This window comes from Solibacillus sp. FSL K6-4121 (assembly GCF_038002585.1).
Lineage (GTDB): Bacteria > Bacillota > Bacilli > Bacillales_A > Planococcaceae > Solibacillus > Solibacillus faecavium.
The window spans coordinates 576,523-691,865 of sequence record NZ_JBBOCS010000002.1; the positions used below are offsets into that span (position 1 = coordinate 576,523).

The following is a 115,343-nucleotide window of genomic DNA, read 5'->3' on the forward strand; positions in this document are numbered from 1 at the left end:
GGATTCGTCTGGCACTAGATCCAACACAAATTAATATCGGTGAGGTAGTCCGTAAAACGGAAGAGGATTTTCACATAGTTGAGTGTTTTAATCCTGAAAGCAATCTTTGTAAAATATCACCCGAGTGCAGGCTAAAATTTGCATTGGCTGAAGCATTAAAAGCTTATTTAGCTGTACTTGATTCCTATACATTGGCAGATGTTCTCGTATCGACAGACATTTTAAGTGAATTATTTGGTATAAACGAAACTAGTAAATAACTGTTTACTAGTTTTTTAATATAAAAAAACAATGGTAAAAAGGGGAAATTATGAGAAAAACAATCTTTATTACGGGTGCTACAAGCGGCATCGGACGGATTACAACGGAAATGCTTGTAAAGGCGGGGCATACAGTTTATGCAACAGGACGAAATGAAAGTGCATTAAACTATTTAAAAAGTATTGGTGCTATTGCCATTAAAGCGGATTTACGGGTAACTTCTGATATAGAGGATGTCGTATCTCAATTACCGCCAATTGATGTCGCGATATTAAATGCGGGACTCGGCTATTTTGAGAGCGCGGTAAATTTATCCGATCAGGAAATCGACACAATGTTGGATGTAAATGTTCGTGCGCCGATTTATTTAACGAAAAGGCTGGCTCCTGCCATGATTGCAAAAAATGGTGGTCATTTTATTTTCGTTGGCTCACAAGCAGGGAAGGTCGCAACAAAAAAAGCGAGTGTATATGCAGCGAGTAAACATGCCATAACAGGTTTTGTAAACGGTCTTCGAATGGAACTCAGCGATTACAATATCTTTGTAACAGGAATTTATCCTGGTCCCATCGATACACCCTTTATTAAAAAAGCGGATGCATCAAACGCTTACCGTGAAGCTATCGGAAAGTTTTTAATCCAACCGGAAAAAGTTGCGACCGAAGTAGTACGTGCTATTGAAAAGAAGCCACGTGAAGTGAATTTACCTCGTATTATGAGTGTGACAAGTAAACTATATGCAGTCGCACCTGTACTCGTCGAATTTTTAGGAAAAGGATTCTTTAATAAGAAATAGGGAAGTTATTGAGGAACATATTATATATAGATTTCATGGTATAACGGATTAACCTATATTATAAAACAGATAGTATATGAATTGATTGGAGTGTAGGGGCGACTCCAACGGGAATAACGTGAGCCTGAGACTACAGGCTCAGGCCACGCCTGTGGAAAGCGTCCCCGTAACGGAAATCTATTCTGGTAGAGCAGAAAAACCAATTTTTTCACAGAGAAAATTGGTTTTTCATTTTCTAGCCAATTTTTAAATCCATGCAAATATTAGCATTTTTATGCAAAAACGAGTAAGTACTGAAACCATCAAAATAAATGTTTTTAGATAGTACAAAAAACTCTAAAATTTTATATAAATGCAGTTGCGTTTATTTTTATAACATGGTACTATTCGTGTATAAACTTTTATTACATTGTATAAACATACATCATTTGGGGGCAATTAACATGGCAAATAAGAAAGTCGTATTAGCATATTCAGGTGGTCTTGATACATCAGTAGCAATTCCATGGTTAAAAGAACAAGGTTGGGACGTAATTGCAGTATGTCTAGATGTGGGTGAAGGAAAAGACCTTGAATTTATTAAAAACAAGGCACTTCAAGTAGGTGCCATTGAATCATATATGATCGATGCAAAAGACGAATTTGCGGAAGAATATGCACTTATCTCATTACAAGGGCATACATGGTACGAGCAAAAGTATCCATTAGTATCTGCATTATCTCGTCCATTAATTTCAAAAAAATTAGTTGAAATTGCAAATGAAACAAACGCAGATGCTGTTGCACACGGTTGTACAGGTAAAGGGAATGACCAAGTACGTTTTGAAGTATCGATTAAAGCGTTAAATCCTGATTTAGAAGTGTTAGCACCTGTACGTGAGTGGGGCTGGAGCCGTGATGAGGAAATCGAATACGCTGCAAAACACGGTGTGCCAATCCCGGCAACAATCGATTCACCATTCTCAATCGACCAAAACTTATGGGGCCGTGCGAACGAAGCTGGCGTAATGGAAGATCCTTGGGTAGCGCCACCTGAAGAAGCATATGGCTTAACAGTATCGGTAGAGAATGCACCGGATACTGCTGAATATGTGGAAATCGAGTTCGTTGAAGGTAAACCCGTTTCTATTAATGGTAATGAAATGAAACTTGCAGATTTAATTGAAGAATTGAATAAAGTAGCAGGTAAACATGGTGTTGGCCGTATCGACCACGTTGAAAACCGTTTAGTTGGTATTAAATCTCGTGAAGTATATGAAATTCCAGGTGCGAAAGTGTTACTTACTGCGCATAAAGAATTGGAAGATATCACATTAGTGAAAGAGCTTGCACACTTCAAGCCAATCATTGAGCATAAATTATCTGAGATCATCTATAACGGTCTTTGGTTCAACCCGATCCGTACTGCATTAGAAGCATTCTTAAAAGAAACGCAAAAGTATGTAAACGGTACAGTACGTGTGAAATTATACAAGGGCCATGCGATTGTAGAAGGCCGTAAATCAGCAAATTCTTTATACTCTGAAGAATTAGCTACGTATTCTAAGCATGACAAGTTCAACCATGCATCAGCTGTTGGTTTCATCGAACTATGGGGTATGCCAACTGTTGTTGCTTCTGAAATTGCAAAAAATACGAAACAAACAGTAAAATAATTAAAATATAGTGAAGTGAGCGATTCGGTTCCCGAGTCGCTTCTTCTTTTAACTTCAATTATTAGGTACGGTTATGGTCATTAATCGAAGTTAAAGCCTCTGTCAGACACAAAGCTGCCGAGGCAAAACGGATAAGGAGAGAAATCATTATGGCAAAATTATGGGGCGGTCGTTTCCAAAAATCAGCGGAAAGCTGGGTCGACGAATTCGGAGCATCAATTGGCTTTGATCAACAATTAGTATTGGAAGATATTGAAGGATCTGTTGCACACGTAACAATGCTAGGTGCACAAAGTATATTACCAGCTGAAGATGTAGCGAAAATTCTAGACGGCTTAGCGCAATTAAAGGTTAAGGCGGAAGCTGGGGAGTTGGAATTCTTAGTTGCAAATGAAGATATTCATTTGAATTTGGAAAAAATGCTAATCGATTTAATCGGACCAGTAGGCGGAAAACTACATACTGGACGTTCTCGAAATGATCAAGTAGCAACAGATATGCATTTATTCTTAAAGAAACGTGTGCCTGAAGTAGTTGGGTTAATTGAGAATTTCCAAAAAACAATTATTGCGCAAGCAGAGGACAATATCGAGACGATAGCACCGGGCTATACGCATTTACAGCGTGCTCAGCCGATAAGCTTTGCACATCATTTAATGGTATACTTCTGGCAATTAGAGCGTGATAAAGAACGCTTTATCGAATCGATGAAGCGCATTGATATTTTACCATTAGGTGCCGGTGCGATGGCAGGTACAACTTTCCCGATCGATCGTCTTAAATCAGCGGAATTACTAGGCTTTTCTCAAGTTTATGCCAACTCAATGGATGCGGTAAGTGACCGTGATTTCATCGTGGAGTTTTTATCGAATTCGGCATTATTAATGACACACTTATCCCGTTTTGCTGAGGAAATTATAATTTGGTCGACAGATGAATTTAAATTCATTGAACTGGATGATGCATTTTCAACAGGTTCATCGATTATGCCTCAAAAGAAAAACCCCGATATGGCAGAATTAATCCGTGGTAAAGCGGGCCGTGCATTCGGTAATTTAGTAGGTCTTTTAACGGTTTTAAAAGGCACGCCATTAACGTATAACAAAGACATGCAGGAAGATAAAGAAGGCATGTTTGATACGATGGAAACAGTACTTGGTTCTCTTAAAATCTTTGAAGGAATGGTACGCACAATGGTCGTGAATAAACCACGTCTTCATAGTGCAGTTCATTCAGACTTCTCCAATGCGACAGAGCTTGCTGATTACTTAGCGACAAAAGGAATGCCATTCCGTGAAGCGCATGAAGTAACAGGGAAACTAGTATTTACATGCATCCAACAAGGTATTTATCTATTAGATTTACCTTTAACTGACATGCAAAAGGAATCCGCTTTAATAGAAGAAGATATTTATGAAGTGCTAGCTCCAGAAGCAGCAGTACGTCGTCGTAATTCACTTGGTGGCACAGGCTTTGAGCAAGTTGCAAATCAAATAGAAATTGCGAAAACACACTTAAAATAATGCATAAAAGATGCTCTGTAATCATAAAAATTATGGAGCATCTTTTTGCTGTTTTTTAACTCTCAATTTAAATCTTTTGCCTACATTAAATTTTTTTAGAAAGTAGGTTTTTTTTGAGTTATAATATTAGTCATCTTAACAAGAAAGGTGAATGAAAGTGACCAATTCAAAATCTTCTCAAACCTGGGCAATCACACTGTTTGCCATAGGTGTTTTTATGGCCGCACTTGATAATGGAATAATTAGTGCGGCTTTAACGACAATTAATCAGTCTTTCAATGTGGAAGCAAACTGGGGAGCATGGGGGGTAACGCTATATACACTCGGATTGGCAATTAGTGTACCAATTGTAGGTAAGCTTTCAGATCGTTACGGTCGGAAGAAGTTATTTATCGTGGAGATTGCACTATTTGGTCTCGGTTCGTTACTTGTAGCACTTAGTCCTAACTTTACTTTTTATTTAATTGCCCGGTTCATTCAGGCTATGGGCGGCGGTGGTATTTTCATTATCGGTACCTCTTATGTTGTTAGTACATTGCCTGCAGAAAAACAGGGGAAGGCACTCGGTATGCTTGGCGGGATGAATGGTATTGCTGCCGTTTTAGGTCCGAATATCGGAAGTGTTATTTTGGGTTTAACAGGTAGTTGGCACTGGTTATTTTTAATTAATGTTCCAATAGCCGTTTTCCTTATATTTATGGGAATGACCAAGTTGGAGGAAATAAAAGATCCTACTCCCGGGAAGCTCGATATGACGGGAACTGTAATGTTATCGATTGCTATTTTAGGAATTATGTACGGATTAACAAATATTACAGGGCTTAATTTCTTTAAATCGTTATTGGCGACAGACGTATATCCATTTTTATTAGCTGGAATTATTTTATTAATTATTCTTTATTTCTATGAAACCCGTTTGGAACGAAAAGGTGGCGACCCGATATTACCGGTGTCATTAATGCGTCAGCCAACGTATTTATTAACATTATTACTTGGGCTTTTATCTGGAGCAATGCTTGCTGCGATGATCTTCATCCCCGCGTTTTCAGAGCAGGTTATGGGCATTAAATCCGAGCATGCCGGTTATTGGATGACACCACTCGCAATAGCAGCAGGGATTGGAGCGGCAGTTGGTGGTATATTAGTCGATAAACGCGGTCCGATATTAGCTGTATTATTTTCAGGAATTGTTGCAGCAATAGGGTTCTTCCTGTTCCCGGCATGGATGGATGCAAAGTGGCAGTTTGTCATTGCATCGATCATTGGTGGTGTAGGTATGGGGGTTCTATTAGGGGCACCTTTAAATATTTTGGCGACTGAGAAATTGCAAACAAATAAAGGGACTGCACTGGCATCGTTATCATTAATCCGAACAATTGGGATGACGATTGCTCCAACGATTTATGCAGGCTTCATTGCCCGTGGATTTAGTGAAATCCCAGCAATATTTAATTCAGATTTCCAGTCGATTTTACAAAATAATGTTCAAGAAGCCAATTTAACCGAGGAAGCGACAGCCGAGCTTGCGCAAATTGGCAGCCAGTTTGCAGGTGGTGCAGAGTTTTCTGAACAGCAGATGATGGGCATTGTTCAAAATATTCAGGATCCTGCATTAAAAAATGCGGTTTTAAACTCGGTGAATGAAGTGACTACAATGGCTGCGCAGAGCGGTTATAGTGGGCTATTTTATTCGGCCGTTGTCATTGCAATATGTATTTTTGTAACTGGACTAATTTTAAAGCCAATACGAAATAAATCTTTACAACATTAAAATAATGGGTTTACATTAATGACTTTGGGGTAATTTAATTATAGACTCATGCAAAGCCTGTATGGGTGTGAAGTCTCTCCCCCAATAGTAGACTTGAAAAAATGTCCTTTTTGTATAAAAGGGCATTTTTTTCGTCATTTTAAGTGGGGGTGCTAAAATCGCTGCTATATTATAGATATTAAAAGTTCGTTTCAGTTATAATTACCAATAAGAGGATGAAACTTTTCACTTGTTTTGACGTAAATACTAATAGTACATAGAACGGGGGAATTAATGATGAACGAAAATCCATTATTTGAAGATTTAAATAAGCGTACAGAGCAGGATACAACGCAAACGACGGATTTAGTTGAACAACCGCAAAAACAGCTTGTATCCGAACAGGAGCTTTCACAGATTCGCCAGCGTCAGGAGCAATTAAAACAACAGCCGCAAGTTCAGCAGCTGGCTCAGAAAATTGATGTAAAAAATCAAATTGCGGTGTTGGAATTTGGGAAAGAAACAGCACAGGGCATTTCTAAGTTTTCGGACCGTATGCTTGCAACGATTAAACAAAGCAATTTAGAAAAATCAACGACATTACTGAATAATTTAAATAAAATTATGGATCGCTTTGACCCGCAGGACTTCCAGGAAGAGCAGAAAAAAGGTTTCCTGAAAAAACTGTTTTCAAAAAGTAAAGAGCAGCTAGAACGCATTCTATCGAAATACGATACGATGAATAAAGAAGTGGATGTTGTCTACAACGAAATTCAAAAATACGAAGTTGAAATGAAACGCAATACGATTCAGCTTGAGCAAATGTATGATGAAAATCTGAATTATTTCCATTCTTTAAGTGAGCATATTGCTGCTATTGATATTAAAGTCAATGATTTACGCCAGCAAGTGCCCGCTTTATCGGCTAAAGCGGATGCAGGGGATCATGAAGCCATTATGGAGCTAGAAACAGTTACGCGCGGTATAGAGCTATTAGAGCAGCGCGGCTATGATTTGGAAATGGCACAGCAAGTATCCTTCCAATCAGCTCCGCAAATTCGTCTTATGCAACAAGGGAACAATCACCTTATCGGTAAGGTCAACTCGGCGTTCGTCACAACGATACCAATTTTTAAGCAAGGGCTTATCCATGCTGTGACAATGCAGCGCCAAAAGCTTGTATCCGATTCGATGGCTGAATTAGACCGCCGTACTAACGAAATGCTTGTTCGAAATGCGGAAAATGTTCGACAAAATTCAGTGAACATTGCCCGACAAGCCGGAAGCCCGAGCATTAAAGTGGAAACAATCGAAACAACATGGCGTACGATTATTGCAGGGATTGAAGAAACGAAGCAAATTCAGGCAGAAACTGTTCGTAATCGTGAAGAAGGCCGCAAACGCATCGAGCAGCTGCAGCTTGAATATGAAAAGTTAAAAAATATTTAGTAGTGCATTTACAAATCGGTTATTTTGCTTTCATGCAAAGTAACCGATTTTTTTATCGCCACCATTTGCAAAATATTAGAAATTAGATTATTCTTATAACATAGTAAACTTATAGGAATAAAAGTATTTAAGGAGATGGGAAAAATGAATGCTTTATACGAACATACGAAACAATATTTGAATCATCTGAAGGAATTACCGTCTTTAGCATCGATGACGTATAAAGAGGCGAGGGAAATGCGTGCGAATTTGCCGAAAAGAGAAGTGCAACTTGCCGATGTAGCCAAAATTGAAGATCGTTCCATAACAATGCGTGATGGTGAAAAAATTGGCATACGTATTTATACACCACACGGAAAAGGAACGTTTAATATAATCTTGTATTATCATGGCGGCGGATGGGTTTTAAATGACTTGGATACGTGTCATGAAAGTTGTTCCCGTTTAGCTTTTTCGACCGGGCACATTGTCGTTTCAGTCGAATATCGATTAGCACCTGAGCATCCATTCCCGATACCAGTTAATGATGCATTTGATAGTTATTTATGGGCAGTGCAGCATGCTGAATCTTTAAATGGCATTCCGCAGAAAATCTCGGTGGCAGGGGATAGTGCCGGGGGAAATTTAGCGATTGCGGTTTGTCAATTAGCTGTCCAATATAGCGAGCTTCCTCCGATCCAATCACAAATTTTATTATATCCCGTTACTGACTTGAGCTTTCATTCGAACTCCTATAAACTGTTTGAGAAAGGATTTGGTCTTGATAAAGATGTGATGAAATGGTTTAGCCGTCATTACATATCATCTATTCATGATGCCCAAAATCCACTGGCTGCACCATTACGATTAAAGGAGTTTTCAAATTTTCCACCGACTTTAATTATGGCTGCTGAATATGATGTTCTTCGTGACGAAGCGCTACTATTTGGTGAAAAGTTATCGGAAATGGGAACACCTACGAAAAGCATTGTCATGGAAGGAATTGTTCATAGCTATTTCACACAAAATCATGTTTTTCATGAAGAAATTGAGAGTACAATTCAGCATATAGAAGCCTTTTTGAATGATTTATAGGGGGAATACTGTGCAAGCTTTAAGCCGCAAATTTACTGTTGCACTCATCACAACATTTTTATTCAGCTTTGCATTGACGATTGTCAATTTTATGACAGCTACTGAAAGTAAGTTATCATTTAGTACGCTACTACTAACTTTTATTGTTTTAAGTGCACCGATGTTTTTACTCGTTGGTGTAATGACATCATTCGTTTTTGAAAAGTTTATCCGTTCACTAAAAATAAAATGGTTCAGTTATATCGTTGTCGGCGCTACTTTTTCCATGCCGTACGCGCTTTATCTTTTCGAAGGAGCCGATCTGTTCCTTTACTCCATCATCGGTGCAATCGGAGCTGCTTTATTTTGTGGGATTCATATTATTTTTGATAAATATATTTTTAAAAGTTAATAGATACGATATGAAGTAACTATTCAATTGTCGTAGGGTATGTGTAAGGTTTTTGAAACTTTGACATACCCCTTTTTTAATTTTCTGAACTTGATTAATAAGGGGTTAATTTGGTGAAATTGGGTAAATAACATAATAAAATACTCAATACTGTAAGAAGTGGAAATGCTAAATTTTAAAGAACTGTAAGTATTGGTTTGACGGAAAGGAAGACGAAAATGGAATTAAACTTAATGAAAATTGACGAGTTTCTAAAAATGCCAAAAAGTGTTATACGTAGAGCGAATGAGAGGGACGTATTAAGTATAAAAAATGAACTGCTGATTTTATTAAACGAAAAAACCGAGTTAGCGGATAAGATGCATATTCGGAAATTGATAAATGAAATACAATTTTTAAATGTATTTGTCGTAAAAGACGATTATGAAAAAACTGTATTTTCCTATGAACCCCCAAAATACTATTCACCCCGAGTAACAATCAAGGAAAGCGGCTGGATTGAGCTAATTAAATAATAATTCTTATATTCATATAACTTTTATAATGATAAAATTTCCTTATGCAAGGTTTAAGGAAAGAAGGTTTTATTTTGGAACGATTGAAAGGCATAGCTATGATTATTTTCGGATCAATGTTTTGGGGAGCAACAGGTCCGATGATGGAATGGATGCTGGATGAAACGGCCATGACTGCTGATTTTATGCTGGCCATTCGGTTAATAATAGCCGGCATTTTTATCTTAAGTATCATAGCTTTGCAAAAAAAATCAATTTTTTCGATATGGAAAAGTAAATACTGGTCAACACAGCTAATCATTTTCAGTATAGTAGGCATGGCGGGGCTACAATATACTTTCGTCAAATCCATTGAAGTGAGCAATGCGATTATTGCTACGTTGCTACAATTTTTAGCCCCAATTTTCATTATTGTGTATACCTCAATTATATTTAAAGCATTTCCTGCACGTAGCCAGGTAATCGGCATAGCGGGTACATTATTTGGCTTATTCTTACTGCTTACTAACGGATCTGTGTCGAGTTTGCTCGTTAGTGGGGAAGCGCTCATATGGGGCTTGTTTTTAGGCTTTACGTATGCATTTTATACACTATATCCAGCGAGGTTAATGGCTGAAGTTGGCGTTATTGTCATTATTGGATGGGGAATGATTGTGAGCGGTCTAATTTTTACCGTAAAGGCAAAGCTTTGGAAAAGTGATGAATGGGTTTTATTATTGGATCCTAATCTCGTTTTACTAATTGTTGCCATGAGTATTTTTGGATCGTTAGCCTACATTTTATTTTTAACAAGTCTAAAATACATAACGCCTGTAGAAACGAGTATTTTATCCAGTTTCGAACCTTTAACAACGATGGCCATTTCCGTTGTCTGGCTTGGCTCTATTTTATATAAGTGGCAGTATTTTGGAATTTTATTAATGCTCCTATTTATTACCTATTTATCCATTGCAGGGACAAAAAAATCAAATTCCATGAATGTCTAAGTGTATAGCACTTAGGCATTTTTGGGTATAGGGAAGGAAATGTGAGGTGTATTTATGGAAGCGAAGGACTATTTTAGCCTGCACGAACAGGATATTAAGGATGATATTAAACGCTTAGTATTGGCTGATTCACCCTCTCAAAACAAAGAGTTTTTAGATATTTGCAAGGAAGTGATTCAGTCGTTATTTTTTGATTATTTTCATCGGAAAGCCACTGAATTTGCAATGGAGCATAATGGGAATCATTTGCGCTTTGAGATGGGAGAAGGGACAGAGCAAATTTTAATGATTGGTCATTATGATACGGTTTGGGATGCTGGAGCCTTACCATATCGTGAAGAAGAAAATAAAATTTTCGGACCTGGGATTTTGGATATGAAATCAGGCTTAGTAAGTGCGATTTGGTTTTTTAAATATGTTCAACAGATGAATCTTCCGTTAAAGCGTCGTGTCGTATTTTTCCTGAATAGTGATGAAGAAATTGGGAGCCCTACTTCAAGAGCTTTAATTGAAGAGGAAGCAAAAAAGTCGGTCGCAGCATTTATTCTAGAGCCTGCAGTTACAGTGTCCGGTGAGTTAAAAATCGCACGTAAAGGAACATCAAGATATTTACTAAATATTAAAGGACTAGCATCACATGCCGGGAACAATCCTCGTGATGGGGTAAGTGCCATTACTGAAGCTGCACGCCAAATTTTAAATATTGAGGCTTTAAATGATTTTGAAAAAGGAACGACATTAAATGTCGGCATGGTGCAAGGCGGAGGGAAATTAAATGTCATCCCAGATGAGGCACATCTTGGAGTGGATGTTCGATCTGGTACAAAAACCGAACAAGAGCGAATAGATGATTATTTTGAAAAATTAAAGCCATTTAATAGCCGGACAAAGATCGATATCGACGGGGGCATTAACCGTCCGCCAATGGAACGTGATGAGGAAAGTGAAGAGCTTTTTGAAATTGCGCAAGGCGAGGCAGAGGAGCTTGGGTTTGAAGTGGAGGACGCAGAAGTTGGCGGTGCCAGTGATGGGAATTTCACTTCTATTTATACGCCAACGCTGGATGGTCTCGGACTGGTTGGAGACGGTATTCACGCAGAGCATGAGCATATTATTAAGGATCAGATAGTGGAACGGTTTGCATTGTTAACGAACACTTTACTGGAAGTAGTAAACGAATAATTGGAAATCTGTAGTATGTAATAAGTGGATTTGATAAGCTATGAATAGATGCAAAAGTTTATAAACGATAAGCTTTTGCTTTTTTTATACGAGTAAAGGAGGGTATTCATGCATTATATAAAAAAAGAACAGGCAATTTATGCAATGGATAAAAACAATACGGCAGCTGCTAGTGTTAACAGTGGGGACCGAATTGTGTTTGAAACGTATGACTGCTTTACAAATCAAATCCAAAGTGAAACACAGGCGGTCAGTAAACTCGATTGGAATCAAATTAATCCCGCAACAGGCCCCGTCTATGTAGAAGGCGCAAAGCCTGGTGATGTGCTGGAGGTGTTCATCGAAAAAATCGATATCGGTGATACCGTTACATTAATGACGGGTCCGGAACTCGGTGTTTTAGGTGATGAGCTAACGGAAATATCGATTAAACGGGCAAAAATTCAGAATAATCTAATTCAATTTTCGGAAAACATAGCGATTCCTTTAAACAAAATGATTGGTGTGATCGGTACAGCACCTATTGGCCAAGCAATCAGTTGCGGTGTTCCTGATTTACATGGTGGGAATATGGATACGACCGCTATTACGGAAGGTACGACACTGTATTTACCTGTCAATGTAGAGGGGGCATTGTTAGCTCTTGGAGACTGCCATGCGGCGATGGGAGATGGAGAAGTGTCGGTTTGTGGTGGAGAAGTACCGGCAGAAGTAACGGTCCGTGTACGTGTGTTAAAAAACTGTCCAGTTCCGACACCATTTTTAATTCGGGACGGGCATTTATCGACAATCGCATCGAAGCCTACATTGGATGAAGCAACAGTCGATGCAACAAAAAATATGGTAAAGACTGTCTTAACCTATACTTCGTTGAAAAAAGATGAAGCGATCCATTTACTATCATTAGCAGGCAATTTAAAAATCAGTCAAATTGTGGATCCAAATAAAACGGCTCGTATGGAGTTACCTATCCGTTATTTAACAGCGCTTAACAGCGAGGAATGGCTATGACGGTTGAATTATTAGCGCAGTGGATGAAGCAATCGAAAACAACGGTTGTGCTCACTGGAGCAGGCATGTCTACGGAGTCGGGTATTCCGGATTTCCGTTCGCAATCGGGCTGGTGGCAAAATATTGATCCTCGTACAGTTACTACAACAGACAGTCTGCTAAAAAATTACGCAATGTTCCGGGAATTTTATCAAATGAGGATTCAGGCGTTGAAAAAATGTGCCCCGCATAAAGGACACCATATTTTAGCCGATTTAGAAAAGCGCGGTCTTATTTCACTCATCGCTACACAAAATGTGGACCAGCTCCATCAGCAAGCGGGGAGTAAAAAAGTAGCGGAACTACACGGAAATATTTTGACGGCTCGTTGCCAAAAGTGCAACAAGCCACATGCTAAAGAGCAGTTTTTAAATAATGCAATTTGCACCTATTGCTTAGGTAAATTGCGCCCGAATGTTGTGTTGTTTGGGGAAACATTGCCGATGGAGGCATGGAATCGCTCATTAAATGAAATTCAAAATGCCGACCTAGTCATTGTAATCGGCACAAGCTTAGAAGTATACCCTGTTAATCAGTTGCCGCAGATGGCTAAAGGAAGGCTTGTGTATATTAACTTGGATCAATCCTCAGACAGTGGACAGTTTGATTTAGTGCTTGAAGGTACAGCGGGAGAAATTTTGGCGGAATTGGATGAAGCATTGGAAGGTTATTCGAAGGGGTAAAATAGAGAGTTGATATAATTATTTTATAGATTTAATTGATAATGAAGGGAAAATTAGTTGTTTGTAGTGAAGGCGGCGACTCCTAGGGGATAAGTACGTGGGAGAGACTACAGGCTCGACCCGTACCCCCAGGAAAGCGTCCGCCGTAACGGAGAACAACGTATTCAAAGTAGACACAAAAATAGAGCCGTTCATATTTTACGATAAGAAAAATATGAACAGCTTTTAATATTGAGGTGGTTTTAGTCCCAGTCTCTATATTTTTTTGTTATAAATTAGATTAAGCATCTGCACATAATACAAAGCTATTTAATGATAATACAGCTTCTTGTTGCTCATTCATTAAGTAGGCAAAGCTTTCTACTAATGTTTGAATTTTTGCAGGAACTTGCGGGAATTCATTGAGTAGGTAATTGCTATAATCCACTTCCCATTGACCATCTTGCAAGTAGCTTGCCTCAACCGTTTGTTCATTCGTAATCGTAAACCCTGTATTTTCTAGTATTTTTTTGATAAGTGATTTATGAAATAGATTCTGGATATTGCCATCATCTTCAATAAAAGCTGTATATAATGCCAAAATATTAGCAGCGCAGAAATGTGCGCGCTGACTTGGCAGCGTATAATCAATGTCCCACTCTGCAAAACATACTCGCTTCGCTACAGCCCGTATTTTCTGCATATAAGATTCCAATAGTTCAGCATTTTGAAAATACCAAGAACAATGGGATAACACGACGACATCAAAGGATTCTTCAATAGGAAACTGTAAAAAATCCGTTTCGTAATGAAAATCAATAATTTGCCCTAATGGAGAATTTGCAATTGTTTCCGATGCTTCCCCTAATGTAATAGGAGCACCGTATTCTTTAGTTGCAATATCAATGGCTGTAACTTGCCCGGCAGGTCCAACAGCATCAGCAAGTACAACGGTTGTATCCCCTTGACCACATCCGATTTCTAATACCCTCATACCTTTTTCCAATTGAAAAGTTCGTACAAGTTCAAGACGATGTGTTAATTGCGTCCGTTGAATTGTATCGTCTCCAATAATTTTCATGCAGTTTAGTATATGTTCCATTTTTTTCAGCTCCAATTATCTTTAATGATATTGAGCTATTAGTTGAAAGCTCAATATTGAAGTACGTTAACTTTCATAAACTGGACTACCATCAATTCATCGACTCCTTTTCCTCTGTTCATTAAATCATTTTCCTGTCTATTGGAGCAATGTTTATTTGAAGAAAGTAAAAAAATCATGAAAAAAATATATAAAACCGAACAATTCTGATAAACATTAAAAAATAATTCGTTTTTGGTTGACATCGCTTTCATTTTTTTGTAAAGTAACAAATGACGAATGATTATGTAAAAACAAATAAAAATGTTCGTGTTTAGGAGTGTTGAAAATGGTAGATACAGTTTTCGATTATGAGGATATTCAATTAATACCAGCAAAGTGTATAGTAAAAAGTCGCACAGAGTGTGATACTGCTATTACATTAGGAAACCATACATTTAAAATTCCAGTTGTACCTGCAAATATGCAGACGATTATTGATGAATCATTAGCTGAGAAGCTTGCTGCTGAAGGCTATTTTTACATAATGCACCGCTTTCAGCCGGAAAAGCGTGCAGAATTTGTTCGCCGCATGCAAAAGCAAGGCTATATTGCTTCGATTTCGGTTGGTGTAAAAGATGAAGAATATACATTTATTGAAGAATTAAAAGATGCCCAGCTTGTACCGGAATACATTACGATTGATATTGCCCACGGTCATTCAAATCAAGTAATCGATATGATTGGCCATATTAAAAAGCATTTACCGAATAGCTTTGTTATTGCAGGAAATGTTGGAACGCCTGAAGCTGTTCGTGAGCTTGAAAATGCAGGCGCGGATGCAACTAAGGTAGGTATTGGACCAGGTAAAGTTTGTATTACAAAAATTAAAACAGGATTTGGTACAGGTGGTTGGCAATTAGCTGCACTTCGTTGGTGTTCAAAAGCTGCTACGAAACCGATTATTGCTGACGGCGGAATTCGTACACATGGTGATATCGCAAAATCGATACGTTTCGGTGCATCAATGGTTATGATTGGTTCACTGTTTGCAGGTCACGAGGAATCACCAGGTCAAACGGTTGAAATTGATGGCAAGCAAATGAAAGAATATTTCGGTTCTGCATCGGAGTTCCAAAAAGGCGAGCGCAAAAATGTAGAAGGCAAGAAAATGTATGTTGATTCTAAAGGGTCTATTTTCGATACATTAACAGAAATGGAGCAGGATCTGCAGTCTTCCATCTCTTATTCAGGTGGGAAAACATTGGCCGCAATTCGTACAGTTGATTATGCAGTTGTTAAAAACTCTATTTTTAATGGCGACCGCATTTAATATTAATTAAATTTTCAGATAACTATTGACTTCTTTGGAAATTGTCGATAAACTACATTTCAAGACAATAGTTAAGCAATGAATGGAAATAGTAAATAGCCTGTATACTTTTAGAGAGCCAGTGTGTGGTGGAAACTGGCAGATACAACTATTGAACTCGTCCATGAGCTACGACCTGAAAATAAGTAGGGAAGTCGGCAGTCACCGTTAAAAGACTAGACATCAATTGTCGTTAAGTGGAACGTTTCAGCAATGAGCGTTCAATTTAGAGTGGTACCGCGAGTTCAACCTCGTCTCTATCGTAGTGGATAGAGGCGGGGTTTTTTATTTTGAGCTCCTGTTTGTTGCATTGAAATGAATATAAGATGAAAAGGGGAAATGAAAATGAGTAGAAAAATTTGGGTTTTTGATACGACATTACGTGATGGCGAGCAAGTGCCTGGGGCGAAACTGAATTTATACGAAAAAGTTGAGATTGCCCAGCAATTAAAAAAGCTTGGTGTTGATATTATTGAAGCCGGTTTCCCAGCATCTTCACAAGGCGATTTTGATGCAGTACAGGCAGTTGCAAAAAAAGTAGGAAACAGTTCAGACATCATGATTACTGCATTAGCACGGGCTGTAAAAGATGATATTGACTCGGTATATAATGCGGTAAAATATGCACACAACCCGATGATTCATATGGTGCTTGGCACATCGGATATTCACGTAGAAAAAAAATTCAGTAAATCAAAAGATCAAATTCTGCAAATTGGTATCGATGCAGTAAAATATGCAAAGACGCTTTTACCACAAGTTCAATATTCCACAGAAGATGCATCCCGTTCGGATTTTGAGTATCTTTGGAAGACGATTGAAGCCGTCATGAAAGCTGGAGCGACGATGATTAATGTACCCGATACAGTCGGTTATGCAGAACCGGAACAGTGGGGAGAAATGATTGCGAAATTAAATTACCGCATGAAAAATTTAGATGATTCGGTACTGCTTTCTGTTCACTGTCATAATGACCTTGGAATGGCTACTGCCAATACATTAGCAGCGATTAAAAATGGCGCGGATAAAGTGGAAGTAACGATGAATGGTATTGGAGAACGCGCAGGTAATGCGGCGCTGGAAGAAGTAGTGATGGCCATTAAAACACGCGGTGATGTTTATGATGTATTTACCGATATTAATACGAAAGAAATTATGAATACTTCCCGTCTAGTATCAAGCTTTATGGGTCTTGATGTGCAAGTAAATAAAGCAATTACGGGAGACAATGCATTTGCACATTCTTCAGGTATTCACCAGGATGGGCTGTTAAAATCCCGTGATGCGTATGAAATCGTGCATCCGGAAGATGTTGGGCTGGAAGATATGGAGTTAATACTCACGGCTAGATCAGGTCGTCATGCAGTTAAAAATTCACTTTCCAAATTAGGGTTTACCGATTTTACTGACGAAGAGTTCGAAGGGGTTTTTGCGGATTTCCTAAAGCTGGCTGACTCGAAAAAGGAAGTGTATGATCATGATTTATATGTCATTGTTGAAAATTACTATGAGAAATCGGAAAAGAATAATCCAAGTAAAGAAACATTCTCAGATCAATTTTATGATATTGAAGATTTGCAGATTATTTCTAATTCGACATTCCCATCTGCCAGCGTAAAAATCCGCCGTGGAGAAGACGTATTTAAATCAAGCGCAGTAGGTTCCGGACCGGTTGATGCACTGTACTCTGCAATCGCAGATGTCACAGGGATTCAAGTAAAGCTTATTGAATACAATATCAGCTCCGTTTCCCGTGGACAGGAGGCTTTAGGAAAAGTAAAAATCATTGTCGAACACAATGATGAAAAATACATTGCTAAAGCGGCAGATACCGATATACTAAAAGCCTCTGCATTAGCCTATATTAATGCGATTAATAGTATCATCGTAGCAAAAATAGCACCGCAGCCTGTAATGACAATCGCGACGGTATAAAAAAATGCTAACAACGTTCAAATTCACGACGTTGTTAGCACTTTTTTTATTTATTAAGCTCTTCCGCCAATAGACGATAGCTGTTTAATCGTTGGTCAATTGTATAGAGATTACAGTTAATCATTGCTTCATCAAAGCCGAAGTACTCCTGCTCCTCTTTCATCTGGTTGACAACTTCCTTCGCTGACCCGATTAACATAAGCGGACGGTTTTGCTGTAAAATCATTTTGTCCATTTCCGTTAATGGGTAGTCATTCGCTTCTTCAGGAGACAGTACATTCAGAAGCTTACCACGCATTAAATTCAATCGCGTAATTTGCATAGGCATCGATAAGTATTCTGCTTCTTCTGTTGTTTCGGCAACACTTACTGCATATGTCGTAATAATTTTCGGCTGCTCCATAAAATATGAAGGTTGGAAACTATTTCGATAGGCATCAAAAATAGACTTAGACATTTGTCCGTTGAAAAACTGGGCAAAAGAATAGCCAACTCCTGCTTCACCGGCCTGTCTTGCACTTTGTCCGCTGGAGCCGAGCAGCCAACCTTGAGGAAGCTCTACTTTAAAAGGAACGGCGACAACATTATCGTAAATGGCTTCACCAGTCCGTTGTTCATTCATTAAGCGTAAAATAATCTCAAGCTTATCATATTGCTCCGTCACATCTGGTCTACGTCCGCTAGCAAGAGCAGTCATAGCAGGCATATCCCCACCAGGTGCGCGTCCTGCACCAAAATCAATTCGGCCAGGAGCTAAAGCAGCCAATGTTTTAAACACCTCTGCCACCTTAAAAGGTGAATAATGCATCATCATAATGCCGCCTGTTCCAACTCGAATACGATCTGTTTTCGCAGCCACATATGCAGCCGTTACTTCAGGTGCCGAGCTTGCAAGCGATGTTGTATTATGATGTTCAGCAAACCAAATTCGCTCATAGCCTAGCTCATCGCCAAGCTGAGCAAGTTTTACGGCATTTGCTAGGGCTTCTGTGGAAGACATCCCTTTTGATATAGGTACTTGATCTAATATACTAAGTTTCATTTAGTTCACCTCTACTATTCGTTACTATTTACGATAACGAAATAGAGACGGAATGTAAAATTATTGACCTTTTACATATGCTTTTATTAATGCTAAACGCTCCCGTATACGAGATTTAGTGTTGACTGATTTAGGCGTAGGCGCTGCCAAAACATCTGCTTGCAGGCCGACTTTATCTGCAAGTATGACAGCTCGTTTTAAGTGGAAATCATTGGAGATGATCGTAATGTTTGTTACTTCTTCGGGTAATAGTTCTTTAGCATATAATAAGTTTTCATAAGTGGAGGTAGACTGATCTTCCAGCATAATTCTATTTTGATCAATACCGTGTTCTATTAAATAATCGGCCATGACAGATGCTTCTGTTCGATCCTCATCTGCACCTTGACCCCCAGTAACAATTGCTTTAACAGAAGGATGTTTTCGTAAATAGTCCAATGCCACATCCAACCGGTTTTTTAAAGAGAGGGAAGGGATACCACCGGGTTTAACTTTTGCGCCTAATATTACGACATACTCATTGGTACCGTCTGCCTCGTTTTTTAGTACTGCATCCATTTCCTTGCCAAGCCAGAAATAAATGAGTATTAATATTAAAATAATGATTAAAAGTGCAAAAATGACTCTTTTCAAAAAAAATCCCCCCTTTTATGTATAATACGACGTCTAAAGGGGGAATGTTTCAATATTTTAATATTATTAAGAAATTGCCTCTTTTTTATCAGTAACAATTGCCCGCTTTTGGCGTAGCTGTACTGTTAAATAATTGATATAGCGTACGAAAACATAAAGCACCATAACCGAAGAGAATATTAATTGGAAATAAAAATAGATCGTTAACCAATGACTCAACGTTTCACTCTGTTCAAAGAAATGAATCACTGCATTGGTCGCTGTTGCGGAAATAACCAATGGGAAAGTAAATGCTGCATAGCTTGGATAAAATGGGAGCTTAAGAGCACTCGGTAATTTCGTTAATACTAAAAGATACAATAGCTGTGCAACGATAAAGAAAGTGACGACAATAACTAATTGCGCTTCAAACTGCTTAAAGTAGGCTGCCAAACTAAGCGATACTGGAGCAGTTAAAATCGTCAGCATCGGAATAGTAGGTTCAGGCAGATCTTTGCGAATAAAGCCACGTAAAATAATAATTGGCACTAAAATAATAAATGCACTTACAGCAAAAATTAAAATACTCTTCGTGAACATTCCTGATAAATTACCGGCTGTTAAAGGCATTACAGCCGTCCCTACAAACAAAATGAGCCAGCTTGGAAAGATATTCGAAATTGTGACTTTATTTTTCCAAACAAAGGTTTTGATGAAGTATATAATAATAGCAATTTGTAAAACGGCAGCGGCACTCCATAAAAGATGTATTACAGCTTCCGGAATACCGTAATAGTGCAACCCATTACTGATTGATAAAGTCCCCATTGTAAAAGTAGGGGAGACAGATGCAATAATTGGGTTTTGCATTTCCTTCACTACAGAAGAGAAAGCAAAAAGAATTTTCCCCACGATTAAAATAAACAGTAGTATGCCAATAAAAAAGAAAAAATGTCCCGTTACTGACTGATTCATACTTAATAATAAATTCCCCAATGAAATGAAAGCGAGCATAAGGCCGCTAATCGGAATAGGGATAACCTGCAATAAATTTCTCACGATGTTCCTCCAATATATGTGTGTGTACGCTTTATGAAATATGTCGAAAATCATACACATTTGTTCAGTATAATCTATTTTACTTCGTAATTTTTAATCCTACAACCGCAAAAGCAATAGACGAAATTAATATAATACTTTAAGCTTACCGTTTATTTGACATAGTTTCCGAAAATCCCTTACAGTTGAAAATAAAACAAGGATGCGGTGATAACATGGAGCGTTGTAGTTGGGTGAAGTTAAATGAGCCGATTTATGTGAAATATCACGATGAGGAATGGGGAGTACCGGTTTATGATGACCGGAAATTGTTTGAAATGCTCTGTCTTGAAGGGGCACAGGCAGGATTGAGCTGGCTGACGATTTTAAAGCGCAGAGAAGGATACATAGAAGCATTTGATCAATTTAATGCCAATAAAATCGTTCAGTATGATGAAGACAAATTAACGGCATTAAAAAACGATGAGCGCATTATACGGAATCAACTGAAAATCAATAGTGTTGTTTCAAACGCGAAAAGTTTCCTTGCGATTCAAAAGAAATATGGCTCTTTTTCAAATTATATATGGTCCTTTGTTGATGGCAAGCCAATTATCAACGCGTGGGAAAACCCGCAAGACGTTCCAATTACAACCGAGATTAGTGATCAGATGAGTAAACAATTAAAAAAAGACGGATTTAAATTTGTCGGAAGTATCATTTGCTATTCCTATATGCAGGCGGTCGGTATGGTAAATGATCATACAGTTAATTGCCATTGTTATAAAAATTTACGATGAGGTGAGTGCAATAAAGAAAAAAGTTGGATTGGCAATTGCTATAATATTCATTTTAATAGGGATTATTTTAGTTTCTTCTAATTTTAATTATGAAATAACCGAAGATTTATACGGTTTCCCTATTCCAATAAAAGCGGAATTAGTTCAAGAGAGTGAACGAGTGAAAAGTTATAATTGGTCAAGGGCTTCCGAGGAAAATGGGATACCACTTGATTATGAAATTGTTCTGAAATTAAATGGTTGGAAAAAAGGAGAACGAGAAGGGGCTAACGTATTATATACAAAAGGAAATCATACCATCAATTTGGCTTCCTACCATAAAGTAATAGATATTATGGAGAGATAGCAGTTGCAAGCATTCTTTTACAGAATGTCCTTTTTCATGCTTGAAATTATGCAGAGATTTTTTTGATATAGAAGAAAAATTAGTTGTTCGTAGTGAAGGCGGCGACTCCTTGGGGACAAGCAAAATTTATTTTGCGACGAGTAATCGCAGGAGCACGTGGGAGAGACTACAGGCTCGAGCCGTGCCCCCAGGAAAGCGTCCGCCGTAACGGAGAACAACGGCTACAGGGCAGACACAAAAATAAAGCTGTTCAAATTTTACGATGAGTAAGTTTGAACGGCTTTATTTTTGAGGAGGATTTTGTCCCAGCCTCTTATGCTTTATTTGACAATCATAGCAGGACATTGAACACGTTTCATCACCTTATGCGATACACTTCCTAAAACCATTTCCTGCAAACTGTTTAAGCCACGGCTGCCGATTACGACTAAATCTATATTTTGTGTATTGGCATATTTAATAATCTCTGGGGCGGGTGATCCGTGAATCATTTCTACCTTGCATTTGATTTGCTCATCTTTGAATAATTGTTCAATCGGTACAATCTTTTGGCGACGCTCCATATAAAGACCTTCATTGGAACTCGCATGCAATACTTCAGTTTTCACTTTTACCATATCAATGACAAAAATTATAGTTACCATTGTTTCATGGGTTAATTTTGCTATTTTTACAGCTTCCTTAGCTGCTCGAAACGAGTTTTCGGAACCATCTGCGGCTAGTAAAATATGTTGATACATAATACCACTCCTAATCGGTTAATGTAGTACCTGTTAATTTTTTCATGAGCTGTTTGCTCGATTCATCAATATTTAAGAAGGCTACCTCTATATTTTTCGCTTTAAGTTGATCTTTTACCTTCATTAAAGCCCCAATTGCTGAATCATCCCAAACTTTACATTGTGCAAAGTCAATTTGAATAGAAGGTTGCTCAACTGAATTTGATTTGAAATAGTCGATAAAGCTTTCTGTTGACGCAAAGAATAACTGACCTTTTACGAAATAAGTAGTGCCTTGCTGAGAAATCGTAACACGGGAAATTTCATTGACAAAGAATAGGGCACTTACAACAATACCTGCCACAACACCTAGTGCTAAATTGTGCGTATACAATACGACACCAATTGTAAGCAGCATAACAAAAACGTCTTTCTTTGGTGCTGTCACCGCATATTTAAACGAATGCCAGTCAAATTGTGTAATACACACAACAACCATAACACCAGCGAGTACAGGCATTGGAATCTGCACGACATAGTCTCCTAAAACCAATATTAAAAACATTAAAAATACACCAGCCACAAAAGTAGACAAACGACCTCTTGCACCGGACTTTACATTAATGACTGATTGCCCGATCATAGCACAGCCGGCCATACCTCCGAAAAAGCCATTGATGACATTGGCAATTCCCTGTCCACGGGCTTCTTTATTTTTGTCACTTTCTGATACGGTCATATCATCCAGAATTGAAGCCGTTAATAAAGATTCCACCAAGCCGACAACAGCTAAAGCTAAAGAATAAGGTAAAATAATCATCAATGTTTCAAAAGTAAACGGAATATCAGGAATGAAAAAAGAAGGTAGGGATTGCGTAATTGTTCCCATATCTCCAACTGTGTTTAAATTAAACCCAGAATAAATGGCGACTACTGTTAAGATGACGACCGCTATAAGAGGCGCCGGGATTCCTTTAATAAAAAGTGGAATTAAGTATATCAGCACAATCGTCCCGAGTAAAAACACCCATGTCATGAGGTTTCCACCGATAAAGTGAGGTGTTTGAGCGATAAAGACTAAAATGGCTAATGAGTTTACAAAACCAATCATGACAGCGTTTGGGATAAACTTCATTAGTCTTGCAATTTTTAATACACCAAAAATAATTTGAATAATTCCTGTTAGGATTGTGGCGGCTAATAGATACTGTAATCCGTGGTCCTTTACAAGTGAGACGATAACAAGGGCCATCGCACCCGTTGCTGCAGAGATCATTGCTGGGCGTCCGCCAACAAAGCTGATTGTGACAGCGATAACAAAGGAGGCATACAATCCGACCATCGGATCTACTCCTGCTAAAATAGAAAAAGCAATTGCTTCCGGAATCAGTGCCAATGCAACAACTAAACCTGCAAGTACATCCGCACGTATATTTCCAAACCATTGCTCACGTAAATTGTCCATATAGGGTATAGCTCCTTTAAATAATCTTCTACTATAATATCATGTGACCAAGATGTTGCGATAGCTTTTATAAGTTCAACTGAGTTAATCAGCATTTGGACACAACGAAAAGGAACTTAGACACAACCTAAAAAATGCCATTATTCTCCTTGAGAGAAATGACATTTTTTGCTAGCATAAAAAATTGATTTCCATTCCGGGACGCTTTCCGCGGGCACGGCCTGAGCCTGTAGTCTCAGGCGTCGTGCTGTTCCCGCAGGAGTCGCCCTCCATTCCAATCAATTTTAAAGTAGACGTTTTAAAATAAGGGTCTTTTCCTTATTTAATGAAAATTTCTACTTCTATCCCAGCCCACTTTTTGCTTATCTTAAAATTAATTTCATTTACAGGGAAACTTTCAGAGAGAGCAAAGCGAGCTATTTGTCACAGGCATCGTGCGTTTCCCCCAGAAGTCTTCCCTCCAATCAATTCAAATAATATTAGTTTGTTCTTCAATTACGACTCTGTTATTTTACTGAACCACTAATAAATTGTTCGTCCTGATAATACATGTTTTTAACGAGTACATTAGGGCCGAGGCATTTTACAGCAGGGCAGTGGCAGTTAAGGCTTTTCGCCAAATCCGTTTCAAGCCATTTATCAAAAATTACCGGTAACGAATCGGACGTAATATTGCCTAAAGCCGGTGTATCTCCAAAGTCTGTTACGATAACGTCACCTGTGAAAATATTAATATTTAAACGAGAACGTCCGTCCGGGTCATTACGCATTGTTACATTTGGAGCGTTGCGTAAGCGGTCCAGTAATTTTTGGTCTTCCTCGGTTTTACTGCAAGGGTAAAAGGGAAGAGTTCCAAACAGCATCCAAGTTTTTTCATCGCGAATATCCAGTAAATGATGAATCGCTTCACGCGTTTCCACAAGTGATAATGAAGTTAAGGCACTGGCGAAATCTGATGGATACATTGGGTGGATTTCATGACGCGCACATTTCATTTCCTCTACAATTTGCTTGTGGATATGGTCTAAGTAAGGCAATGTTTTTTTGTTCAACATCGTTTCTGCAGATACCATGACCCCATTTTCAGCAAGCATTTTTGAGTTATCAATCATACGCTGAAATAAAGCGGCACGCTGATCAAATGTTGGTTTCCGTTCCATCATCGCAAAGCCAGTTTCAACGAATTCCTCAATAGTACCCCAGTTATGGGAAATATGCAGTACGTCTAGATATGGCGCGATTTCGAGGTAACGCTCACCATCAATTGTTAAATTGGAGTTCATTTGTGTACGGACACCGCGGCTATGCGCATATTTTAAAAGCGGTAAAACATACTCACGTACAGATTTACGTGACATCATTGGTTCTCCGCCTGTGATTGAGATTGTTTGAAGATGAGGAATCTCATCCAAACGCTTTAAAATTAAATCGATTGGTAAAGCATCGGGATCTTTAGTCTGCAATGTATAGCCAACTGCGCAGTGTGCACAGCGCATGTTGCATAATGTAGTAGTAGTGAATTCAATATTCGATAAAGTCAACTTACCATGTTTTTCGATATCCATATAGGCTTCCCATGGGTCGTAGCTTGTCGTAATGCTTTGTTTTTCTAATGTAGTCATTTTAGTTCGATACTTCCTTTCCAACAATTTATTTTCTCATAAATTATTTGAGATGCAACCTAAAACCTTATTTAACTTGGATTTATTCTGAAAGGTCGAGCACCTAAAAAGCATCAACAAAAAAACTACCTGACGTTTATTAACATACAGGTAGCATACTATTTAGCTTATCTCATCCATGTTGTAAGTAATTTGACTGTTGTTCTCACTGTAAAATTTCGAACCAAACGAATTGTCTACCATTGTTTCAGCGAGATAAATTTTAGAAAAATTAACTGCCTGAATATTAAAGTTGAACTTTGCGTTTTGTATGATGCAGTTTGAAGCATGCAATACGGAGTTGTTTTGCACATAAATATCCGATTCACGACCTTCAGTTAGCTGTGTTGCTTTCAGTTCAACGGTAGATTCCGAGTCAATCCATATTTGCGGATAGCCGTGATTGGAAATGAATGAATCTTGAATCAATGCCTCGGCATGATTTTTAATAATAAAACCATTCCGTTCGCCTTCGAGCAATTCACTGTTTTTGAAAATAATCGAACTATCATTGACAATTACCTGTGGCATTTTATGCGAGGAAATTTGACTTTCAATAATATTCACCGATGTATCTTTCATCGCTATTATTCCGTTCGTTTGCCCGTCAATGATTTTGGAATTTTGGATAGTGGCATTGATATGATCAATCATTTCTATTTGGGCACCGGTTCCATCCTTAATGATAGAATCGATAATGTCCAATTGGCAATGGTCAATAACAAAAATACTTTTTCCACCCGTTAATTCACTGTGACTAATATGAATCGTGCTGTCGTTTTTCCCGGCAATATGCGCCAGATCGTTATGATTAAATTGGCAGTTATCCAACGTCGCCTTTGCATTATTAACGGCAAATAGCCCATTCCCATTATTATGATGAATTGTTGTATTCAACAGAAACATTTCTGCTTCGATTACCGTAAGTGCCGCATTTTTATGGCCTGTAATCGTACTGGATACTATGGAACAAGAAGACCCTTTCTCCGCAAAGACTCCAATCTGCTTTCCATCCTCAATCGTTACACTTTTTAATGTACAGATCGAATTTTCCGTGATGAAAAGTTGCGGTAGGACATTATGTGCAAACACCGTATCAGTAAAGTTGGCAATTGATTTTTCCTTTAATTGAATGCCAACTCCCTGACTATTAAGTACTTCACTATTTGTCATATTCAACAAAGATTCAAATGTCAGTTGCACATTGGCTATTTTATGAAATGAAAGCACAGTATCGGAAATCGTTGCTTCCGCATATTCCCGCAGCATAATACCCGATTCACTTCCATGCTGTATTTGACACTCGCTAATGTTCAAGGAGCTTTTTTGAATCCATAATTGGGGAAGGGTATGATGATGAACTGTAGTTTGAGCGAGATGAATTATCGAATGTTCGGATGCATATATCCCGTTACCTTCGCCTTGCTTGATTTCACTTTCTTTTATATCCAATAGCGAATGGTCCTGTATGACTATTTGTGTACCTGAATGGTGATGGACTTTTACATTATTTAAATAGGCCTTTGAATTCGATTTAGCCCATATCGCCTGATTACCTTTTGAAAGCTCGCAATTTTCCAAGTGGGCAGTGGAGTTTTCCAAGAGTAAATGCACTTTTTTGTTTTGTTCAAAATGGCAGTATTCGAAATGTGCTTTACTGTCGGAAATGAGGGTTACGCCAATATCCGGTGCATCTCTGAAATGGGTTTTCTCACAATGTGCAGTGCCGCCCTTCATTGCGATTAGGACGTTTGTTAGACCACCTTGAATAACACAGTTCTTTAAAATTAACTGACCTTCTACAAAAATTTGCGACGTAGGTTGAATGGTCATGTTTTCAAAAGTAACGACAGCTGCTTTAGCGATGAGTATCGCTCCTTCTACGACAACGGTTCCTGCATTTTTAGCAGTAATTGTTCTACTGTCCAGAAAAGTTAACGTCTCTTTATATTTGCCGGCATTTACGACGATTATGTCGTCATTTGTTGCCTTTTGAACAGCTCGGCTGATTGTTTTCACCGTTGAAAAAAATGAAGTAGACACTTTTACTATCACCATACGATTCCTCCTGCAAAACATGCTATATGTAATATGTTCACGTAAAATAACGAAAATAATCATTTAATTTAAAAATTACATAAAAAAAGTTTTAGTTACTACTATTTAAAATAGTATAAAACGACCTGAATTATTCCTCCAATTAAATGAAAGACCTGTCAAATTCAAGAAATAGGTTTAAAAATCACGTAGGAAGTGAAACTTTAAATAGGAAGAGAAATACATCATACATAAAATCCATACATTGCAGATTTCTTAGTAGAAGAAAAGGGAGTGTAATATGGAAAAGCAACTACAAATTATCCAACAACAATTAAATGAATGTTTTTATGATAGGGAAGAAGAAGTCGAGGCATTATTAATTGCACTTTTATCTAAACAACATGTGTTATTTATAGGTCCAGCGGGTACAGGTAAGAGTGTGTTATCGTCAATGCTTGGCTCCATTGTCGATGAAAGCCGTTACTTTCAGCATTTGCTGACACCTTTCAGTACACCGGAAGAGTTATTTGGCGTGCTGTCATTGAAGGATTTGGAACAGGGAATTTATAGACGGAATGTAACCAATATGCTACCTGAAGCGCATTTTGCATTTATCGACGAAATTTTTAAAGCAAATTCAGCTATATTAAATTCGTTGCTTACACTCATTAATGAGCGAATTTATTATAACAATGGAGTTCCAATACCTTCTCCGCTTTTAACAATTGTAGGTTCTTCCAATGAATATATAGAAGAAGGCGAAGGTCTGGAAGCGTTATTTGACCGTTTTTTGCTTCGCTATGAAGTTGATTATATTCGTAATGAGGATTCCTTCATCTCTATGTTGAAAGATCAAAATGAAAAAAATGTTTCAAAAATATCGCTGGAAGAGCTTTATGAGCACCAGGAACTAGTAGCGAATATTGACGTTTCGGACGGCATTCTTAAAATGATTGCTAAAATTCGTCAAGCACTAAAAGACGAGGGAATAAGACCTTCTGATCGCCGGTTTAAACAGTCCCTGTCCATCTTAAGGGCGAAAGCTTACTTAGCTGGAAGAACAGAAGTTGTTAGAGAAGATTTAGCGATAATGGCGAATGTTTTATGGGAAACAAGCGATCAAAAAAGTTCGGCGAAAGAAATTATTCATGAGATTGCCTTTGATACAGTAGATGCGTTTATTCACCGTACGACAGCTGAATTCGAAACGATTATGCTGACTGCACAAACTACATTACTTCATAGGACACCGATAGCACGAACAGAACTTAGTCAATTATTAATGCAGGGGAAATCATTGTTTATGGAAGTGCAAAACATGAATCGCCAAATACCTAATCGGCCGGAATTACAAAGTTTAAAAACTGAAATGCATAAACAGTTGCTACGAATTACGTCGGATGTTATCGGATTTTAAATTATGCTTTAAGGTGGTGAACAATGCTTGAGAGGTAACGTATTTGTATTTTATAGTCGATCTGTTTTCGACATCAGCGCGACTTATAAAGAACGTTTCAACGAGCTTTTAAAAATGGCGGCAAGGTTAAATGACAGCTGTGTAGCAGGTGAAAGAAAAGTTGCCGGTTTTACGAATTTAATTGGGGATTGCTGGTATGCCTTTTATCATAAGGAGCCAATCTTAAAAGGAAATATCGATCGTGTCGATGATACACAATTCGAATTTATCCGTCATCTACTGAAAAATGAGGAATACGTTCAATGGCACTCCTTAACACAGGGAGATGATTTATTAAGTGTCCTAACATCAATCAGTATTGCGGAACAGCTGCTTCAAAATTTAGAGCTGTTAAATAATGATACGTATGCTGTAAATTCTCAACAGAACGGTCAGGAACTTGGTGCCAGTACAGCACAAATGAAAGCACATATTCGACAGCTTGGAGAAACGTCAATTAGTATGATGCTCCAAGAAAATAAAAAGAAAATCCGCAATACGAAAAAAGCTGTTCGAACAGTTGGTACAATGGATGGCAAAAAAATTGAAAATATTCCGTTGTCAGATCAATTTAAACTCGCTTCAGTCATCGGTCAGAGAAAGGAACTGCAACGCATTGCAGACTTAGTTGGTCGTTTTAAAAAAATCGCCATGAAAAAACAAAAGATGAAAAATCAGCGTAATATGGAATTTCGAAATATTTCAACCGGGCATGAAGTGTCGCGAATACTACCGCTCGAATTAGCCAATTATATGATGAGGCCAAGTAAGCTGGATTTTTTAAAACGACTAAGTGAACAGCAGACCTTCGTATTTGGTACGAAAGGGAAAGCACGTAAAGGGAAGGGACCCATTATTGTCTGTATTGATGAAAGCAGTTCCATGACAGCGATAAAAGAGCAGAGCAAAGCATTTTGTATTGCGCTGTTAACAATCGCTAAAAAGCAAAAGAGAGATTTTGCCATTGTTCCATTTGCTACAAATATAGGAGAAGTTGTCTTTTTTAGAAAAGGTCAAGCGACTACCGACGATTTAATCCAATTCAGCAATAGCTTCTTAGGTGGCGGTACGAATTACGAGTTACCTCTTCGTGAATCGTTAAATATTTTATTGAAAAGTGAGTTCAATAAAGCGGATCTATTGTTTGTTACGGATGGTTCGAGTTTTTTGCCAACGAGATTTGTCGAAGAATTTAATCACTTAAAAAAGAAAAAACAATTCGAATGTACAGCTGTTGTTTTAACAAATTTATTTAATGCAATTGATTTAAATGTCGTCCAGAAATTTTCAGATCGTGTCATTGAAGTAAATGAACTTTTTGAAGCTGGTGATGCGTTCGTTCTATAGGTGCAAATTGGTATTGATAATCATCCCTTTCCAATTTTGCGTACGTTCTCCTAGTCAAAAAGCTTACCGTCTCTTACAATGGTATAGATAATAATGGGTATATGATTTAGGGGGCGTTTTTTTGTTAGTGGAAGATTATGATGAATTATTTGAAATGTCGGTAGATGAACGAAAACATTATATTCAGTTGAATCCTACCATTGTGGAAAATTTACTGGATGGAGTTGGCAAGGAAGATGCTGCCATTCGAGACCAGTTAAATTATCGTTTGTTTATCCAACTTTTAACGGAAAATGCGCTAAGCGAAAAGGTGATTAATCAATTTGTCGATCATCTTTTTGCGGATAAAGGTCTACTTGCCAATATTGGTGAAAGTGGGACAGGCGCGGTTTTTCAACGGTCATATTCTGCCCTGTATTTGGCGGCAATTGTAAATGCTGATCGACAACTTTCCTATTTAAATAAGGAACAATTGGAACAGATTACACAAAATGCGATTGATTTATTAACAAAGGAACAGGATTTACGCAGCTATGTTAATATAAAGTCCGGTTGGGCGCATAGTGTTGCAAATGCGTGTGAGCTCTTATGTGCAATTATCGAACACCCCGAGTATTCAATTCGCTTTACTTTCCAAATATTGCAGGCGATCCGTGCAAATTTATGGAAAGACTATGTATTCATTGATGATGAAGACGAACGTTTTTGCAATGTCATTAACGCCTTGATAGTAAAGGGTATTGAGGAAGATTTATTCATTGAATGGTTTGAACAGCTTTTTGACCAGCTAGAAGCATCTGCTTACGCGCAGGGGTATAGTGCACTTTGGTATAAAGCAAGAACTAATCAATTAAATTTAAGCAAAACACTTTACTTCTATTTGAAATTTGCAAATCGACATGAAAAGTTACGGAGTACCGTATCGATATTCATACAGCGGTGGATAAAGTTAGGTTAACTTTTATTTTACTGCTATAATGAATTTTGTGGAAAAATGTTATGAAGCAATGAAAACCCTCCATCTAAATAGGATTTAATTTGAATAAGGAAATTGTTGGTAAGTATAGTGTGAGGCTAACTTTTTAACGACGTAGGAATTCTAAATAATATTGTAGAATAAATATGTATTTCCGATAGGTCATAATTAAAACTTATTGTAAAAGATAATAATAATGCAATTTACTTATGTATAATAATGCGTTATTATTGAATGTGGAGAAAAGAGCTTTATAACCTTTTCGATTATGAAAAAACTAGGGGGAACACAAAAATGGCAAACTTACACAACAGTCGTTCTTCATTTGAAGTGAACGGTAAGACTTACAACTACTACCGTTTAGCTGCTCTTGAAGAAGCTGGTATCGCAAAAATTTCACGCCTACCTTATTCAATTAAAGTATTATTAGAATCAGTATTACGTCAATATGACAACTATGTAATTAAAGAAGAGCACGTAAACGATTTAGCAAATTTCGGTTCTCACAACCAAGAAGCTGAAGTACCATTCAAGCCTTCACGCGTTGTATTACAAGATTTCACTGGTGTACCAGTAGTAGTTGACTTAGCTTCATTACGTTCTGCAATGAAAGAAATGGGTGGAGACCCAGCTAAAATCAACCCAGCTATCCCAGTTGACCTTGTAATTGACCACTCAGTACAAGTAGACAAATACGGTAATGCTGCAGCTTTACAAGCGAACATGGATTTAGAGTTCGAACGTAACGCTGAACGTTATAACTTCTTAAAATGGGCTCAAACTGCTTATGATAACTTCCGTGCTGTACCACCTGCAACAGGTATCGTACACCAAGTTAACTTAGAGTATTTAGCTCCAATCGTACACGTTAACGAAACAGAAGACGGTTTAATCGCATTCCCTGACTCAGTAGTAGGTACTGACTCTCACACAACTATGATCAACGGTATCGGTGTTCTAGGTTGGGGTGTTGGTGGTATCGAAGCTGAAGCTGGTATGTTAGGTCAACCATCTTACTTCCCAATTCCTGATGTTATCGGTGTTAAATTAGTTGGCGAATTACCAAACGGTACAACTGCAACTGACTTAGCATTAAAAGTAACACAAGTATTACGTGCTCGTGGTGTAGTAAACAAATTCGTTGAGTTCTTCGGACCTGGCGTACCTGCTTTACCACTTGCTGACCGTGCAACAATCTCTAACATGGCTCCAGAATATGGTGCTACTTGTGGTTTCTTCGCAGTTGACGAAGAATCATTAAACTACATGCGTTTAACTGGCCGTGACGAAGAGCACATTGCTGTTGTTGAAGCTTACTTAAAAGCTAACGACATGTTCTTTGATGCTGACTTAGAGCCAGTATACACAGACGTATTAGAAATTAACCTTGGGGATATCGAAGCTAACCTTTCTGGTCCTAAACGTCCACAAGATTTAATTCCTTTAACTGAAATGAAACGTGTTTACCGTGAATCAGTAGTAGCTCCACAAGGTACTCAAGGTTTCGGTTTAACAGAAGAAGAATTCTCTAAAACATCTACTGCTAAATTTGCAGAAGGTGACGTAGAAATTCCAGCAGGTGCTGTAGCAATCGCTGCAATCACTTCTTGTACAAACACTTCTAACCCATACGTATTATTAGCTGCTGGTTTAGTTGCTAAAAAAGCGGTTGAGTTAGGAATCAAACCTGCTAAGTGGGTTAAAACTTCTTTAGCACCAGGTTCTAAAGTTGTAACTGGTTACCTAGAAGAGTCTGGTTTACAAGACTACTTCGACCAAATCGGTTTCAACACTGTAGGTTACGGTTGTACAACATGTATCGGTAACTCAGGTCCGTTATTACCAGAATTAGAAGAAGCAATCAAATCAAACGATTTATTCGTAACTTCTGTATTATCAGGTAACCGTAACTTCGAAGGCCGTGTACACCCATTAGTAAAAGCTAACTTCTTAGCTTCACCACCATTAGTTGTTGCTTACGCTTTAGCTGGTACTGTAGATATCGACTTACAAAAAGACGCTATCGCACAAACTCCAGACGGTAAAGATGTATTCTTCGCTGACATCTGGCCATCAACTGAAGAAGTTAATGAAGTATTAAATAAAGTTGTTACTCGTGAATTATTCCAAAAAGAATACGAAACAGTATTCACTGCTAACGAAGCTTGGAATGCAATCGAAACTTCAACTGAAAACTTATATACTTTCGATGAAAAATCAACTTACATCCAAAACCCACCATTCTTCACTGGTCTTTCTAAAGAGCCAGATGCTATCCAAACATTAGCTGGAATGCGTGTAATGGCTAAGTTCGGTGACTCTATCACTACTGACCATATCTCTCCTGCAGGTGCGATCGGTAAAGATACACCAGCTGGTAAGTATTTAATCGAAAACGGTGTTGCAATCCGTGACTTCAACTCTTACGGATCTCGTCGTGGTAACCACGAAGTTATGATGCGCGGTACATTCGCGAACATCCGTATCCGTAACCAAATCGCTCCAGGTACAGAAGGTGGTTTCACTACTTACTGGCCAACAGGCGAAGTTGAGTACATTTACGATGCTTGCATGAAGTACCAAGAGCAAGGTACTGGCTTAGTAGTATTAGCTGGTAACGACTACGGTATGGGTTCATCTCGTGACTGGGCTGCTAAAGGTACATTCTTATTAGGCGTTAAAACTGTAATCGCACAATCTTATGAGCGTATTCACCGTTCTAACCTAGTAATGATGGGCGTATTACCACTACAATTTATGGATGGCGATTCTGCTGATTCATTAGGATTAAAAGGTGACGAAATCATCGACGTTAACTTAACAGATGATGTTAAACCACGTGATATCCTAACTGTTACTGCAACTTCTCCAGAAGGTAAAGTAACTGAGTTCAAAGCATTAGCTCGTTTCGACTCAGAAGTAGAAGTAGACTACTACCGTCACGGTGGTATCCTACAAATGGTATTACGTGCTAAAGCTGCACAACAATAATACTGTTTAACATAAGTAGCACAAACCATGTATTTGGTTTGTGCTACTTTTTTTATGTTTGAAATTGCCTGGAAATGAGGTGTCGAATAATAAAAATAGTGTCGAATAAATTCTCTCGCGATTAATAAATAGAATTTAAAGTCTAATATCAAAATACTATCGTTAAATAAAATTTTTTGGAATTAGTAGAAACGTATAAATGAAAAGAATAATCCAGAATTGTTCGTATAAACACAAACCTCAAAATACATAAAGAACGCAATATTTTGTTAATTTTACATTAATTTTTCAGAAAATGTGGAAATTTCTATAATATTCAGCTACTATCAAAAAGGTAGGTAAAAATATTATTGGGGGTTTTTTTATGAAGAAAAAGAAAATGTATTCAGTAACAGCTTTAGCAGCATTTACTGCAGTAGCTGTTGGCGCAACAGGTGTTTTAGCAGAAGAAGCAATTTTTACAGATGTAAGTGCTAACCATCCATATGCGGATGGAATTAATGCATTAACAGCTGCAGGCGTTGTAAAAGGATTTGGCGATGGTACATTTAAGCCGGATACAACTGTTACACGTGGACAAGCAGCTAAGATGATTGCAGGTGCTTTAAAACTTGATACAACAAATGTAAAGAATCCTAATTTCAAAGATATCGAAACTTCAAATCAATATTACAACCAAATTGCTGCATTAGTAGCAACAGGCTTTGTAAATGGTTATGAAGATGGTACATTCCGTACAGCAGATAAAATTACACATAATCAATTTGCAAAAATTTTAACAAATGTTTCTGCCGTTTATCCGGTTGATGCAACAGCATTATTAACAGAAGCAAAAGTAGTGTTCAATCCAACAAAACAACTTACACGTGGAGAACTTTCTAGTGTATTAGCTACGATGTTAGCAGGTGCAACACCAGCTCCAGAGCCAGAACCAACTCCAGAATCAGAAAATGATAACTACAAATTATCGATTATGCATGTAAACGACACACATGCACGTGTAGAAATGCTTCCAAAATTAATGACAGCGGTCAAAGATTATCGTACAACAACGCCGGATTCCTTACTTCTGCATGCTGGTGATATTTTCAGCGGTACACTTTACTTTAATGAGTTTGAGGGACAAGCAGATTTACCGTTTTTAAATGCACTGAAATTTGATGCAATTACATTAGGAAACCATGAATTTGATTTAGGTTCTTCACCAGAGGGACATAAAGCATTGGTCGACTTCATTAAAGCAGCGCAATTCCCGGTAGTGACGGCAAATGTTGATTTTTCTAAGGATGCATTATTTACTGGGTTATTCTCGGATTTAGTGTCAAGTGAGCCGGAGAACGGCAAAATCTATGCGGGTATGATTAAAGAAGTGAACGGTGAAAAAGTAGGTATTTTCGGTTTAACGACTGCTGAAACGGAAGATATCGCTTCACCAGGAAGTATTGCGTTTGAAAATTATATTGAAGAAGCGAAAAAAGCAGTAAAAGCATTTGAAGATAAAGGTGTAGACAAAATTATTGCCTTAACACATATCGGATTTGATGATAATCCTGCATATGATAATGATCAAATTCTAGCAAAATCAGTACCTGGAATTGATATTATCGTAGGTGGTCACTCACATACAGAGCTTAAAGAGCCATTCGTTGTGGATACGAATACAGTAGGCGAGAAAAAAGATGTAACATTAATTGTGCAAGCGAAAGAGTATGCTAGTTTCCTAGGTACATTGAATGTTGAATTCGATGAAAATGGTGTCATTGTTAAGCATGAAGGACAATTAGTTGAAATCGGTAAACTTGCTGATGATGCAGAAGGTTTAAAAATGTTAGCACCATTTAAAGAAAAAGTGGATGCTATTTCTTCAGCTGAAATTGGGGTTACATTAACGGAAGAGTTAGTAAGTCCACGTACTTCTGAAACTATTAAAGTTGGTGTACGTAATAGCGAAACAGTTTTAGGAAACATTATTACAGACGGTATGCTTACAAAAGCGAAACAATATACGGATAAAAAAGTTGTAATGGCAATGCAAAACGGTGGTGGTATTCGTGCTGCAATTCCAGCAGGTAATATTACAACTGGCCAAGTTATTACAGTGTTACCATTTGGTAATACGCTAGCATTGATGGATGTTACAGGTGCTGAGATAAAAGCTGCATTTGAACATGCTGTTAAAGATGCTCCAAAAGAAAGTGGCGGGTTCCTACACATTTCAGGTGCTAAGCTAGAGTACGATTCTTCTAAAGAAGCTGGCTCTCGCGTAGTTTCAGTCAAATATTATGACGAAGCGACAAAAACGTATGTTGATGTAGCGGATACCGAAACTTACACAGTTGCAACAAATGCCTTTACTGCTAAAGGCGGCGACGGATTTGATATGTTCAAGAAGGCATATGAAGATGGCCGTGTAACTGATTTAGGACTATCGGATTGGGAAAACTTAAAAGAACAACTTTTATCAATGAAAGAAATCAAATATACAACAGAAGGTCGTATTGTAGACGTTGCGACAGTAGAAGCAAAATAATATTGAAATTGAAAAAATCACTAATTTGGGCGACCAATTTAGTGATTTTTTTTATTTTATTTTCAGCAATATTATTATGATAAATGAGCTATTAATTTTATAGTTAAATAACTTATAAAATAGAAAATTCTGAAAAATAGACGAATGAACTATGGTAGATTATTATATAGCAATTACTTTGTCCTATTTTTTGAATATTAATATGAACAAAATTCACGTACTATAGAGAAAATATTTACATTTTATAGTAGAAATATGTAAAAACTTAGAATATATTAATGTATATACGTAATGAGTAATGATTCATTCGTATATAAGTAATAGTTCAAAAAGGGGGGATTTTATGGGGTCATTTCAGTTATTCGGAAAAGAGCTAAGTTCGCTCAAAAATCGTAAAGGATTACTTTTTACATTGATTGGCATTATGTTAATTCCAATTGTCTACGTAGCTGTATTACTTTCTGCTACATGGGGACCGTATGACAATTTGGATAATCTGCCGGTCGCCTTCGTCAATAAAGATGCGGGCGGTGTATCAAGTGGTCAACCGATCAATGTCGGCAATGACTTAATGGAAACATTGAAGGAAAGTAAGTCATTGGGGTGGCATTTTGTTTCTGAAAAAGAGGCAATGGATGGGCTCAAAAAGCAGGAATTTTACTTAGTAGTGGAAGTACCTGAGGACTTTTCACAAAAGGTAACAACAGTCCTTGATGCAAATCCGCAAGTACCTGAGCTGCGATACATCCAAAATGAAGGGTTAAACTTCATGGGTGCCCAAGTAACGAATAGTGCGGTGGAAAGGCTTCGCGAACAATTAGGGGACAAAATTACTGCAACATATGCCAGAACAGTATTTGCTAGATTTACAGATATAGAGACAGGATTTGCAACTGGTGCAGATGGGTCGAAGCAAATTTTAACTGGTACAGAACAGCTAGCTGAGGGCACAAACACATTGCTATCATCATTAACTGATAAATCAGCCGATATTAATCAACTAGCTGCTGGTGCAAAAACAGCGGATGATGGAGCAGGTCAACTTTTATCAGCGATTACTGGCGGGACAAGTAATATTAACCGTTTAGCTAGTGGCGCGAAAGAAGTAGCAAGCGGGGCTGGCCAATTAAAGAACGGTTCCGAACAAGTTTTAGCTGGATTAAATTCAATCCAAGGAGCAACGAATCAGGTATATAATGGTTTGCAACAATTGCAGCCAGGTTCTGAAGAGTTATTAAATGGATTACAGCAGCTTTCAACGGGTGCAAATCAGTTGTATGCAGGAATTGCATTAGGTGATGGAACTGCAGCTAATCCAGGGTTAGCTAATGGCTTAGCTCAATTAGCTACAGTATTACAGTCAAAACAAGCGGATATTGAGCAATTAGGTCAAGGCGCACAACTTCTACAAGGATTGGCACAAGCACCGGGTATGGAAACATATCGTGCGAATTTGTTGGCTTTAAGCGAAGGCTTAACAGAATTAGCAACAATTTACCCAGTTGCTGTTCAAAGTGCAAGCGCTTTAAATAATGGTGCTCAACAAATTGCACAATCGATGCCAAGCTTAACAACAGGATTGGAAAATGCAATTGTTGGTCAAAAAACAATTGTAGGAGGCATTGATGCGCTTGTAAAAGGTCAAGGTCAAACTGTTGCAGGAGTAGGTCAGTTAGTAAACGGACAAAAGGCGGTAGTATCAGGTGCCACTCAATTAGCTAGTGGTGCTTCACAAGTAGCCAATGGTAACCAAACGTTAACTAGCTCTTGGAATCAGTTGGGCACAGGTGTATCCAACCTGAAAAACGGCTTAACTCAAATCAGTACTGGTAATGAAACAGTAGCATTAGGTTGGCAAACAATGACTGAAGGTGTTACTTCATTAAATGATGGTGTTAACCGCCTTCAAGCAGGATCTAATGATTTAGCTACTGGTTTAGAAGGTGGACGTGATCAAGTAGCATCTTTACGAATTACTGATGAAAATATCGCGATGTTCTCTTCACCAGTTGCACTAGCTGGCGAAAAGGTGAATCCATATGAATATTACCGTGATTCAACAGCACCGTATATTTTATCGTTAGCATTATTTGTAGGTATGCTTGTACTATCACTGTTCGTTGATTTCAAAAAGCCAGCAGTACTACCAAAATCAGCGGTAAGCTGGTACGTTAGTAAATGGATGCAATTAGCGATGTTCGCTACAATCCAGGCGGTGCTTGTAACACTATTTACGCTAGTGGTATTACAATTATCAGTAGCTAATGTCATGCTATTTATTTTATTCGCTATTTTTGTAAGTATTGTATTTATGTCAATTATCTTCTTCCTAGTATCGGTTGCAGGTCATATCGGACGCTTTATCGCACTTGTGTTAGTCGTAGCACAATTATCGATTACAGGTTCGAATTTACCAATTCCGATGCTGCCGGAAAACTTACAGGCAGTAAGTTCATTCTTACCATTTACGTATTCGATTTCAGGCTTTAAATCGGTTATTTCATTAGGAGATGTTTCATTATTATCTTCTAATGCCGCAATACTTGCCATCTATTTAGTAGGGGCATCGGTGTTGGCATTCATCGCATTTATCGTAAGCTACAAAACTCTTACGACAAAGTATACACCAGAAGTAGAAGTGCAACCGACTGTTTAAATAGCCATTATGTAAATATGAAAGCCCCGAAATTTGTCGCGCACAAGTTTCGGGGCTTTCTGTATATTCGATAAAAATCCAATAAAAAAGTGCTGAAACGTTATGTTTCAACACTAATAATTTATCTAATTAAAATTCAACATGTGCAATCATACCTTCTTCATCATCAATGTCGAGTGAAATACGTGCAGACATTGAGTCACGGCCTAGTTGCTCGTCGATGTAAAGACGTAGTGCCATAATGAAATTTACTGAGTTGTATACATCCAACTGACCATTATAGAATGCTTCTGCTGAATAGCCTGCTACATCATCGTACATAAGCTCCACTTCAACTTCATCAGGTGTTACATTTTTGAATTTTGCATGGAATAAACATACGGCATTAATTAAATCTTGTTCAAGTAATGTTAGCTTTTCCAAGTATCTGTTACCTCGTTATCTTTTTTACGTTTAATAATTTGATAAATTTTAACTAGGAAGAATACGATTGCTGCAATTGCTGCAACGTTTATAAGTAAGCCTAAAATGTTACCTAACATACCCATACCGGCAAATAAACTACCGAATAATAAACCAGCTAAACCACCAAGCATTAAGCCTTTCATTAAGCCGCCTTTGTTTGAAGCTGTGTTTGTATTATCTTTTTTAGTTGTTGTACCGTTGTTTTGTTTTGCAGCAGGGTTTGTAGCATCATTATTATTCTTTTGAATATTTGAGTTGTTATTGTTGTTATTGCTAAAGCCTTTTTTCCCTGATTTATAGGATTTTGCTTCAACAGTTTGTGCATCGTTAGCGAATAAAATTGTAGAACCTACACTTGAAAATACTAATGCAAACGCTAACAGTATAGCTGATAATTTTTTCATGTCTTTCCCCCATATTTTCTTTTTATTTACTTTAGTAGTATATCAAAAAATGAATGAAATAGAAAATGAAAACTCTTTTATGTAAATAGAGCATGCTTTACTCGAAAGATAACATTTGCTTGTAAAATAATCGAAAGATATTGTATTCGTAAAAATGAAATTGTATGATGAATAGAATATTCTGAATTTACATAACTATGTAAGTTAAAAAAAGCGCCAAATAGTTTAGGAGGAAGAAATGATGAGTAATATTCGTATTGGTATTGTAGGTTACGGAAATTTAGGACGTGGGGTAGAAGCGGCGATCAGTCAGAATGCTGACATGGAATTGGTAGCTGTATTCACGCGCCGAGACCCTAGAACCGTTTCAATAAAATCAGCTAATGTACCAGTATATTTAGTGGAAGATGCACCGAAATATAAAGAGCAAATTGATGTCATGATTTTATGTGGAGGTTCTGCGACAGATTTACCAGAGCAAGTCCCTCACTTTGCCCAATGGTTTAATACAATTGACAGCTATGATACACATGCCAATATACCGGCATTTTTTGATGCAGCGGATGCAGTCGCACAACAGAATAACACTGTTTCGATTATTTCCGTTGGATGGGATCCAGGTTTATTTTCATTAAATCGTTTGCTAGGTGAAGCAGTGCTACCGGCAGGTCATACATATACATTTTGGGGTGATGGGCTAAGTCAAGGTCACTCTGATGCTGTACGCCGTATTAATGGCGTGAAAAAAGCAGTCCAATATACTTTACCTATTAAAGACGCGGTGAATCGTGTCCGTAATGGTGAAAATCCGGAACTGACAACGAGAGAAAAGCATGCTCGTGAATGCTATGTTGTATTGGAAGATGGCGCAGATGCAAACGTCATTGAAACAGAAATTAAAGAAATGCCGAATTATTTTGCAGATTATGATACATCTGTAAATTTCATTACGGAAACTGAATTTGATGAAAATCATCAAGGTATGCCACATGGAGGTTTCGTAATCCGTTCTGGTCAATCAGGCGAGGGTGATAAACAAATTTTAGAGTTCTCATTAAATTTGGAATCGAATCCTATGTTTACATCGAGTGTTTTAGTTGCATATGCACGTGCAGCCTACAAACTTCATGCTAAAGGAGATAAAGGAGCTAAAACGGTATTCGATATTCCTTTTGGCTTACTATCACCTAAATCTCCAACAGAATTACGAAAAGAATTACTTTAATTGGAAGAAAAAACGACGTCTATATTATAGTTAGACGCCGTTTTTTTGATTAAATTAATAATATTGTTTGCGAATTTCGTGGAATTTGGGCTTTTCTATTTAGAAAGTCTTTTCTTCTAACGCTTTGCCACGTATGATAGAGAGGATTATTCAACTTCTTTTAGCAAAAAGAATGATGTAGGCATCTTAAAAAGTTGCCAACGTAAATTGATATTTGAAGAAAGGATGTTTACTGTGCAGGATAAGCGTTTTAAAATCGCACATAAAGAAGCATTAATCGGAGTTATACTTGTCATTATTAACTTTGCGATTTGGTATGGTTTTGCTTATGGACTCGGTTCAGGCGATCCGCTTCAATATAAATATATTTTAGGGTTCCCGGCCTGGTTTTTCTATAGCTGTATTGCTGGAACAGTTTTTATGATTATTTGTATTTGGCTTGCGATGAAGCTTTTCTTCAAAGATATTTCACTTGAAGAGGAGGACAAGCATCAATGATTCATTGGCAAGTGATTGTACCACTTTTCATATTTCTAATCGTTATATTCGGAATTGGAATTTGGGCAAATAAACAAGTTCGAACGTCGACCTCTTTTATGCAGGAATATTTTTTAGGCGGTCGTGAAATGGGTGGATTCCTTCTAGCAATGACTATGATGGCTACATACGGAAGTGCATCAAGCTTTATCGGGGGCCCAGGTGTTGCTTATAATACGGGTCTCGGCTGGGTATTACTTGCAATGGCACAGCTTCCTGCCGGCTATTTTGTACTGATGGTTCTTGGTAAGAAATTTGCGATCGTATCGCGTCGTATTGAGGCGATTACATTAATCGACTTTTTAAAGAAACGCTATGACAGCCATACGATTGTTATTTTATCGGCCGTTAGCATTATTATTTTCCTATTTGCTTCAATGACAGCGCAATGGGTCGGTGGGGCACGATTAATTGAATCGTTGACTGGACTATCCTATACGAACGCACTACTGATTTTTGCGGTGGCTGTATTGGCATATGTAGTTATCGGAGGTTTCCGTGCCGTAGCATTAACCGATGCTTTGCAGGGGTCGATTATGATTATCGGGACAGTTATTTTATTAATTGCTACGGTAATTGCCGGTGGCGGAGTAGAAAATATTATGCAAGGGCTAGTTGCGGAAAATCCGAATTTAGTTTCACCATTTGGTGCAACTGGTAATTTAACACCTTTATATGTTTCAACGTTTTGGATATTAATCGGGTTAGGTGTAATCGGTTTACCTCAAATTGCTGTTCGTGCAATGAGCTATAAAGATTCAAAAAGCTTACACCGTGCTATTTTAATCGGTACGATCGGAATTGGTACAATCATGTTCGGCATGCATTTAATTGGTGTATTTGCGCGTCCTGTAATGCCAGGTATTGATGTTGGCGATAAGGTGATGCCTTTATTAACGCTTGAAGTACTGCCGCCTGTCTTAGCAGGTATTGTACTCGCTGCTCCGATGGCGGCGATTATGTCGACGGTTAATGCATTGTTAATATTAGTAAGCTCTACCGTTGTAAAAGATATTTATTTAAATTATATCAACCCAAAAGCTAGTGATACACAAATTAAAAACCGCAGTTTCTGGGTAACGACAATTATTGGAATTACTGTCGTTATTTTTGCCGTAAAACCGCCTGAACTATTAATTATGCTGAACTTATTTGCGTTTGGCGGATTGGAATCAGCATTCCTATGGAGCGTTGTGTTTGGACTCTATTGGAAAAAGGCGAACAAATATGGAGCAATTAGTTCGATGATTGTTGGTATAGTGCTGTATATTGTTATTTATAGCTTTGCAGAAAATATATACGGCATGCATTCGGTGACAATTCCTATTTTTGCATCTTTATTTACATTTGTAGTTGTAAGTTTAATTGCAAATAAAGTAAAGAAAATAGAGGATTATCATTTTTAAGAGCCCTTTCAAAAAAGCCGAAGCAATCATATGATAGATTGCTTCGGTTTATTTGACGTTATTAACTTATTATTATAAACTAGGTTACGTAAAGTAACTTAAAGAAACAAGGTGATCATATATGGAAAATATAATGGCAATTTTAAAAGATAAAATTCAGCTTATCCGTCGAGACGATCTGCAAAATATTGCACTTGTTGGACCGGTAAAGCTACCAATAAAACAAGGTGATTTTGAAGCGACTTTCCAATGGTATTCGTGGACTACTGTCGGGAAGGATTTAACGAAAGAGCAGGTAGTACAGTCAATACCATCGATGAATTTAGCTTTCGGGCAGCAATCATCTGTATTAGTATATGGTGATTTTACACATCATGAGAATGCTTTAATTCGCATGCACAGCATTTGTCATACAGGTGATATTTTCGGGTCACAACGCTGTGATTGCGGCTACCAATTGCATGAATCTATGAAAATGATAGTCGATCATGGCTGTGGAGCGATATTTTATCTGGCAGATCATGAAGGGCGCGGCATTGGCTTGTTTTCAAAATCACTTGCTTATTTATTGCAAGAGGAAGCTTTTGATACAGTAGAGGCAAATCATGCATTAGGCTTTGAAGATGACACACGTTCTTATGACCATGCCATTCGTGTATTGAAAGTACTCCGTGCAAAACCAGTGACACTTATTACGAATAACCCGAAAAAGCTGGACGCATTGCAAAAAAGCGGGCTTCTAGTGGCTGGTCATATACCTTTATGGGGCGGCCTAACTGAAACTAATGAACAGTATTTGCAAACGAAAGTACAAAAGTCTGGCCACATGGGTTTAGTTGAAAAGCTAACAGTTTAAGGGGAATGAATGATATGAAAACAGATCAGGACTATATGCAACTGGCACTCCAATTAGCGGCAAGTGCAAAAGGGAATACGAATCCGAATCCGCTAGTCGGAGCTGTCATTGTGAAAGATGGTGTCATTTTAGGTACAGGGCTTCATCGTAAAGCAGGAGAGCCACACGCTGAAGTTCATGCAGTGAGAATGGCAGGCGACCATGCAAAGGGAGCTACTATTTATGTGACGTTAGAGCCATGTTCCCATTATGGTAAAACACCACCTTGTGCAAATCTAGTAAAAGAAAGCGGAATTTCTCGTGTCGTTGTAGCTACAGAAGATCCAAACCCTGAAGTAGCAGGACGCGGAATCCAACTTTTACGTGACGCAGGAATCGAAGTAGAAGTCGGTATCATGCAAAAGGAAGCACGAAAATTAAATGAACGCTTTATCCATAATATGCTGACAGAGCGGCCGTTTGTTGTTGCAAAGTTTGCAATGACGTTGGACGGCAAAATTGCTACATATAATGGACATTCCCAGTGGATTACAAATGAAGAGGCACGTGCTGAGGTTCATGAACTGCGACATGAAGTAGATGGGATACTCGTAGGCGTCCAAACAGTAATTAATGATAACCCGAAACTGACAACCCGGCTTGCAAATCGCCAAGGTCGCAACCCGATTCGTGTCGTGTTGGATCGTACATTGAGAACACCTTTGGATGCGCATATAGTCAATACGACCGAAGCACGTACGATTATTGTGACATCTCATGAAGTAAATGAAAGTGATATTAAGCAATATGAAAAGCTAGGTGTAGAAATAATCCAAGTAGCAGAAAATTTATCAGGTCTTAATCTGGATGAAACTTTACAAGCATTATATAAAACGGGGATTACCCATTTATTAGTTGAAGGTGGGGGAACTGTAAATGCGTCATTTTTACGGAATAATTTCATCGACCAATTTATTGTCTATATTGCCCCGAAAGTGTTAGGCGGCAAACATTCGATAACACCATTTACCGGAGACGATGTTGAGACAATTGATTTTGCTTCACTCGTTGAATTTGATGAAGTGACTCGAATTGGAGAAGATTTACGCATTATCGCTTATCCTAAAAAGGTGAAGTCCGATGAATAGAAAAGTGGATGTATGCATTGTGGGCGGTGGTCCAGGAGGTACGTTACTTGCAAGCATTTTAGCAGAGCATAATATTTCCGTCCTTTTACTGGAACGTACAAATGGCTTTGCGAAAGCATTTAGGGGAGAGCACTTAAATGAAGAGGGCGAGCAAGTTTTAAAGCAGTATGGATTATTCGAACGGATTGAAGAGCTCGGGTTACTTCGAATGGAAACATTGGAATATTGGTTGGATGGGCAAAAATTCAATACAGTTTACCCTGATCCAGCGATTGGACATTTAGGCATTCATGTCCCTCAAGCGCACCTTTTACAGGCGATTGTCGAACAAGCTCAAAAATATACTAGTTTTGAATATCTATTAAATACGACGGTTAAAGAGCTTATACAGGATGAACACGGTCATTATACAGCTGTTAAGGCGCTTCAGCACAATCAGATCATACAAATAGACGCACAGCTTATTATTGGGGCAGATGGACGCCATTCAACAATTCGCAAATTGGCAAATATGGACGTGACGATTCATAATCATGGCTATGATTTACTATGGGCAAGAATACCGGCACCGGAAAATTGGACCCCGTCAATTAAGATGGCGCTCGTAGATGGCATGCAAATATCGCTTTTTACTCAAACAAACGGCTTTGTACAAATCGGATGGAATATAGAAAAGGGAAGCTATCCGTCTTTGCGAACACAGCCATTTCACCCATTTATTGAAAAATTAATAGAAGCATTTCCGCAATTAGCCGATTCAGTAAAAGAGCATATACAGTCTTGGCGTGACTTTGTACTGCTTGATGTTTTTAGTACAACAACAGAACAATGGGAAAAAAACGGTGTGATATTGATCGGGGATGCAGTCCATACAATGACACCAACTGGAGCATTTGGTTTGAACAGTTCACTAATGGATGCTCATATATTAGCGCAGTGGGTTCTTCAAAAAAATCCATTTGATTATAGCTGTGCTACCGAACGCCAGAAGCAAATTGCAGAAATTCAGGCATTACAAATCGAAAAAGAACAAAAGTTTAAAGATGCTTTTGTCGTCTTAAGTTAGGTGAGGAAAATGAAATTTGGTTTTGATATTGATGATACACTAATTGATTTACGTCGACATGCGTTTCATTTATATAATAAGAAGTTAAACAAATCGATTGGTGAGGACCTGTTCGATAAGATTCTAACAGTTGAAATTCATGAAGCATTTGGATTGACGAGTGAACAAGGCAGCAAAATGTGGAATGATTCGATGGAAGACATCTATTTTACAGATTGCCCAAGCTATGAAGGGGCTAAAGAGGTTTTACAAGCCTTAGCAGAAGAAGGGCATGAAATTTACTATATTACATCACGTCCGAAAGGCTATTGTGAACAAACGCGTGAGTGGGTAAAGGCACAAGGATTTCCTGTTGTAGATGAGCGCTTTTTTTGTGGTATGAAAGATCATGAGAAAATAGATATTATAAAAAAATTACAGCTTGATGTCTATGTTGATGATAAGCCGGCTGTTTTAAATACGCTAACAGGGACAAATACGAATGTTATTGTTAAAAATCAGTCATATAATCAAGGAATTGAATGTACACGCCTATTAAACTGGCGGGAATTTCATACATTAATCGAGCAATTTTCATTGTAATTGTATAGGGATGGAACTTAAAAAATCTAGCAGAATCCGATATTATCGCTAAATAAAGTTATAATAGTTTGAATTTTTTACTTTCAACTCGTAAAATCTATGGTATTGTATGAGTATATCGTTAAGGGTTGGGGGATAAATAAAACTATGATTACTGAACAACATTACGAAGCAAGCATAAATTATAATGGGATTATTTTGCTATCGGCCTACTTGCAGCGCCAGTATGTATACCGTACCATTCAAGTTCGTTTAAATGGTGCGAGTGAAGAGCCTTTAAATAAAGTGAAAAATATGCTCGATCATACAGAGGCTATGTTAAACGTCTTTGAAGAAGCGAAAAGTTTATTGGATGGTCAACGAAATAAGTTGAAGTCCTTTGCAGATGAAGTAAGCTTAATGATGCAAAATTATATAAAGGAAAACCCGGATTTTAATGAACGTCTAGCGGTTGTTGGTTCTACACTTTATTCGGAACAATTGATGAATAATGGGATTATTAAACTGGGCTATATTTTCAAGCAAAATATCGGAAAAGATTTCCCGGCTCGAGTTAAATTTTATGAAGAGCGAACAAAGGTTATCGATGTGATGGTTCAATTAGTGTCTGATGGAAAAGAGATTGAGCAAGGCATGCAGGACATTTTAAACAAGTGGTATGAAGGCATTGCCAATCAGAAAAAAGGCATTATGGAAGATCTATCGAAAATTAATGAAATGTTGGATTATAAAATACCGCGATAAGAAAATAAAACACGTCAAAATAAAAGGTATTTCAAATTACAAAATTTGGAATGCCTTTTTTAATTTGACTCATCACCATAACATGGGGAAGATTTTCTAATAAAATTTCATTTGATTGATTGGTGGGCTACGGCAAGACAGCGCTAAAGCCACGTGATACGTGCCTTTATCACTGCCTTTATTGCCGTTTGCGAGGCCCACCAATCCCAAAATTTTTCCCTCGTTATAAAGTGAAGTAAAAAACACCCAATCAAGCCGCTTGCGCTATCTTGATGCGGCGGAGAGCGGAAATGCTATGTTTTATCTCTTCAATTTTGTCATCCCCAACTTATGGTGATGAACCTTTAATTTAGCAAAGATTCCAGTTATTATATGTAATATTTGTAATAAATGTTATAATTTAATTTTTATTTTCTAAATTAAATCGCCTTAAATTGCTTCATAAGCATTATATTTCGATTACCCTATATAAACTATCTCCTGGTTGTTTTATTCCCATACAATAAATTCCAGGCGCATTTAATCTCATAATCGAGGTACTTTCCAGAACGGTAGATTAAGGTATTTAATCTTATTTTAAATAAAGTGTAACAATATATAACTTCCTTTATATTACAATTTATATTAAATAAGGAGGGCGTTAAATGTTAGTTAAAAATAATGAGGATTTATATGAATTACTAGATTCTTTGTTCAGAGAGCAAACAGAATTTTGGGATGATTTTTATAAAGATAAAGAAAGAAATGTCCCATTCTTTTGTGATAGACCCGACGAAAATTTAATTGAATATTTTGAACAGGGAACTATAAAACCCTGTAATGTACTCGAAATTGGCTGTGGTAACGGGCGTAACGCTATCTATTTAGCTCAAAAAGGTTGTACTGTAACCGCTATAGATTTATCAAAACAAGCAATCGATTGGGCTAAAGAACAAGCTGCTGTTCAAAATGTAAACATACAATTTATTTGTGAGAATATTTTTAAGTTAAATCTAGAATCACAAAATTTTGATTACATATATGATTCTGGTTGTTTTCATCACCTATCACCACATCGAAGGATTTCCTACATTCAATTTATCAATAAATATTTAAAAAAGAATGGTTATTTTTCAATCAGTGCATTCAAAGAAAATGGTAAGTACGGCGGGTCATCGCTGTCCGATAAACAATATTATATGGATCGAAGTTTAAACGGTGGATTAGGTTATTCCAAAGTTAAATTACAAACGCTTTTTTCGGATTTTCAAGAAATTGAAATTCGCGATATGCAGCACAATAATTTAAATGATAATGAATTCGGTCTTGAAGATTTCATCGTTTGTATGTTTAAAAAAGTTTCAGATTAATAAATTGGGGCTTTATAAAAAAGTTTTCAATAATCAAGCATATTTCTTAACAAAAATTAGTGTAAATTCAATCTGAAGACATTATATATAACAATTTTGAGGTGATTTGATGTTTGGAAAGGGACTTAATCATTTTTTATTTTCTGTCTCTGACTTAGATAAATCTGTTGATTTTTACCAAAAAGTATTTGATGCAAAATTGCTTGTTAAAGGAAGAAGCACTGCCTATTTTGATTTGAATGGCATGTGGTTAGCGCTAAACTTAGAGAAAGAAATACCTCGAAATGAAATAAGCCAGTCCTACACTCATGTGGCTTTTACAATAGAAGATAAAGAGTTTAATAGTGTACTAAGAAAATTAGGAAATTTAGGAGTGAATATCTTATCTGGACGTCCTAGAAATGAAAAGGATAAAAAATCTATTTATTTTACTGATCCTGATGGGCATAAGTTTGAATTCCACACGGGTACATTGCAGGATAGATTAACTTATTATAAACAGAATAAATCGTATATGGAATTTTATGATTAATTAATTTATATCTTTCGTAACCTGGCATTGTACTATTTCTTCATTAAAAGTGCTCTATAGTTAAAGAACGCCAAGTTGATGAAATATTGAGTAAAAAGTAATACGAGGTGATGAAACATGGATATTGTATTAACAGAAGAAATGATATTGAACGATCTTATAACTACGTGTAATCGTTATTTTGGATTTAAGATATTGGATGCTACGCCCATAAAACGAGGTTGGTTAAATTTAAAGTGGAAAATAACAACAGATACGGGTGTTTTTTTAATCAAATAATATTCTTAAACGTCGTAAATCCAATAAAGTTTAATTGCAAGCAGTTAAGCTGATTCGAATATTATATTTCAAAAAATTTTTATATGTTGAGAAGATCAGGAGCCCGGTTTTTATGTCTATTTTGGCATGGGAATTGGTGCTTTTTTTGTTTGAGTGAAATCCTCATAAATCCAGCAAGACCCCTTACAAAAAAAACAAAACTTTTTCATGATACTTTACGAATATATAGTTGTAAAAGGAAGTGAGTATGTGTTCGATGTAGAAAAGCGGTGGATCCGACGTATTCAAAAGGATGGGCATGAAGAAAGTGCCAATATGTTAATTCAAAAATATTATAAAGAAATATTTGCTTATACATATAAACGAGTATTTGATCAGCAGTTATCGATGGATTTAACTCAAGAAATTTTTATTCGCACATTGCAATCAATTAATAACTTTGACGTAAAGAAAGCCTCTTTTCGAACATGGCTATATCAAATTGCTCAAAATCACTGCACCGATTACTTTAGATCAAAAGCTTTTCTAATATCTAAGCGTACAGATGTGATGGAGCAAATAGAGCTTGATGGGGAAGATGAAGTAATTTCGTTATTGCTTCAAAAACAGCAGTTAGCAGAGATTCGAGAAGCATTACAGGCATTTGATGAAGATGAGCAGCAAATATTACTTGGTAAATTGCTAAATGATTTAACGTTTATACAGCTATCAGAGCAGTTGCGCATTCCATTATCGACAGTGAAAACGAAATATTATAAAGCAATCAGAAATTTAAAAAAGGAACTGGAGGTGCTGCATAAATGAAAAATCAGGATTTAATTCCTTATCCTAAAGACGAGGAGATTCATAATCAGATAACACAAATTGTTGAGAAAGGTTTGCCTAAGCAGAAATCCTTTTTCAGTAAGATAACAGGTCTATACAAACAAATGGGCTGGCGATATATGTTGCCCAATCAAAATGAGTGGGTTTTTACTGTTATCTTGATTGCGGCTCTGTTCTTGTTCGCAGGTTTTACATTCGGAAGTGAAGGAGTTTTTACTGCAACGAAAATTGTAATGTTCTTTATGATATCACCGTTTTTATTTATGAGCCTGTCACTTTTTAGCTTTTATGATAAACGAGAAGCGCATACTTTTGAGTTGGAAATGACAACTAAATTTACAGTTTTTCAAGTCGTTAGTGTACGTATGCTTGTATTTAGTAGTCTAGCGATTTTATGTAATACGAGCCTTGCACTTTGGGTGTCCTATATGCATGACTTAGTTTTTATGCGTTTGTGGTTATTGTCGTTAACAGGTTTGTTTCTATTTGCAACAGGTTTGTTAGTTTTATTACGTACAGGACAGATACTCCCGAAAGTTGTGGGGTATATTAGTGGCTGGGGTGTGGTTAATAGTGGGCTTGTATGGTTAGCAGATGAAGCTTATATACAGGTAGTGCTAACATTACCGACAGTTGTTTACGGGGGATTAGTTATCGTTTTAATTGTTCTGTTTTGTCTGGCATTTAAAAGCATGTATTTACGAAAACAGGAGGATGTGGTGCTATGTTAAAGGTAGAGAATATTAGTAAAAAATATAAAGATTTTACGGCATTGGCGGATTTGAATTTACAGTTTGAAAAAGGAATTTATGGATTACTTGCACCGAATGGGGCTGGCAAAACAACGTTAATTAAAATGTTGGTAACACTTATTTCGCCAACAAAAGGAGAGATTTACTTTAATGGGCAACCGATTATGGTGATGGGAGATGCGTACCGTGAGCAGGTCGGCTATTTACCGCAGCAATTCGGATTTTATAAGCATTATTCGCCAGCTCAATATTTACGTTATTTAGCTGCGTTAAAGGGGATGGACAATCGGTTAGTGGAAAAACGGATTGATAAGGTGCTAGAGTTGGTTGCATTGTTAGGTGTAAAAAATAAAAAAATGCGCAAGTTTTCAGGAGGAATGATTCAGCGTGTAGGTATTGCGCAGGCACTTTTAGCAGATCCTCACATTTTGATTTTAGATGAGCCAACTGCAGGGCTTGATCCAAAAGAACGTGCTCGTTTCCGTCAGCTGCTTTCAGAACTTGCACGCGATAAAATCATACTTATTTCCACGCATGTTGTGTCTGACGTTGAAGCGATCGCAAACGAAATCGTAATGATTAAAAATAAGAAGCTTCTATATAAAGCAGACACTAAAACGATTTGCCGGTCAATAGAAGGTAAAATATTTGAGACAATGATGCCGTTCGATGAGTTTCATAACTTCCGAAAGCAATATTTAACGTTATCGGAAAAACAAGAGAATGGGCAAATGCTTGTACGCTTTTATACAGAACAAGCCCCACTCAGTCATTGGCATCACATTGCCCCGCAATTAGAGGATGTGTTTTTAGTAGCTTACGCGGATGAGCAGAACGGGTGATGGGGATGCGTATTACATGGCTTGAGATGAAAAAGGCGTTGTTGTCACCAGTTATTATGATTCTTTTACTTTTAATGCTTGCGTTTAATATGTTTTCAATTATTAGTAGCTCACATCATAAAGAAGAGCTGAAGGTTGTGAATGAAATAGTGGCAGCATACGGTCCAACCTTTGATGATGAAGTACTAAAAACGATGGAGAGTGATATTCAAAAACAGGTGAAGCATTTTGATGTTGGTGATACGGCGACCTTTTTGGAGAGTATGACCTATGAGCAGTACGAACAGGCAAGTGTATCCGTGCAAAAACAAATAGATGAAATTAGCTCCAAGTTCACTTATTTGCAAGTGGCAAAAGGATTACAGGGAAGTTATGAGGCGATTAATTTAAGTGAAGAAAAGGGTAGCTTTTTCCAGACCTATTCACTGCCAAGCTGGTTAGAGGGAAAAATGGCGGCAGAGTTTGATGGATGGGAAAGTCGTTTTGATGAAATTATCGCTACGAACGAATATAAGCAATGGTTTTTCTTAAGTGATTATCGAATGCATTCAGAGCTATTTCGTTCACTTATGAAAACACTAGCAGTTGAAGGCATATTGCTTGTTGTTCTATTGACTGCATTTATTATGAATTATGAATTCGAACATCGTACACAGCTAGTTATATATCCTACTAAAAAAGGTCGAAAACTTTTATTGAATAAAGGGTTAGCGAGTATATTATCAAGTTTCATTGTTTTAGCCATTTTGTTTGGAGGAACGTTGGGTACGTACTTTATCGTCTATGATTATTCAGCTGTTTGGCACGTTTCGGTTAGTAGCGGCTTCAATTGGGAATATCGGTTACCATACATAACGTGGTGGGACTTGTCTGTTGGGCAGTATTTCGGGTTGGTGCTAGGTATTTTAATAGCAATCTTAATTATTGTCATAATGCTCACAATTACAATTTCGGTATTCGTGAAAAACAGCTATTATACGTGGATTATTGGTGTGTTTTTCCTTATGGCGATGTTCATCGTGCCCTCGTATTTTTCAAATGGTGTTATTTTGTGGCTGGCATCTTTTAATATCTCGTTGTTGTTAATGAATCCACATCAATATTTTAATGGTGGCTCAACCTTTATGATGACACAGTACCATGAAGTGTGGACGTTGTTCATTTGGTTTGCCATTGCTAGTTTTGGTGTTTGCTCGGCCATTCGTTATTTTAACAGGAAGGATGTTGTATGAGATGAGGTTGTTTTTTTATGAGGTGCGTAAAATAGTATCTTGGAAATTACTATTGCTTATTTTTTTAGTGAACGTATTACTCTTTAAATTATTAATAGAATTTAATTTAGAATATTTTCCAAATGGACGGCCTGCGGGTGATCATTTTGATATTGAACAACAAATCATTCCTCTGTTCGGTGCCGAGTGGGATGAGGAAGAGCTATTAAAGCTACAGGCTATGTATGAAGCAGAGGTCCTCGTAGCAGACACCTACTTAGCGAATGATCCAGAAGCGGTTGCTTTAGGTATGAATAGTTATGAAAAGTTTGACAATTATGAGTACGAGAATGCGGAACAATATGCTTATCGTAATAAAACTATTTTTGAGAGTAACCTTGATTTTCCATGGCGTCTTCAAACATACGATTGGTATTTAAAAGAAAGACAAGATAGAGAGAAATCAATCATTGCATATAGGAACGATGCATCTGAAGATCAGAAAAAGAGACTACAGCAACTTTTAGACGAAAAACGATTTGCTGTGTATTCAGATGTTGTAACAAGTAATTTTAAAACGTATAAAACGTCGATTGCAATTGCGATTTTTGTTAGTATAGCCATTCTAATCTCACCGATTTTTATTCGAGATAAAATAGCGAATGTTGTGCCGATACAGTATGCTTCTGCAAAAGGACGCAAATTGTATCGAACGAAATGGTTTGCGGGGCTGTTCAGTGGCACTTTCCTTACGACGATCTTATTACTATTTTATATGGCACTGTATAGAGCGAATGATACACAGTCACATTTTGATTTACCTTTAACCTCATTTAGCTGGTATTATCATTGGTATGACATAACTTTTTGGCAATATATGATTCTTTCGGTAGTTGTGATTTTTATACTTTCTATTGTTTTAACGATTTTAACAATGGCGATTTCAAGTATGGTACCGAATCGAATTGTATTAATTGCTGTGCAAATTATTGTGCAATTTATGATGATTGCTGTTGGTGCAATATATGTAGTTCAACATGTAATTAATCTCAATTACGCACAACTATTCGTCCCGAGTCTAGTTGTTGGGTTTACACTATTTACTGTGTTGATAATGTGGGCAGTTTGGAAGAGAGAGTTAAAAAGAGATATTGTATAAAAAATGTACGTTTATGAAATCTGTAAATGCTATCATATCAGTGATTACAGATTTTTCTTATATTTAACATTGTGGTTTTTTAAAGCTGATGCCAAACTTAAGTAACAAGGGGGAGCGATTTAGCGGTAAAATAAGTTGATTTATGTCATAATCTTTAGATATAGGCACACTTCTTTCGTTTAAAATTTGGTGGTAGGATACTTAAATTTTAACAGAGAATGTCCTTTTTTCATGCCTGAAATTATGCAGAGATTTATTTGATATAGAAGAGAAATTAGTTGTTCGGAGTGAAGGCGGCGACTCCCAGGGGACAAGCACGAGGGAGAGCTTAAGGAACAAAAGCTAAAAACGCCACGTCCTGTGGCAACGCTTTTGTGACCAACATCCTGTTGGCCTCGTGCCCCCAGGAAAGCGTCCGCCGTAACGGAGAACAACGGCTACGAAGTAGACACAATAAGAAAGCCGTTCAAATTTTACTAATCGTAAAATTTGAACGGCGTTTGATTTTGGGAGGGTTTTGTCCCAGCCCCTTTTGAAATAAAATATGTTTCATCGCTTTTAAAAATAATTAACGCTCGAAGAATACTTTATCGATATTGTATTTAGCTTGGAATTGGTTGATCGCGTATGTTTCGTAAATTTCACGTTCCATTGGATCCTCAATTTCATATACTTCAATTTTATTGATTTCTTCACGATGGTTTTTCATTGGTGATACGTTGTCTTCAAAGTGCTTTTTAATGCGTTGACGAATTTTACGTGCTTTCCCAACGAATAAAAGTTCATTTTTCTCATTATAGAAGAAGAAAATTCCGCCTTTATCACGCGTAATTTTGTGGAAATCAATAAAGCCGAAATAAGGTGTAATTTCCACTTCTCCTTGTTTTAAAACTTGCTCACGCTGACGAATTACTAGATCAGGTTTTGGCATTTCAATTTTAATCAATTTGTTCACGTCCCTAAAGTATTATAAAGGCTTATTTTACATGAAATTCACATAAATAGCTATCTATATAGATAATACCCATTTTTTATTGTATAAATCATATAAAAATTAATCATTACATTACATATTATCCGACACTAAATTATAAAGATATTATAGTATCACTTCGAACAAAATACTTTTAATACACAATCATTCTTCCTTTTTGTTATTAAAAAAACAATTATCAATGCTCTAGTCAAGCAATAAATATGAAATTTATTCAATATTTCCTTATATTTTGGAATTTTCACTTTCTTTTTTATGCAATATTGATTATTGTATATCTAATTGTGTTTAAAGAGAGAGAAGGAATAAGTATGGAAAAGTATAAAGGCGAACTGTTAATGCTTATTACCGCAGTGATGTGGGGAAGCGGATTCGTTGGGATGGCAAAAGGTTTGGAGCATTGGACCGTATTTCAATTAATGGCGGGACGTTTTTTGTTGGCTTCTATTTTATTAAGTATGATTTTCTATAAAAAAATTCGGTTAATAACAAAAGCTGTCTTGTGGAAGGGCGCAGTGTTGGGAGCTATTTTGTTTACTGCTTTTGCGTTACAGACTATGGGATTGGAATATACGACACCATCCAAAAATGCATTTTTAACGGCGATTAATGTTATTATCGTGCCTATTATCGCCTATGTCATCTACAAAAGACGCATCGATCGCTTTGAATTTATTGCTGCCGGAATTGCAGTTGTCGGGATTGGATTTTTATCGCTGCAGGATTCATTGACTATTAATGTTGGGGATTTCTTATCGATACTTTGTGCGGTAGGGTTTGCGTTTGATATTTTTTATACGAATGTTTTTGTAAAGACAGAGGATGCATTAGCTTTAACGATCGTTCAGTTTTATACTGCGTCCGTGTTAAGTGTAATTGCCATATTAATATTAGGTGAAGTACCGACCAGCTATAGTTCTGAAGGGCTTGGGATCATTGTTTATTTAGCCGTTTTTTGTACCGGTGTTGCGTATGTCTGCCAAAATATTGGGATGCAATATGCGAATCCAACAAAATCAGCGATCATTTTATCAACTGAATCATTGTTTGGTACGATGTTCTCTGTACTGATTTTACATGAAATTTTAACGGGACGTATGCTTGTAGGATGTGTGCTTATTTTTATCGCCATTCTTTTTGCCGAAGTGAAACCCACATTTAGACGGAAAAAGTCCTTTATATAAATAAGTAGGGAGCTGTATTTAAAGTCATTGAAACTTTAATACAGCTCTTTGTTTATGTTTACGTAAATACGGAAAAAGATAAGAGAAGAAATAAGGGGAGGACTGATATTAATGTTAAATTATACTCGAAAAGGATCAGGAGAAGTGGTCGTGCTAGTTCACGGCTTTTTAGGTGGTACAGCAATTTTTGATAAAATTATTGAACCTTTAACAAAGTGCTTTGATGTCATTGCAATTGATTTACCCGGACATGGAAAGAGTGAGGCTCCTGAAGGGGATTACACCGTATACCAGTATGCAGAAGATATTATCGATATCTTAACACTAGAAAAAGTTGAAAAGTCCTATTGGATTGGCCATTCAATGGGCGGATACATTACGCTAGCAGCCATTGAAAAGCAATATACGAATATCGAAAAGGCTGTTTTATTGTATTCATCTGATGCACCGGATACCCCAGAAGCAATTGAAAAACGAGCGAAACAACAGGAAGAAATATTATTACATGGAGTTGGACCGTTTGTAGATGGCATTATCCATAACTTTTTAGCTCCGGATGCAGATGCAGAAGACGTGCTATTTGCAAAGGAAGTGGCACATGAAGCAAAAGCGCAAGGGCTCGTTGCTGCACTTGGCGCAATGAAATCACGTCCAAGTCAAAAGGATTTAATGGATACAACCTCTACTCCAATATTAGTCATTGAAGGTGAACAGGACAAAGCTGTTACACCAATTGTGACATCAAACCCTCATGTTAAAAAAGTAAAAACAAATACAGGGCATCTCGGCATGCTGGAAGATTCGAAAACCGTAACCCGCGAAATATTAAATTTCTTGAATGAAGAAAATTAAAAAAGTTAGAATGGCCTTATTATGCTTGAACTTAGACAGAGTCTTATATTTTATATAGAAGTAAAATTAGTTAGTTGTTCTTCGGTATAGTACCGACTGGGACATGTAAGTGGGAAAGACTATAGACTCTTCCACTTGCACCTCTTGGCACAAACAATTGATACAGCAGTTATATCCTTGGTAAGTTTATTCTTTACTATTTATAGGTTTCTTATTTGCAGCCATAAGAATCATTTATGGCTGTTTTCTTATGCAATATAATTATAAATTAGTACTAATTCAGCTTGTTAGTGTTTAATTTTGGATTAAACTTTCGGGAATTGTTTTACATAAAATACCATTATGTTATAGTTGTTGGTAATTAGTTTTTTTAAAAAAGGGGTGGTGGCTTTGCGCATAACAAAAGCGCAGAAAATTGTTTTTTTAGTGCTGTTTACGATTTCTGCTGTCGGAATTTATTTGCTTTATAATCCCCATGTGCCAGCAAAATTAATTTTTTCGCTTAACGAGGATTATCAAAAGACACAATTAAACGGGGTAGATGTACTCATAAATTCAGACATTGTGATTGAAGAAGATAAAGTTGTCAGGGGAATGGAACAAACGAAGGAACGTGCGGCTAAGCTTTTCGATGTCGCAAACGAAGATAAGGTAGATATTTTTGTAGCACTACCAGGGGACCGAATTTACGATATGTATTTGGGTAAGGGGAACTTAGGTATTTATCATCCACCGATTAAAACGGTGGCCGTTGATGGTCAATATACTGGAGATTTATCATCCACGATTATTCACGAATATAGTCACCATTTATTTTATGAATACATAGATACGCTGAAGGTAACTTCTGAGCAAATTCCGGAATGGTTAGAAGAGGGCTTAGCGTTAACGTTTGAATATGAACTGATGGATCACGTTTTGGTAAAGTATGGACCAATGTTTAACGCAATTCCTTTTAAACAACTTGAAGAAATTGGAGACGTCAATTTTCATACGATTTACTTGCAAGGGTTTTATGGCACCATGTTCTTACTAGAGAAGTATGGGGATTCAATCATTCGCCAATTAATAGAAGGGACAGCAAATTCGTCCTTCCACGTTGCGTGGGCAAAACTAATAGAAGAGCCGTATGAAACGTTTCATGAAAACTTTGAGATTCAACAAGGCTCTATTCGCAAATTGGAGAGCCTGCATGGGAATCATTCGAAATTAATTGCCTATGTAGACTCAGTGAATGAAAAACATGGTCGCTTGAATGTATATACGCCGTTTACGTCGCTTGCTTTAATTGAAGCATACGCGGGTATGGGGGAGTTGGAAAAGGCAAAAATTACATTTGATTTATATGAGCCGTTTATCAATAATCCAGCTGAGTTTGCAGATTTGGCAATTATGTTTAAAGGGGACCCTTCATACAGTGAAATGTTAATGAAGAAGGGGCTGAATTACACGCTTCAATACGATTATGATACGAAGGAATATGAAGCGTATTTGCAGTCCGTTCAGTAATTAATCAACTGCCCTCAGAAAAGTGTCTACCGTTAAGGAGAACAACAGTTATGAGGTAGAAACAAAATAAAGGGGCTGAGACAAAAGTAGAATATTCTTTGGATAAGGAAAAGACCCTTATTAATAAACGTAGACTTTAAAAATTGATTGGAATGGAGGGCGACTCCTGCGGGAAAAGCACGACGCCTGAGACTACAGGCTCAGGCCGTGCCCGCGGAAAGCGTCCCGGAATGGAAATCAATTTTTTATGCCAGCAAGAAAATGCCATTTCTCTCAAGGAGATTTAATGGCATTTTTGGGTTATGTCCCAGTCTTTTTTAATTTTGAGGCGGGTATTTCGTTTCCTCTTCTAAATGAAGTGATTTTTTAAATATAATGTAACCCAATTAAAATTCTCATTTTTTTCTAAATTAGAAACAAGACCAATGACGATAGCAGGACGGGGATTTTCCATAGTTAGCTCTTCTTTCAGCAATTGGATGGATTCCTGTTCCAGATTATCATTTGTTTGTTGCTGTAATTGATCTAGTTCCTCAATAATATGCTCTGTTGAATAGACCTTCATTCGACTGTACAGCTGAGATGAATCCTTTAAAAAAACGATTTCACTTTTCGTAGCCAATAGCGTCGTTTTCTCTACGAGTGAATCAGCAAGTTTTATTACATCGAACGGTTTGCACGATTCGAAGAAATTTTGTAAATACGCCTGTACCATCCCATTAATAACGAGCACTAAATCGTATTGCTTCCCTTCAATCTGATCTCCAAATACTTCGAATAATAACTTTTCCAAACTTTTCTTAGCCAAATCAACATAAAATTGAATTCGTTCAATCAATGTCTCATTAATCGCAGAAACCTTTTCCTTCATCAATATTTCCGCAAAGCCTGTATATTGTGACATGACTTTAAATGTATGAACAAAATAAATGTGGAGCTTTTCTGATGGTGTAGAGCCTTCTTTGACTGCTTGGTCAACTTCTCTTATTATATTGTTCATAAAATGTTCAATTATTGCATAAATAAGTTCATCTTTAGATTTAAATGAAAGATAGAAGGCACCTTTAGAAATGCCACAGTGATCAGTGATTTGTTGAACTGATGTAGCTTCTATCCCTTTTTCTGCAAAAAGCTGTAGGGCAGAATCCATTATTAATTGTTTTCTTGTCATAATAATTTTGAGCCCCTTTCAATTGACACGTGACCGGCTAGTCATTATTATAGAATGGTGGTTACATATAGTCAAGAAAGGTAAGGTGGAACCGTGAAAGGCTTAGTAAATTTCGTATTGAAAAATAAGCTTGCCGTATGGTTACTAACAATCATAATCGTGTTCTCAGGTATTTATTCATCTACACGTATGAAAATGGAATCGATTCCAGACATATCGATCCCGTTCTTAATCGTTATGGGTGTTTATCCTGGTGCTACACCAGAGCAAGTAATGGATGATCTTTCAATTCCTTATGAAAAGGCTGTTGAAAGTTTAGAAGATGTAAAGGCTGTTTACTCTACATCGAGTTCAAATGTTTCACAAGTTCAAGTGGAATATGAATATGGCGTAGATATGGATGAAAAGAAACGTCAATTAGAAGCTGCTTTAGATGATATTGCACTTCCAGAAGGTGCTCAAGAGCCTTCTATTATGGCAATCAGTATGAATATGATGCCGGTTATTGCGTTATCAGTAAGTAGTTCAGATGAAGATATTGTCGAATTAACTTCTACGGTAGAACAAATTATCCTTCCAAAGTTAAACAAAATTGACGGTGTAGCATCAGCTACGGTTACTGGTCAGCATTTGGAAGAGGTATCCTTCACATATGATGAAGCAAAAATGAATGAATTAGGCCTAACAGAAGATTCTGTTAAGCAAATGGTTCAAGCAAGCGACTTAGCTGTTTCTTTAGGTTTATATAAATTTGAAGAAGGCGAGCAGGCAGTTGCCGTTGATGGTAAGTTTAAAACAGTGGAAGACTTAAAAGAAATGTTAATCCCTGTTACACCATCTGAAACAAATCCTGTACCGTTTGTAAAGCTAGGCGATATTGCTGAGATTGAAAAGGTTGGTAAAGTTCAATCGGTTTCTCGTACAAATGGTTCAGATGCTATTGCCATTCAAGTTATTAAAGGTCAGGATGCAAATACAGTAACAGTTGTAAATGCAGTAAAAGATTTAATTGAAGAAGAGCAGGAGTTAATTTCCGGTCTTCAAATCGATATTTCTTTAGACCAAGGTAAGCCGATTGAAGACTCTGTTTTCACAATGGTTGAAAAGGCAGTATTCGGGGGATTAATTGCGATTTTAATTATCTTATTATTCCTACGTGACTTTAAATCAACAATCATTTCGATTATTTCAATTCCAGTTTCAGTATTTATGGCATTAATGCTATTGCACTGGATGGATATTACATTAAATATTATGACGTTAGGTGCCATTACCGTTGCAATTGGTCGTGTAATTGATGACTCGATTGTAGTAGTAGAAAACATATACCGTCGTATGCACTTAAAAGAAGAAAAATTACAAGGCCGTGCATTAATTCGTGAAGCAACGATTGAAATGTTTAAGCCAATTATGTCTTCAACATTAGTAACAATTGCGGTATTCGCGCCATTAGTATTTGTAGGTGGTATGGTTGGAGAATTATTCGTACCATTCGCTCTTACAATGTCATTTGCATTAATCGCTTCATTAATCGTTGCGGTTACAATTGTACCGGCACTTTCTCACACATTATTCCGTAAGAAAATTTACGGTGAAAAATCAGAAAGTCAACATAAAGAGGTTGGTAAATTAGCATTAACTTACCGAGGTTTCTTAGAAAAATGTTTAAATCATAAGTGGATTACATCTATCATTGCAATCGTAATGTTAGTAGGTTCATTAGCATTAACACCTTTAATCGGTTTCAGCTTCATGGGTTCTCAAGAAGAGAAGGTAATGTATTTAACATACACACCAAAAACTGGTGAGTTAATGGAAGATACATTAGCGAACATTGAAGAAGTTGAGCAAGAATTAATCAAGCGTGATGACATCGATATTTTACAATTATCGGTGAATACTGAAACTTCAACAGACGCAGCTTCAATGATGACTGGCGGAGGTGCTGGTGGCGGTTTAATCTACGCTATTTTCGACCCTGATATGGACGATTTCGCAGGAGCGAAAAAAGAAGTAGAGGACTATATCTTCAACGTTGGTCAAACAGGTGAATGGAAAACACAAAACTTCGCGATGGGTATGTCATCGAATGAAGTAAGTTATACATTATACAGTGAAGATTTAGATAAGTTAAACGAAGCTGTAGCTCAAGTGGAAGATGTATTAGTTGATATCGACGGATTAGATGAAGTTGAATCAAATGCTTCTGAGCCTTATGTAGAAAATGTGATTAAAGTAGATCAACAAAACGTATTACAATACGGTTTAACTACTGCACAAATTTTAATGGCATTACAAACAAATACAGCAAAAGAAGTGTTAACAACTGTTGAAAGTGATGGCAGTGACATTAATGTTGTTGTACAGCGTGAAGCTAGATCTGCAGCTGCTGACATTGATGAATTATTGGAAACACCAATTCAAACTGCAACAGGTCAATCGATGACTATCGGAGACATTGTAGAGCTTGAAGAAGGTACGACTTTAAATTCTTTATCTCGTCAAAAAGGTGAATACTTTGCGACAGTATCTGCAACAATTACTGACAAAGATATTTCAAAAGCAACATCTGCAGCGGATGAAAAAATTGCTGATTTAGAGCTACCTAAAGGTGTTACGACTGGTGTAGGTGGTGTTGCAGCTGATATGACTGAAACATTCACTCAGTTAGGTGTAGCGATGATTGCAGCGATTGCAATTGTATACTTCATCTTAGTTGTTACATTTGGTGAAGGTTTGGCACCATTTGCGATTTTATTCTCATTACCATTTACTGTAATCGGTTCTTGGATTGGATTATTCGCGACAGGTCAAACGATTTCTGTATCAGTTATGATGGGACTACTGATGTTAATCGGTATCGTTGTCACGAACGCAATCGTACTTGTAGACCGTATTATCCGTATGGAACATGAAGGTATGAATATGCGTGAAGCAATATTGGAAGCCGGGGCAACACGTTTACGACCAATTTTAATGACCGCGATTGCAACAATTGGTGCGATGTTACCAATGGCATTCGGTGGTGCTGGTGGCGGACTAATATCTCAGGACTTAGCCGTAACAGTAATTGGTGGTTTATTATCATCAACAGTACTAACTTTAATCATCGTTCCGATTGTATATGAAGTATTATCAAGAATGCTGAAGAAAAATCGTAAAGATGTAAAAGACAATTAATATGGGCGGCCTGTAGGAATAATATTCTTACAGGCCGTTTTTTATTGTACAGTTAAGGGTATAGAAGTTAAGTTTTATACACCTAAGTGGGAGGAATTTCATGGGAAAAATATTGCTTTTTAGTTTAATATTTTTTGCAGCAGCCATTATTAATCCAATGACTACAAATGCTGCTACAGAAAAGGTTGACCTTGGAAAATATCCGGTACAAGTGATTGCAAAAAAGAATATAGAATTGAAAGATAAAAATGGGGCTGTTATAAAAAAAGTAGCAAAAGGTGAGAAGCTTTTATTAACCGGGATACATGGTAAGCAAGGTATCGTAAAAAATTCGTCTAAAACCACTTTTCTTACTTTAACCGATGTCCACTATGACCAATTAGTCGACGGTTCGAAAGTTTTAACATTTGATGAGGTAGCCTCAAAGTTAAAGCTAATATCACAAATGTATCCTTCAATTACGAATTTACAGGAAATCGGACAATCAGTTGAAGGGCGTTCTCTCTATTCCATAAAGCTCGGAACTGGTAAAAAGGAAGTTTTATTCGATGCAGCTTTCCATGGTCGGGAACATATGACGACCAATGTGCTGATGGAAATGATTGATACATATTTAAAGGCTTACTTGAATGGTACGAAGATAGAAAAATATGATGTAAAAACGATATTAAGTGAGGTAAGTATTGTGTTTGTACCAATGGTTAACCCAGATGGTGTAACACTTTCACAAGGTGGAAAAGTGAAAACACCTATGGCCAAGTTAAGAGCGATGAATGGGAGCTCCAATTTTAATCGTTGGAAAGCAAATATAAATGGTGTCGATTTAAATCGTCAATTCAATGTGAACTGGCAATTAATAAAAATGACAAAGCCTTCGTTTAAAGAATATAAAGGTAAGGCGCCGAATACAGAGCCTGAAGCACTTGCAATGAAAAGACTGATTGATCGCGGCAATCATTTAGCCTATGTATCCTATCATTCTTCCGGTCAAATTATATATTGGAGTCGAGCGAAGACCGAATTTGCTCGTACTAAAAAGCTAGTAAAGGGAGTTTCCTCAATTACAGGCTATAAAATGATGCCCGTAACAACAAAAAACGAACCAATCGCAGCTTCTGAGGACTACTTCACAAAAGTTAAAGACCGACCTGCGATGACGGTTGAAATTGCACCATATGCCGGTGAAGCCTCGGTGCCACTAAAACGCTGGAACAATGTTTGGAAGCAAAATAAAACTGTCGGACTTTACGTAGCGAATGAAGCGAGAAAATGGTAGGCAGTAGGAAAAAATTTAAATTACCGTTGCATTTATTCAGAATTATCAGTAGACTAGTAGTAATTAAATGAATTTGCAGGGGGACACGTAAGTGTTGAGAAGGTAAAACCTGACCCTTAGAACCTGTTCCGTTAACACGGGCGTAGGGAGCAAAATGTACAAGCTAATAATCGTACGTGGCGCTCTCCATCTTTTTGGAGAGCTTTTCTTTTGCAAATTTTTTAATTGCGGGGGGACACATTTGTGTTGAGAAGGTTAAAACCTGACCCTTAGAACCTGACAGTTAATACTGGCGTAGGGAGCAATAAGTGCGTACATATGCACTTTTTTAGGCATCTCTACTTTTTGTAGAGGTGCCTTTTTTGCTTACGCCTCCAAGGAGGAAATAGGATGGATTTTTGTAAAGAAGTAAGAAAGCAAACGGAATATTATTGGGAGGCCAGTTTGAAGCATCCATTTGTACAAGGTATTGCTGATGGAACATTGGAGCTGGAAAAGTTTAAATTTTATATGCTGCAGGACGCCTATTATTTAAAGCATTATATGAAACTACTAGCGATGCTGGCAGCAAAAGCTAATGAGGATGAGGATGTAGCTTATTTCCTGGAAACCGCGAACTTTATACGGGAAGCAGAGTTAGAGCTACACCGTACGACTTTTAAAGAATTGCACGTTACACCTGAAGAAATCAGAAATTTCCAAACAGCACCTGCAGCGTACAATTATGTTAGTCATATGTATCAAGCATTTTATACAGGGGCGATTGCCGACGCATACGCTGCGATACTACCTTGTCCGTGGTTATATCAGGAAATCGGGGTCGCATTACGAAAAGCAACACCGGGTGTTAAGTTGTATCAGCAGTGGATTGATTTATATGCCTCTGCTGAGATGGAGGAAACAATTGAAAAACAAAAGGAAATGATGAATCGATTTGCACAGATGCCAGGAAATGATGAACGTGAATTGACAGCCCATTTCAAGCGCAGTTGCTATTATGAATGGCAGTTTTGGGAAATGTCCTGGACTTGTCAGGATTGGCAACAGGAAGTGTATATGAATGAGCATGCTACGATTTTATAAGGGCATAGGTGTATGAAGTTAATGGCAGTAACAGATGATTGTCAGCCGATTTTAGCATTAGCGCAAAAAATTATTCAGATACAGCAAAGTGTGGATTATATACAAATACGTGAAAAGACAAAAACAATAAAAGAAGTGATAACTCTACTTGAATATTTGGATGCAGGAGAGGTTCCAAAAGAGAAAATAATCATAAATAGTCTTGTGGATATCGCCTTGTATAGCGATATTCCCACAGTACATTTACCCGAAATAGGGTTTTCTGTACAACAGGTGAAAGAGAAATTTCCGCATCTCAATATAGGGAAATCGGTTCATGATTATACAGGCGCAATGGAGGCAGAGCGGCAAGGGGCTGATTATGTTCTTTATGGACATTGCTTTGAAACAAACAGCAAAAAGGGAAAGGTTCCAAACGGTCTTTCTCCTATTAATGAAATGAAAAAGAACTTAAAAATTCCCGTCTTCGCGATTGGAGGAATTCATGTAGATCGAGTCCAGGCACTCCATGATGTAAATGCAGATGGGATTGTAGTTATGTCGGGTATTTTTTCGGAAACGCATCCGTGTGCAGCAGCGAACCAATACAGGGAGGCCATTAAAGATGCAAGCAAGCTATGACGTAGTCGTAATTGGCGGAGGGATTATTGGAAGTGCAATTGCTTTTTATTTAGCAAAGAATCAAGTTGAGGTGGCCGTGCTTGAGGAAAGTCGAATTGGACTAAAAGCGACAAGTGCAGCGGCGGGTATGCTTGGAGCACATTCGGAATATGAAGGCGATGGAAAGGAGTTCTTCACTTTTGCGAGATACAGTCAGGCGCTTTATACGAAGTTAAAGGATGAACTATACGGGCTAAGTGGCATTGATATTGGCTGCAAAAAGGGAGGGATTTTAAAGCTGGCCTTTTCTGAACGTGACAAGAAAGAATTAGGAGCAATACTCACACTGCCTACTGTGAAATGGCTTGAGGCAAATGAAGTAAGAAATCTAGAACCCGATGTTTCCCCGCATATAATAGGAGCTGCCTATATTGAAGAGGATGTTAGTGTATTGCCGTATCGTGTATGTCAGGCCTTTTTTAAAGGGGCACAAGTTTACGGTGCATCCATTTTTGAACATACAAAGGTGTTAAAGATTCAAAAGCAGTTGGATTCTTTTCAAATAGATACAACACTAGGGATGATCAAAGCAAAACGGGTTGTTATTGCTGCGGGTGTTTGGAGTAATCCTTTTTTTCAGCAGCTAGGAGTAGAGCAGCAAATAACACCGGTCAAAGGGGAATGTATTGCTGTGGAAGGAAGAAGCACTTTTTTAAAACACACTATTTTTCATGATAAATACTATATCGTTCCTAGAAATAATGGGGAGCTAGTTATTGGAGCTACTATGGAGGAAAATGATTGGTCAGAACACGTAAGTCTAGATGGCATGGAAACATTAATTCAAAAAGCGAAGGAACTCTTTCCTGGAATTGGTCAGATGAAGATGAATGCTGCTTGGTCAGGATTGCGTCCACAAACATTCGATCAAAAACCATTTATAGGCTTTCATCCACATGATGAATCGATATTATTTGCGACAGGACATTATAGAAACGGGATTTTATTAGCACCAGCAACAGGAGAGATGATTACGAGCTTTATATTAAATAGGACTGTAAAAAAAGAATGGGTCGAGGCTTTTCAGATCAATCGACCGAACAGGAGATGAGTAAGCGATGTCTATTACAGTGAATGGGAGAAAGCAACTCGAGCTTTTTGAAAATGTTCAGCAATTACTGAAACATTATGGCTTAGAAAATCGCATTGTTGTCGTAGAAGTGAATCAGGAAATTGTTATGAAAGAAAGCTATGAAACGACGCGCTTATCACAAGGTGATGTTGTAGAGATTGTTCATTTTGTTGGAGGAGGATGAAGTATGTTAAAAATCGCAGATCGCACATTTCAGTCTAGACTGCTGTTAGGGACAGGGAAATATCCGTCATTTGAGTTGCAGAAAAAGGCAGTAGAAGTCTCACAGGCAGAAATTTTAACGTTTGCCGTAAGAAGAATGAATATTTTTTCAGAAGAGCAGCCTAACTTTTTGGAACAGCTTGATTTGACGAAATATACGCTATTGCCTAATACAGCAGGAGCCAAAACGGCAGAGGAAGCGGTGCGTATAGCAAAACTTGCTAGGGCATCGGGATTGTGTGACATGATTAAAGTCGAGGTCATTGGAGACTGGCATACATTGCTACCGGATCCCCTTGAAACCTTAAAGGCGTCAGAAATGCTGTTAGAAGAAGGATTTATCGTTTTACCGTATACATCGGATGACGTCGTTCTAGCTAAACGCCTTGAAAGTTTGGGTGTTCATGCGATTATGCCAGGTGCTTCACCAATCGGCTCAGGCAAAGGGATTATTAATCCAATGAATTTAAAGTTTATTATAGATCAGTCAACGATTCCGGTTATTGCAGATGCAGGGATTGGCTCGCCTAAAGATGCTGCCTATGCGATGGAGTTGGGAGCAGATGCGGTATTACTGAATACAGCTGTAGCTGGCGCAAAGGATCCTGTAAAAATGGCTGAGGCAATGAAGCTCGCGATAGATGCTGGCAGATTAGGCTTTGAGGCAGGCAGAATAGAAGAAAAAGAGTATGCAACTCCGAGCAGCCCGACAGCAGGAATGGTGACGCCTTGAACAATCGTTATGCAAGACAATCCTTATTTTTAGGAGAAAATACGCAACAACGTATCCAGCAAGCAAAAGTCTTAATTATTGGGGCAGGTGCACTTGGCTCAGCGAGTTCTGAAATGCTGGCGAGAGCAGGAATTGGGCATTTGACGATTGTTGATAGAGACTATGTTGAATGGAGCAATTTACAGCGCCAGCAGCTCTACGTCGAGACAGATGTCCATCGCAAATTACCAAAGGCTATCGTAGCTAAACAAAGACTGGAGCAAATAAACAGTGAAATTATTATTGAAGGTATTGTGGAGGATGTGCACGGACTAAATATAGAAACATTAATGCAAGGGTATATGATTGTTGTCGATGCAACGGATAATTTTGAAACAAGCTTAATCATTAATGATGCGGCAAATAAGCAAGGAATTCCGTATATATTTGGTGCCTGTGTCGGGAGCTATGGTCTTACATTGCCTATCGTCCCAGGAGAAACCCCATGCTTACATTGTTTACTGCAGCATTTACCGATGGACACGATGACCTGTGATACAGTGGGTGTCATTAGCCCAATTGTTCTAGTTACGGCTGCGTATCAAGTGACATCCGTAATGAAATGGCTTTCAGGAATCCCATTGCAACCAATTGTTCAATCGGTCGACCTGTGGAAGGAAGAGCACGCAAAGATTCATGTATCGAAGCTTAAAAATCCACATTGCCTTACTTGCGGTGAACAACCAATTTACCCTTTTCTCCAATTAGAGCAACAAATGAAGGTAGGGGTGCTTTGCGGGCGGGATGCGGTTCAGCTAAGACCTGGCCAATCGTATAAGTATTCGCTAGAACAAATTGCAGAAAACATAAGTAAGCAAGTGACAAAGCTAATAGTAAATCCATATTTACTATCGTGTCAGTTTGAGACATACCGCATCGTTTTCTTTGAGGATGGTCGCGCCATTATCCATGGTGTAGCAGACCCTATGTTAGCAAGAGTTGTTTATAATCGATTTATACAAATAGGCGGAAGCAATCAAAGAGTGCAAGTGTAAATATTTCAAATGAAATGTGGTGAACAAGAGAGTACGAAACATAAATTCGTACCCTTAACCTATTTGGTCTGATTAATTGCCCTCCTAAAATAAAGGAAGATTTTACCGTTATTTGAATGATGTCGGTTATTTTAGGATAAATAAGGGAACGTTTTACCGCTATTTTCAATAAAATCATTAAATTTCTTGTTTTTTAGGTCAATAACGGCAATATGTTCCCTTATTTTTACTATTTTTCATGTTATTTTAAAAATAACGGAAATTCATTCCTCTATTTATCTCGTTACGCAATTCAATTTAAAAAAGCTTGGGAGGCAAGCCTGGAAAGCCTGCCTCGGAACGGATTACAACGGACGGGAACCTCAATAACACTTGCTTCATCGTCTTTTCCCGGAGCGCAGCAGAACGGACTTCATTAGAAAATCTTATTTTCAATTTCTTCTCCCACACTAATAGTTATTAACCGTAATATTTCCATAAAAGATATTAGTTGTTGATAATTGAAATTTGTTCCTGTATAGTAATGAGCAACTTATTAAGGAGGAATGTTTATGCTGAAATTAAAGGCATCCATATTTTCTACAACACATCATCATACAAAGTAGTCTTGCTATCTTTATTAATTTATTAATATCGAATAGGAAGACTATTTTTCGTGGAATCGTATACATAAAGCCGTTATAGGAGCTTTATATAGACGATTTTTTTTATTGCCAAAAATAAAGGGGGAACACAGCAATGAAGAAAATGGATTATCAAAATGTAAGGGGTACACAGGATTTTTTACCGGAGCAAGAGGTTGTACGACGTAAAATTCGCCGAACGTTGGAGGATACATTTATTTTATACGGCTGTAAACCATTAGAAACACCGATGATTAATTATACCGATTTAATGGCTTCCAAATATGCGGGTGGGGCAGAAATTTTGCAGGAAATGTACACCTTAACTGATCGTGGCGAACGTGATTTGGCACTTCGTTATGATTTAACCATTCCATTCGCAAAAGTAGTCGCGATGAATCCAGGGCTTGCGATGCCATTTAAACGTTATGAAATCGGGAAGGTGTTTCGTGATGGTCCGATTAAAGCTGGACGATTCCGTGAGTTTACGCAATGTGATGTTGATATCGTTGGTGTAAAATCACAAGCTGCAGAAGCTGAACTAATGATGATGGCAGTCGATGCTTTTGAAAAGTTAGATGTAAACATCTTAATTCAATATAATAACCGCAAGCTTTTGTACGGTTTACTGCAAGTGCTTGAAGTGGAAGAACAAAAAATGAATCGGGTTATTTTAGTTTTAGACAAGATGGAAAAAATCGACCGTTTAACATTAGCGAAGGAATTATCGGAGTTGGGAGTAAGTCAAAAGGCGTTAAAAAATATAGAAGCTTTTTTAGACGCAGCACCAACGCTTTCGTATTTTGAAACATTTCAAGAAGAAAATAACTTCATAAAACAAGGTGTAGCTGAAGTACGTGAATTGATGGATTATTTAAACGCGCTTAATATTACCGAAACTTGTATTTTCAATCCGTTTTTAGCACGAGGTCTGGAAATCTATACAGGAACTATTTATGAAATTTTCTTAGCAGACGGTGTAATTAAATCAAGTATTGGTAGTGGTGGACGCTATGATAATGCCATTGGTGGACTAATAGGCACAGATGAGGAATTTGCAACGGTTGGTATTTCATTCGGCCTTGATGTTATTTATACAACGTTTGAATTAGCTGGTAAGATTGAAGAAAATCCTAAAGAGATCGATATTTATATTATTCCGATTGGTACAGAAAAACAGGCACTTCAACTTGCAACAAGCTTACGCAAAGAAGGTAATCGAGTGGAAGTGGAACTTGGTGGCAAAAAGGTGCGTAAGGCAATGGAAAAGGCCAATCGTGAAAATGTAGCGAAAGTTATTGTGCTGGGGGAAGATGAACTAGCTAAAGGGAAGTATGAATTGAGGGATATGAAGACAGGGGATATTGAAGAAAAATCATGGACGTACTAAATTAGAAGTAGAATAATACGTCACCTTCGATCATTAGTTAGTATTTAATAAAAGGTGATGTATTTTCTGCTGCATGATTCAGAGTAATACGTTCCTTACTAAATGGACCGGATAGGGAAGGTTTAATTAAATAGCGCAATAAAGAGGGGAAGTAGGCTATGCACTAGACAAATTCATTTTTATGGTATATACTATGTTTAATAAGAGTTATACAAGACAACAATAAATTCACCTATTACAAAAAGTATTTGGATTTTGTTTGGTACTTTTTGTAATATGTGAATTTTTTTCTTTTTAAGGAAATTGTCATCTTATTAATACGAATAATGGAGGTCATTTAAATGACACAAGGTACAGTAAAATGGTTTAACGCAGAAAAAGGTTTTGGATTTATCGAAGTTGAAGGCGGAAACGACGTATTCGCTCACTTCTCAGCAATCCAAGGCGACGGATTCAAATCTTTAGACGAAGGTCAAAAAGTTGAATTCGGTATCGAAGAAGGTCAACGTGGCCCACAAGCTACAAACATCGTAAAACTTTAATTTTAATGATGTAACCATACAAAAGAGGTATCCTTTTATTAGGATGCCTCTTTTTTGTGTTCATTTATAGGTCCAAAGCGTTGCTTATACCGTCATAGTAAATTTCGTTTTAAATAAAATAAAAACATTAATAGAAATAATGATAGCACTTATAAGGAATATCGGTGGAATGGCAAAGTGATCTGCCCAATACCCCCCAACAAGTAAACCAAAAGGTAGAGCGAGTTTCATAATCATCGAGGTTGTACCAGCAACACGACCTAATAGATGATTGGGCGTTGTTTCTTGACGTAGTGCAAGATAGACAATATTTGTCATCGTTGAAATGGCTGTACGCAAGGATAATAAAATCCCTAATAGCCACCAAGTTTGTGCAAACATAAAAGTAATTAAAATAAGAATTTCCACTGCCATTGAATATGTATAAATTTGTCCTCTTCGATATTTATTACGAAGCGGTCTAATTATTTTTGCTCCCAATATGCCACCAAAAGCTGATAGTGTTAGCATGAAGCCAAGTTCCTCTTTAGTAAACTGTAGTGTATCGAGCGCATAAAACGTCAGCACACCGATAATGAGGCTTGAGGCGAAATTTGAAAAGAAAATTGTCCATGTTTGTATAAACAGTGACTTATTTCTGATCAGCTCATCATAACCCTCTTTTAAATCCTGCCAAAGTGATTGAGAAGACCGCTCTGGATTCGGCACCTTCTGTAATAGTGCTGTTACGAAAACAATGAGCAGATTACAACCTACAAATAGCCATAAAAATACAGCATTCGAACTCCAAAGCAGAAGCATACCTAATAGTCCAGGTCCGATAATTGAAATTAAGGTATTTTGTAACGACAATCTTGTTTGAATTTCTGTCATTTGCGAACGCTCAAACAGCTGCGGCATAATCGCATTTGTTGCGCTGCCGATCATATAGCCGAGCGATGAAATAACGAAACCGAGTACATACACAGACCAAAGTGAAAACTCGGTTGTCGTTAGCACTACAGTTAAAGTGAATGCAAATAGCGTACGGATGACATTTCCCCAAAGCATTGTTAGGCGACGATTCATTCGGTCTACGAGTACACCAATAAACATTCCTAATAGCACATTGGGTAGGAAATCCATTAAGCGCATTGTACTCATAGCAATGGCTGATTTTGTATATTCATACAAGATAAGCGGTAATATAAAGGAAAACGTCGTCATTGAAATATTCACTAATAATGAAATTACATACAGCTTCTGAAAATTTGAGTTTTTAAGTAAGTTCATATAGCACCTCCACTTAAAGAAGTTTAGAATAAAATAACAGGAACAAAAAGTGATTGGAAAAATAGACTTGTTCACCTTTTAAGGAGGAAATATGGAATACGAGTTTACGTTAAGCAAATTTTTTATGAAAGATCAACGTACGGAAACGTCTATTGCGGAAATAGCCAAGCTTTTAAATTGTTCTACACGCTACGCGAAAACGATAGTACATCAACTTGAGGAAAACCAGAAAATCCGATGGGAGACTGCGCGTGGTCGGGGGAAGAAGCCGTTTATTACGATGCTGAGAAATTCAGATACTATTTTACTAGAATGGATATCTGAGCTTTGGGAAATCGGGAATTATGAAGTCGCATTGGAAATTATAAAACGCTATGATATGACCCAAAATTCAAATATTCAAGCGTGGTTAAATTCAAAATTAGGTCTGCAGTCTATTGAAGATGAGCATATATTTGTTCAGCAAATGTATGAAGTTGAACTTTTTCTAGATCCTTTAAAATCAATTTCAAGACATGATTCCCATATGATGGAGCAAATTCATGAAACACTTTTTGGGATTGATGAAAAAGGCAATATTTTTAATAATTTAGTATTTGCCTATGATACACAGGATTATCGTACGTGGTCTTTCGTATTAAAGAAAGGCGTCAAGTTTCACGATGGTACAATACTGACGGCAGAGGAAGTCGTAGCTTCAATTGCCTATATTAGTGAGCGTTACAAAGAAATTTATGAAATTGCACAAATGAATGTCCTTAGTAAATACGAACTCATTATACAGCTGAAAAAACCATTTTCCTTACTGCCAACCTTTTTTGCTAGTCCGAGATTAGTCATGCTAACTAAATCCCTCAATCCAGAAATCGGCTGTGGACCTTTTCAGCTTAAGCAGCTTTCAAATGACAAAATTATTCTGGAGGCATTTCAATCTTATTTTAAAGAACGACCTTGGATCGACCGAGTGGAGCTGTTTATTACGGAAAGCGAAGTCGCCAGTCCAATTTCACATATGCCAATCGAGGACGAACCTTATCGTGTCATTGAACAGCAGGAGGAAGGGGCAACATATTTATTTTTTAACAGTAGCCGTGAAGCCTTCTCAAGTGAAGAGGCAAGAGCCTATATATGGCATAACATCCTACCTGAGCAATTTGTATTAAATCCGTATTACGAGCAACCTGCGTACGGCTGGCTGACTTCATCACATAAAGTACAAGTAGAAGCCCCACAGCTAATAAAACCCGACTTGAAAGAGCCGATTATTATTGGGTATCAGCAAATCCGTGAAGGAGTGAACCACCTTCCACAGGCAGAAAAGCTGCAGGAGATTTTAGCAGAGCATAATATTGAAGCGGAACTTCAATGTATCAATTTCCAACAGCCAACAGCTGAACGATTTAAAAAGATGGACCTATTTGTAGGTGGTATGGCTATTTTAAGGAATTTAAATCTATCCTTTTATAATTATTACACTACATACGGGAAAGACTTAATTTCTACAATGAATGAACAGGATTGTAAAAGGGCATTCAATCTATTTGAAGAAGCGAAAACGTCACATAATCCATTGCTTGAATTTGAGGAAATTGAGCAATTTCTGCAAACGTCATACCATCTTAAATTCCTAAAACACCGTAAGCACTACTATTATGTTCGGGAAAATTCTAACTTTGATCATGTGGTGTTTGATAACCATGGACGAATTGATTATCGCAAACTTTATGTTTCGACAAATGAACATAAAAAATATACATTGTGACTATAGAAGCGCTTTTAAAAAGCTATACTTTCCCATACAAAAACTCCCCAATTAATAAGCAGATTTTATTTTTTAATCTGTCTACCTATTGGGGATTGTTTTAATTTCTATACATACTTACTTTGGAGATGTTTTATGTCGTCTAGTTACAATAAAGATTACTTCAAAACCTCTCATTACACTAAGTCCTTTTTGGTATTAAATTTCTGCTCACTTTACAATGAGCCCGTCAAGCATAGAACCCGTAAAGTCTACCATCTCCTCTACTAAATCAAAGCTTTCATCGTGAATTAACCAATCATAGACGTTTGCACGCATACAACGCTCTACATATTTTGTCGCAACCTCAAGTGTCACATCCGGCTTAAATTCATGCTGATTAATCCCTTCTATTACGAATTGACGTAGCATTTGAAAAATTTTACGTTGTGGGTTGATTAAAAAATGATTTTTCTCCACTTCTTTTGTCATAGCTGCCGTATAAACGGTCCGCAACATATCTTTTCCGACATGATTTTGCAAATAAATCATCTGTTCCCTAAAAATAAATAATATTTTTTCGACTGCATTAAAGTGATCGGGTATATTTTTTTCTATTTCTATATAATAGTTATCCATTTCCTCAAACTTTTCCAAAATAACATCATATTTGGATGGGAAGTGTGTATAAAAAGTCCCCTTAGATACATTACAAGCCTTTGTTATCTGCTCTACAGAAACATGTTCAAAGCCATGTTTAGTGAATAAATCCAATGCAGTTATATAAAGTTTTTCTTTTGTTAATAGAGCTTTTTTTTGACGTTCTGTTAATTGATGATTAATTCCAAACCCCTCCAAACATTATTTTAATATTTTAAAAACAAGAAAATTAACTTTTCTAGGTAAAAAGTGTATTGACGTAGAAAAAAGTAATGTATATCATTTAACTAACCACAGTCACTGACTGCGGTCAATCTTTTTTAACACATCTTTTTATTCACTCTAATTGAATATTGCAACTTATTCAATAAAGAAATGTAAGGGTTCTCATAAAAGGGAGGAATGTACATGGCACACACAATTGGGTTTATCGGATTAGGTAATATGGGTTTACCTATGGCAACTAATCTTGTCAATGCAGGCTATACAGTACTCGGCTTTGACACAAATGAAGCCAGCAATGAAAAGTTTGTGGCAAATGGAGGGACAGCTGTTGCCGACGTTGCACAACTCGTTGCAGAAAGTACGGTCGTTTTAACGAGTCTACCAACACCACAAGTCGTTTCTGCTGTTTATCGCGGTCCACAAGGAATTATCCATACAGCTAATAAGGGAACAATTTTAGTAGATTTCAGTACGGTCAATCCCCAACTTAATGACGAGTTATTTGCGGAAGCACAACAAGCTCAACTGCATTACTTAGGTGCTCCTGTAAGTGGAGGAGTGATCGGAGCGATTAACGCTACTTTAACAATCATGGTCGGTGGCGAATCGGAAATTCATCAACAAATGACTGCCATTTTTAATTCACTAGGTAAAAATATATATCATCTCGGGACTTCACCAAGTATCGGTACACGCATTAAATTACTTAATAATTTGATGATTGGTTTCTATACTGAAGCCGTTGCCGAAACAATTGTCCTCGGTGAACAAATGGGTATTGAAGCAGATGTTTTATATGAAGTCTTGAGTAATAGTTATGGTCAGAGTCGTATATTCGAACGTAACTACTTAGAGTACATGAAAAATGACGACTACAATCCAGGATTTACAACGAATCTACTTTTAAAAGACTTAAAGTTAGCAAAAGAAATGGCTCAACAAGTCGGAGTGCCACTACCTATTGGGGATCAGCTCGTAGATTTATATAGCAGAATCTCAGATGAAGGTTTCGGTGATAACGATATGGCAGCTTCGTATTTAAGTCTTAAAAATAAAACAAAAATAGAGCAACTATAAGGAGGCAACAAAAATGGAAACAACACAAGCAGTGAAAGTATTAACACACTTTATTGGTGGCGAAATGGTAGAAGGCAAAAGTAATCGTTTCGGTGATGTTTACAACCCAAGTACAGGTGAAGTAATTGCAAAAGTCCCTTTAGCTACGGCAGAAGAAACATCCCAAGCAATTGAGACAGCGCAAAAGGCCTTTCCAAAATGGCGTGATTTATCTGTAGGTAAACGTGCAGATGTTGTTATGAAATTCCGTAATCTACTCACTGAGAACCAAGAACAACTTACGCAAATTATTTGTGAGGAAAGCGGTAAAACAATAGACGATGCAAAGGGTGAGATTACTCGTGCTTTAGAATCAGTGGATCTAGCAATTGGCGCACCACATCTGGTAAAAGGTGAATACTCGGTCAATGTTGGGGGACAAATTAATTCTTACTCTGCAAAGTATCCATTAGGTGTTGTGGCAGCTATTTCGCCATTCAACTTCCCAATTATGGTCCCTTTAGCACAAACAAGTATGGCTGTTGCTGTAGGAAACGCGGTTATTTTAAAAGCATCTGAAAAAGTACCAATGACTGCTCTTTTCATCAGTGAATTATGGAAAAAAGCCGGTTTACCAGATGGTATTTGGACAGTTATAAATGGTGATAAAGATGCTGTAAATGAACTATTGGAAAACCCAAAAGTTCAAGCAATCTCATTTGTTGGTTCTACACCTGTCGCACAATACATTTACGAAACAGGTTCAAAATATGGCAAACGTGTTAATGCATTTGGTGGTGGTAAAAATAACATGGTCGTTATGCCTGATGCAGACTTAACACAAGTGGCGGATGCATTTATTGGGGCTGCTTATGGGGCTGCTTCTCAACGCTGTATGGCTATTTCAACAATCATACCTGTCGGAGAAGAAACAGCAGATAAATTAGTGGCCATTCTAAAAGAAAAAATTAATGCGCTAAAAGTTGGTTCTTATACAGAAACCGATACAGATTTCGGTCCAGTAATTTCTCAACAATCAAAAGATGCCGTATTAAATGCGATTGCACGTGGGGTGGATGAAGGCGTTGAAGTAGTTTGTGACGGTCGTGAATTTGACATCGTGAAACAATCTAAAGGATTCTTCGTTGGTCCAACACTTTTAGATAAAGTAAAACCGGGGATGGATATTTATGAACAAGAAGTCTTTGGTCCAGCGCGTAATGTGGTACGTGTTAGGTCATTAGAAGAAGCAATTGATTTAATCAATCAACATGAATTAGCAAATGGTGTGACTATTTATACAAACGATGGAGCTGCTGCGCGTAAATTCACAACAGAAATCGATGTTGGGATGGTTGGGGTAAATGTACCAATTCCAATTCCTGTTGGTTACCATAATTTTGCCGGTTTCAAAGGCTCACGTTTTGGCGAAGGGCATATGTTTGGGCCTGACCAAGCACGTTTCTATACAAAAACCAAAACAGTATCAGAACGTTGGCCAACTGCAACAACGGTGTCTACTTCTACATTTGCTTTTCCTAGCAATAATGAATAATTGATTTTTATCTGATTAAGCTGTATGGCTCCCAAAATGGTCTGTGTAGCTTTTTAAGGGGGATGGAAGAATTATGCTAGGTTATATTGGATTGTTTGGCAGTTTGGCGTTATTAATTTACTTAACGATGAAGGGTGTTAACTTATTAATTTCAGCGCCATCAACAGCATTACTTGCAGGTTTAACAAACGGATTAGCCTTTTTTCCACAAACGGCCTTGGATGAACAAGCTAACTTTTTAACAAGCTATATGAACGGTTTTACAGGATTCGTTGGATCTTGGTATTTAATGTTCATGGCAGGTGCGATCTTCGGTAAAGTGATGGAAGATACGGGCGCTGCGGACAGTGTATCAAAATGGATTGTAGATAAAATCGGAGTGAAATATGCTGTATTCGCAGTCGTTCTGGCTGCCGCTGTTTTAACATACGGAGGGGTGTCCGTATTTATCGTAGCGTTCTCAGTTTATCCAATGGCTATTAGTTTATTCAAGCAAGCAAACTTCCCGCGCCGCTTTATTCCAGCAGCACTGGGATTAGGTTCTGTTACATTTACAATGACTTCAGCAGGTTCGCCTGAAATTCAAAACTGGATTCCAATTCCTTACTTGGGCACTACGCCATATGCAGGTTGGGAAGTAAGCGCTATCGTCGCTCTAATCATGGCAACAATCGGCTGCCTATGGTTAAACTGGATGGTTAAACGTGCAGTAGGTAAAGGTGAAGAATTTATTACTCGTTCTACGGACCCTGTCATAGATGAATTGAAGGCTTTACCAAATCCACTTTTAAGTATGATTCCGTTATTAGTTGTTTTAGTAATTTCATTTATTTTCCATGATTCATTAGGTACTTCAGCATTAATCGTTGCATTAACGGGTGGATGTCTTGCCGGTTACGCTGTGAATTTTAAATTTGCAAAAGCAGTAGGCGCGACGTTAGCAGCCGGCGCAATGGGTGCAGTTGTTGCCATTGCCAATACTGCAGCGGTAGTAGGATTTGGTGGTGTTGTAAAAGCAACACCTTCCTTCCTTGCCACGGTAGATGTTATCACTAGTATTCCGGGTAGTCCTTTAATCGGTGGTGCTGTTTCGATTGCCGTAATCGCTGGTTTAACAGGTTCTGCTTCTGGTGGGCAAACCATTGCCATGCCATTATTAGCACCTCATTACATTGATATGGGTGTAGATACAGAAGCGCTTCACCGTACAATTGCCATTGCCTCAGGTTCACTTGATTCATTACCTCATGGCGGCTACGTAGTAACAACAATCAGTTCTGTTTGTGGAGAAAAACATAAAGACGCCTACTTACCATTTGGGGCCTTGACCGTCATTATACCAATAATCGGAACTGTACTTGCTATTGCACTATTCTCTCTAGGAATGTAAGAAAGGGACGTGAACATTATGATTCAAACAAAATCAGTTTATACATTTCACTCACTACCTACGATGAAATACGGGGTTGGTGCACTTGAAGAAGTTGGTCATCTCGCACAGGGATTTGGATCAACAGTACTTGTCGTAAGTGATCCTGTCATGAAGAGTTTAGGTGTTGTAGATAATTGCTTACAGCATCTACATGCACAAGGTTTACAAACACATGTGTATGTAGGCGTTGTATCTGAACCTGTAGATACGTATGTTGATGAAGGCTTAAAACTACTACAGGATACACAGTGTGATGTCATCGTTTCAATTGGCGGAGGTAGCTGTATTGATACAGCAAAAGCTATCGCCGTTGTTGCAACAAATGGGGGCTATGTTGGCGACTACATGAAGATGCAAAAAAATGCCGCTATACGACCTATACCACATATTGCAATTCCAACAACTGCAGGAACTGGCTCTGAAGCAACGGATGCTACAGTCATCACTGATATCAAAAATGATATTAAGATGATGATTAAACAACCTGCTTTTATGCCCAATGCAGCTATTGTAGATCCATTATTATGCTTAACTTCACCAAAATCGATTACAGCAGCAACAGGCATTGATGCATTAAGCCATGCGATTGAAGGTTATTTATCCCGTTTAGCACATCCATATTCTGATTTACTAGCATTATCCGCAATGGAACTAATCATCAATAATTTACTGCCATCATATGAAGATGGCACAAATTTAACCGCGCGTGAAGCGATGGCTTTAGGTTCAATGCAAGCAGGCGCTGCATTCTCTAATGCCTCTGTAGCACTAGTGCACGGGATGTCACGCCCAATTGGTGCGTTATTCCATGTACCACATGGTATTTCAAATGCCATGCTGTTACCAGCTGTCTTAGAATACTCAAAAGATGCTTGTATTCCGCGTCTTGCAAAAATCGGAGCCTTCTTTGTTGGGCAAACAGATGCAATATATACAGATGAACAGTTAGCTGATTTAGCTATTGACTCGGTAAAGAATCTTTGTAAACAAATGAATATCGGTAACTTGCGCCAATACGGGATTGACGAAGATGCCTTCTTCCAAGCAATCGATAAAATGGCAACTGATGCTATTGCAAGTGGGAGCCCAGCAAACAATCCGAAAGTACCAAGTTTGGATGATTTAAAGGTATTGTATAAAATTGTTTATGATTATAAATTTTAATTCACAAGAGCTATCCGGCTTTGATGCAAAAAACAGATTAACTGTGGCGTAAAAGTGATGCATATGCTCAAAAAAGGTACAAAAAGTTTTTACAAAATACAATTGTACAAGATTAACACGCACAATCACTTATTCGAATTTAGAATAAGTGATTTCCTTATTACACCTTTACTGAAATGTTCTCACGAAGGAAATTTTTGTTGATTTGAGTAGAGAAAATTTGGTGTTTCGATATAGTAAATGGGAAAGTATGGACCTCAGTTGTAGAAGCAATCGCAGATATTCACGTTAGTCGTTGACGGTTTTGGCTTATAGTACCTATCTTACAGTAAAGAGGGAGCGAGCAAATGGAGAAGGTAGCGATATTAGGTTGTGGGACGATGGGGCATTCGATTGCTTTAAGTGCTGCATGGGCGAATTATGAGGTAATTGTGTTTGGACTGAATGAACAGGACATAGAAAATGCGAAAACAGGCTTACATGTTAAATTGGCGACATTACTTGAGGAAGAGGCTATTACACAACAAACAGCTTGGCTTATTCATTCTAATATTAAATTTTCAACAAGTTTACAGGAAGTCGTGCAAGATAAAACATTCATTATTGAGGCAATACCTGAAAACTTAGCGTTAAAACAACAAACCTTCTCACAGCTAGAAGAGATTATTTCGGAGACAACGGTCATTGCCAGCAACACGTCGGGTATAATGCCCTCATTACTTGCTGAAAAGATGCTATATCCGAATCGATTAGTTATTACACACTTCTGGAATCCTGCGCATCTTGTACCACTTGTTGAAATCGTAAAAGGCGACAAGACGGATGATGCAACGGTAGATCGTACGATGGTCTTAATGCATCAATTCCATAAAAAACCCATCAAAATTGAAAAGGAAATTGCAGGTTTTGTAGGTAACCGCTTACAATTTGCATTGTTTCGTGAAGCGCAACATTTATATGAGCTTGGAATCGCTTCGAAAGAAGATATCGATGCAGCAGTCGTATATAGTATTGGTCGCCGCTTGTCCGTTACAGGTCCTTTACTTTCGGCAGATATGACTGGGCTTGATGTCGTACAAGATATTACAGGCTATTTATTTGAAGATTTAAGTGCTACCAAGCAAGTCGGGCCAACTGTTGCAAAATTGACGGAACAAAACCATTTAGGCTACAAAACAGGGCAAGGGTACTATGAGTGGACAGATGCACTGTCGACAACAGTAAATAAAGAGCGCGAACAAACGTTGATCAAGCATTTAAAAAAAGATTTAGAAAAGACGCTAAGATGATGCGGGGGTATTAGGGATGGAAGGCAAGGTATTATTCATTACGGGAGCAGCTAGAGGAATTGGATTAGATATCGCTAAAGCATTCGCAGAGGTAGGTGCTAAGGTTGTGATTTCAGATATCGATGAACGACAATTAGAAGTTGCACAAACGCAAATTCAAGGAGAAGCATCGTATGTCGTCTGTGATGTAACGAATGAAGTACATATTGAGCAGGCCATTAAATATACGATCGATACGTATGGGCAGCTGGATATTTTAATTAATAATGCGGGGCTTCAACATGTTGCGATGATTGAAGATTTCCCGACCCAAAAATTTCAACAAATGATTAATATTATGTTAGTGGCACCATTTATTACAACGAAATATGCATTACCACATATGAAAAAGCAAAAGTTTGGTCGTATTTTAAATATTGCATCGATAAACGGTATTATTGGTTTTGCTGGAAAGTCCGCATATAATTCAGCCAAGCATGGAGTCATTGGTTTGACAAAAGTAGCAGCACTTGAGACAGCAAGTGAGGGTATTACCGTCAATGCGATTTGTCCGGGTTATGTTGACACGGAGTTAGTACGTGGGCAATTTGAGGATTTAGCTTTAACACGAAAAATTCCTGTAGAGCATATACTAGAGGAAGTGTTGTATCCTTTAGTACCACAGAAACGTTTATTAGCAATAGAGGAAATTACGTCACTGGCAATGTATTTAGCGGGTGATGCTGCAAAAGGATTGACAGGACAGGCTGTTGTGCTCGATGGAGGGTATACAGCTCAATAACAATGGACCGTGGTAGAATGTAATCGCTACCACGGTATTTTTATAGGGCAGCGCCTGTTTTGGAGGCGGCTGTCCCTTCCACTATGTAATTATTGATTAGAGTACTTTAGTTTCAAAGATAATGAAATCTTAGGCAAATGTAATTGACAATTCTGCCAATAAATAATAAGTTATATATGAGTATATGTTCATATATATAAATTTAATTGTGGAGGGGTTTTAAATGGGGGGTCACGATCACCATCATCATCATTCTCATAGCACTAACAAGAAAGTATTGTTCATTTCCTTTTTAATCATTACAAGCTTTATGATTGTCGAAGCGATTGGAGGTTTCTTGACAAATAGTCTTGCGCTTCTTTCAGATGCAGGTCATATGTTAAGTGACGCCGTATCGCTTGGTATCGCATTGTTGGCCATCATTTTGGCTGAAAGGGTCGCTAATGGTAGTAAAACATTCGGCTATAAACGTATTGAAATATTGGCTGCTACTTTAAATGGATTAACTTTAATCGTTATTGCATTGTTTATTTTCTATGAAGCAATCCAAAGATTTTTGAATCCACCGGAAGTCGCATCAATAGGTATGCTTATTATTAGTAGTATCGGGTTAGCGGTTAATATTTTAGTCGCTTGGATTATGCTACGTGGTGCGGATACGAAAGAAAATTTAAATATGCGGGGCGCTTATTTACATGTGATAAGCGACATGTTTGGATCAATTGGTGCCATTGTGGCAGCTTTACTTATTTTGTTTTTTGGATGGGGTTGGGCAGATCCTTTAGCCAGCATATTTGTAGCGGCACTTGTTATTCGAAGTGGTTATCATTTAACGAAAGCATCTTTGCATATTTTAATGGAAGGAACACCTTCAGATATAAATGTGGAGGACATCATTCATACGATTGAACAGCATAATGAAATTAAAGCGATTCATGATTTGCATATATGGACAATTACTAGTGGGTTAAATGCGATGTCGTGCCATGTGGTAGTGAATGAAAACTTAACGATAAAAGAAAGTGAGCAGCTACTCGATAAAATAGAACACGACTTACTTCATCAAAATATTCACCATGTGACAATACAAGTTGAAACTAATACACATAAACATGACAGTTCCATTTATTGCACAGTCAAGCAGGATACGAATGCACACCACCACCATCATCATTAATACCTTTAATTTAATAAGAAATGAGTGTTAATAATATGTCGATAGAAAAGAGAACACAACACGAACTGGATGACGAAACATTATTTGTCGTATCGCAAACATTTAAAGCATTAAGTGACCCTACGCGGATTCGTATTTTAAACATGTTATGCTGTGAGGAACATTCGGTAAATGAAATCGCGGAAAAGTTGGATTTAAATCAATCCGCTGTTTCCCATCAATTGCGTTTTTTGAAAAATCTGCGCTTAGTAAAGTTTCGCCGAGAAGGAACAACATTGTATTATTCAAGCGACGATGATCATATAATTAATCTACTTCATCAGGCAATTGATCATGCAAAGCATTAAAGTCCGAGTTCATTTCGTAGCTTGAAATCGCATAATTTTTGCCTTTGTAAGCACTGAATATAAAAAATAGCACATGATAAATTATTCATAAATATATATTATAATTTTGATATAATGTGCAAGAGTAATTTAAGGAGTTTTTATAGTGTTAAACTATCGGATTAAAGGGATTTAACAATTCCTTAATCCGTTTTTTTATATTAAACCCTTTACTAAGATAATAGATTATTTCTATCATTATGATAGGTATGATGTAATAGACGAACGGGAATGCTCTCATTACAATATAGATAAGGCAATTAAAAAATATAGTGTCTTGGATTTTTTAATTGGCAATATGAATTTCGTAAAATTCATCGTAACAACGAATTAAAAAACTATTTTGGGGTGATTGTTAATGGAAAAAGATTTAAGTCAATTCATCAGAAATGAAGCGTTTTTAAGTAAAGTTGTTTCGGCAGAAGAAGCCGCTTCTTGGATTGAGGACGGTATGAACCTTGGAATGAGTGGTTTTACACTTTTCGGGGAGCCAAAAGAATTTCCACTTGCACTATCTAAACGTGGTGAGAAAGAAAATTTCAAAGTTAATTTATATACTGGCGCATCTTTAGGTCCAACTGCAGATCAATCGATGGCTGAGGCGGATATTATTAATTTACGTGTTCCTTATCAGGGGAATGCTGTTATGCGCGGGAAAATCAATGCAGGAGAAATATTCTATATTGATCAGCATTTATCTCATACAGCAGAAGAAGTGAGAAAAGGGTCGTTAGGGAAAATCGATTATGCTATTATCGAAGCTGCTGCTATTACAGAAGACGGGCTAATTATTCCTACTGGTTCGGTAGGGAATTCGCCTATTTTTGTTGAAAAAGCTGAAAACGTTATCATCGAAATTAATACGACGGCACCAAAAGCTTATGAAGGCCTTCATGATATTTATGTTCAGAAAGCACAAGGTGAACGTAAAGAAATTCCTGTATACGGTGTGGCAGACCGTATTGGTGAGATCGGAATTAAAGTTGATCCAGCCAAGGTAAAAGGGATCGTGTTATCTGAACAGCCTGATGTACCTTCACCGTTATTTGAGCCAAATGAAGAAACACAGCAAATTGCAGATCACTTATTGGATTTCTTTGCAAGTGAAGTGGAAGCGGGCAAATTACCAGAGTCATTAGCTCCATTACAATCGGGAGTAGGATCAGTTGCAAATGCGGTTTTAAATGGCATGCAAAAATCACAATTTAAGGATATTGAAGTGTTTTCTGAAGTTCTGCAAGATGGCGTATTCGATCTAATCGATGCGGGAATCGTGAAATTCGCAGCGGGTACTGCATTCTCACTATCGAAAAAACGTGTGGATCAACTTGCAGAGGATTTAGAAAAGTATAAAGATAAGATTATGTTTAGACCACAGGAAATCTCAAACAATCCTGAAGTTATTCGACGTTTAGGTGTTATATCATTCAATACTGCCCTTGAGGTAGACATTTATGGAAATGTTAATTCAACACACGTAAACGGTACAAAAATTATGAACGGTATTGGTGGTTCTGGTGACTTTGCACGTAATGCTCGAATTACAATTTTTGTAACTTCTTCTTTAGCAAAAAATGGTGCCATTTCAACAATCGTTCCATTCGTATCGCATATTGACCATACAGAGCATGATGTGGATGTTATTGTTACGGAGCAAGGATATGCGGATCTTCGCGGACTCCCACCAGTAAAGAGAGCCGAAAAATTAATTGAAATTGCGCATCCTAAATATCGCGCGCAATTACGTGCCTACTTTGAAGAAGCGAAAGAAAAAGTCGGCGGTCAAACACCACATATTCTAGAAAAGGCATTTTCTTTCCATACGAATTTAAAAGAGCATGGAACAATGTTAGTTGATGATATAAAAATCAATAACTAGTAATAATTGTACGGGAAAAAGGCGGTGTTTCAAAGATGGATGTACAATTTCCAATTGGGAAATTAGAAGTTCCTGAAAAGGTGACATTAGATCATATTCAGGAGTGGGCAAAACAAATCGAAACGTATTCAACTCGTCTAAATGAAACGGTTGATGGATTAAGTACCGAACAATTAAATAAAACATACCGTGAAGGCGCCTGGACAGTCCGCCAGCTTGTGCATCATATTGCAGATTCACAGCTAAATATGTATCAGCGTTTAAAACTTGCGTTAACAGATGATAATCCTACAGTTCCAGCATTTGATGAAGAAAAGTGGGCAATTCAGCCGGATACGGAGCTTCCTGTTGAAAGCTCGATTAAAATGTTAGAAGGAATTAATGAGCGTATTGTTGCTTTAGCGCATCATTTAACAGAAGTGCAATTAGGACGTGTATTCACGCACGAAACAAATGGCGAAATTTCTGTAGCGACTAAGGTAGCGAAACTGGCGTGGCATGAAGAGCACCATTTAGCTCATATTAAAATCGCATTATCAAAATAATAGCTCTTTACAAAATTGGCTTATCTAAACTTGATAAGCCAATTTTTGGTATTATAAAAATAAACTAGGGGGTGTAAATTTGATTTACTACGAACAATATGGGGATCCTAATCGTCCGACAATCATACTTTTACATGGGGCAATGGCAGTACATACATTTACGCAGCAATATAGCTTATTGAAAGACTATCATATCGTTTTACCTCATTTATATGGTGCTGGAAAGTCAGTTGAAATACTTTACGAACCTGAAAAATTATCGCAGGAAATACTGGAATTGATCCGGTCACTTAATAAGAAGAAAGTTGGTATTATTGGTCATTCTATAGGCGCACAGCTTGCAGTAAAATTAGTAAGTGACAATCCGGAGCTATTTTCATTTGCTGTATTCTTTAGTTCGAATATATGCCCGAATGAAAAGACGATACAAATGTATTGTAAATTTGCCCCTATAACTGTAAGGTTGCTGCGTTCTAATTGGATTGTAAAAATGCAGGGGAAGTATTGGAATTATTCGAAGGAGCAGGCGAATGATATGGTAGCGTATGCCCAAAAAATTACCGAAGAGAATTACAAGGCGTTTTTCATTGAAACGTTAAATATAATCAATCTACCTCACTTTTATACAGTTTTAGTACCAATGCTAGCGATATGTGGTGATCGTGAAAGCAAAGACATAAGAGATTCACTTAAATTGCTAGGGGGAAATGAGCATTGTAATGTAGCGACTATTTCAAAAGCAGGTCATGATTTCCCGATGCGTAATGCCGAAAAAATAAACCCGATTTTAATCGAGTTTATTCAAAGGCTAATATGATATGTATGAATAACGGGAGTAGTTGCAGCGGAACATTATAACGCTACCAGTTAGTAAACAAAGGGAGTACCTTTAATTATTGTCTGTAGAAAATTGTTCAAGAGTCTTCCACTCTACAATTTTCTCACTTTCTTCTCCATTACTTTTAAATTTTATTTTTACTTTACGGTCACTATCTTCCTTTACATTGTCCGCTATTATTTTTAGTATTATTTTTCCTTTACCATCAATTTCAAAGTTATTAATCCTTTTTTTATCTCCAATATCTCTATTTCCATAAATCCCTGATTTTTTTAATGGATCAGCACCGAAAAATTCATACTTTATCCCATCTTCCTCGTAAGTAATAGGATTATTATCCTTTTTTATTAACTCAATCGAATCTATCGTTACTGGTGAGTCACCTGTCCATTCAAATGGAACAACGAGATGATAAGTTTCATTTGATAGAAGCTCGAATCCAAAATTCCCTAAAAGAAATTCACCTGTTACCGCTTCTTCCTGTTCACTACAACCTACTACTGTAAACATAATGCATAAGAAGCTTATACATAATAAAATTTTCTTCATAATAAATCTCCTTAAATAATTAAACATATTTATTTAAAGCTTTTTCGTAAAGCATATGATGCGGTTTGCTTCAGTAAAGCCTAATTTAAGATGTACGTGTAGGCTGGCTGTATTCGATAGTTCACAATCGCTCGCAAATTCCGTACAACCTTTAGCCTTTGCCCATTGTTCGCATGCTTTAACCAGTTCTTTTGCTATGCCACGCTCGCGGTAATGCTCAACGACATATAAACCTTCCAAATACCCAACTGGATTTGAATCTGTCCCCTCTACATAGTCGTGTCGAAGCTGACACTGAGCAAATCCGATTGCTTCCTCCTCACTAAATGCCAAAAAGATAGCACTGTTAGGATGTTTAATCGTTACTTCCATGTTTTGAATGAATTCCTCTAAATCATTATCTGGCCAAAGTTGTAACGCAAGTTGTGCTGTCACAGTTGCATGTTCAATCGTAGCTAATTTAATCATAGTATCCTCCTAATTGGAAATATAATAATATAATATCAAAATTTAAGAGTTGATTTCTTAAGTTCTTTAGAAAAAAATATATTTCTGATAATCTCTCTTAATTTTTTACTTTTCAATAGATGTTTTGTACTATATAAAAGTAGTATAAAATATTTACCGAAATTTAAAATTAGGGGGATCTAAATGAGTATTTATAATTATTTGGTAAGAAAAACGAACGGTGAAATTTTATCAATGGAAACATATCGGAATCAAGTGATGCTAATTGTCAATTCAGCTAGTAATTGCGGTTTTACATATCAATATGAAGATTTACAAAAATTATATGAACGGTACGGCAATAAAGGTTTTAATGTTCTTTCATTTCCATGCAACCAATTTGGTGAACAGAACCCTGAAGATGGTGCAACATCTGCATTGCAATGTAAAACGCAGTTCGGTGTTACTTACCAAGTATTCGATAAAATAAATGTCAATGGTAAGGAGACACATCCTTTATTTAACTATTTAAAGCATGAGGTCGATTGCCCGGAGTTTGTCCGTGATACGATGCAGCAAAAACACTTGTATGATATGATTCAGACAAATTATCCTGACTATTTAATCGGCCGCAATATTCGATGGAATTTCACGAAGTTTCTCGTAGACCGGAATGGTCGTGTCATTCAACGCTTTGAGCCGGATAGTTCATTCTTGGACATTGAAAGGGCTATTGAAAATATATTGTAATCGTTAGCTTTTCATATCGTACGAGAAAGAGCAAACACGAAATTAATGCGTGTTTGCTCTTTTAGTTTTAGGCATTTTTCTTCGTTCGGGTTGTACGCTTTCTTGGTGCTGGTTTCTTCGTTTTATCAAGTGATGCTTGAAGGGCCGACATTAAATCCGTAACATTATCAGGAAGTGGCCGCTTTTCGTTTACTGATACGGTACTTCCAGCCTTTTTATCTTCAATTAATTGCATTAATGCTGTACGGTATTCATCTGTATATTTTGAAGGATCAAACTCGGTTGTCAATTGTTCAACTAACATGAGCGCTGTATCAAGCTCCTTTTGAACAACGGTATCCACATCCGGAATATTTGGTACATCACCGACACTTCTTACCTCATCAGGGAAATGGATTGTCTCCATAACTAAAGCATCCTTGTAAACCCTGACTACCGCTAATTGTTCTTTGGAGCGTATGATAATTTTTGCAACACCGATCTTACCGGATTCTTCTAAAGTCCTTCTAAGTAATGCGTAAGCTTTTGATCCTGTTGCATCGGGTGACAGGAAATACGTTTTTTCAAAATAAATGGGATCAATTTCTTCTAACTTCACAAAATCAATAATCTCAACTGATTTATCCTCATTTTCTTTACGTAAATTTTCTAGTTCCTCAGCATCCAGTACGACATATTTATTTTTCGAATACTCGTAAGCTTTTACGATATCTTCTTCAGTAACTTCCTTTTCGCAGCCTTCACATACTTTTTTATAGCTAATCGGTGTATGGCATTCTTTATGAAGTTGCCTTAACTTAATATCCTTATTTTCAGTAGCCGCATGAAGTTTCACTGGAATATTGACTAATCCAAAGCTAATACTTCCTTTCCAGACAGTATGCATGCATTTTTCACCTCATTTTTCCTTACTATGGAACTAAAGTTTAATTTTTATGTATTGTCTTAGTAAAAAAAACGAAAGATAGTAGAAAAACGAAAGTTGGTTGGAAATTTGAAACCAATGTTATTAACTGATTCAAATGAAATACCAGTTGGTGATTGGTTATATGAACCAAAGTATGATGGATACCGCTGCATTCTTTCCTGGGATAAAGGAATGCATTTTCCTATTTTAAAATCTAGAAACGGCAATATACTTAATGATAAATTCCCGGAAATTATAAAGTACTGTGAGCGTATTTATGACGAGATAGCTCCATATTTACCTGTAATTTTCGACGGGGAATTAGTTTATTTAACAAATAATTTCCATAGTGAATTTTCAGTAGTACAAAAGCGGGGAAGAATGAATAATGCCGAAACGATTGAATCCCATGCGGATACTTTTCCTTGTCATTATATTGCTTTTGATTTACTGATCTATGAGGGAAAGTCAAAAATTAATAGCCAGTTGACTACTAGAAAGCAAATGCTGAATAAGTTTTTCAATACGATCAATCTCCCTACTACTATAAATTACATGAATGCTATGCGACTGCAGGCTATAGTTACTTTTGAAGATAGTACTTTTGTTTGGCAGAATGTGAAAACACATAACGGGGAAGGGGTTATTGCCAAGAAAAAAACAAGTAAATGGATGGAAGGAACAAGAACTGCTAGCTGGATAAAAATAAAAAACTGGAAATATGTAGATGTTATTTTAACGAAGTTCGATAAATCTAATGGTTTTTTTGCCGGAGCAATTTTTAAAGATGGTACATTACAGGAAATTGTCTCATTTAAACACGGTTTAAAAGAAGAGGAATACAAAACACTTACAACTTTTTTTAAGACAAATGGCACATTACTAGGAAATGAAATATCGGAAATCCCTGCTTCGATATGTGTTTCGATTGCGTGTATTGATTTTGATGGCACTAAATTAAGGGAACCAAGATTTCATGCGTTCCAGCATCATATAAATCCGGAAGAATGCCATTGGAAAAGTATGCAACGTCAGTTAAATCCAATACCTGAAAACGTAACTGTAACACATCCGGAAAAACCAGTATTCCCTGTGAATGCAATTATTAAAGATGATTTTTTACTCTACCTTCAAGAGACAGCACCTTTTATGATGCCTTTTTTAAAGGACCGTCTGTTAACTGTTATTCGTTATCCACATGGCTTACCGGGGGAAAGTTTTTATCAAAAGAACTACTTGGAAAATATACCGGACTATGTAACAACGCATATTGCGGATGAGACAAATTATGTGATTTGTAATAATATCGAAACGCTTTTATGGCTAGGAAACCAGTTAGCTATAGAATTCCATATTCCATTTCAGACAATTCATACGGATAAACCGACCGAGATTGTCTTTGACTTGGACCCGCCATCCGTCGAAGAATTTCATTTGGCAGTGAATGCAGCATTAAAGCTTAAAGTTATACTGGATCATTTTAATCTTCAATCATTTATCAAAACTTCAGGTGGAAAGGGCATGCAAGTTTATATTCCCTTGCCGTTTAATACTTTTTCATATGAAGAAACCGGGGTTTTTACCGAATTTATATGTAAATTTTTAGAGCAGCAATATCCCGAATGGTTTACAATTGAGCGGCTTAAAAAAAATAGGGGAAATAGATTATATTTGGATTATGTCCAGCACAGGGAAGGTAAGACAATCGTAGCGCCCTATTCTACGCGTGGTAATGCCAATGGATTGGTAGCCGCGCCCTTATATTGGGATGAGGTTAACGAACAGTTAAAGCCAAAAAAGTTTACGACTATCCATGTAATGGAACGGATGCGTACACTCGGTAATCCATTTAGAGAATTTAGAGAAATCGGTGAAAAGCAAGCGTTCAAATCAGCGCTTGATCAAATTAATGGTTTAGGATAAATATTTTGGAGCGTTGGAAGTAATTTTGTACGGATAACAAATACTAAAAGGGTCACTCGGGGGAGGTGACCCTTTTAACCGTTAGCAACAGATGATTTTAGGCACAAAGATTTTAGTAGATGAAAGTAGCGCCGACAATAATTAAAAGAATGAATAAAACAACGATTAAAGCGAATGTTGAACCAGTACCGCCGCCGTAGCCGCCTCCGTTGCCACCACCGTAACCACCACCGTAGTTTCCGTAGTTGTTAGTATTACCTTGGTATCCACCTTGGTATCCCATGAAAAATCACCTCCTTCTCCGTTATCCTATTCAACGATGGGGAACTGATTCGGGGCATTCGAACATAAATGAATTAGAATTTAAATTATTTTTCGTTACACATCACCATTATTAACGCTATAATACCTTCTAGAGGTGAATTGAATGTTTATTTCAGAAACAACAGTAGAAGTACGCTATGCTGAAACCGATCAGATGGGTGTCGTGTATCATGCGAATTACCTTGTATGGTGCGAAATAGGGCGTACGCAAATTTTAAAGGATTTAGGTTTTAATTATGCAAAGCTTGAAGAAGATGGCTACTTATCGCCAGTGATGGATTTTTCGATTCAGTACAAGGCAGCGATGCGCTATGGTCAAACTGCGACAGTACGGACTTGGATTGAGGAGCATACGAAGCTGCGCACTACATATGGCTATGAAATTTTACATGAAGACGGGACTGTTGCAGTAACGGCGAAGTCTCAGCATATTTTAGTGAAAAAGGAAAATTTCCGCCCGGTAGCATTAAAAAAAGTAGACCCAGCTTGGGATGCAAAATATGCAGAAGTGGCAAGAATTAAGGGCTAATAATTAATTTTATATGATCAAAAGGAGCTTAGCTGTACAAACAGCTAAGCTCTTTTAATTTTCAATTTCAGGAAATAAAAGTATATATTATACTATTTGCCAAGGAGTCCGTCCCTACACATCGCACAACTCTTTTCGTTGAAAAAAGTTTTTGGCGTTTCTTCGCCCCGCGCCACTCTGCTTTAGCATAAATTGAATTTTATGCAAAAATAAAATATAAAAAATCAAGTGAAATTTTATTAGAAAAGCAACCTCATTTTATAAGGATGATATACTATTTTACTATATTTGGATATAATTATGGGTAAGAAACGACAGGCTAATTACAGACTTTGGGGGTAGTAGATATGCAATTTATTAAAAGTCCATTAGGAGTGACCATTTTATTTTCGCTCGTGGCGCTCGGTTTTCAATTAACAGCTTTTGCGGATACATTTCAAACGATTTGGTTATTTAGTGTGCTCGCTATAGCGACATTTTTTATCCATGAACTAGGGCATGCCTTGTTTGCGGTGGCGGCAGGGTATCAGTTTAACTTTTTAACGGCCGGACCTATTACGATTGAACGTAATAAGATTAGCGCTAATAAAAGCTGGGCATTTTTCGGTGGCGTCGCAAGTTGTTTGCCAAAAACAGATGACTTACAAATTATACGTCGTCAACATCTTTGGTTTGCAGCAGGGGGACCTATTATTTCGCTAATAGTAGGTAGCGGTTCTCTTATTTTAGGTTATATTTTTAATCTGCAAATTATATTATTTTTCGGGGTGTTGAATGTTGTTATTTTTCTAGTAACAGCTATTCCGTTTAACGGAGGAATGAAATCAGATGGACGTGTAATACTTGAACTATTATCGGATAAAGATCAGAATCAGTTCGTTAGCTCGCTTATACTGATGAAAGAAATGATGACACCGGTTCACCCGACATCATGGTCAAGTAATTTAGTGGAGCAAGCAAGAACAGTACAACCAAGTGAAGAAAATATTAGCACTAGCTATTTGCTGTTTTACTATGATTTATTGAAGTATGATTACGAAACCGCTTCAAAAGCCATAACTGAATATAAATCAATCCCAGTGACAAAGAAAAATAAAATGACAATGCAATTCATAACACATATAAAGCAACTGGATTTAGTAATGCTGGGACATACAGCAGCATTAGAGGAAATGAGTGAGTTACATAAGATGATTGCGCCAATTGAGCCGATTAGCTATAAGCGTAGTGAGTGGATGATTGCGAAACTTTCCGGAAATGAAACTTTGGCATCGAAAAAGCTAGTAGAACACCGCAAACAAATCGAACAAGGTAAATCACAATTCGGATTTTACTATGCGGAAGAAAGACTGACAAATTTAGTGGAGGAAAAGTTAAAATAGAGAAACCCCTGTTCTAGAAATAAAGTACCGGCTAGGCATTAAATTTAGAACAGGGGTATACATTTTTTGATTTAGTTGACGTTACAAACAGTTTTTATTTAATTTCTTTTTCAAAAATCAACTCAAAGTTCTCTGCAGATCCATAACCGACAACACTCGGTGCAAAAATTTGAACGAGTCTCCAGCCATTTTTTGCCTCTTCTTTTATAATTTCACGATAATCTTCTTTTGCAGTTGCCTTCAATAAACCTTTCTTTAACTCAATTTGAATAAATTTGTATTCGTACATCGTGATTCACCCCCTCTTGGCTTAGTTAACTTTCTTCCTTCATAAAATTCGTTAAGTATATGGTTAAACCTTTAATAAATATGAAATTTAAAATAAAAATATAACTGGTGAGAATAGTTAAGCAAATGGTCACATGACATCCTTTATACAATAAGCTTTTACTAAAAAAATGCTTTAAAGGCGAAATACAGCTATATAATATTTTTGCACGTGTCCGTAAAATATTGATATAATGAAGGTTATGATTAAAAGATAAGGGAGGTGTGTTCATGGCATCAAAAACAATCACGAATGTGCAAACCCGCTGCCATATTTTACTTACAAATACTGCACGTGAAGCAATGAAGGAGCATGTTCCTGATGAACACGCCTTTTTTAATTTACAACAATATTTTTACGTCGCAATTGAAAAAGTTTCTGTGGAAGATGAACAAACACATATTACGATTTATTTCGATAATGAGAAAAATTTAAAGCTGAAAAGTAAATTTGATGATCGTGTTGTCATTATGGATTGTGTTTTCGATCCGAAAAATGGCCTCGTTGCAAAAAGCTTCCGTTCACGTGGTAAAGGTACACCGGTCGTAACAAATCGCCGCGCAACAATGAAAATTCATTTTGTCGCTTCACGAATTAGTGGGCATACATACCAAGCGCCATTTTTACAGGCAATTGCCGAGTTGCCAATAGCACAAGAACGCTTTGACTACGTAAATAAAAGAATTAGTAGCTGGGAAGGCTATTTAAAAGTTTTAAATAAAAATGCAGATATTGAAGATATACATGCCCGTTTCTCGGCCGTTACATATGATGCGGATTTTACCCATATGACATTGCGCATTTCCAATCTGGATAATAAACAATGGAAACAGCTGGAAGGCTTAAGTGCCCGACTACGTGGTTATGTCCAGGAAATTGGAGACGTCGCAAAAATTCGTCGAAATGAAAATACTGTTGAAATTGCACTAAAGCCTTATTACAGTAATTTGGCTCGCAGAAATGAACTACATTTTCAATCAGAGGACGTTGAATTTTCCAATGCTGCGACAAAATCACAGCTAAAGCGTTTATTAAAAGGATTTGAGCGGTTAAAAGAAGGATTAGCGGCCAATGCCAATTTGGAAACGATTTTATTTGAAGACAAACCAACGATTGCAGAGCGGAAACAGCCGTTATCAATCGATTTTCATAATCAGTTAAATACGTACCAGCAGCAGGCAGTTGAAGGGGCAATGAGTGCAGAAGATTTATACGTTATTCAAGGTCCACCCGGTACTGGTAAAACGACGGTAATTTCAGAAATTTGCTACCAAAACGCCAAAGCTGGTTTAAAAACGCTCGTTGCATCCCAATCAAACTTAGCTGTGGACAATGCATTAAGTCGTCTATTGTCGAATAAGGATATCCGAATTTTGCGTTATGGCCGTACAGAAAGTATTGAAGAAGAAGGCAAAAAGTTTATTGAAGAAAATGTAGCGGCGTATTGGCAGGAGCAAACGTTTAATGCGATCGGCCATGAAATTTCATTGCATACAAAAAAAGAACAGCTTTTAAACGAGGAAATTGACCACGCACAAAAGGAAATTCAGGCACTAAATGAACAAAAGCTAGAACTTGAAAAGCAAATCGAGCAAAAAGAAGCGGCGAAAGCAGAGCTGCATGTATTGGCGGAAAAAATCAGTGCTTTAAAAAAAGAGTTGACGTTATGCAAGAAAGAACTTGAAGAAAATGAACGTAAACTCGAAAAACTACAAACCGTGCAAAGTACAACAGCTGAAACAGTCGCAAACTTCGAACAGCAATTAGCAGATGGAATGACTGTTGAACAGCATACAGAACAGCAGGAAAAGCTGAGTGAAGCGAAAATTGACTATGAAAAGCAAATTGCACAAAGTAAATACAAGTCCGTTCTTCATCGTTATGAGCAGCAGTATGAAGCCATTCAATTAAAAATCCAACGTGCGAATGAAACTTCGGAATATGGAAAGATCGTCGACAAAATTGCCTCTTTGAAAAAAGTGTATGAAATTGAAGCATTCATGACTGAATACAATATTCGCCGAAACTATGCAATGGATCGATTACTTACTGCTCTAGAGCGTATCCAGCCTCAAATGGAGCAATACAAGCCTATAAAGGATGTAAAGGAACGACTTGAAAAAGCACTGACTTACAGTGAAACAGCACTTGGCATTCATGTAACACCAGATCAACTGGAAATGAATCATCATTATTCACTTGAAGAAGTACAGGAATTTTTAACGAAACTAAGCAAGGCATTTCGCGACAAGAAAGTAAATGCACAAAACGGGATACGCTCCATTCAGGGCATCCATTTGCGTATGCAATATATTGATCAGCTGAACAATAAGTATATGGATTCGATTCGTGAAACGGTACTTATTTTTGAAAAGCTTAAAGAAGAAATCACACTTCAGTTCAAGGAGCAAAATGACGAGAAGGCACAGGTTCTTCAAAAATTGCAGGGTGAAGCTGCTGCGATCCAAACTCAAATCGATTCAATAAAAGGAAATGTGGACCCTTCAATCGTCGTCAGACATACAACGGATGAACTGGAAGAATTGCTGGCTACAAACGAGCTGGAGCAAATGAAGTTTGAAACACAGCGCCAAAATCGAGAAAGATTAGAGCTTCAGCACAGTAAAAAAGCAGAAGAACTTGCGGTACTGGATGAACAGATTGCACTTGGCACTACGACTGTTGAAGACATGACGGCACGCTTTAAAGAAATCAACAGTGAAGGCGTGCAACTCGAAAAACGCCGTACAGAGCTTGAACAATTAACGAAGCTAAATCCAGAACAAGCTATTGTAGCAGTAAACGAAAAAATTGAGCATTTCACAGCGCAAATTGCAACATTACAAGTGAAAATCGATTTACTACCCGTGACAGCCGAGCTTCAAAACGAGTGGTACGGGTTACTGGAAAATGCGAATGCGCACGATTTAGATGAAATCAGAAAATTATATGTGAAGCATGCAAATGTCATTGGTACAACATGTGTAGCGTCGGCAAATAAAGAGTTTATGGACAACTATCCAACATTTGATGTTGTCATAATTGACGAAGTATCAAAGGCGACACCACCCGAACTACTATTACCGATGTTAAAAGGTGCAAAAATCATTTTAGTAGGAGATCACCACCAATTGCCACCACTTGTAGGAGATGCAACATTTGAAGAAACGTTGGAGCAAGTAGTAAAAGAAAGTACGACGTTTGAGGAAAAACGAGAACTAGAAAAACTACTGGAAGAATCGTTATTCGAACGCCTTTACAATAACTTACCTAACCAAAATAAAACGATGCTTGCGCTGCAATATCGTATGCATAAAAATATTATGTCAACTATCACGCCGTTTTATGAAAATGAACAGGAAAGTCTGCAATGTGGTTTGGAAGATTCGGATGCTGTACGCGATCACTTCCTGCAAACTTCTAAAATTACGCGCGACAACCATTTAATGTGGCTGGATATTCCGAATGAAAAGCCGTATTTTGAACAGCGTGTAAAAGAAGGTTCAAGCTTATTCAATGTAGCAGAGCTTGATCAGATTAAACAACAATTAATGGAAATGAATGAAGCGACTGCAAAAGCAAAAGCGGAAGGGTTAATCCCGCAAGATGCTCTAAAATCTGTTGGAGTCATTTCGTTTTACGCGGAGCAAGTAAGACGCATAAACCGTCTTATCGAACAGGAACTTAGCTTACCGCATCTGCACATCCGTACAGGCTCGGTCGATAAGTTCCAGGGCATGGAGATGGACGTTATTATCGTCAGTATGGTGCGTAACCATGATCATGAGCGCGGAGAAATTGGGTTTGCCAAAGATTATCGCCGTCTAAATGTTGCATTATCCCGCGCACGTGAACTGCTTATTATGATCGGCAGCACCGATATGTTTACAAAACGTCCAAAACATGCGAAAACACGCGATATGTATTCCCATGTATTAAATACAGTAAAAGAGCAAAGCGGCTATTTTGCAATGTAAGGAAAGGTGTATACAGTGGATTTAAACAGCATAACCGGACAATTACAAAAAGAACTTAACGAAAATCCGAACATCGAAATTCAAAAGCAGATGCAATACGCCATTCCAATTCACACGTTGGAAGTGCATTATCATCCTGTTATGCGGAATGCGATGGATATTTTAATGAAGATGATGCTCATTTCATTCCAGAAGGCGAAGCTGAAAAATGTCGAGCTTTTAGCGGAAATTTTATTAGTTGAACCGTTATTTATCCATGATTTAACGAATAAAATGTTACGAATGGGCATGATTGAAAAAGAAAATGAAGTGTTCACACTTACGGCAAAAGGAATGGCGCAGCTTGAATCGGGTATTTTTGAAGAAGAGCTTGAGCAAACAAGTCATTTTGTACAATACAGTCCAATTCATGAACAGCTACTGGAAGGGGACCTAGAGGAGTTCGCTGATTTAGAGGAATTTCCTGAACCGTTTCCGACGATTGAAGACGAGGAAATTGAAGCGATTGAAGAATCGATGCTGATAGAATTTATTCAGCGGCAGTTAAGCGAACAACCATTGGCTGAACAGGAAGCCCCAACTTTTATTACAAAAGTTATATCGACCGAATCGATTCAAATTAACGATATTCCGGTTCTATGTTTCTCACTAATGGATAAAAAGGAAAATCGCCATTTTATGCGTGTATATAATACATTAACAGGTGCATGGGATGAAAGACTTGAAACGATTTTATTCAATTATGAGAAAGAGCATCTAAAGCCTGAGTAAATATATATATATATATATATATATATATATATATATTGAAAACCCAGTAATATCAAGGGTTTGAGCCGCTTTATAAGATGCTGAGTATTTTACAATTTATTTATTTTAATACACTTCTTATTATCTATGATTTTAGATAATGAGAGGTGTATTTTTTGTTGTTAAATTCGCATTTGAATCTTTTAAAGCGGATAGAAAATTTTACTTGCATCAGTTTTTCATGAAATAGCGCGGTTGTGATATCTGTATGCACTTGAGAGTAATCAAGAATTGATTTATTGAGTCATTAATTATATATCTAAATTTATTACAGCCGTTTATAATGACGTAGCACACTTTTTATTGTTTTTTTTTGTGTTTGAGGTATGCTATTATCGTTTGGTAAATTTTGCCGACTCGATAATAAGGAGGGCTAAAGTTGAAAGGCGTTTTTGATATACTAGCGGGGGTTTTGGGGGAAGATAATGACAATGGATAACTATGAACTAAGAGAAAAGGTATTAAGAGAGTTGCATGATGGCTTTAGATCTTTCTGGTGTTCTACGAGATGTCAATTAATGGAAGTTTCCTATGACCAAGCTTTTAAAATCATAGGTATTAAGTATTCTTGGGATAAAAAACTAGTTGAAGAGATGAGAGTGTTATTGTCGCAAATTGTACGAAACTTAGAATTTGACTTAGAAATTATGCATTGGGGAGACCCTATACGAAACTACGATGAAAAAGAAATTCTAGAAAGCATAGGTAAGGTTGGTAGTTATAAAGAATTTATAGAAGGACTTGAAAGAGTCCTTCGTGAAGGACTTATAAATGACTTTAACGAAGGCTGGGATTTAGAAGAACAGTTGATGGCTGTAGCCAAAGAGTATCTAACCAACTATTCAAGAAGATTGGATTATAAAGTGAAAAAGATATTTGAAGAAACAGGCAAACTTGAAGATATTAGTCGCATAGTGAACAGTTTTGAAAAAGTTCTTGAAGAGAACTATAAGAGATTTATCAGTAAACAATTAAAGGTTGATTCACCTTATTTCATATATGAGGGAAACGGACAGAAAGAATGCTGAAGAAAGTTTATTACTAACTATTTAAAACAGATAGAACGAGTAGGATGAAGCAAAGTCAGGAGACCTGCCCACTATAGCTATTAAGAGTAAAGTGTGTTGTGCTTGTTCCCTGTTCCTTATCCCCTAGAAGATAAGCCCACTTTTGTTGGTGGAGATGCTTATAACTATATTTATTAATGGAACCCACACAACTACAAATTACAATATTGAAATTGAGAAACTTCAAATGAGTGTTGTTTTTTATCGTCGAAAATACAATACGCTTCTTTTTTTTAAGAAGTATGATTTATTATGGAAATTACATAGATTTCATAAGAAGTTAAATAATTTATAAATAAAAGTACCCCTAATTAAATATAATTAAATTATTGATGTATAAGTGTAGTCATGACAGTATTTGTTTTATATATTTTTTTGAATTATTGCAAAACTTACGCTACCGTGTTACACTAGTGTCAATTTAATAGTCTTATCAAGAGAAGCGGAGGGAACTTGGCCCGTAGATGCTTCAGCAACCTCTAGTATAACTAGAAAGGTGCTACTTCCAGCAAGGCAATGTCCTTGGCAGATAAGAACGGGTATATTAACCTCTCATTTCTGTTGTGCTGGAATGAGGGGTTTTTTGTTTTTTCAGCAAGTATGAAAGTACTTGCTCCAATAATCAAACCCCTGCGGCTATTATGATTTACTTGAAAGGAAAGAAGCTTGAAATAGCTTTCGTTATGAAACTAAGATTATTTAGAAAGATTAGAGGGGGACAGTGTAATGCCGATTAATATTCCGAAACATTTACCGGCCGGTGAGCTGCTGAGAAAAGAGAAAATTTTCGTTATGGAGGAAGACCGGGCGAAAACTCAGCAAATTCGACCTTTGAATATTTTAGTGTTCAATTTAATGCCGGAAAAGGAAAAAACCGAGCTCCAATTATTGCGTTTACTCGGGAATACACCACTACAGGTAGATGTGACATTTTTAAATACCGCTACATATGAATCAAAAAACGTTTCCAAATCACATTTAGATACGTTCTATCAAACATTCGATGAAATTAAACACCGCCGTTATGATGGTCTGATCATCACAGGTGCACCGGTAGAGAAAATGCAATTTGAAGATGTGGGCTATTGGAAGGAAATTACCGATGTAATGGATTGGGCCGATCAAAATGTTACATCAATCATGTATATATGTTGGGGAGCACAAGCTGCACTGTATCATCATTTCGGCATCGGGAAATTTGAGCTGCCTAAAAAATGCTCCGGCGTCTATTCACATGTGATTACCGATTTAACGGTCGATTTAGTACGAGGCTTCAGTGATGAATATGTTGCGCCTCATTCACGTCATACATCTGTCTCGATTGACGAAGTCCGTGCGCACCCAGATTTGCGTCTGCTCAGCTATTCGGACGATGCGGGGGTATTTATCGTTCAATCAAAAAACAATAAGCACATCATGATTACAGGCCATTTAGAGTATGATGCGACGACTCTATCGGACGAATATTTCCGAGATATCGAAAAGGATCCGGAAAATACGGAAGTTCCAATTAATTACTTCCCAAATAATGACCCACAAAATGCACCAAAAAATGTATGGCGTGCCCATTCACATCTATTGTTCTACAACTGGTTAAACTATTACGTATACCAAGAAACACCTTATGAATGGCACTTTGTTGAGGAAAATATCGAATATCATATTTAAAAAAATGGCTAGGAAAGAAATAAAAAATTGATTGGAATGGAGGGCGACTCCAGCGGGAAAAGCACGACGCCTGAGACTACAGGCTCAGGCCGTGCCCGCGGAAAGCGTCCCGGAATGGAAATCAATTTTTAGGTTATAGCTCAGCCGCTCACTTCTATTTCACTGCAATCCATGCACGTTCTTGTTGTATTTGCAAACTTACTTCACGGCCAAAAAAGTCACTTAGCAATTGTTCATTCAATATGACTTCGCGAGTATCTGCAGCTACGCTTTTACCATCCTTCATTAACAGTACATGGCTAAAACAAGGTAAAATTTCTTCTACATGATGCGTTACATAAATAAGTGTAGGGCAGTGATTGCCTTGTGCTATTTGCTCAATCTTTTGCAGTAAGTTTTCCCGCTCTATAAGATCGAGTCCGCCACATGGTTCATCCAATATTAATATTTCTGGTTCTGCCATTAAAGCACGTGCAATTTGTACACGTTGTCGTTCACCTTGCGATAAATGCTCAAAAGATTTATTCGCCAAATGATCGCAATGAAACTGTCTCATAAAGGATAGTGCCTGCTCAATTTCCGCATCGGACACGTCATTAAATAGACGGAGCGCACCAAACTTTCCGCTAAGCACAATTTCAATTGCATTATCCTGCCAGTTGAAGCTGTCAATCATTGCATTGCTTACCCAGCCGATGCGTGTTCGGAGGGTAGGGATATATGTATTGCCGAAAGTTTCACCTAGTACTTGCACTTTACCATTGTTCGGCCAAATATAGCCGTTGATTACTTTTAACAAGGTTGTTTTTCCTGAACCGTTCAAGCCTAAAATGGCCCAATGCTGTCCTTTTTGTACATGCCAGTCTAAATTATTCAAAATTACTTTTTCATTGCGGTAAAGATGGACATTTTCGATTTTTATCATAAAAAACACCTCCAATTACTACTATGCTTGATTTATTCAAATTCTGAAAGTGTTTTTTGAATATTGTCACAATTGTTGATAAAAAAAGAAAGCAAACCTAATAAGTTCGCTTTCATCACAATTTAAATTACGGCGCTTTCTACACCTGCTGCGCGGTAAAATAGCTTTTCATTCCATTTTAAAGCCCACTGAACAACTGGCCCTAAGCCGAATGCCATTATTACTGTTCCTACGCCAACAGGACCACCTAATAGGAAGCCTATAACAGCAACTGATACTTCCATTGTCGTACGTGCACGGTTCACGCTCCAGCCTAAACGACGGACTAATAAAAGCATTAAGGTATCGCGTGGTCCGACACCGAGGTTAGCCACCATATACATCCCACAACCGATACCTAGTAATACAATTCCCACGACAAACGATAAAGTTTGTTCCAAAAGGTTGTGAGCATGAGGCAACACATATAAAAAGATATCAATAAAAATACCTGTTAAAAACATATCTAAATAGGTACCTATTTTCGGTAATCTTTTTGATAACATCGAGTCAATCGCTAAAATAAGTAACCCGATAATGATGGACCAAGCCCCGATTGTTAAGCCGAGATTTTTATAAAGTCCTATATGGAGCACGTCCCATGAACCTACTCCGATTGTTTGTCCTTTAATCGTTAAGGCAATCCCTAATGACAAAACGATAATACCTGCGATAAAAAATAGGCAGCGCCAATAAAATCCTTGTTTCACGTTCAATTGTAATCCCTCTTCTTGTAGTCAATATCATCTTTACACATTATAGCGATTACAAGGATGAAAAACGGATTTACAATAAATTTAAAATATTATTACTTTTTAATGCTATTTTTCATAGGAATAGCGTAACTCGTCCATTGACTCGTCGACGTCTACAATTAGATTGTGGTGATTAAAAAACCATTCATCTGACTTTTCAATAAAGAAGTGTACATTCTCTATAACAGTTTCAATCCCTATTTCATGTGGCTCCTCACGTGTCATTCCTAATGAAAAGCCTTCATGGAAGGGAGATGAGCCGCCATAGCGTGCATAAAAACGAATATAGTCCCCATGTTCTATTTCCATTTCTTCTTTAAACCATTCGACTGCTTTTTCTGTTAATTTAATTTCCATACAATTCACCTCTATTGTCATTATGCAGGAAATGAAAAGAACTTACAAAACCCGCGCCTGCTTAAATAAAACAAAAAAGGCTGAAAGTTTATACTTTCAGCCTGGATGTTAAAAACCTTTAATTTTTGGTTCAGTTCCATTTTTTATGCGTATAATATTCTCTCGGTGACGATAAAAGATAAAGGAAGCTAAAATTGCTACTAAAATAAAGAGCGCATATTCACCTGTAACAATCCAATTAATTGTTACATAGATGATCGCCACTGTAGAAGCAATCATTGACGTTAAGCTCACCATTTTTGTCATTTTTAATGAAATGATAAATACAGTTAGTAAAACAAAGAATAATGGCAAATTATAACCTAAAATGATACCTGCACTTGTAGCTACGGCTTTACCACCACGGAAGCTCGCAAATACTGGGAACATATGTCCCGCTGCTGCAACGATACCAAGAATAAGTGGATGAACAGTGCTATCACTGAAAACAGCTAACAGCGGCAATAAAACGGCTGCTGTACCTTTTAAAATATCAATTAGCAGGACAGCAATTCCAGGTTTCTTCCCTAGAACTCTAAATGTATTCGTAGTGCCTAAATTTCCGCTGCCTTGCTTTCGGATATCTGTTTTATAAAAAATTTTCCCTATCCATAATGCAGAAGGGATGGAACCGATTAAATAAGCACAAATAATTATTAAAGCGTTGATCAAGAAGTTGTGCTCCTTTCAAATGTCAGAATTATTAGTTGGTACTAATAGTATGTTATGAATATTCTACAATGTTTTTTAATAGAAGGAAAGAGGTATTATTTTTTCGTAATATTACGAAGTAAACAGGAAAAAAGTTACATTTGTACATCAACTATTAAAGGATAGGCTTTTAAACGGCGGTTTTTGATGATACAATTAGTCTTTGCAAAGCCTAAAAAAGTACGCTCAAACATTGACATCATGCATATTTGAAAGTACGATTAGGTAGTAAATAGAACGTTTGTTTGTATTTTTTGGAGGGGATTGCATTTGGTTAAAAATCAATCAGGCATGTCTTATAATGAAGATGCCATTCAAGTATTAGAAGGTTTAGAAGCCGTACGTAAAAGACCAGGGATGTATATTGGTTCTACAGATAGTCGAGGTCTTCACCACTTAGTGTATGAAATTGTAGATAACGCAGTGGATGAAGCGCTTGCTGGATTTGGTAATCATATCATCGTGAAGATTCATGAAGATAATAGTATTAGCGTACGAGACCATGGTCGTGGTATGCCTACAGGTATGCATAAAATGGGTAAGCCAACTCCGGAAATTATTTTTACAGTACTCCATGCAGGTGGTAAATTTGGACAAGGCGGCTATAAAACGAGTGGTGGTTTACATGGTGTAGGTTCATCAGTAGTAAATGCGTTGTCCACTTTTTTAGAAGTGACAATTTACCGTGACGGGCAAATTTATCGTCAACGCTTCGAACAGGGTGGTAAACCGGCAACATCGCTTGATATGATTGGAAATACAAAGGAAACAGGTACATTAGTGCACTTCCTGCCTGATTCATCGATTTTCTCAGCTACAAAGTATAATTACGACACGCTGGCAGAGCGCCTGCGAGAATCAGCATTTTTATTAAAAGGTTTAAAAATAGAATTGATCGATGAGCGTGCTGAAGGACAACATGAAGTTTTCTTCTATGAAAATGGTATTGAAGCATTTGTTGCTTACTTAAATGAGGAAAAAGATGTCCTGCATCCTGTTAAATATGTGGAAGGTATACTTCAGGAAATTGAAGTGGAATTTGCCCTGCAATTTAATGATGGCTATTCCGAAACGATTCTTTCATTCGTAAATAATGTTCGTACTCGAGATGGCGGAACACATGAAACAGGTGCGAAGTCTGCTCTAACACGAGTGTTTAATGAATATGCAAGAAAAATTGGTCTATTAAAAGAAAAAGATAAAAACTTGGAGGGCGTTGACATTCGCGAAGGTTTAACTGCGATTGTTTCAGTACGTATTCCAGAGAATCTGCTCCAGTTTGAAGGTCAGACGAAAGGCAAGCTCGGTACATCCGAGGCGCGTTATGTCGTCGATACAGTCGTTTCTGAAAAGTTATTGTATGTACTAGAGGAAAACGCAGAGCTATCGGCATCTTTAGTGCGAAAGGCGATTCGTGCACACCAAGTTCGTGAAGCTGCCCGTAAAGCACGGGATGACGCAAGAAATGGGAAAAAGAAAAAGTCGAGTACATTGCTGTCAGGTAAGTTAACACCTGCACAATCTAAAAATGCAGCGAGAAACGAACTGTATTTAGTAGAGGGTGATTCTGCCGGCGGTTCTGCGAAACAAGGTCGGGATCGTACATTCCAAGCCATTTTGCCTTTACGTGGTAAAGTTATCAATACAGAAAAGGCTAAGCTGCAGGACATTATGAAAAACGAGGAAATCGCTACGATTATCCATACAATTGGTGCGGGTGTCGGCGCGGATTTCAATGTGGAAGATGCCTGTTACGATAAAGTAGTCATTATGACGGATGCCGATACAGATGGCGCACATATTCAAGTACTTTTACTCACATTTTTCTATCGCTATATGCGTCCATTAATCGAAGCTGGTAAAGTCTACATAGCATTGCCACCATTGTATAAAGTGTCGAAAGGTTCCGGGAAGAAGCAGGAACTTGTATATGCCTGGACAGAGCAGGAGCTTAGTGCCGCTACGCAGAAAATTGGTAAAGGCTACGTTATCCAACGCTATAAAGGTCTAGGTGAGATGAATGCTGACCAGCTTTGGGATACAACGATGAATCCGGAAACGCGTACATTAATTCGTGTAAAAATTGAAGATGGTGCACGTGCGGAACGTCGTATTACTACATTAATGGGTGATAAAGTAGAACCCCGTCGTAAATGGATTGAATCAAACGTCAACTTCGGCATGGAAGAGGATGCAAGCATTTTAGAAAATGAATTCATCCAGCATGAGGAGGCAAAAGACAAATGAGTTTTGTTGAAAAATTTCAGGACTTACCATTAGAAGAAGTAATGGGTGACCGTTTTGGTCGCTATTCAAAATATATTATTCAAGACCGTGCATTGCCGGACACACGCGATGGTTTAAAACCAGTACAACGCCGTATATTATATGCGATGTTCCATGAAGGTAATACTTTTGACAAACCATTCCGTAAATCGGCAAAAACGGTCGGAAATGTAATCGGTAACTACCATCCGCACGGGGATACTTCTGTGTATGATGCAATGGTCCGAATGAGTCAAGATTGGAAAAGCCGTCACATGTTAATTGAAATGCACGGTAACAACGGGTCGGTCGATGGAGACCCGCCGGCCGCGATGCGTTATACAGAAGCACGTCTATCGGCCATTGCTGCAGAGCTATTGCGTGATATCAATAAAAATACGGTTGAATTCGTACCAAACTTTGATGATCAGGATATGGAACCAACTGTTTTACCATCACGCTTTCCGAATCTGTTGGTAAATGGCGCTACCGGGATATCTGCCGGCTATGCGACAGACATCCCTCCACATAACTTACAAGAAGCCCTTGATGCTGTTTTAATGCGTTTAGACAATCAAAACTGTACAGTCGATGAACTGATGACAGTTATTAAAGGACCTGATTTTCCGACAGGTGGCATTATACAAGGTGTCGATGGCATCAAAAAGGCATATGAAACAGGAAAAGGGAAAATTATTGTTCGTTCCCGCACAGAAATCGAGCAGTTAAAAGGGAATAAAGAGCAAATTATTATTTCAGAAATCCCATACGAAGTGAATAAAGCAAACATGATTCGTAAAATGGATGAATTGCGTGTGAATGACCGTCGTTTAGATGGTATTTCGGAAATTCGCGATGAATCGGACCGTGATGGAATGCGCATCGTCGTGGAATTAAAAAAAGATGTACAGGCACAAGGTATTTTAAACTTTTTATTAAAATCAACGGATTTACAAGTGTCTTATAACTTTAATATGATTGCTATTCATAATCGCCGTCCGATGATGATGACATTGCCCCTTATGCTGGATGCCTATATCGATCACCAAAAGGAAATTGTACGTCGCCGATCACAATATGATCTTACGCGTGCAGAAGATCGATTACATATTGTCGAAGGACTTATGAAAGCATTATCGATTTTAGACGAAGTGATAGAAACAATCCGTGCGTCAAAAGATAAGCGCGATGCAAAAAATAATATTATCGCTAAATTCGACTTTTCTGAAGAACAGGCAGAAGCCATTGTTAGCCTTCAACTTTACCGTCTAACAAATACGGATATTACACAATTACAAATCGAGCAAGATGAATTAAGTGCGCTCATTGTAAAATTATCAGCAATTTTGGGCGATGAGAAAAAATTAATTCGGGTCATTAAGACGGAACTAAACGATATTAAGAAGCGTTTCCCATCACCGCGCCTATCAACGATCGAAGCAGAAATCGAAGAGATTAAAGTGACTCGCGATGTATTGGTGCCAAGTGAGGAAGTTGTCGTAACTGTTACAAAAGATGGTTATGTTAAACGGACAAGTCTTCGTTCGCATAGTGCTTCCAATGGGAAGGATTTCGCGATGAAGGATTCCGATTACTTAATATACGAAGCGAATTTAAATACACAGCATCATCTATTGCTGTTTACGAGTAAAGGGCACTATATTTATCAACCGGTTCATGAGTTGCCTGATATTCGTTGGAAAGACTTAGGTCAGCATATTTCAAGTATTGTACCAATTGACTCCAATGAGGAAATTATCGAGGTAATGGGAATAGAGACATTCGAGCAGCCGAATGTTTATGTGCTTACAGCTACGAGAGATGGGCAAATTAAACGTTCAGCCCTTACGGATTACGTTGTAACACGTTATTCAAGACCGATTAAAACAATGAACCTTAAAGGTGACGACGAAATGATCTTTGCGCGTCTTGTTACCGAGGAGGAAGAGGTTCTATTATCCACAAATACTAGCTATACCATTCGTTTCCCAATGGAAGACTTGCCTGTAACAGGTGTAAAAACTGCGGGTGTTAAAGGGATTGTTGTAAAAGATGGTGAGTACTTAGCTGCTGTCGCTGTTTTAAATCCGAAGCAAGACCATGAGTTAATTATCGTGACGCAACGAGGTGCCGTAAAGCGAATGCTATTAAATGAGCTTGAGCTTGGCAACCGTGCAAAGCGCGGTGTTGTAATACTTAAAGAATTAAAAGCAAACCCACACCGTATTTATACTATTTTAGTTGTTGGCTTTAAAGATACTTTTACAATTGAAACAGAAAAAGGCATAGTGGAAACAATCCAAGTAACAAACTTAACGAGAGCTGACCGTTATTCAAATGGTTCGCTTCGTATAGATACTGATGGAGACGGGGCTATTTCTCGAGCTTTTGTCAATAAAATGGCATAACCTTAGCGTATAATTCAGGAGTCTTTCACATATGATAAAAGTAATTCATTGACATGTAAGCCAGACTTTCATACAATGAAGTTAGTAAGATTCATGCGTGATGGATCTACAGTAGTACAAGGCGATTGGGTGGCCCCCAATCGCTTTTTTCTTTTATATAAATAAAAAACACCACTTAGGTGGCTAGTCTAAGTGGTGAAAATACTTTTTTACAGCATCATTCGGAAAAAACGATAAATCGTATCGACAAGACGAAATAAGTCTGTCACATAACGAAAAATGGCGAGTTTTTCATTACGCTTCTTTTCCGAAGCAGCCTTAGCCTTTTCTTTGCGTGATGGATAAGACACAGTAGTACACCTCCTTTACAAAAGGAGTCAGCTGGATGCTGCTTTTCTATTGTAACATGGACTAAATAATTTTCTGGTATTTAATTGATAAAATAATAGAAAAAGCGTCAAAAACCGGCAAGAATTTCTCCGGTATTTGACGCTTTTTCAGTTACTAATTTTTTTATATAAGTCCATTTCCTTTCAGGTGTTAACAAAATATTATTTTGCTTTACAGCACCAATTGTAAAGTCCGAATAATCTTCTTCCACAACAAACTGATAAATATCTTGTTGTTCTTCATTCGTTCCTGTCAACTGTACAACGTGCTGCCCTGTGCGTGCAGTAAAGTACTCCCAATACGTTATTTCATAATGCCCATCAAATACATCAGCAATCAACAATTCTTCGTTAAAAGGCCATTGCTGTGCTTTTACAAAATCAATATAAGGGGATGAAGTAGCTGTTTCTTCGCCATTAAGCACAAACCCTACTATACAGCCCATAATAACGACACAAAACAGTACCCGGATATGTTGTCCAATCGTCATCGTCTTCACTCCTCATTATAAAATAGGGGAGAGCTCACAATAGAAATGTATATAAAAAATCAGCCCCTAACAAAGTTAGGGGCTGATCGTTTTCCCTCAACTCAACAAAGTAGGAAGGATCTTTTTAGTGAGAAATATCTTGTACAGAAATACCCGTTTGTGCTTTAACTTCAACTTCACGGTATTTCACAGCGTCTACTTCTTTCGACATTAATGTACCAATAAATCCGCCTAAGAAGCCAAGAGGTACGGAAATGATCGCTGGGTTCGTTAACATAATTAACGGATCACCTACGAAGATTGCTTTACCTACTTCTGGATTCCAAACGTTTGGAGATACCGCTACTAAAACTAATGCTGAAATTAGACCTGTTAGCATCGCTGAAACAGCACCTGTTGTATTAAAGCGTTTCCAGTAAATTGTGTAAATGATTACCGGTAAGTTTGCCGATGCCGCGATACAGAATGCTAACGATACTAAGAATGCTACGTTTAATGTTTGAGCACCAAGCGCTAAAAGGATTGATACTACAGAGATTATGATTGAACCGATACGCGCTGCCTTAACAGCTTCTTTTTCAGAGATTTTACCCTTTTTAACGATTTGACCATAGATGTCATGAGATAGGGCAGATGCTCCGGAAAGTACCAGACCTGCTACTACCGCTAAAATTGTTGCGAATGCCACGGCACATACGAATGAGAAGAGGATGTCGCCACCAAGAGCTTGTGCTAATAGTGGGGCAGCCATGTTACCTGCCGGGTTGGCAGCTACAATTGTCTCTTTACCTACGAATGCAGCAGCACCGAAACCTAAGAAAATAGTTAATACATAGAATAAACCAACGATCCAAGTAGCCCAAATTACAGAAGAACGAGCTGTTTGCGCATCTTTTACAGTGAAGAAACGCATTAAGATATGTGGAAGACCCGCTGTACCAAGTACTAACGCGATTAGCATTGAAATTGTATCAATACCATTTGTGTAACGTAAACCTGGATTTAAGTATGCTTCACCATGCTCTGTTACAGTTGTCATTTCAGTGAACATTTTTGCAATAGAGAAGTCGAATTTTGCTAATACTAGGAATGAGATAATAATAGTACCTAACATTAATAGTACGGCTTTAATAATTTGTACCCAAGAAGTGGCAGTCATACCACCGAATAATACGTATGTCGTCATCATGACACCAACTAAAAGTACAGCCATCCAGTATTCAATACCTAATAGTAATTGAATAAGGGCACCAGCACCAACAAGCTGTGCGATCATGTAGAATAATACGATTGTAATAGTAGATAAAGCTGCTGTTCCACGAACTTTTGCTTTGTCGAAACGTGCAGTAATCATATCTGCTAAAGTGAATCGACCTAAGTTACGTAATGGCTCAGCTACGATATATAAAACTACTAAGTAAGCTACTAAGTATCCGATAGAGAAGAAGAATCCATCGAAACCGAATAAAGCGATCGAACCGGCGATACCTAGGAATGATGCAGCCGATAAATAGTCACCCGCGATTGCGAGTCCATTTTGCCAACCAGTTAAACCGCCACCAGCTGTATAGAAGTCTGATGCACTTGAAGTACGTTTTGATGCCCACCATGTAATAACTAAAGTTAAACCTACGATTGCTACGAAGAAGAAGACCGCTGTAAAACTCATTCCATTCATAATTAGCGACCTCCTTCATATTCTGCAATGATTGATTTCGCTTCTTTATCAAACTTGTTTGCACGTGCTACATAGAAGTGTGCGAAGCTCCATGTCATGATGAATAGACCAGCTGAATAAATCCAAACCCATGTAATGTTGCCGATTGCTTTTTGATGTAGAATTTCAGTGAATGACGTCAAGATTGGTAATAACATATAAAGTGCTAAGAAGATTGCCGTCATTGTCCATAGAAATAAATTCTTTTTCTTCGCAAGCTGCTTAAATGATTGCTGTGATGCGATTCTTTCATAATCAATTATTGGCTTTTGATTATTCCCCATAAACATACCCCCGTTTGTGATTAATATTACTGCTTCGTGTACGTAAAATTCTCTATTAGGAATTTACATTTTCATTCTATTTTAGCTGTAACAAAATTGCAATACTTTTTAAAGAAATTATGTAAAAAAACTTTTTGAAAAAATAAGTTTAATAGAGAAAAAAAGATACATAACAAATCATTTTCTTGTTATTTGAAATTCGTTTAATGTATAGAAAGCTAGATAAATCAACGTTTTGCGAAGAATATTGAAAAGGGGGTTTTGCTATTTCATTGAAATTTATGATAAGAAAATATTATATGTTTTTATAAGAAATAGTAATATTCGAAAAACAATTTACTTTTCAAAAAACGATTTTCTGTTTATTCAGAAAGTTATATTCATAAGTTAAATGGTATAAAAAGTAAAAAAACTGTCCTAGAAACGTAAAAATTTCGGGACAGTTTTTTATATTTATTTGTAACTTAATAAAAGTTAATGTGAAACATCCTGCACAGAAACGCCTGTATGTGCTTTTACGCGAATTTCTTTATAAATTCGTTCTGCTTCTGCCTGTTCAACTTTATTTGCCGTTAATATAGAGCCTAAATAACCTGCAAAGAAGCTAAGTGGGATAGTGATAATTGCTGGTACAGCCAAGTTTACAAGTGGTTCTCCTACAAAAATAGCATTACCTGTTGGGCTCCATATGTTTGGTCCAAGTGCACCTAATACTAAACATGAAACCAGACCTGTCACCATTGCAGCAACCGCACCATTGGCATTGAACTTTTTCCAGTAGATTGTGTAAAGAATAACCGGTAAGTTTGCAGAAGCACCAATACAGAAAGCAAATGACACTAAGAACGATACGTTTAAGCTTTGTGCAAATAATGCTAATAGAATAGAAATTACTGCAATTGAAATAGAACCGATTCGGGCAGCTAGTACTTGCTGTTTCTCTGTTAATTTACCATCATTTAAGATTTCACCATAAATATCATGTGAAATGGCAGAAGCACCTGTTAATACTAGTCCAGATACGACTGCTAAAATTGTTGCAAAGGCAACGGCACAAATAAAGGATAATAAAATATTGCCGCCTAAAAACTCAGCTAATAGTGGTGCAGCTGTATTACCTGCAGAGTTTTCCGCAATAATGGCATCAAATCCTACGAAATGCATCGCACCAAAGCCTAGGAAAATCGTTAACGAGAAGAAAATAGCTGTTATCCAAGTAGTCCAAGAGATTGATTGACGTGCCGTTTTAGCATCCTTAACCGTGAAGAATCGCATTAAAATATGCGGTAAACCGGATGTACCCAACACTAATGCAAGCATCATCGATACTGAATCAATTGTCGAAGTATATTTAACGCCTGGCACTAAATACTGATCCCCGTAATTTGTACTTACTGTATCGAACATTTTCACTAAATTAAAATCAAACTTGGCAAATACTAAAAATGCTAACAATGTTGTACCGAATAATAATAGACCAGCTTTAATAATCTGAACCCAGCTAGTCGCTGTCATTCCGCCGAATAATACGTAGGTAGTCATCATAACTCCAACAATAAGAACGGCTAACCAATACTCAATACCGAATAACAGTTTAATTAAAGCACCTGCACCTACTAATTGTGCAATCATATATAAAATGACGATAATAATAGTTCCTGTCGCAGCAACCCCACGAATTCGCTTTTCATTGAAACGTGCTGTCAGCATATCCGCTAAAGTGTAGCGACCTAAATTACGCATCGGTTCTGCAATTATATATAGAAGAACTAAATTTGCTACTACATATCCGACAGAGAAGAAGAAGCCATCAAAGCCCGTTAATGCAATGGCACCGGATACCCCTAAAAACGCAGCTGCCGATAAATAATCCCCAGCAATAGCAAATCCGTTTTGCCAACCTTTTAACCCACCACCGGCTGTGTAGAAGTCACTTGCAGATGAAGTTCTTTTTGCTGCAATATAGGTAACTATTAATGTTAAACCGACAATCCCTAGAAAGAAACTTGCTGACACTAAATTCATTGTTGCGCACCTGCCTTTTTATATTCCTGT

General features: G+C 37.4%; 102 protein-coding genes, 3 riboswitches and 1 other annotated feature (2 of these 106 only partly in view). Of the genes, 73 read left to right on the top strand and 29 right to left on the bottom strand.

Annotation, left to right across the window (positions count from 1 at the left end; genetic code table 11):
* The 13 genes from MHH95_RS12335 to MHH95_RS12395 all read left to right on the top strand — a co-directional run.
* Nucleotides 1-260 carry the 3' portion of an RrF2 family transcriptional regulator gene (locus MHH95_RS12335; RefSeq protein ID WP_340727816.1) on the top strand. It extends 190 nt beyond the left edge of the window, so the window shows 260 of its 450 coding nt (coding positions 191-450); its start codon lies beyond the left edge, outside the window; the stop codon is at nucleotides 258-260.
* A gap of 50 nt (nucleotides 261-310) precedes the next feature.
* A complete protein-coding gene (locus tag MHH95_RS12340; RefSeq protein ID WP_340727817.1) occupies nucleotides 311-1,057 on the top strand; it encodes an SDR family NAD(P)-dependent oxidoreductase in 747 nt (248 codons plus the stop codon).
* 443 nt (nucleotides 1,058-1,500) lie between these two features.
* A complete protein-coding gene (locus MHH95_RS12345) occupies nucleotides 1,501-2,712 on the top strand; it encodes an argininosuccinate synthase (RefSeq protein ID WP_191699102.1) in 1,212 nt (403 codons plus the stop codon).
* Nucleotides 2,713-2,861: 149 nt separating this feature from the next.
* A complete protein-coding gene (gene argH / locus MHH95_RS12350) occupies nucleotides 2,862-4,235 on the top strand; it encodes an argininosuccinate lyase (RefSeq protein ID WP_340727818.1) in 1,374 nt (457 codons plus the stop codon).
* Nucleotides 4,236-4,386: 151 nt separating this feature from the next.
* A complete protein-coding gene (locus MHH95_RS12355) occupies nucleotides 4,387-6,006 on the top strand; it encodes an MFS transporter (RefSeq protein WP_340727819.1) in 1,620 nt (539 codons plus the stop codon).
* 276 nt (nucleotides 6,007-6,282) lie between these two features.
* On the top strand, nucleotides 6,283-7,434 hold the full coding sequence (locus MHH95_RS12360; RefSeq protein WP_340727820.1) for a toxic anion resistance protein: 1,152 nt from the start codon (nucleotides 6,283-6,285) through the stop codon (nucleotides 7,432-7,434).
* A gap of 144 nt (nucleotides 7,435-7,578) precedes the next feature.
* Nucleotides 7,579-8,508 (top strand): alpha/beta hydrolase, encoded by a 930-nt coding sequence (locus MHH95_RS12365; RefSeq protein WP_340727821.1) that lies wholly within the window; start codon nucleotides 7,579-7,581, stop codon nucleotides 8,506-8,508.
* Between the two features lie 10 nt (nucleotides 8,509-8,518).
* Nucleotides 8,519-8,899 (top strand): hypothetical protein, encoded by a 381-nt coding sequence (locus tag MHH95_RS12370; protein ID WP_340727822.1) that lies wholly within the window; start codon nucleotides 8,519-8,521, stop codon nucleotides 8,897-8,899.
* Between the two features lie 218 nt (nucleotides 8,900-9,117).
* Nucleotides 9,118-9,414, top strand: a complete 297-nt coding sequence (locus tag MHH95_RS12375) for a cytosine deaminase (RefSeq protein ID WP_191699091.1) — start codon at nucleotides 9,118-9,120, stop codon at nucleotides 9,412-9,414.
* 74 nt (nucleotides 9,415-9,488) lie between these two features.
* Nucleotides 9,489-10,400, top strand: a complete 912-nt coding sequence (locus tag MHH95_RS12380; RefSeq protein WP_340727823.1) for a DMT family transporter — start codon at nucleotides 9,489-9,491, stop codon at nucleotides 10,398-10,400.
* A 54-nt stretch (nucleotides 10,401-10,454) separates the two neighbouring features.
* The gene (locus MHH95_RS12385; RefSeq protein WP_340727824.1) at nucleotides 10,455-11,582 is read left to right on the top strand and encodes a M20 family metallopeptidase; all 1,128 of its coding nucleotides are present in this window, start codon (nucleotides 10,455-10,457) and stop codon (nucleotides 11,580-11,582) included.
* Nucleotides 11,583-11,690: 108 nt separating this feature from the next.
* Nucleotides 11,691-12,593 (top strand): acetamidase/formamidase family protein, encoded by a 903-nt coding sequence (locus tag MHH95_RS12390; protein WP_340727825.1) that lies wholly within the window; start codon nucleotides 11,691-11,693, stop codon nucleotides 12,591-12,593.
* Nucleotides 12,590-13,315 carry an NAD-dependent deacylase gene (locus tag MHH95_RS12395; protein ID WP_340727826.1) on the top strand — a complete coding sequence of 242 codons (726 nt, stop codon included), beginning with the start codon at nucleotides 12,590-12,592 and terminating at the stop codon, nucleotides 13,313-13,315. Before MHH95_RS12390 ends, MHH95_RS12395 begins: the two co-directional genes overlap by 4 nt.
* A gap of 280 nt (nucleotides 13,316-13,595) precedes the next feature.
* Here the strand turns inward: MHH95_RS12395 and MHH95_RS12400 are convergent, their stop codons facing one another.
* Nucleotides 13,596-14,396: an SAM-dependent methyltransferase gene (locus tag MHH95_RS12400; RefSeq protein ID WP_340727827.1), complete on the bottom strand. Its 801-nt coding sequence runs from the start codon at nucleotides 14,394-14,396 to the stop codon at nucleotides 13,596-13,598.
* Between the two features lie 328 nt (nucleotides 14,397-14,724).
* Here MHH95_RS12400 and guaC point away from each other — a divergent pair, with 328 nt between their 5' ends.
* Both guaC and MHH95_RS12410 read left to right on the top strand, forming a co-directional pair.
* Nucleotides 14,725-15,708, top strand: coding sequence for a GMP reductase (gene guaC, locus MHH95_RS12405; RefSeq protein WP_340727828.1), 984 nt, complete (start codon nucleotides 14,725-14,727; stop codon nucleotides 15,706-15,708).
* Nucleotides 15,709-15,777: 69 nt separating this feature from the next.
* Nucleotides 15,778-16,009: a binding site (T-box leader), on the top strand.
* A gap of 83 nt (nucleotides 16,010-16,092) precedes the next feature.
* Nucleotides 16,093-17,682: a 2-isopropylmalate synthase gene (locus tag MHH95_RS12410; protein WP_340727829.1), complete on the top strand. Its 1,590-nt coding sequence runs from the start codon at nucleotides 16,093-16,095 to the stop codon at nucleotides 17,680-17,682.
* A gap of 46 nt (nucleotides 17,683-17,728) precedes the next feature.
* On the opposite strand, the gene MHH95_RS12415 is transcribed toward MHH95_RS12410, so the two are convergent.
* The 3 genes from MHH95_RS12415 to MHH95_RS12425 all read right to left on the bottom strand — a co-directional run bounded on the left by MHH95_RS12415 (nucleotide 17,729) and on the right by MHH95_RS12425 (nucleotide 20,395).
* Nucleotides 17,729-18,724, bottom strand: a complete 996-nt coding sequence (locus tag MHH95_RS12415; RefSeq protein ID WP_191699083.1) for an LLM class flavin-dependent oxidoreductase — start codon at nucleotides 18,722-18,724, stop codon at nucleotides 17,729-17,731.
* Between the two features lie 60 nt (nucleotides 18,725-18,784).
* Entirely contained in the window at nucleotides 18,785-19,357 is a 573-nt protein-coding gene (locus tag MHH95_RS12420) for a YdcF family protein (RefSeq protein WP_340727830.1), read from the bottom strand.
* Between the two features lie 66 nt (nucleotides 19,358-19,423).
* Complete coding sequence (locus MHH95_RS12425) at nucleotides 19,424-20,395, bottom strand: TDT family transporter (protein WP_340727831.1); 972 nt, start codon at nucleotides 20,393-20,395, stop codon at nucleotides 19,424-19,426.
* 215 nt (nucleotides 20,396-20,610) lie between these two features.
* Here MHH95_RS12425 and MHH95_RS12430 point away from each other — a divergent pair, with 215 nt between their 5' ends.
* Nucleotides 20,611-21,174: a DNA-3-methyladenine glycosylase I gene (locus MHH95_RS12430; RefSeq protein WP_340727832.1), complete on the top strand. Its 564-nt coding sequence runs from the start codon at nucleotides 20,611-20,613 to the stop codon at nucleotides 21,172-21,174.
* A complete protein-coding gene (locus MHH95_RS12435) occupies nucleotides 21,131-21,520 on the top strand; it encodes a hypothetical protein (protein WP_340727833.1) in 390 nt (129 codons plus the stop codon). Before MHH95_RS12430 ends, MHH95_RS12435 begins: the two co-directional genes overlap by 44 nt.
* Before the next feature lie 320 nt (nucleotides 21,521-21,840).
* Here the strand turns inward: MHH95_RS12435 and MHH95_RS12440 are convergent, their stop codons facing one another.
* The 4 genes from MHH95_RS12440 to MHH95_RS12455 all read right to left on the bottom strand — a co-directional run bounded on the left by MHH95_RS12440 (nucleotide 21,841) and on the right by MHH95_RS12455 (nucleotide 27,423).
* Nucleotides 21,841-22,260, bottom strand: coding sequence for a universal stress protein (locus tag MHH95_RS12440; RefSeq protein WP_340727834.1), 420 nt, complete (start codon nucleotides 22,258-22,260; stop codon nucleotides 21,841-21,843).
* 10 nt (nucleotides 22,261-22,270) lie between these two features.
* A complete protein-coding gene (locus tag MHH95_RS12445) occupies nucleotides 22,271-23,704 on the bottom strand; it encodes a SulP family inorganic anion transporter (RefSeq protein WP_340727835.1) in 1,434 nt (477 codons plus the stop codon).
* A gap of 506 nt (nucleotides 23,705-24,210) precedes the next feature.
* A complete protein-coding gene (yfkAB, locus tag MHH95_RS12450; protein ID WP_340727836.1) occupies nucleotides 24,211-25,326 on the bottom strand; it encodes a radical SAM/CxCxxxxC motif protein YfkAB in 1,116 nt (371 codons plus the stop codon).
* A gap of 162 nt (nucleotides 25,327-25,488) precedes the next feature.
* A complete protein-coding gene (locus MHH95_RS12455) occupies nucleotides 25,489-27,423 on the bottom strand; it encodes a right-handed parallel beta-helix repeat-containing protein (protein ID WP_340727837.1) in 1,935 nt (644 codons plus the stop codon).
* A 280-nt stretch (nucleotides 27,424-27,703) separates the two neighbouring features.
* Between MHH95_RS12455 and MHH95_RS12460 the strand changes: the two genes are divergently transcribed.
* The 6 genes from MHH95_RS12460 (at nucleotide 27,704) to MHH95_RS12485 (ending at nucleotide 39,361) form a co-directional block, all read left to right on the top strand.
* Entirely contained in the window at nucleotides 27,704-28,822 is a 1,119-nt protein-coding gene (locus tag MHH95_RS12460; protein WP_340727838.1) for an AAA family ATPase, read from the top strand.
* Between the two features lie 27 nt (nucleotides 28,823-28,849).
* Nucleotides 28,850-30,208 (top strand): vWA domain-containing protein, encoded by a 1,359-nt coding sequence (locus MHH95_RS12465; RefSeq protein ID WP_340727839.1) that lies wholly within the window; start codon nucleotides 28,850-28,852, stop codon nucleotides 30,206-30,208.
* Nucleotides 30,209-30,335: 127 nt separating this feature from the next.
* Nucleotides 30,336-31,166 (top strand): DUF2785 domain-containing protein, encoded by an 831-nt coding sequence (locus MHH95_RS12470; protein WP_340728759.1) that lies wholly within the window; start codon nucleotides 30,336-30,338, stop codon nucleotides 31,164-31,166.
* A 312-nt stretch (nucleotides 31,167-31,478) separates the two neighbouring features.
* Nucleotides 31,479-34,175 (top strand): aconitate hydratase AcnA, encoded by a 2,697-nt coding sequence (gene acnA, locus MHH95_RS12475; protein WP_340727840.1) that lies wholly within the window; start codon nucleotides 31,479-31,481, stop codon nucleotides 34,173-34,175.
* A gap of 364 nt (nucleotides 34,176-34,539) precedes the next feature.
* Nucleotides 34,540-36,705, top strand: a complete 2,166-nt coding sequence (locus tag MHH95_RS12480) for a 5'-nucleotidase C-terminal domain-containing protein (RefSeq protein ID WP_340727841.1) — start codon at nucleotides 34,540-34,542, stop codon at nucleotides 36,703-36,705.
* 343 nt (nucleotides 36,706-37,048) lie between these two features.
* Nucleotides 37,049-39,361, top strand: coding sequence for a YhgE/Pip domain-containing protein (locus tag MHH95_RS12485; RefSeq protein WP_340727842.1), 2,313 nt, complete (start codon nucleotides 37,049-37,051; stop codon nucleotides 39,359-39,361).
* 129 nt (nucleotides 39,362-39,490) lie between these two features.
* Here the strand turns inward: MHH95_RS12485 and MHH95_RS12490 are convergent, their stop codons facing one another.
* Nucleotides 39,491-39,784, bottom strand: a complete 294-nt coding sequence (locus MHH95_RS12490; protein ID WP_340727843.1) for a YxcD family protein — start codon at nucleotides 39,782-39,784, stop codon at nucleotides 39,491-39,493.
* Nucleotides 39,772-40,230, bottom strand: coding sequence for a hypothetical protein (locus MHH95_RS12495; RefSeq protein ID WP_191699068.1), 459 nt, complete (start codon nucleotides 40,228-40,230; stop codon nucleotides 39,772-39,774). The genes MHH95_RS12490 and MHH95_RS12495 overlap by 13 nt, the downstream gene beginning before the upstream one ends.
* Before the next feature lie 241 nt (nucleotides 40,231-40,471).
* On the opposite strand from MHH95_RS12495, the gene MHH95_RS12500 reads away from it, so the two are divergent.
* From MHH95_RS12500 to MHH95_RS12570, 15 genes are all read left to right on the top strand, one after another.
* The gene (locus tag MHH95_RS12500; protein WP_340727844.1) at nucleotides 40,472-41,455 is read left to right on the top strand and encodes a diaminopimelate dehydrogenase; all 984 of its coding nucleotides are present in this window, start codon (nucleotides 40,472-40,474) and stop codon (nucleotides 41,453-41,455) included.
* A gap of 225 nt (nucleotides 41,456-41,680) precedes the next feature.
* Nucleotides 41,681-41,953, top strand: coding sequence for a YhdT family protein (locus tag MHH95_RS12505; RefSeq protein WP_340728760.1), 273 nt, complete (start codon nucleotides 41,681-41,683; stop codon nucleotides 41,951-41,953).
* Entirely contained in the window at nucleotides 41,953-43,398 is a 1,446-nt protein-coding gene (gene panF, locus MHH95_RS12510; protein WP_340728761.1) for a sodium/pantothenate symporter, read from the top strand. The genes MHH95_RS12505 and panF overlap by 1 nt, the downstream gene beginning before the upstream one ends.
* A gap of 121 nt (nucleotides 43,399-43,519) precedes the next feature.
* A complete protein-coding gene (locus MHH95_RS12515; protein WP_340727845.1) occupies nucleotides 43,520-44,254 on the top strand; it encodes a GTP cyclohydrolase II in 735 nt (244 codons plus the stop codon).
* 14 nt (nucleotides 44,255-44,268) lie between these two features.
* Nucleotides 44,269-45,381: a bifunctional diaminohydroxyphosphoribosylaminopyrimidine deaminase/5-amino-6-(5-phosphoribosylamino)uracil reductase RibD gene (gene ribD, locus MHH95_RS12520; RefSeq protein ID WP_340727846.1), complete on the top strand. Its 1,113-nt coding sequence runs from the start codon at nucleotides 44,269-44,271 to the stop codon at nucleotides 45,379-45,381.
* Nucleotides 45,374-46,447: an FAD-dependent monooxygenase gene (locus tag MHH95_RS12525; RefSeq protein ID WP_340727847.1), complete on the top strand. Its 1,074-nt coding sequence runs from the start codon at nucleotides 45,374-45,376 to the stop codon at nucleotides 46,445-46,447. The genes ribD and MHH95_RS12525 overlap by 8 nt, the downstream gene beginning before the upstream one ends.
* Before the next feature lie 9 nt (nucleotides 46,448-46,456).
* Complete coding sequence (locus MHH95_RS12530; RefSeq protein ID WP_340727848.1) at nucleotides 46,457-47,029, top strand: 5' nucleotidase, NT5C type; 573 nt, start codon at nucleotides 46,457-46,459, stop codon at nucleotides 47,027-47,029.
* Between the two features lie 147 nt (nucleotides 47,030-47,176).
* The gene (locus tag MHH95_RS12535; protein ID WP_191699062.1) at nucleotides 47,177-47,773 is read left to right on the top strand and encodes a transcriptional regulator; all 597 of its coding nucleotides are present in this window, start codon (nucleotides 47,177-47,179) and stop codon (nucleotides 47,771-47,773) included.
* Nucleotides 47,774-48,417: 644 nt separating this feature from the next.
* Complete coding sequence (locus tag MHH95_RS12540; RefSeq protein ID WP_340727849.1) at nucleotides 48,418-49,122, top strand: class I SAM-dependent methyltransferase; 705 nt, start codon at nucleotides 48,418-48,420, stop codon at nucleotides 49,120-49,122.
* A gap of 109 nt (nucleotides 49,123-49,231) precedes the next feature.
* Nucleotides 49,232-49,654 (top strand): FosM family fosfomycin resistance protein, encoded by a 423-nt coding sequence (gene fosM / locus MHH95_RS12545; protein WP_340727850.1) that lies wholly within the window; start codon nucleotides 49,232-49,234, stop codon nucleotides 49,652-49,654.
* A gap of 528 nt (nucleotides 49,655-50,182) precedes the next feature.
* Nucleotides 50,183-50,737, top strand: coding sequence for an RNA polymerase sigma factor (locus MHH95_RS12550; RefSeq protein ID WP_340727851.1), 555 nt, complete (start codon nucleotides 50,183-50,185; stop codon nucleotides 50,735-50,737).
* Nucleotides 50,734-51,489, top strand: coding sequence for a hypothetical protein (locus tag MHH95_RS12555; protein WP_340727852.1), 756 nt, complete (start codon nucleotides 50,734-50,736; stop codon nucleotides 51,487-51,489). The genes MHH95_RS12550 and MHH95_RS12555 overlap by 4 nt, the downstream gene beginning before the upstream one ends.
* Entirely contained in the window at nucleotides 51,483-52,352 is an 870-nt protein-coding gene (locus MHH95_RS12560) for an ABC transporter ATP-binding protein (protein WP_340727853.1), read from the top strand. The genes MHH95_RS12555 and MHH95_RS12560 overlap by 7 nt, the downstream gene beginning before the upstream one ends.
* Nucleotides 52,353-52,357: 5 nt before the next feature.
* Nucleotides 52,358-53,584 carry a hypothetical protein gene (locus MHH95_RS12565; protein WP_340727854.1) on the top strand — a complete coding sequence of 409 codons (1,227 nt, stop codon included), beginning with the start codon at nucleotides 52,358-52,360 and terminating at the stop codon, nucleotides 53,582-53,584.
* 22 nt (nucleotides 53,585-53,606) lie between these two features.
* Nucleotides 53,607-54,722: an ABC transporter permease gene (locus MHH95_RS12570; protein WP_340727855.1), complete on the top strand. Its 1,116-nt coding sequence runs from the start codon at nucleotides 53,607-53,609 to the stop codon at nucleotides 54,720-54,722.
* Between the two features lie 568 nt (nucleotides 54,723-55,290).
* Here MHH95_RS12570 and MHH95_RS12575 read toward each other — a convergent pair.
* A complete protein-coding gene (locus tag MHH95_RS12575; protein ID WP_340727856.1) occupies nucleotides 55,291-55,668 on the bottom strand; it encodes a nucleotide excision repair endonuclease in 378 nt (125 codons plus the stop codon).
* Nucleotides 55,669-56,027: 359 nt separating this feature from the next.
* Here MHH95_RS12575 and MHH95_RS12580 point away from each other — a divergent pair, with 359 nt between their 5' ends.
* The 3 genes from MHH95_RS12580 (at nucleotide 56,028) to MHH95_RS12590 (ending at nucleotide 59,261) form a co-directional block, all read left to right on the top strand.
* Entirely contained in the window at nucleotides 56,028-56,900 is an 873-nt protein-coding gene (locus MHH95_RS12580; RefSeq protein ID WP_340727857.1) for a DMT family transporter, read from the top strand.
* Nucleotides 56,901-57,011: 111 nt separating this feature from the next.
* A complete protein-coding gene (locus MHH95_RS12585) occupies nucleotides 57,012-57,752 on the top strand; it encodes an alpha/beta fold hydrolase (RefSeq protein ID WP_340727858.1) in 741 nt (246 codons plus the stop codon).
* 390 nt (nucleotides 57,753-58,142) lie between these two features.
* Complete coding sequence (locus MHH95_RS12590; RefSeq protein WP_340727859.1) at nucleotides 58,143-59,261, top strand: hypothetical protein; 1,119 nt, start codon at nucleotides 58,143-58,145, stop codon at nucleotides 59,259-59,261.
* A 349-nt stretch (nucleotides 59,262-59,610) separates the two neighbouring features.
* On the opposite strand, the gene MHH95_RS12595 is transcribed toward MHH95_RS12590, so the two are convergent.
* A complete protein-coding gene (locus MHH95_RS12595) occupies nucleotides 59,611-60,432 on the bottom strand; it encodes a TetR/AcrR family transcriptional regulator (RefSeq protein ID WP_340727860.1) in 822 nt (273 codons plus the stop codon).
* 93 nt (nucleotides 60,433-60,525) lie between these two features.
* Here MHH95_RS12595 and MHH95_RS12600 point away from each other — a divergent pair, with 93 nt between their 5' ends.
* The 10 genes from MHH95_RS12600 to MHH95_RS12645 all read left to right on the top strand — a co-directional run bounded on the left by MHH95_RS12600 (nucleotide 60,526) and on the right by MHH95_RS12645 (nucleotide 72,247).
* Nucleotides 60,526-63,612, top strand: a complete 3,087-nt coding sequence (locus tag MHH95_RS12600; RefSeq protein ID WP_339216488.1) for an efflux RND transporter permease subunit — start codon at nucleotides 60,526-60,528, stop codon at nucleotides 63,610-63,612.
* Between the two features lie 100 nt (nucleotides 63,613-63,712).
* On the top strand, nucleotides 63,713-64,888 hold the full coding sequence (locus tag MHH95_RS12605) for a M14 family zinc carboxypeptidase (RefSeq protein WP_340727861.1): 1,176 nt from the start codon (nucleotides 63,713-63,715) through the stop codon (nucleotides 64,886-64,888).
* A gap of 67 nt (nucleotides 64,889-64,955) precedes the next feature.
* Nucleotides 64,956-65,054, top strand: a riboswitch (TPP riboswitch).
* A gap of 53 nt (nucleotides 65,055-65,107) precedes the next feature.
* Nucleotides 65,108-65,206, top strand: a riboswitch (TPP riboswitch).
* Between the two features lie 72 nt (nucleotides 65,207-65,278).
* Nucleotides 65,279-65,971: a thiaminase II gene (gene tenA, locus MHH95_RS12610; protein ID WP_340727862.1), complete on the top strand. Its 693-nt coding sequence runs from the start codon at nucleotides 65,279-65,281 to the stop codon at nucleotides 65,969-65,971.
* 21 nt (nucleotides 65,972-65,992) lie between these two features.
* A complete protein-coding gene (locus MHH95_RS12615; RefSeq protein WP_340727864.1) occupies nucleotides 65,993-66,592 on the top strand; it encodes a thiamine phosphate synthase in 600 nt (199 codons plus the stop codon).
* A complete protein-coding gene (gene thiO / locus MHH95_RS12620) occupies nucleotides 66,576-67,682 on the top strand; it encodes a glycine oxidase ThiO (protein WP_340727865.1) in 1,107 nt (368 codons plus the stop codon). The genes MHH95_RS12615 and thiO overlap by 17 nt, the downstream gene beginning before the upstream one ends.
* Nucleotides 67,683-67,689: 7 nt before the next feature.
* Complete coding sequence (gene thiS, locus MHH95_RS12625; RefSeq protein ID WP_340727866.1) at nucleotides 67,690-67,887, top strand: sulfur carrier protein ThiS; 198 nt, start codon at nucleotides 67,690-67,692, stop codon at nucleotides 67,885-67,887.
* 3 nt (nucleotides 67,888-67,890) lie between these two features.
* Complete coding sequence (locus MHH95_RS12630) at nucleotides 67,891-68,658, top strand: thiazole synthase (protein ID WP_340727867.1); 768 nt, start codon at nucleotides 67,891-67,893, stop codon at nucleotides 68,656-68,658.
* On the top strand, nucleotides 68,655-69,692 hold the full coding sequence (locus MHH95_RS12635; RefSeq protein ID WP_340727868.1) for a ThiF family adenylyltransferase: 1,038 nt from the start codon (nucleotides 68,655-68,657) through the stop codon (nucleotides 69,690-69,692). The genes MHH95_RS12630 and MHH95_RS12635 overlap by 4 nt, the downstream gene beginning before the upstream one ends.
* A gap of 738 nt (nucleotides 69,693-70,430) precedes the next feature.
* Complete coding sequence (locus tag MHH95_RS12640; RefSeq protein ID WP_340727869.1) at nucleotides 70,431-71,705, top strand: histidine--tRNA ligase; 1,275 nt, start codon at nucleotides 70,431-70,433, stop codon at nucleotides 71,703-71,705.
* A gap of 341 nt (nucleotides 71,706-72,046) precedes the next feature.
* Entirely contained in the window at nucleotides 72,047-72,247 is a 201-nt protein-coding gene (locus MHH95_RS12645; protein ID WP_191699045.1) for a cold-shock protein, read from the top strand.
* 84 nt (nucleotides 72,248-72,331) lie between these two features.
* On the opposite strand, the gene MHH95_RS12650 is transcribed toward MHH95_RS12645, so the two are convergent.
* Nucleotides 72,332-73,519, bottom strand: a complete 1,188-nt coding sequence (locus MHH95_RS12650) for an MFS transporter (RefSeq protein ID WP_340727870.1) — start codon at nucleotides 73,517-73,519, stop codon at nucleotides 72,332-72,334.
* A gap of 124 nt (nucleotides 73,520-73,643) precedes the next feature.
* On the opposite strand from MHH95_RS12650, the gene MHH95_RS12655 reads away from it, so the two are divergent.
* Nucleotides 73,644-75,281: an ABC transporter substrate-binding protein gene (locus tag MHH95_RS12655; RefSeq protein WP_340727871.1), complete on the top strand. Its 1,638-nt coding sequence runs from the start codon at nucleotides 73,644-73,646 to the stop codon at nucleotides 75,279-75,281.
* Between the two features lie 210 nt (nucleotides 75,282-75,491).
* Here the strand turns inward: MHH95_RS12655 and MHH95_RS12660 are convergent, their stop codons facing one another.
* Nucleotides 75,492-76,118 (bottom strand): TetR/AcrR family transcriptional regulator, encoded by a 627-nt coding sequence (locus MHH95_RS12660; protein WP_340727872.1) that lies wholly within the window; start codon nucleotides 76,116-76,118, stop codon nucleotides 75,492-75,494.
* Nucleotides 76,119-76,328: 210 nt separating this feature from the next.
* Here MHH95_RS12660 and MHH95_RS12665 point away from each other — a divergent pair, with 210 nt between their 5' ends.
* The 11 genes from MHH95_RS12665 (at nucleotide 76,329) to MHH95_RS12715 (ending at nucleotide 88,226) form a co-directional block, all read left to right on the top strand.
* Nucleotides 76,329-77,222: an NAD(P)-dependent oxidoreductase gene (locus tag MHH95_RS12665; protein ID WP_340727874.1), complete on the top strand. Its 894-nt coding sequence runs from the start codon at nucleotides 76,329-76,331 to the stop codon at nucleotides 77,220-77,222.
* Nucleotides 77,223-77,235: 13 nt separating this feature from the next.
* Entirely contained in the window at nucleotides 77,236-78,756 is a 1,521-nt protein-coding gene (locus MHH95_RS12670) for a CoA-acylating methylmalonate-semialdehyde dehydrogenase (protein ID WP_340727875.1), read from the top strand.
* A gap of 73 nt (nucleotides 78,757-78,829) precedes the next feature.
* On the top strand, nucleotides 78,830-80,146 hold the full coding sequence (locus MHH95_RS12675) for a GntP family permease (RefSeq protein WP_340727876.1): 1,317 nt from the start codon (nucleotides 78,830-78,832) through the stop codon (nucleotides 80,144-80,146).
* Nucleotides 80,147-80,164: 18 nt separating this feature from the next.
* Entirely contained in the window at nucleotides 80,165-81,352 is a 1,188-nt protein-coding gene (locus MHH95_RS12680) for an iron-containing alcohol dehydrogenase (RefSeq protein ID WP_340727877.1), read from the top strand.
* 347 nt (nucleotides 81,353-81,699) lie between these two features.
* Nucleotides 81,700-82,641, top strand: coding sequence for a 3-hydroxyacyl-CoA dehydrogenase family protein (locus MHH95_RS12685; protein WP_340727878.1), 942 nt, complete (start codon nucleotides 81,700-81,702; stop codon nucleotides 82,639-82,641).
* A gap of 16 nt (nucleotides 82,642-82,657) precedes the next feature.
* Nucleotides 82,658-83,422, top strand: a complete 765-nt coding sequence (locus tag MHH95_RS12690; protein ID WP_340727879.1) for a 3-hydroxybutyrate dehydrogenase — start codon at nucleotides 82,658-82,660, stop codon at nucleotides 83,420-83,422.
* A 223-nt stretch (nucleotides 83,423-83,645) separates the two neighbouring features.
* Nucleotides 83,646-84,599 carry a cation diffusion facilitator family transporter gene (locus MHH95_RS12695; protein WP_340727880.1) on the top strand — a complete coding sequence of 318 codons (954 nt, stop codon included), beginning with the start codon at nucleotides 83,646-83,648 and terminating at the stop codon, nucleotides 84,597-84,599.
* 35 nt (nucleotides 84,600-84,634) lie between these two features.
* Nucleotides 84,635-84,946: an ArsR/SmtB family transcription factor gene (locus MHH95_RS12700; RefSeq protein WP_340727881.1), complete on the top strand. Its 312-nt coding sequence runs from the start codon at nucleotides 84,635-84,637 to the stop codon at nucleotides 84,944-84,946.
* Between the two features lie 397 nt (nucleotides 84,947-85,343).
* Entirely contained in the window at nucleotides 85,344-86,864 is a 1,521-nt protein-coding gene (locus MHH95_RS12705) for a succinate CoA transferase (RefSeq protein WP_340727882.1), read from the top strand.
* 35 nt (nucleotides 86,865-86,899) lie between these two features.
* Nucleotides 86,900-87,409, top strand: coding sequence for a YfiT family bacillithiol transferase (locus MHH95_RS12710; protein ID WP_340727883.1), 510 nt, complete (start codon nucleotides 86,900-86,902; stop codon nucleotides 87,407-87,409).
* A gap of 79 nt (nucleotides 87,410-87,488) precedes the next feature.
* Entirely contained in the window at nucleotides 87,489-88,226 is a 738-nt protein-coding gene (locus tag MHH95_RS12715) for an alpha/beta fold hydrolase (RefSeq protein WP_340727884.1), read from the top strand.
* Nucleotides 88,227-88,298: 72 nt separating this feature from the next.
* Here the strand turns inward: MHH95_RS12715 and MHH95_RS12720 are convergent, their stop codons facing one another.
* Both MHH95_RS12720 and aac(6') read right to left on the bottom strand, forming a co-directional pair.
* Nucleotides 88,299-88,796 carry a hypothetical protein gene (locus tag MHH95_RS12720; RefSeq protein ID WP_340727885.1) on the bottom strand — a complete coding sequence of 166 codons (498 nt, stop codon included), beginning with the start codon at nucleotides 88,794-88,796 and terminating at the stop codon, nucleotides 88,299-88,301.
* 33 nt (nucleotides 88,797-88,829) lie between these two features.
* Nucleotides 88,830-89,264, bottom strand: a complete 435-nt coding sequence (gene aac(6') / locus MHH95_RS12725) for an aminoglycoside 6'-N-acetyltransferase (RefSeq protein ID WP_340727886.1) — start codon at nucleotides 89,262-89,264, stop codon at nucleotides 88,830-88,832.
* Nucleotides 89,265-89,447: 183 nt separating this feature from the next.
* On the opposite strand from aac(6'), the gene MHH95_RS12730 reads away from it, so the two are divergent.
* Complete coding sequence (locus MHH95_RS12730) at nucleotides 89,448-89,993, top strand: glutathione peroxidase (protein WP_340727887.1); 546 nt, start codon at nucleotides 89,448-89,450, stop codon at nucleotides 89,991-89,993.
* Nucleotides 89,994-90,060: 67 nt separating this feature from the next.
* Here MHH95_RS12730 and ku read toward each other — a convergent pair whose 3' ends face one another.
* Nucleotides 90,061-90,879: a non-homologous end joining protein Ku gene (gene ku, locus MHH95_RS12735; RefSeq protein WP_339216525.1), complete on the bottom strand. Its 819-nt coding sequence runs from the start codon at nucleotides 90,877-90,879 to the stop codon at nucleotides 90,061-90,063.
* A 108-nt stretch (nucleotides 90,880-90,987) separates the two neighbouring features.
* Here ku and MHH95_RS12740 point away from each other — a divergent pair, with 108 nt between their 5' ends.
* Nucleotides 90,988-92,823, top strand: coding sequence for a DNA ligase D (locus MHH95_RS12740; protein ID WP_340727888.1), 1,836 nt, complete (start codon nucleotides 90,988-90,990; stop codon nucleotides 92,821-92,823).
* A gap of 112 nt (nucleotides 92,824-92,935) precedes the next feature.
* On the opposite strand, the gene MHH95_RS12745 is transcribed toward MHH95_RS12740, so the two are convergent.
* Complete coding sequence (locus tag MHH95_RS12745; protein ID WP_339216529.1) at nucleotides 92,936-93,106, bottom strand: YjcZ family sporulation protein; 171 nt, start codon at nucleotides 93,104-93,106, stop codon at nucleotides 92,936-92,938.
* Nucleotides 93,107-93,250: 144 nt separating this feature from the next.
* On the opposite strand from MHH95_RS12745, the gene MHH95_RS12750 reads away from it, so the two are divergent.
* Nucleotides 93,251-93,676 carry an acyl-CoA thioesterase gene (locus tag MHH95_RS12750; protein ID WP_191699030.1) on the top strand — a complete coding sequence of 142 codons (426 nt, stop codon included), beginning with the start codon at nucleotides 93,251-93,253 and terminating at the stop codon, nucleotides 93,674-93,676.
* A 347-nt stretch (nucleotides 93,677-94,023) separates the two neighbouring features.
* Nucleotides 94,024-95,058 carry a site-2 protease family protein gene (locus MHH95_RS12755; RefSeq protein WP_340727889.1) on the top strand — a complete coding sequence of 345 codons (1,035 nt, stop codon included), beginning with the start codon at nucleotides 94,024-94,026 and terminating at the stop codon, nucleotides 95,056-95,058.
* A gap of 94 nt (nucleotides 95,059-95,152) precedes the next feature.
* Here MHH95_RS12755 and MHH95_RS12760 read toward each other — a convergent pair whose 3' ends face one another.
* Nucleotides 95,153-95,347 carry a DUF4177 domain-containing protein gene (locus MHH95_RS12760; RefSeq protein ID WP_340727890.1) on the bottom strand — a complete coding sequence of 65 codons (195 nt, stop codon included), beginning with the start codon at nucleotides 95,345-95,347 and terminating at the stop codon, nucleotides 95,153-95,155.
* A gap of 269 nt (nucleotides 95,348-95,616) precedes the next feature.
* Here MHH95_RS12760 and MHH95_RS12765 point away from each other — a divergent pair, with 269 nt between their 5' ends.
* The 4 genes from MHH95_RS12765 (at nucleotide 95,617) to metA (ending at nucleotide 102,908) form a co-directional block, all read left to right on the top strand.
* The gene (locus MHH95_RS12765) at nucleotides 95,617-99,363 is read left to right on the top strand and encodes an AAA domain-containing protein (protein ID WP_340727891.1); all 3,747 of its coding nucleotides are present in this window, start codon (nucleotides 95,617-95,619) and stop codon (nucleotides 99,361-99,363) included.
* Nucleotides 99,364-99,378: 15 nt separating this feature from the next.
* Entirely contained in the window at nucleotides 99,379-100,134 is a 756-nt protein-coding gene (locus MHH95_RS12770; protein WP_340727892.1) for a nucleoside-diphosphate sugar epimerase, read from the top strand.
* Between the two features lie 464 nt (nucleotides 100,135-100,598).
* Nucleotides 100,599-101,201 carry a hypothetical protein gene (locus tag MHH95_RS12775; RefSeq protein WP_340727893.1) on the top strand — a complete coding sequence of 201 codons (603 nt, stop codon included), beginning with the start codon at nucleotides 100,599-100,601 and terminating at the stop codon, nucleotides 101,199-101,201.
* A 466-nt stretch (nucleotides 101,202-101,667) separates the two neighbouring features.
* A riboswitch (SAM riboswitch) is annotated at nucleotides 101,668-101,776 on the top strand.
* 190 nt (nucleotides 101,777-101,966) lie between these two features.
* Nucleotides 101,967-102,908, top strand: coding sequence for a homoserine O-acetyltransferase MetA (metA, locus tag MHH95_RS12780; RefSeq protein WP_340727894.1), 942 nt, complete (start codon nucleotides 101,967-101,969; stop codon nucleotides 102,906-102,908).
* A 154-nt stretch (nucleotides 102,909-103,062) separates the two neighbouring features.
* Here the strand turns inward: metA and MHH95_RS12785 are convergent, their stop codons facing one another.
* The 4 genes from MHH95_RS12785 to plsY form a co-directional block, all read right to left on the bottom strand.
* Nucleotides 103,063-103,833, bottom strand: a complete 771-nt coding sequence (locus tag MHH95_RS12785) for an ABC transporter ATP-binding protein (protein ID WP_340727895.1) — start codon at nucleotides 103,831-103,833, stop codon at nucleotides 103,063-103,065.
* Between the two features lie 122 nt (nucleotides 103,834-103,955).
* Nucleotides 103,956-104,582 carry a YczE/YyaS/YitT family protein gene (locus MHH95_RS12790; protein ID WP_340728762.1) on the bottom strand — a complete coding sequence of 209 codons (627 nt, stop codon included), beginning with the start codon at nucleotides 104,580-104,582 and terminating at the stop codon, nucleotides 103,956-103,958.
* 111 nt (nucleotides 104,583-104,693) lie between these two features.
* A complete protein-coding gene (locus MHH95_RS12795; protein ID WP_191699024.1) occupies nucleotides 104,694-104,984 on the bottom strand; it encodes a HesB/YadR/YfhF family protein in 291 nt (96 codons plus the stop codon).
* Nucleotides 104,985-105,092: 108 nt separating this feature from the next.
* Nucleotides 105,093-105,695: a glycerol-3-phosphate 1-O-acyltransferase PlsY gene (plsY, locus tag MHH95_RS12800; RefSeq protein WP_340727896.1), complete on the bottom strand. Its 603-nt coding sequence runs from the start codon at nucleotides 105,693-105,695 to the stop codon at nucleotides 105,093-105,095.
* A 330-nt stretch (nucleotides 105,696-106,025) separates the two neighbouring features.
* On the opposite strand from plsY, the gene parE reads away from it, so the two are divergent.
* The gene (gene parE, locus MHH95_RS12805; RefSeq protein WP_445683025.1) at nucleotides 106,026-107,981 is read left to right on the top strand and encodes a DNA topoisomerase IV subunit B; all 1,956 of its coding nucleotides are present in this window, start codon (nucleotides 106,026-106,028) and stop codon (nucleotides 107,979-107,981) included.
* Complete coding sequence (parC, locus tag MHH95_RS12810) at nucleotides 107,978-110,407, top strand: DNA topoisomerase IV subunit A (protein ID WP_340727898.1); 2,430 nt, start codon at nucleotides 107,978-107,980, stop codon at nucleotides 110,405-110,407. Before parE ends, parC begins: the two co-directional genes overlap by 4 nt.
* Before the next feature lie 209 nt (nucleotides 110,408-110,616).
* Here the strand turns inward: parC and MHH95_RS12815 are convergent, their stop codons facing one another.
* The 6 genes from MHH95_RS12815 to MHH95_RS12840 form a co-directional block, all read right to left on the bottom strand.
* On the bottom strand, nucleotides 110,617-110,757 hold the full coding sequence (locus MHH95_RS12815) for a hypothetical protein (RefSeq protein WP_191699020.1): 141 nt from the start codon (nucleotides 110,755-110,757) through the stop codon (nucleotides 110,617-110,619).
* Nucleotides 110,758-110,864: 107 nt separating this feature from the next.
* Nucleotides 110,865-111,287: a hypothetical protein gene (locus MHH95_RS12820; protein ID WP_340727899.1), complete on the bottom strand. Its 423-nt coding sequence runs from the start codon at nucleotides 111,285-111,287 to the stop codon at nucleotides 110,865-110,867.
* A 124-nt stretch (nucleotides 111,288-111,411) separates the two neighbouring features.
* On the bottom strand, nucleotides 111,412-112,956 hold the full coding sequence (locus MHH95_RS12825) for a solute symporter family protein (RefSeq protein WP_191699421.1): 1,545 nt from the start codon (nucleotides 112,954-112,956) through the stop codon (nucleotides 111,412-111,414).
* An 11-nt stretch (nucleotides 112,957-112,967) separates the two neighbouring features.
* Entirely contained in the window at nucleotides 112,968-113,288 is a 321-nt protein-coding gene (locus MHH95_RS12830) for a DUF485 domain-containing protein (protein WP_191699018.1), read from the bottom strand.
* Nucleotides 113,289-113,762: 474 nt separating this feature from the next.
* On the bottom strand, nucleotides 113,763-115,313 hold the full coding sequence (locus MHH95_RS12835) for a solute symporter family protein (protein WP_191699017.1): 1,551 nt from the start codon (nucleotides 115,311-115,313) through the stop codon (nucleotides 113,763-113,765).
* Nucleotides 115,310-115,343 carry the 3' portion of a DUF485 domain-containing protein gene (locus tag MHH95_RS12840; protein WP_225231124.1) on the bottom strand. It continues 311 nt past the right edge of the window, so 34 of the gene's 345 nt are visible here — the last part of the coding sequence; its start codon lies beyond the right edge, outside the window — the gene reads right to left on this strand; it ends in the stop codon at nucleotides 115,310-115,312. The genes MHH95_RS12835 and MHH95_RS12840 overlap by 4 nt, the downstream gene beginning before the upstream one ends.

Excerpts from the sequence above, each read along its gene's own strand:
- MHH95_RS12710 (WP_340727883.1), top strand. The coding sequence starts at position 86,900 with ATGGATGTACAATTTCCAATTGGGAAATTAGAAGTTCCTGAAAAGGTG.
- MHH95_RS12555 (WP_340727852.1), top strand. The coding sequence starts at position 50,734 with ATGAAAAATCAGGATTTAATTCCTTATCCTAAAGACGAGGAGATTCAT.
- MHH95_RS12820 (WP_340727899.1), bottom strand. The coding sequence starts at position 111,287 with ATGACGATTGGACAACATATCCGGGTACTGTTTTGTGTCGTTATTATG.
- MHH95_RS12670 (WP_340727875.1), top strand. The coding sequence starts at position 77,236 with ATGGAAACAACACAAGCAGTGAAAGTATTAACACACTTTATTGGTGGC.
- MHH95_RS12675 (WP_340727876.1), top strand. The coding sequence starts at position 78,830 with ATGCTAGGTTATATTGGATTGTTTGGCAGTTTGGCGTTATTAATTTAC.
- MHH95_RS12665 (WP_340727874.1), top strand. The coding sequence starts at position 76,329 with ATGGCACACACAATTGGGTTTATCGGATTAGGTAATATGGGTTTACCT.
- MHH95_RS12340 (WP_340727817.1), top strand. The coding sequence starts at position 311 with ATGAGAAAAACAATCTTTATTACGGGTGCTACAAGCGGCATCGGACGG.
- MHH95_RS12830 (WP_191699018.1), bottom strand. The coding sequence starts at position 113,288 with ATGGGGAATAATCAAAAGCCAATAATTGATTATGAAAGAATCGCATCA.
- MHH95_RS12640 (WP_340727869.1), top strand. The coding sequence starts at position 70,431 with ATGAAGAAAATGGATTATCAAAATGTAAGGGGTACACAGGATTTTTTA.
- MHH95_RS12595 (WP_340727860.1), bottom strand. The coding sequence starts at position 60,432 with ATGACAAGAAAACAATTAATAATGGATTCTGCCCTACAGCTTTTTGCA.
- MHH95_RS12385 (WP_340727824.1), top strand. The coding sequence starts at position 10,455 with ATGGAAGCGAAGGACTATTTTAGCCTGCACGAACAGGATATTAAGGAT.
- ku (WP_339216525.1), bottom strand. The coding sequence starts at position 90,879 with ATGCATACTGTCTGGAAAGGAAGTATTAGCTTTGGATTAGTCAATATT.
- argH (WP_340727818.1), top strand. The coding sequence starts at position 2,862 with ATGGCAAAATTATGGGGCGGTCGTTTCCAAAAATCAGCGGAAAGCTGG.
- MHH95_RS12355 (WP_340727819.1), top strand. The coding sequence starts at position 4,387 with ATGAAAGTGACCAATTCAAAATCTTCTCAAACCTGGGCAATCACACTG.
- thiO (WP_340727865.1), top strand. The coding sequence starts at position 66,576 with ATGCAAGCAAGCTATGACGTAGTCGTAATTGGCGGAGGGATTATTGGA.
- MHH95_RS12540 (WP_340727849.1), top strand. The coding sequence starts at position 48,418 with ATGTTAGTTAAAAATAATGAGGATTTATATGAATTACTAGATTCTTTG.
- parE (WP_445683025.1), top strand. The coding sequence starts at position 106,026 with ATGTCTTATAATGAAGATGCCATTCAAGTATTAGAAGGTTTAGAAGCC.
- MHH95_RS12775 (WP_340727893.1), top strand. The coding sequence starts at position 100,599 with ATGACAATGGATAACTATGAACTAAGAGAAAAGGTATTAAGAGAGTTG.
- MHH95_RS12455 (WP_340727837.1), bottom strand. The coding sequence starts at position 27,423 with ATGGTGATAGTAAAAGTGTCTACTTCATTTTTTTCAACGGTGAAAACA.
- MHH95_RS12615 (WP_340727864.1), top strand. The coding sequence starts at position 65,993 with ATGGCAGTAACAGATGATTGTCAGCCGATTTTAGCATTAGCGCAAAAA.
- MHH95_RS12695 (WP_340727880.1), top strand. The coding sequence starts at position 83,646 with ATGGGGGGTCACGATCACCATCATCATCATTCTCATAGCACTAACAAG.
- MHH95_RS12485 (WP_340727842.1), top strand. The coding sequence starts at position 37,049 with ATGGGGTCATTTCAGTTATTCGGAAAAGAGCTAAGTTCGCTCAAAAAT.
- MHH95_RS12400 (WP_340727827.1), bottom strand. The coding sequence starts at position 14,396 with ATGGAACATATACTAAACTGCATGAAAATTATTGGAGACGATACAATT.
- MHH95_RS12440 (WP_340727834.1), bottom strand. The coding sequence starts at position 22,260 with ATGTATCAACATATTTTACTAGCCGCAGATGGTTCCGAAAACTCGTTT.
- MHH95_RS12365 (WP_340727821.1), top strand. The coding sequence starts at position 7,579 with ATGAATGCTTTATACGAACATACGAAACAATATTTGAATCATCTGAAG.
- MHH95_RS12705 (WP_340727882.1), top strand. The coding sequence starts at position 85,344 with ATGGAAAAAGATTTAAGTCAATTCATCAGAAATGAAGCGTTTTTAAGT.
- MHH95_RS12410 (WP_340727829.1), top strand. The coding sequence starts at position 16,093 with ATGAGTAGAAAAATTTGGGTTTTTGATACGACATTACGTGATGGCGAG.
- MHH95_RS12730 (WP_340727887.1), top strand. The coding sequence starts at position 89,448 with ATGAGTATTTATAATTATTTGGTAAGAAAAACGAACGGTGAAATTTTA.
- MHH95_RS12680 (WP_340727877.1), top strand. The coding sequence starts at position 80,165 with ATGATTCAAACAAAATCAGTTTATACATTTCACTCACTACCTACGATG.
- MHH95_RS12530 (WP_340727848.1), top strand. The coding sequence starts at position 46,457 with ATGAAATTTGGTTTTGATATTGATGATACACTAATTGATTTACGTCGA.
- MHH95_RS12585 (WP_340727858.1), top strand. The coding sequence starts at position 57,012 with ATGTTAAATTATACTCGAAAAGGATCAGGAGAAGTGGTCGTGCTAGTT.
- MHH95_RS12760 (WP_340727890.1), bottom strand. The coding sequence starts at position 95,347 with ATGTACGAATACAAATTTATTCAAATTGAGTTAAAGAAAGGTTTATTG.
- MHH95_RS12345 (WP_191699102.1), top strand. The coding sequence starts at position 1,501 with ATGGCAAATAAGAAAGTCGTATTAGCATATTCAGGTGGTCTTGATACA.
- MHH95_RS12580 (WP_340727857.1), top strand. The coding sequence starts at position 56,028 with ATGGAAAAGTATAAAGGCGAACTGTTAATGCTTATTACCGCAGTGATG.
- thiS (WP_340727866.1), top strand. The coding sequence starts at position 67,690 with ATGTCTATTACAGTGAATGGGAGAAAGCAACTCGAGCTTTTTGAAAAT.
- MHH95_RS12630 (WP_340727867.1), top strand. The coding sequence starts at position 67,891 with ATGTTAAAAATCGCAGATCGCACATTTCAGTCTAGACTGCTGTTAGGG.
- MHH95_RS12500 (WP_340727844.1), top strand. The coding sequence starts at position 40,472 with ATGAGTAATATTCGTATTGGTATTGTAGGTTACGGAAATTTAGGACGT.
- guaC (WP_340727828.1), top strand. The coding sequence starts at position 14,725 with ATGGTAGATACAGTTTTCGATTATGAGGATATTCAATTAATACCAGCA.
- MHH95_RS12605 (WP_340727861.1), top strand. The coding sequence starts at position 63,713 with ATGGGAAAAATATTGCTTTTTAGTTTAATATTTTTTGCAGCAGCCATT.
- MHH95_RS12505 (WP_340728760.1), top strand. The coding sequence starts at position 41,681 with ATGTTTACTGTGCAGGATAAGCGTTTTAAAATCGCACATAAAGAAGCA.
- MHH95_RS12650 (WP_340727870.1), bottom strand. The coding sequence starts at position 73,519 with ATGAACTTACTTAAAAACTCAAATTTTCAGAAGCTGTATGTAATTTCA.
- MHH95_RS12375 (WP_191699091.1), top strand. The coding sequence starts at position 9,118 with ATGGAATTAAACTTAATGAAAATTGACGAGTTTCTAAAAATGCCAAAA.
- metA (WP_340727894.1), top strand. The coding sequence starts at position 101,967 with ATGCCGATTAATATTCCGAAACATTTACCGGCCGGTGAGCTGCTGAGA.
- MHH95_RS12755 (WP_340727889.1), top strand. The coding sequence starts at position 94,024 with ATGCAATTTATTAAAAGTCCATTAGGAGTGACCATTTTATTTTCGCTC.
- fosM (WP_340727850.1), top strand. The coding sequence starts at position 49,232 with ATGTTTGGAAAGGGACTTAATCATTTTTTATTTTCTGTCTCTGACTTA.
- MHH95_RS12360 (WP_340727820.1), top strand. The coding sequence starts at position 6,283 with ATGAACGAAAATCCATTATTTGAAGATTTAAATAAGCGTACAGAGCAG.
- MHH95_RS12765 (WP_340727891.1), top strand. The coding sequence starts at position 95,617 with ATGGCATCAAAAACAATCACGAATGTGCAAACCCGCTGCCATATTTTA.
- MHH95_RS12685 (WP_340727878.1), top strand. The coding sequence starts at position 81,700 with ATGGAGAAGGTAGCGATATTAGGTTGTGGGACGATGGGGCATTCGATT.
- tenA (WP_340727862.1), top strand. The coding sequence starts at position 65,279 with ATGGATTTTTGTAAAGAAGTAAGAAAGCAAACGGAATATTATTGGGAG.
- MHH95_RS12745 (WP_339216529.1), bottom strand. The coding sequence starts at position 93,106 with ATGGGATACCAAGGTGGATACCAAGGTAATACTAACAACTACGGAAAC.
- MHH95_RS12525 (WP_340727847.1), top strand. The coding sequence starts at position 45,374 with ATGAATAGAAAAGTGGATGTATGCATTGTGGGCGGTGGTCCAGGAGGT.
- MHH95_RS12480 (WP_340727841.1), top strand. The coding sequence starts at position 34,540 with ATGAAGAAAAAGAAAATGTATTCAGTAACAGCTTTAGCAGCATTTACT.
- MHH95_RS12750 (WP_191699030.1), top strand. The coding sequence starts at position 93,251 with ATGTTTATTTCAGAAACAACAGTAGAAGTACGCTATGCTGAAACCGAT.
- MHH95_RS12430 (WP_340727832.1), top strand. The coding sequence starts at position 20,611 with ATGGAGCGTTGTAGTTGGGTGAAGTTAAATGAGCCGATTTATGTGAAA.
- MHH95_RS12645 (WP_191699045.1), top strand. The coding sequence starts at position 72,047 with ATGACACAAGGTACAGTAAAATGGTTTAACGCAGAAAAAGGTTTTGGA.
- MHH95_RS12720 (WP_340727885.1), bottom strand. The coding sequence starts at position 88,796 with ATGAAGAAAATTTTATTATGTATAAGCTTCTTATGCATTATGTTTACA.
- MHH95_RS12560 (WP_340727853.1), top strand. The coding sequence starts at position 51,483 with ATGTTAAAGGTAGAGAATATTAGTAAAAAATATAAAGATTTTACGGCA.
- MHH95_RS12495 (WP_191699068.1), bottom strand. The coding sequence starts at position 40,230 with ATGAAAAAATTATCAGCTATACTGTTAGCGTTTGCATTAGTATTTTCA.
- MHH95_RS12445 (WP_340727835.1), bottom strand. The coding sequence starts at position 23,704 with ATGGACAATTTACGTGAGCAATGGTTTGGAAATATACGTGCGGATGTA.
- parC (WP_340727898.1), top strand. The coding sequence starts at position 107,978 with ATGAGTTTTGTTGAAAAATTTCAGGACTTACCATTAGAAGAAGTAATG.
- MHH95_RS12535 (WP_191699062.1), top strand. The coding sequence starts at position 47,177 with ATGATTACTGAACAACATTACGAAGCAAGCATAAATTATAATGGGATT.
- MHH95_RS12395 (WP_340727826.1), top strand. The coding sequence starts at position 12,590 with ATGACGGTTGAATTATTAGCGCAGTGGATGAAGCAATCGAAAACAACG.
- MHH95_RS12835 (WP_191699017.1), bottom strand. The coding sequence starts at position 115,313 with ATGAATTTAGTGTCAGCAAGTTTCTTTCTAGGGATTGTCGGTTTAACA.
- MHH95_RS12435 (WP_340727833.1), top strand. The coding sequence starts at position 21,131 with ATGATCATACAGTTAATTGCCATTGTTATAAAAATTTACGATGAGGTG.
- MHH95_RS12690 (WP_340727879.1), top strand. The coding sequence starts at position 82,658 with ATGGAAGGCAAGGTATTATTCATTACGGGAGCAGCTAGAGGAATTGGA.
- MHH95_RS12655 (WP_340727871.1), top strand. The coding sequence starts at position 73,644 with ATGAAAGATCAACGTACGGAAACGTCTATTGCGGAAATAGCCAAGCTT.
- MHH95_RS12785 (WP_340727895.1), bottom strand. The coding sequence starts at position 103,833 with ATGATAAAAATCGAAAATGTCCATCTTTACCGCAATGAAAAAGTAATT.
- MHH95_RS12825 (WP_191699421.1), bottom strand. The coding sequence starts at position 112,956 with ATGAGTTTTACAGCGGTCTTCTTCTTCGTAGCAATCGTAGGTTTAACT.
- MHH95_RS12795 (WP_191699024.1), bottom strand. The coding sequence starts at position 104,984 with ATGGAAATTAAATTAACAGAAAAAGCAGTCGAATGGTTTAAAGAAGAA.
- MHH95_RS12700 (WP_340727881.1), top strand. The coding sequence starts at position 84,635 with ATGTCGATAGAAAAGAGAACACAACACGAACTGGATGACGAAACATTA.
- MHH95_RS12565 (WP_340727854.1), top strand. The coding sequence starts at position 52,358 with ATGCGTATTACATGGCTTGAGATGAAAAAGGCGTTGTTGTCACCAGTT.
- MHH95_RS12460 (WP_340727838.1), top strand. The coding sequence starts at position 27,704 with ATGGAAAAGCAACTACAAATTATCCAACAACAATTAAATGAATGTTTT.
- yfkAB (WP_340727836.1), bottom strand. The coding sequence starts at position 25,326 with ATGACTACATTAGAAAAACAAAGCATTACGACAAGCTACGACCCATGG.
- MHH95_RS12390 (WP_340727825.1), top strand. The coding sequence starts at position 11,691 with ATGCATTATATAAAAAAAGAACAGGCAATTTATGCAATGGATAAAAAC.
- ribD (WP_340727846.1), top strand. The coding sequence starts at position 44,269 with ATGAAAACAGATCAGGACTATATGCAACTGGCACTCCAATTAGCGGCA.
- MHH95_RS12515 (WP_340727845.1), top strand. The coding sequence starts at position 43,520 with ATGGAAAATATAATGGCAATTTTAAAAGATAAAATTCAGCTTATCCGT.
- MHH95_RS12415 (WP_191699083.1), bottom strand. The coding sequence starts at position 18,724 with ATGAAACTTAGTATATTAGATCAAGTACCTATATCAAAAGGGATGTCT.
- acnA (WP_340727840.1), top strand. The coding sequence starts at position 31,479 with ATGGCAAACTTACACAACAGTCGTTCTTCATTTGAAGTGAACGGTAAG.